The sequence below is a fragment of the Herbiconiux sp. 320_LB genome (assembly GCF_059691755.1).
In genome coordinates, this window is record NZ_JCAWAD010000001.1 from 113,056 (window position 1) to 228,398 (window position 115,343).

Sequence of the window (115,343 nt, forward strand, 5' to 3'; positions counted from 1 at the left end):
GCCCTCGCCGATCAGCTCGCCGACCCGGGCGCCGATCATGTGGATGCCGATCACCGGGCCGTCGTTGACCCGCACGACCTTCACCGAACCGGTGGTGCCGATGATGTGGCTCTTGCCGTTGCCGGCCAGGTTGTAGTCGTACGCGGTGATCTTGTCGGCGCCGTACTTCTCCGTGGCCTTCGCCTCGGTGAGGCCGACGGAGGCGACCTCCGGGTCGGAGTAGGTGACCTTGGGGATGTTCACGTCGAGCACGACCTGCGGGTTCAGCCCCGCGATCTCCTCGGCGACGAAGATGCCCTGCTGGAACCCGCGGTGCGCGAGCTGCAGGCCGGGCACGATGTCGCCGACGGCGTAGACGCCGGGGACGCTGGTCTCGAGGCGGTCGTTGGTGATCACGAAGCCGCGGTCGACGGTGACCCCCGCCTCTTCGAAGCCGAGACCCTGCGTCGCGGGGCCGCGGCCGACGGCGACGAGCAGCAGCTCGCCGTCGAAGGTCTTGCCGTCCTCCAGCGTCACGACGACGCCGTTCTCGTCCTGCGTCACGCCGGAGAACCGGGTGCCGAGGTTGAAGGCGATGCCGCGCTTGCGGAACGCGCGCTCGAACTGCTTCGAGATCGCCTCGTCCTCGTTCGGCACGAGGTGGGGGAGCGCCTCGACGATGGTGACCTCGGCGCCGAACGACTTCCAGACACTGGCGAACTCGACGCCGATCACGCCGCCACCGAGGATGACGACCTTCTTCGGCACGAAGTCGAGCGCGAGGGCCTGCTCCGAGGTGATGACGCGGCCGCCGATCTCGAGACCGGGGAGGGTGCGCGAGTACGAACCGGTCGCGAGCACGATCTTCTTGCCGGTGATCGTGTCGTCGCCGACCTGCACCGTGGTGGGGGAGGTCAACCGGCCCTCGCCCAGGATCGTCGTGACCCCGCGCGCCTTGACCAGGCCCTCGAGGCCCTTGTACTTGGAGGAGACGATGCCCTCGCGGTAGGCCGTGACCGCCGCGATGTCGATGCCGCCGAAGGTGTTGGTCACGCCGTACTTGGCCGACTCGCGCGAGACGTCGGCGACCTCGGCCGAGTGCAGCAGCGCCTTGGTCGGGATGCAGCCGCGGTGGAGGCAGGTGCCGCCGACCTTGTCCTTCTCGATCATCGCGACCGTGAAGCCCAGCTGGCTGGCGCGCAGCGCTGCCGCGTAGCCGCCCGAACCACCGCCGAGAACCACAATGTCAAAGTTCTGATCCGACACCTAGCAACTCCCTCGTGCATCGAGATCCGTGCGGGATCATCGTGGAACCGCACGGGAGATGGGCGAGATTTTTTCGCCCATACGACCTTACTACGCGCGGGAGTACGCCTCGGCAAGTCGGAGCAGAGTGCGCACGGTGGCCCCGGTGGGGCCCTTCACCGTGTAGCCGTAGCCGCCGTCCTTGTTCTGCGCGGCGCCGGCGATGTCCAGGTGCGCCCAGGGGATCGTGCGCCCCTCGGCGTTCTTCCCGACGAACTCCTGCAGGAAGACGCCCGCCACCAGCATCCCGCCCGCGGTGTTGCCCGGCTTGACGTTGGCGATGTCGGCGATGTCCGAGGCCAGCAGGGGCCGCAGCTCCGCCGGCAGCGGCATCGGCCAGAGGGTCTCGCCGGCCTCGCCGGCGGCCTCGATCACGCGACCGACCAGGTCCTCGTCGCCCATCGCCGCGACGTAGCGGTTGCCGAGGGCGACGACGGCGGCGCCGGTCAGGGTTGCGACGTCGATGATCGCGTCGGGGTTCTCCTCGCCCGCGGCGACGATGCCGTCGGCCATGACCAGGCGGCCCTCCGCATCCGTGTTCAGCACCTCGACCGTGCGACCGCCGCGGATCGTGAGCACGTCACCGGGCCGGATGGCGACGCCGGACGGCATGTTCTCGGCCAGGCAGAGCCACGCGGTGAGGTGGACCGGGAGCTCCAGCTCGGCGGCCGCGACGACGGTCGCGAGCACGGTGGCCGAGCCCGCCATGTCGTACTTCATGCCGATCATCGAGACCGGCGGCTTGAGCGAGAGTCCGCCGGTGTCGAAGGTGATGCCCTTGCCCACGAGGGCGATGTGCGAGGTGGCGCCGGCGGGCGAGTAGTCCACGCGCACCAGGCGCGGCAGGCGCTCCGATCCCTGGCCGACACCGACGATCCCGCCGAAGCCGTCGGCCTGCAGCGCCTCCATGTCCCAGACCTTCACGTCGAGACCGCGTTCGCGGCCCAGCTCGACGACCTGGTCGGCGTAGTTCTCGGGGTAGAGGTCGAGGGCGGGCACGTTGACGAGGTCGCGCACCAGCGAGACGGCGTCGACGGATGCACGGGCCCGGGCGAGCGCGGACGCCCCGACCTCGTCGCTCAGCCCGGTCACCACGGCGATCCGGCGGGCGCGGGGAGCCGCGTCCTCGGCGTCGGCTCCGGTCGCGACGTCGGCGTCGGCGTCGGCGTCGCTCGACCCGGCAACCTTCGTCCCGGTCCCGCGGTAGTCGGTGTAGTCGTACGAGCCGAGCCCGGCGCCCTCGATCACGGCCTCGAGCTCGGCGGCATCCGCGGGCTCGAAGGCGAGCACGGCGTCCGAGCCGGAGGGTGCCCGGCGGCCCGCGGTCCCGGCGGCGTAGCGCAGGTCGTCCACGGTGGGCTCGCCCGTGCCGAGACCGACCACGGCGACGCTCTGGGCGTCGACGCCGGCCGGCGCGGGCAGGCGCACGAAGTCGTCCTTCTTGCCGGCGAAGCCGATCGCCTCCAGCAGCGGCGCGATCGCGTCGCCTCCCGGACCACGCACGACGAGGCCGTCGTCGGTGCGGCCCGCGGCGAGCACCAGCACCTCCTGGTCGCTGATCGGGGCGTCGGAGGAACGGAGGGAGAGATCGGCCGTAGTCATTCCGCCATGCTAACGAGTTCGCCCGAACGCTCCCCGTTCGGCCTCCGGTCCGCGCCCTCTTCCCGGGCCGGCGAGCCGCTGCGACGCCCTATTCCCTGTTCCTGTTCGCTCTCGGCATGCGACTCGCCCGGTCTGGCGGGAGGGCCCCGGTTTAGAGTTGAGGCATGGACGATCCGAGCGGACTGTATGACGTCGTGGCTGACGCCGGCCTGGTGCCCGACGGCCTGAACCTCGTCGCAGCCCTCACCGGCTTCACGGATTCGGGCGGAGCGGTGTCGCAGCTGGGGGAGTACCTCCTCGACACCCTCGAGAGCACGATCGTGGCCGAGTTCGACGCCGACATCCTGCTCGACTACCGGGCCCGCCGCCCGATCATCACCTTCGATCAGGACCACATCAGCGAGTACCAGCCGCAGACCCTGCGCCTGCACCTGATGTCGGACGAGCTGGGCCAGCGCTTCCTCTTCCTGCACGGCTTCGAGCCCGACTTCCAGTGGGAGCGCTTCACCGCCGCCGTCATCGAGCTCGTCCAGCTCTTCCGGGTGAAGACGACGACCTGGGTGCACGCCATCCCCATGCCGGTCCCGCACACCCGTCCGATCCAGGTGACCGTGAGCGGCAACCGGATCGAGATCATCGACGCCCTGTCGGCCTGGCGGCCGAGCACGCAGGCGCCGGCCAACGCCCTCCACCTTGTCGAGTACCGGTTGCAGGAGCTGGGGCATCCGATCACCGGCTTCGTGCTGCTCGTGCCGCACTACCTGGCCGACACCGAGTACCCGGCGACAGCGCTCGTGGCCCTGGAGAGCATCAGCTCGGCCACCGGCCTGATCTTCCCGACCGACCGTCTCCGCGAGGAGGCCCGTGGCTTCGTCGCGAAGATCGACGAGCAGGTCGAGACCAACGCCGAACTCGGCCGATTGGTGCACACCCTCGAAGAGCGTCACGACGCCTACATGGAGGGAGCGGCGCTGCGTTCGCCGCTGACCGACGTCGACGGCGAGCTGCCCTCGGCCGACGAGATCGCCGACGAGCTCGAGCGTTTCCTCGCGGGCAACCGCCCCGGCGACGACTTCTCGGACGGCGACCGCCCCGCCTGATCGGGCACCCGCCCCGGCCCCTACCAGCCTGCACTGCCCCGCCCGCACCGGCCCGCCTGCACTCCGGCGTACCCTGGAGTGATATGAACTCCCGCCGCTCCTGGATCGTCTTCGCGGTCGGCGTGTTCGCCTACATGGCCTCGGTCCTGCAACGGTCGACCCTCGGCGTGGCCGGGGTGGATGCGGCGGAGCGCTTCCAGACGACGGCGGCCCTGCTCTCCGGCCTCGCGGTCGTGCAGCTGATCGTCTACGCGGCCCTGCAGATCCCGATCGGCCTCCTGATCGACCGCGTGGGCCCGAAACTGCTCATCTCCGGCGGCTCGGCGATCATGGTGGCCGGGCAGCTGGTCCTCGCCTTCGCCCCCGACATCCACGTCGCGATCCTCGGCCGCATCCTGGTCGGGGCGGGCGACGCCGCGGTCTTCATCTCGCTCATCCGCCTGATCAACTCGTGGTTCCAGGGCCGCACCGTCCCGATCCTGTCCCAGTGGACCGGCAACATCGGCGCGATCGGGCAGATCCTCTCGGCGCTGCCCTTCGCTGCCCTGCTGCACTCCGCGGGCTGGACCCCGGCGTTCAGCGCCGCGGCCTCGGTCTCATTCGTGGCCTTCGTGCTCGCGGTCGCCGTGCTGAGCAACCGGCCCGCCGGCGTGCCCGAGCCGCCCCGTGTCGCCTCGATCCGGGATGCGCTGCGAGGGCTGGGTCAGACCCTGCGGCGACCCGGCACCCAGCTGGGCTTCTGGTCGCACTACGTCACGCAGTCCTCCGGCACGGTGTTCTCCCTGTTCTGGGGCTTCCCCTTCCTGGTTTCGGCGATGGGCCTCAGCGAGCAGGTGGCCTCGCTCCTGCTCGTCGTCATCGTCGTGACCGGCCTGATCGCCGGACCGATCCTGGGCATCCTCACCGCCCGCTTCCCGCTGCGGCGGTCGAACCTGGTGCTCGGCATCACGGCGCTCCTCGGCGTGGTGTGGGCCGCGGTGCTGCTCTGGCCGGGCGTGCCGCCGTTCTGGTTGATCGTCGCGCTCGTGGTCACGATGGGCATCGGTGGGCCCGGCTCCCTGATCGGCTTCGACTTCGCCCGGTCGTTCAACCCGATCCGCGCGCTCGGCTCGGCGAACGGCATCGTGAACGTCGGCGGGTTCACCGCGAGCTTCGTGATGATGTTCCTGATCGGCGTGATCCTGGACGGGCTGTTCGACAGCGGCTGGAGCGCCTCGCTCTACGACCTCGCGGCCTTCCGGGTCGCCTTCTCCATCCAGTATCTGGTCATCGGCTTCGGTGTGGTGATGCTGCTGTTCGCCCGTCGGCGAACACGGCGGAAGCTCGAGGAGGACGAGGGAATATCCGTGGGGCCCATCTGGGTTGCACTCTTCAGAGCCGGGAGGAACCGGGCTCGGAGGCGTCGGGGGCGCGGCGCGAAGCGGCGTCCGGTCTGATGCATCCATGCAATAATTGACGAGAAGACCCGTTCCTGTGTATGGGAGCAGTCGAGTTCCCGGCTGCGAGATTCCCGCACTTGACATGGGTCTTAGTAATGTCCAAAAACATCTTCGTGCGCGGGAATCCTGCGGAGGATCGCGATCCCTCCGCTCCGGTGCATGGCATGAAAGGTGAACCAATGGCCACCCCCAAGTCCGCAGACACCCTCGAGAAGGCAACGGCGCCCGACGAGGTCGAGACGGCAGCCCCGGCCACCGCGAAGCGCGCGCCGGCCAAGAAGGCTCCCGCGAAGAAGGCCCCTGCCAAGACCACCGCCACCAAGGCGGCCCCCAAGCGTGCGACCAAGGCGAAGGCCAAGGCCGACGACGACGAGGAGATCGAAGCCGGCGACGAGGTCGAGGTCGACGAGGAGTCGACCGACGACGTCGTCGAGGTCGCCGACGAGGCCGCTGACACGGTCGACGGCGAGTCCGACTCCGACGAGGAGACCACCAAGGCCCCCGTCGCCGAGGAGGCGCTGCCCACCGGAGCCCTGGTGCTCTCGCTGGTCGACGACGAGGACGACGTCCCCGTCTACTCCACGACCATCACGGGTGCGACCGCCGACCCGGTGAAGGACTACCTGAAGCAGATCGGCAAGGTCGCGCTCCTGAACGCGGCCGAAGAGGTCGAGCTCGCGATGCGCATCGAGGCGGGGCTGTTCGCCGAGGACAAGCTGGCCAACAGCGAGAACCTCAGCCCGTCGGCCAAGCGCGAGCTGCAGTGGGTCGCGAAGGACGGGCAGCGGGCCAAGAGCCACCTGCTCGGCGCGAACCTCCGACTGGTCGTCTCGCTCGCCAAGCGCTACACCGGTCGCGGGATGCAGTTCCTCGACCTGATCCAGGAGGGCAACCTGGGCCTGATCCGTGCGGTCGAGAAGTTCGACTACACCAAGGGCTTCAAGTTCAGCACCTACGCCACCTGGTGGATCCGTCAGGCGATCACCCGGGCGATGGCCGACCAGGCCCGCACGATCCGCATCCCGGTCCACATGGTCGAGGTCATCAACAAGCTGGCCCGCGTGCAGCGCCAGATGCTGCAAGACCTGGGTCGCGAGCCCACGCCCGAGGAGCTGAGCCGCGAGCTGGACATGACGCCCGAGAAGGTCGTCGAGGTGCAGAAGTACGGTCGCGAGCCGATCTCCCTCCACACCCCGCTGGGTGAGGACGGCGACAGCGAGTTCGGCGACCTGATCGAAGACACCGAGGCCGTCGTCCCCGCGGACGCCGTCGGCTTCACGATGCTGCAGAAGCAGCTGGAGTCGCTGCTCGACTCGCTCTCCGAGCGCGAGGCCGGCGTCATCCGCATGCGCTTCGGCCTCGGCGACGGGATGCCGAAGACGCTCGACCAGATCGGCGACACCTTCGGGGTCACCCGTGAGCGCATCCGCCAGATCGAGTCGAAGACGATGGCGAAGCTGCGCCACCCGTCGCGATCGCAGTCGCTCCGCGACTACCTCGAGTAGGCCCGTGGGTCTGCGCTTGTCCACAGCCCGCACCACCGCCGCCGTCCTCGTCGGGCGCGGCGTCCGGGTCGCCGCCCGCCTCCGCGGCGGCGGCTCGGCCATCCCCGGCGCCATCGCCCTCAAGATCGACCCCGGGTTCCTGGAGCGCACGATCGCGCGCATCCCGGACGGAGTGGTCGCGGTCTCGGGCTCGAACGGCAAGTCGACGACGACCAACATGCTGGCCGCGATCATGCGCCGGCACGGCCTCAAGGTGTTCACGAACCCCTCCGGTGGCAACCTCCCGCAGGGCATCGCCTCGGCGCTGCTCTCCGAGGTCTCCACCGGCGGTCGCCTCGACTCGGACATCGCGATCCTCGAGGTCGACGAGGGCTACGGCACCAAGCTCGCCGAGCTGCTGAAGCCGCGCACCGTGCTGCTGCTGAACATCCAGATCGACCAGCTCAACCGCTACCACGAGCCCGACCGCGTGGCGGCGATGCTCGGCCGGGTCGCCGCATCCTCGACCGAGGGTCTCATCCTCAACCGGGAGGACAACTTCCTGGTCGACCTCGACACCCGCATCCCCTCCCGGGCCGATCGCGCGGTCTCGTTCTTCGGCGGGGTGCCCTCGCTCGTCGAGCCCGCCGGGCACGGCGTCGCCTCGGCCGACCGCTTCGGCGAGTCGGCGGCGGCACCGGGCTCCCGGCCCGCGACCGTCGAGGTCGTCGCGCTCGACGGGCCGCGGGCGACCCTCTCGATCGCGCTGCCGGGTCAGGATGAACGGACCGAGATCACAGTCAAGCTCCCCTCGCGCGGGCTGCACTACGCGCTCGACGCGGCAGGCGCGGCGGCGACCGCGCTCAGCGTGCTCGGCGACCGGTTCCGGCCCGAGCTCGTCACCCAGGCGCTCGACACCCTCGAGACGGTCTACGGCCGCGGCGAGCTGCTCGTCGTCGACGGCGAGCAGATCGAGATCATCATGATGAAGAACCCGGCGAGCCTCCAGTTGAACCTGGACTCGCTGGAGAGCGCCCCCGAGCAGGTCTTCCTGGCCGTCGACGAGGGAACTCCCGACCCGTCGTGGATCTACGACATCGACTTCTCGGCGCTCGACCACGTCGACGGCATCACGGGATCGAAGGCCTGGCAGTTCGCGGTGCGCTTCGGCTACCTCGGCATCCCGGTCGGCGAGGTCGACCTCGACGTGCGGCGGGCGCTGAAGGCGTTCCTTGCGCTGCCGAAGCCCGCGACCGGACACAAGGTGATGATCCTGAACTACGAGCAGATGATGGGCATCCGCAAGATCCTGGGCTTCAAGGAGCTCGAGGGCGGGGGAGCGGCGTGAACGCGAAGGCCCTGCAGATCCTCCACCTGTTCCCGCGCCTGCTCGGGCTGAACGGGGAGAGCGGGAACGTCGACATCCTGAAGCGTCGCGCCGAGTGGCGCGGGCTCCCGGTCGAGGTGACGACCTACGACGGCGGCGGCACCGCGGGCTTCGACGACGCCGACCTGGTGTTCATCGGCAGCGGGCCGGTCTCGGCCGAGCTGATCGCGCATCCGCTCGTCGTGGCGATCGCCGGCGACCTGCAGCGCCTCGCCGCCGACGGACGGCCCTTCCTCGCGATCGGCGCCGGGTTCCAGCTGCTCGGCCAGACCGTGACGCTCGAGAACGGCGAGGTGCTCGAGGGCGCGGCGGTGTTCCCGGTGACGACGAGGCACGGCGGAACCCGCGTGGTCGGCGACTTCGTCGTCGAATCCCCGCGGCTCGGGCCGGTCGTCGGTTTCGAGAACCGCGGCTCCTTCGTCGACGTCGGGCCGCACACGACGCTCGGCCGGGTCGTCTACGGCCGCGGCAACACCGAGACCCCCGGCGAGGAGGGCTTCTGGGAGGACAACCTGCTCGGCACCCACATGCACGGGCCGATCCTCGCCAACAACCCCGGTCTCGCCGACTCGCTGCTCGACACCGCGCGATCGCGCCGAGGGCTCGAGTACCGCGACGCCGCGCCGGAGGCCCTGCACATCATCGACGAGCGCGCCCGCCAGGCCCGCGGCACGATCGCCGCCGCTCCCCTCAGCGAGTAGCAAACAGTCAGCGCCTAGCGGAGAAGTAAGCGCCCAGCGGAGAAGTCAGCGCCCAGCGGAGAAGTCAGCGCCCAGCGGAGAAGCCAGGGCGTAGAGCAAAAGTCAGCGACTACCCCGACAAACGCAACGGGCCCTACCCGACGACCCAAGGTGAGCGCGTCGCCGTGGATCACGACCGAAGGCCGCGATCCACGACGGCACGCGAACATGTCGCCCGCGCCGCAGAGGCGGCGGCGCGGTAGAAGAACCGCAGAGGCGGCGGCGCGGCTAGATATCGATTCTCTCGCGCGACAGCTTGTCGGACCCCTGGATGATGAACTCCTTGCGCGGCGGCACCTCGTCGCCCATCAGCAGGTCGAAGACCCGCTCGGCGTTCGCCGCGTCGGCGACTCCCACCCGGCGCAGGGTGCGGTACCGCTTGTCCATGGTGGTGTTCGCCAGCTGGTCCGCATCCATCTCGCCCAGGCCCTTGTAGCGCTGGATCGGGTCCTGGTACTTGCGGTTCGACTTCTTCAGCGCCGCGAGCACGCCCTGCAGCTCGGCCTCGGAGTAGGTGTAGATCGTCTCGTTGGGCTTGGAGCCGGGGTTGATCGCGACGACCCGGTGCAGCGGCGGCACGGCGGCGTAGACCCGCCCGTCTTCGATCAACGGGCGCATGTACCGGAAGAACAGGGTCAGCAGCAGGGTGCGGATGTGGGCGCCGTCGACGTCGGCGTCGCTCATCAGGATGATCTTGCCGTAGCGGGCGGCCGAGAGGTCGAACGAGCGACCGGAGCCGGCGCCGATCACCTGGATGATCGACGCGCACTCGGCGTTGGAGAGCATGTCGGCGATCGACGCCTTCTGCACGTTGAGGATCTTGCCGCGGATCGGCAGCAGCGCCTGGGTCTCGCTGTTGCGCGCGAGCTTCGCGGTGCCGAGCGCCGAGTCGCCCTCGACGATGAACAGCTCGCTCGTGGCGACGTCGTTGCTGCGGCAGTCGACCAGCTTCGCGGGGAGGGATGAGGACTCCAGCGCGTTCTTGCGCCGCTGGGTCTCTTTGTGGGCCCTGGCCGAGATCCGTGACTTCATCTCGGCGACGACCTTGTCGAGCACCAGGGCCGACTGCGCCTTGTCGTCGCGCTTGGCGGAGGAGAACCGCTCGGCCAGACCCTTGGTCAGCACCTGGGAGACGATGTTCCGCACCGCGGGGGTGCCGAGCACCTCCTTCGTCTGGCCCTCGAACTGCGGTTCGGGCAGCCGCACGGTGAGCACGGCGCTGAGGCCGGCGAGCACGTCGTCCTTCTCCAGCTTGTCGTTGCCGACCTTCAGCCGACGGGCGTTGGCCTCGACGGTCTGCCGGAGGAACTTGAGCAGCCCCGCCTCGAAGCCGGCCTGGTGCGTGCCGCCCTTGGGCGTGGCGATGATGTTGACGAAGCTGCGCACCGCGGTGTCGTAGCCGATGCCCCAGCGCAGGGCGATGTCGACCGTGCACTCCCGGGTGAGCTCGGTCGGGATCATCGCGCCGCCGTCCGAGAGCACGGGGACGGTCTCCTTGAAGTGGCCCTCGCCGGTGATCCGCCAGATCTCGGTCAGCGGCGCATCCGGCGCCAGGTGGTCGACGAACTCCGAGATGCCGCCGTCGAAGCGGAACGACTCGGCGCGGGGCTCGTCGCCGCGCTCGTCGTCGATGGTGATGCCGAGCCCGGGTACGAGGAAGGCGGTCTGCCGGGCGCGCACCACGAGGTCGTCGGTCTGGAACTCGGCGCCCTTGGTGAAGATCTGGCGATCGGCCCAGTACCGCACCCGGGTTCCGGTCTTCGCCTTCGCGACCTTGCCGACCACGCGGAGCTCGCTGGTCTTCTCGAACGGCGTGAACGGTGCATCCGGGCTCGGCTCGCGCCCCTCGTCGTCGAAGATGCCGGGCTCGCCGCGGTGGAAGGACATCGCCCAGGTCTTGCCGTCGCGGTCGACCTCGACGTCGAGCCGCTCGGAGAGCGCGTTGACGACCGAGGCGCCCACGCCGTGCAGCCCGCCGGAGGCCGCGTACGACCCGGAGCCGAACTTGCCGCCGGCGTGCAGCTTGGTGAAGACGACCTCGACGCCGGACAGGCCCGTCTTGGGCTCGATGTCGACCGGGATTCCGCGGGCCGTGTCGCGCACCTCCACGCTGCCGTCGCCGCGGAGGATCACGTCGATCTGCGAGCCGTGCCCGCCGAGCGCCTCGTCGACCGCGTTGTCGATGATCTCCCAGAGGCAGTGCATCAGGCCGCGGGAGTCGGTGGAGCCGATGTACATGCCGGGCCGCTTGCGGACCGCCTCGAGGCCTTCGAGGACGGAGAGATGACGGGCGGAGTAGTCGGACGGTGCAGCCACCGGGTCTCCTTCGGGGTACGAATCACGAGGGCGGGCGGCCCCGATCTCCAAGGCTAACCGCCGGTGCGCGCCCGCCCGCGCACGACACCCGCCCGCCGGCGCCGGTACGCGCACAGCGAAACACAGGCGATTGGCGCATTGCACGCCGGGAACAGTGCTTTGATTGCTCTACAGCCAGTGCACGACGAGTCGCTAAGGAGCCCCAGATGCAGTCAGTTGCAACAGAAACCGGCGCTGTCTCCGACCTGGAGAACGCTTACCAGCTCACGGCGGCCGACCGTTGTGACAGCTGCGGCGCTCAGGCCTACATCCGCGTGGACATGCCGTCCGGTGCCGAACTCCTGTTCTGCGCCCACCACGGCCGCAAGTACCAGGAAAAGCTCTCCCAGGTTGCCACCGGGTGGCACGACGAGTCGGCCAAGCTGCTCGACAGCTGAACCGCCCCGCGCGCTTCCGATCCGCTGGCCGGTCGCCGGCACCGGCCGCTACCGGCGACCGGAACCGATCGAACCCACGACGCCGCCCAGAACCGTGCCCGACGCATCCCGTCGGGCTCCCACCTCGGGAAGGTTCCGGGCGGCGCCGTCGTTTCCGACGGCGAGTGCGGGCGCGGGCCCGGCCCAGGCCACGGTCAGCAGGTCTTCGCCCTTGAGGAAGCGGTGGGCCCGCACTCCGCCGGTGGCGCGACCCTTGGGCGGGAACTCGGTGAACTCCGAGACCTTGCCCGTCCCCGCATCCGTGCCCGGGAGGGTGGACGTCGAGCCCGCGATCGTCACGACGACCGAGTCGCCCTCGTCGGGCACCGAGCCGAACCAGATCACCTTCGCACCCGCGCCGAGGTTGATGCCGGCCATGCCGCCCGCGGCCGCCCCCTGCGGGCGCACGCTCGCCTGGAAGAAGCGCAGCAACTGCGCATCCGAGGTGATGAAGACCAGCTCGTCCTCCTCCGACCGCTGCGCGACACCGACGACCGCGTCGCCGGCCTTGAGCGCGATGATCTCGAAGTCGGGCTTGGCCGGGTAGTTGCCCGCCGCCACCCGTTTCACGATGCCCTGCTCGGTGCCGAGCGCGATCGGCACCGTGGAGGTCAGCGACACCAGCCCGACGATCTTCTCGCGGCGGGTGTCGATGCCGACGTAGTCGCCGACGCGCACGCCGGCGCCGAGCTGCACGGAGTTGACCGGCACCGACGGCAGATCCATCACCGGCATCCGGATGAGGCGGCCCGTGTCGGTCACCGCCCCCACCTCCGAGCGCCGGGTCGTCTCGACCTCGCTGCGGATCGCGTCGTGCTTGCTGCGGCGGACGGTCGCGGTCGGCCCGGTTCCGCTGCTGGTGCCGGCGGGGGAGCCCTCGACGTCCTCCGGCGACTCCTCGCGGTCGACCCGCACGACCCGGCCGGTCGTGCTGAGGTACACCGTGCAGGGCACGTCCGCGACCTCGAGCACCGGCTGGGCGCGCTTGGACCCGGTCGCGAGCGAGGGCCGGGCCTCGGTGAGCAGGGTGCGCCTCGGCGTGCCGTACTTCTCGGCGACCTCGTCGAGCTCGTCCGAGACGGTCTTGCGGATGAGCGCCGGGTCGGCCAGCAGCGCCTCCAGCTGCGCGATCTCCTCGCGCAGGCGGTCGCGCTCGGCCTCGAGCTCGATCCGTGAGAACCGGGTGAGCCGCCGCAGTCGCAGCTCGAGGATGTAGTCGGCCTGCAGCACGCTGAGCTCGAACACGTCGATCAGCCGGGTGCGCGCCTGATCCGTGTCGTCGCTCGTGCGGATGACCTGGATCACCTCGTCGATGTCGAGGATCGCGATCAGCAGTCCCTCGACCAGGTGCAGGCGCTCGCGCCGGCGCTCGAGGCGGAACCGGGTGCGGCGGGTGACGACGTCGATCCGGTGGTTGACGTAGACGACCAGGAGGTCGCGGAGCCCGAGGGTGAGCGGCCCGCCGTCGACAAGGGCGACGTTGTTGATGTTGAAGCTGTCCTCCAGCGGGGTCAGCTTGTAGAGCTGCTCGAGCACCGCCTCGGGGTTGAAGCCCGTCTTGATGCCGATCACCAGCCGCAGACCGTGCGAGCGGTCGGTCAGGTCGGTGACGTCGCTGATGCCCTGGATTTTCTTGGAGGCGACGCCGTCCTTGATCTTGGCGATCACCTTCTCCGGGCCCACGAGATAGGGCAGCTCGGTGACGACGAGACCGGTCTTGCGCGCAGTGAGGTTCTCGACCGAGACCTTGGCCCGGGTCTTGAAGGCGCCCCGGCCGCTCTCGTACGCGTCACGGATGCCGGCGAGCCCCACGATCGTGCCGCCGCCGGGCAGGTCAGGGCCCGGGATGAACGCCATCAGCTCGTCCAGCGTCGCATCCGGGTTCTCGATCAGGTGCCGGGCGCCGGCGACGACCTCGATCAGGTTGTGCGGGGCCATGTTCGTGGCCATGCCCACCGCGATGCCGCTCGCGCCGTTCACCAGCAGGTTCGGGATGGCCGAGGGCAGCACGTCGGGCTGCATCAGCTGGTTGTCGTAGTTCGGCACGAACTCGACGACGTCCTCGTCGAGCTGATCGACCATCAGCATCGCCACCGAGTCCAGCCGCGCCTCGGTGTACCGCGCGGCGGCGGGACCGTCGTCGGGGGAGCCGAAGTTGCCGTGGCCGTCGACGAGCGGGATGCGCATGGTCCAGGACTGCGCGAGCCGCACCAGCGCGTCGTAGATGGCGGTGTCGCCGTGCGGGTGGAGCTTGCCCATCACCTCGCCGACCACGCGGGCGCTCTTGACGTGCCCGCGGTCGGGCCGCAGGCCCATCTCGCTCATCATGTAGAGGATGCGCCGCTGGACCGGCTTCAGGCCGTCGCGGGCGTCGGGGAGGGCGCGCGAGTAGATGACCGAGTAGGCGTACTCGAGGAAGGAGTCCTGCATCTCGGTGGAGACGTCGACGTCGAGGATCTTCTCCGTGCTCGAACCGGAGTCGGTCGCCGTGGGCTCGTTCGTCGCTGGTGTCATACCTGGATTTCCGGGGGAGCGTCGCGCATCCTGACCCCGCGGGAGGCGGAGCGTGACGGGGGGTCGTGTGCCAGAATTGGCCGAATGTCAACCATGCTACCGACGCGAGCGGCCGACGAGCTGTCGCTGGCCGACGTGTTGCCGAGTTGCGCGCGGTCGCTCGCGGGCGAGACCAACCCCCTCGGGCTCCCGGCCGCCGACCGCGTGCTGGTGGTGCTGGTGGACGGGTTGGGCACCGCGGCGCTCCGAGCACGGGCGGGTCACGCGCGGGCGCTGACCGCCGACCTCACCAAGCGCAGCTCGCTCTCGAGCGGCTTCCCCACCACAACGGCCGCGGCGCTGGCGAGCCTGGCGACCGGGACCAGGCCCGGCGAACACGGCATCGTGGGCTACACCGCCCTGGTTCCCGAGGCGGGCGGGGTCGTCAACCAGCTCTCCGGGTGGTCGGACGCGATGCGGCCGGAGACCTGGCAACGCCGCAGCACGGTCTTCGAGCAGCTGCGGGAGACCGGGCTCCGTGCCACCACGATCGGCCCGGCGAAGTACGCCGACTCCGGGCTCACCCACGCCATCCTGCGCGGCGCCGACTACCTCGCGGCGGCCACGATCGCCGACCGCTTCGCCGCGGCCCGACGGCTCTTCGACGAGGGCGGCCGCGGCCTCGCCTACCTCTACATCCCCGAACTCGATCAGCTGGCCCACGCGCGCGGTTGGGAATCGGACCGGTGGCTCGCCACCCTGGAGCTCCTCGACGCCGACTACGCGAGGTTCACCGCGACCCTCCGTCGGGGAGAGGGCATGCTGCTCACCGCCGACCACGGGGTGGTCGACGTGCCGGCGAGCTCGCAGATCCTGTTCGGCGACGACCCGGCCCTGGTCGACGGGGTGGAGCACGTCGGGGGAGACCCGCGCTGCGTACAGCTCTACCTCGCTCCGGATGCGCCCGAGGCGGCGGCGGACCGGCTCGCGGAGGCGTGGCGGGAGAGGGAGGGCTCGCGCTCGTGGATCGCGACGCGCCGGGAGGCGATCGAGGCCGGCTGGTTCGGAGCGGTCGACCCCGAGGTGCTGCCGCGGATCGGCGACGTCATCGTCGCGGCCCGGAAGCTCGTCGCCTACTACGACGGGCGCGACGGCGACACGACCGGCCGCTCGATGATCGGGCAGCACGGCTCGCTCACCGCCGAGGAGACGCAGGTGCCGTTGCTGCGTGCCGGGGCGTACGCGCTGCGGTGAGTCCGGCGGTGCGGTGACGCCCGCCCTGTCCTGAATCCCGCGCTGCGGTGACTCCGGCACCGCGCCGAAGCAGGCCTCAGGCCGGGTCGTCCTCCGACCGCGCACCGAAGACGATCTCGTCCCAGCTCGGCATGGCCGCCCGCTGACGCTTCGGGGCCGGCTGCTTGGTCGGCTTCGGCCCGGTGGGCTCGGAGGAGAGGTCGGGGCCGAGACCGTCCAGCGGGGTGTCGAGCACCTCGACGATGTCGGTGAGCGAGGTCACCTCGGCGACGGCCCGCGGCCCGCCGAAGACGGGATGCTCGTCGGACTCCTCGTGTGCGGGCGGCTCGAACGCGGCCGACTCCCGCTCGCCCCGACGGCGGCGCAGGGCCTCCAGCAGGTCGGCGGTCTGGTTGTGGTCCGCGGTGTCCGAGTCGTCCGGGGCCCGCTTGGTGGCGTAGGCGTCGAAGGGGCGGGACTGCTCCCGGGCGGGCGCGGCCGACGGGAACGGCGTGGGCGCCACGACGGGGGCCGCGTCGGCGGGATCGACTGGGGTCTCACTCGGGTCGCGGCGGGCCGCGTCCGGTGCCGGCTTCTCGGCGGGCTTCTCGGCCGCACGCTCGAGAGCGCGCTCGAGCGGCGCGAAGGCCCCGCTGTCGAAGCGGGTGTCGCCGGTGTCACCAGGGGAGACGGCGCGCAGGCGCGGGATCAGGCCCTCGGTGAGCTCGCCGTGGCGAGAGAGCGTGGTGGCCTCGTTGTTGAGCGGCGTGAGCACGTGGCGCTTGGGGTCGAACTGCCAGCGGGCGTCGTGGTCGATCTCGCGGGAGACGAAGGTGAGCTTCACGGTCCAGCCGGTCTCGTCCTTCCAGCTCGCCCAGCGGATGTCCTTCGCGTCCAGACTCTCCAGTCGCTCCTCGAGCGCGTCGCCGAAGGTCGACAGCGGCTCCTCGCCGAGCGGGTCGGCGGGGCTGGTCGGCTGCACGGGCACCCGGAGGGCGGAGTCGACGATGAACTGGCGCTCGGCGACGACCGGGCCCTCGAAGCGCTCGACGTACTCCACGTCGGCGCCGGTGAGCTCGGCGACCTCGAAGGCCGAGAGCCCGGCCCGGATGTGGGTCTGGATCTCGCGCGGCGAGACCTTCTTTCCGCCCTGGGCGGACACGATGCCCTGGCGGAGTCGCGACTGGAGCAACTCGTCGATGACGATGCGGTACCGCTCGCCGCCGTCGTTGGAGACGATCAACGCCCCGTTCTCGACTCCGATTACCGTCAATTCCTGCATGGTGAAAGGCCTCCAGAGGTCACTTAGCGATGACAGGATCGCACGCGGGACCCCCGGGATCCGGGAATGTTCCGGGCGCGCCGCAAGTTGATGGCGGCATGAGTAATTCCTGCTCACGCAACGGTTTGCTATTCACGCCCGTTTGATGCAAACTAACGCCGCCGATTTGGTTAATGGGCTGTATTCAAGAAGTGGAATGGCATGGCGACTGATTACGACGCACCGCGCAAGACCGATGACGACTCGGATTCGATCGAAGCGCTGAAGGAGCGAGTGCCGGACAAGATGTCCGGTGTCGTTGACGTCGATGACGCTGACAACCCCGGGGGGTTCGAACTCCCCGGTGCCGACCTCTCCGACCTCGATCTGGATGTCGTCGTCCTGCCCCCGCAGGCCGACGAGTTCACCTGTGTGAGCTGCTTCCTGGTGAAGCACCGCTCGCAGATCGACCACGAGGAGAAGCTGGGTGCCATCTGCGTGGAGTGCGCCTCCTAGGAGCCGCTCGCGCGGTAGGACACCGCATCGATGAGATCGCCGGGACGCCGGGTCGACACCAGCCAGTAGGGTGTCGGATCCAGCGGATCGGCGATTCGCATTTTCACCACCGGATCGACCCAGCCCCGGATGCAGAGCCAGGCCCGCACATCCATCAACCGGCCGCGCTGGGCGGTCGCGTCGGCGCCGGTGAAGGATTCACAGCCGCCGATCAGCTCGAGGGGGATCGAGGCGCGCCCGACCCGGAGGGTGTCGCCGGTCACCTCGATCACCGGCGAGGTGAGCACCAGCACGAGCACGACGCCCGCGTAGAGCACCAGCCCCACGCCGAGGCCCACCGGCCAGCCCGTCCCGTCCCAGATCGGGGCGAAGACGATGATGCTCGCCGGCAGCACGAGGGCCGTGGCGAGGAACACCCAGGGCGACGGAGAGAGCCTCTCCCGATAGCGCGTCATGGCTCTATTCGATCATTCTTTCTGCACTACCCTCGACTCGTGACTTCTTCCATCGAGATCCTGATCACCGCCGAGGCCGCACCGGTCTACGCGCACCCGGGCGACGCGGGGGCCGACCTCCTCTCGACCGAGGCGCTGACGCTGGGGCCGGGGGAGCGCCGCCTGATCGGCACCGGGGTCTCGATCGCGCTGCCGGACGGCTACGTCGCCTTCGTGGTCCCGCGCAGCGGGCTGGCCGCCAAGCACGGCATCACGGTGGTGAACGCCCCGGGAACGGTCGACGCCGGGTACCGCGGCGAGATCAAGGTCGCCCTTCTGAATACCGACAGCACGGTGCCGTACGATATCGCCGTCGGCGACAGAATCGCGCAACTGATCGTGATGCCGGTGACACGAGCCGTGTTCGTGCCGGTCGAGACGCTCCCCGGGAGCGATCGGGGCGCAGGCGGTTTCGGCTCAACCGGATACTCGACGACGACGAACGGAAACCAGGCATGAGCAAGAAGAAGAGCGCCCCGAACGACGAGCCCGAGAACGAGAAGGCGGGCGAGGTCGTCGAGACCGGCACCGGCACAGACGGCAAGAGCACAGACGGCGCGGGCACCGACGCCGTGGTCGCGGCCGACACCGACTCCGACCTCGAGGTGAGCGAGGCGGATGCGGTCGCCCAGGCGCTGGCCGAGAACACCGACGGCCCCGACGACGCGAAGTCGGCTCCGGCCGATCGCGAGACCGAGGGCCCCTTCGACTCGACCGAGGCCAACCCGGCCCGCCCCTACGTCGACCTCGGCGGGCTCAAGATCCTCCCGCGCGAAGGACTCCACCTGCGGCTCGAGGTCGAGGAGGGCACCAACCGCGTCGTCGCGGTCGGGCTCGACTTCGCCGGCTCGACGCTCCAGGTGCAGGCCTTCGCCGCGCCCCGGTCGACCGGGCTGTGGCACGAGATCCGCGAGCAGATCGAAGACCAGATCCTGAAGCAGGGCGGGCAGAGCACCGCGCAGGTCGGCCCGTTCGGCCCCGAGCTGGTCGCGGGTGTGCCCGCGGTCGCCCCCGACGGCACCCAGGGGATGCGGATCGCCCGCTTCATCGGCGTCGACGGCCCGCGCTGGCTCCTCCGCGGCGTGATCGCCGGCGAGGCCATCCAGAACCCCGCCGCGAAGGCCGCCGTCGAAGAGCTCTTCCGCAGCGTCGTCGTGGTGCGCGGCAACGCTCCGATGCCGCCGCGCGACCTGATCCCGCTCAGCATCCCGAAGACCGCGGCGACCGGCGGCGCCACGCCCGCGACCTCCTGAGATGAGCGAGGAGCCGAAGCCCACCCCGTCGACCTTCTCGGAGGCGTTCGCCCAGGCGGCGCGGAATGCCGGGATCGGGCAGGTCGCGCCCGGTGAGACCCCGACCGGCGCCTCGCTGCTGCGGGCGATCGGCGGCGTCCGCGGGCTGATCGAGTCGATCCTGCCCGGGTTGGCGTTCCTTGTGATCTACACGATCACGAAAGACCTGCCCCTCGCCGTCACGGTGCCGATCGCGGTGTCGGTCGTCTTCGTCGTGATCCGGCTCGTGACCCGCAGCGCCGTCATGCCCGCGATCGCCGGACTGATCGGCGTCGGCGTCTCGGCGGGCCTGTCCCTGTTCACGGGCCGGGCCGAGGACAACTTCGTGATCGGCATCGGCATCAACGTGGCCTGCCTGCTGATCCTGGTGATCAGCCTGATCGCCCGCCGGCCGCTGATCGGGGTGATCGTGGGTCTCCTGAACGGCGACGGCGGCGCCTACCGCATCGATCGCGCGAAATCGCGGGTCGTGCTGGTCGCCACCTGGTGCTGGGTCGGCCTGTTCGCCGCCCGACTGATCGTCGAGCTGCCGCTCTACCTCGCCGGGGAGACCGAGATCCTCGGCTCGGTGAAGCTGATCATGGGCGTGCCGCTGTACGCGGCGCTGCTCTGGGTGACCTGGCTGCTGGTGCGCGCCGCGTACGCGAAGCCCGCCGGCCCCGTCCCGCCCGCCGGCCCCGTCCCGCCCGCGGGCCCCACCGAGACCCCCTAGCCGGCCACCCGCTCCCTCATGTCGATCGCCGCTCCAGGACTCAGCCACGCCGAGGTGGCCGACCGCGTCGCGCGCGGCCTCACGAACGTCAGCGACCGCTCGACCTCCCGCTCGGTCGGCAGCATCCTGCGCGAGAACGTCTTCACCTTCTTCAACGCCGTTCTCACGGTGTGCTTCGTCGCGGTGATCCTGCTCGGCGACCTCGGCGACGGGCTGTTCTTCGGCATCGTGGTGGTCAACTCGCTGATCGGCATCGTGCAGGAGCTCCGGGCCAAGGCGAGCCTCGAGCGGCTCGCGCTGCTGGCGGCACCGGAGACCGCGGTGCGACGCGGCGGCGAGGTCGCCGTCATCCCGCCGGAGCAGGTCGTGCTCGGCGACCTGATGCTGCTGCGGCCCGGCGACCAGGTCACGGCGGATGCGGAGCTGTCGGCCGTCGCCGACCTGCTGGTCGACGAATCGATGCTGACCGGTGAATCCGTGCCGATCGCGAAACGGCCGGGAGACGGTCTGCTCTCCGGCTCACTCGTCGTCTCCGGCACCGCGGAGGCCACCGTCACCGCGGTCGGCGCCGACTCCTACGCGAACACGCTGACCCGTGAGATCAAGAAGCACTCGCTCGTCTACAGCGAACTGCGGGCGGCGACCACGCGCATCCTCGTCTACCTCACCTGGCTCCTGCTGCCGGTGATCGCGATCGTGATCGTGGGGCGGGTGTTCACCTACGGCGCGCACCAGGGCCTGGACTCGATCGCCCTGGAGGACTGGCGGCATGCGGCGCTGGACACCGTCGCGAGCGTGGTGGGCATGATCCCGGAGGGGCTGGTGCTGCTCACCAGCCTGGCGTTCGGGGTCGCCGTGATCCAGCTCAGCCGGCAGAAGGTGCTGGTGCAGGAGCTCGCGGCCGTCGAGGTGCTCGCCCGGGTCGACGTGCTGTGCCTGGACAAGACGGGCACCCTCACCACCGGCGAGATCGGCTTCGAGCGGCTGGAGACGCTCGATCCCGCGATCCCGGATGCCCGGATCGACTCGGTACTGGGCCTGATCGCCCACGACGTGGCCGCGAATCAGACAGCGCTCGCGCTGCGCGCGCACTTCGTCGACGACGGCTCCTCGGTGCTCGAGCGGCTGCCGTTCAGCTCCCGCCGGGCCTTCAGTGCGATCACGGCGGAACTCGTCGACGAGCGCGGGCGCACCCGCGAGACCTGGCTGCTCGGCGCCCCCGAACGCCTTCTCGAAGCCGCTCCCGACGCGCTCGCCCGGGTCAACACGATCGCCGCCGACGGGCGACGGGCCCTGGTGATCGGGATCGGCGAGGGCATCGCCTCGGACTACGCCGACCGCGAGGCGCCCGGCGAGCGGTTCCGGCCGGCCGCGATCGTCGTGTTCCGCGAGTCGGTGCGACCGGATGCGCGGCCGACCCTGGACTACTTCGACGACCAGGGCGTCCGCGTCGTCGTGCTCTCCGGCGACAACCCGGTCACGGTCGGCGCGATCGCGGGGGAGCTGGGGCTCAGCCCCCGGGCGGTCGACGCCTCCTCCCTCGCCGACGACGCGGCGGTGACCGAGGCCCTGGGCACCGGGAGCGTGTTCGGCCGGGTGGCCCCCGAGCAGAAGCGCCGGGTGGTCCACACCCTCCAGGAGGAGGGCCGCACGGTGGCCATGACCGGCGACGGGGTCAACGACGCGATGGCGATCAAGGACGCCGATCTCGGCATCGCGATGGGCAACGCGACCCCGGCCACCCGGGCCGTGTCGCGCATCGTGCTGCTGGACAGCCGCTTCGACAGGCTCCCGACAGTGCTTTCCTACGCCCGCCGGGTGATCGCGAACGTCGAGCGGGTGTCGAACCTCTTCCTCACCAAGACCGTCTACGGGGTCATCCTGGCGCTGGTCAGCGCCGTGCTGCTCTGGAAGTTCCCGTTCCTGCCGCGCCAGATGACGTTGGTCTCCTCGCTCGCGATCGGCATCCCCTCGTTCTTCCTCGCCCTGGCGCCGAACCGCCGTCGTTACCAGCCCGGCGTGCTCAAGCGGGTGCTGAGCTTCTCGATCCCGACCGGGGTGATCGCCGCGGCCGCGGTGGTCGCGAGCTTCATCGTGCTGCGGGTGAACGTGCCCCTGGGCGAGGCGCGCAGCATGGTCACGGTGACGCTGTTCCTCGTCTCGCTCTGGGTGCTCTGCGTGCTCGCCCGCCCGCTCACGGGGTACCGGCTGGTCCTGGTCGGCTCGGTCACGGCGGCCTTCGTGCTCGCCTTCGTCGTCCCGCTCGCGCGCGACTTCTTCATCCTGGAGTTCTCCAGCCCGGTCGCGCTCCTCTACGCGATCGGAGTCGGGGTGCTCGGCGCCCTCGGCATCGAGGGCTGGTACCGGTTCGCCCGGCACCGCGGCCTGGTGTTCGACCGCGAGTGACGGTGCTATATTTATCTTGACGTCAAGATAAATCTATCGGGCGTGAACAGAGCTCGCGCGGCAGCCGACGCCCTCACCGGTTAGGTTGCCCTTGCTAGCCATCCACCCTTCTCGCGAACAAAGATTGTCGTGAGTCAGCGAAGGTGAGGTCGACGTGTCGGCAGTGAACAGTTTCGAATCCAAGGACACCCTCCAGGTCGGTGACACCGCCTACGAGGTCTACCGGATCGACAAGGTCCCGGGCTATGAGAAGCTCCCCTTCAGCCTCAAGGTGCTGCTGGAGAACCTCCTCCGCACGGAGGACGGCGCGAACATCACCGCCGACCACATCAAGGCCCTCGGGGGCTGGGTGCCCACCGCCGAGCCCGACACGGAGATCCAGTTCACGCCCGCGCGCGTCGTGATGCAGGACTTCACCGGCGTGCCCTGCATCGTCGACCTGGCCACCATGCGCGAGGCCGTCGGCGCCCTGGGCGGCGACCCCACCAAGATCAACCCGCTCGCGCCCGCCGAACTGGTCATCGACCACTCGGTGATCGCCGACCTGTTCGGCAGCGAGAACGCCCTCGAGCGCAACGTCGAGATCGAGTACGAGCGCAACGGCGAGCGGTACCAGTTCCTCCGCTGGGGCCAGACGGCGTTCGACGACTTCAAGGTCGTCCCGCCGGGAACCGGCATCGTGCACCAGGTCAACATCGAGTACCTGGCGCGCATCACCTACACCCGCGAGGTCGTCGACTCCTTCGGCAATAAGGTCCTCCGCGCGTACCCCGACACCTGCGTCGGCACCGACTCGCACACCACGATGGTCAACGGCCTCGGCGTGCTGGGCTGGGGCGTCGGCGGCATCGAGGCCGAGGCGGCCATGCTCGGCCAGCCCGTCTCGATGCTCATCCCGAAGGTCGTCGGCTTCAAGCTCAACGGCTCGATCCCGGCCGGCGTGACCGCGACCGACGTGGTGCTCACGATCACCGAGATGGTGCGCAAGCACGGCGTCGTCGGCAAGTTCGTCGAGTTCTACGGCGAGGGCGTCGGCCAGGTGCCCCTCGCCAACCGCGCCACCATCGGCAACATGAGCCCCGAGTTCGGCTCGACCGCCGCGATGTTCCCGATCGACGACGTGACCCTCGACTACCTGCGCCTCACCGGTCGCAGCGAGGAGCAGGTCGCGCTGGTCGAGGCCTACTCGAAGCTGCAGAAGCTCTGGCACGAACCCGAGCAGGAGCCGGTCTTCAGCGAGTACCTCGAGCTCGACCTCTCGACCGTCGTGCCCTCGATCTCCGGCCCGAAGCGGCCGCAGGACCGGGTGGAGCTGAGCGTGGCGAAGTCCACGTTCATCCGCGACCTGGAGAACTACGCCAACACCGACCACGACCTCTCGCGCGTCGACGCGTCGCTGGAGGGCACGTTCCCCGCCTCCGACCCGCTCGGCTTCACCGCGCAGGACGAGGATTCGGCGCACGAGCACTCGCACTCCCACGCGAGCCACACCAGCCACGCCCCCGGGGCGTACTCCAAGCCCACGAAGGTCACGACCGCGGCGGGCGACAAGTACACCCTCGACCACGGCGCCGTCGCGGTCGCGGCGATCACCTCGTGCACCAACACCTCGAACCCGAGCGTCATGCTCGCCGCCGGCCTCCTGGCCCGCAACGCGAACAAGCTCGGCCTCAAGGCCAAGCCGTGGGTCAAGACCACGCTCGCCCCGGGCTCGAAGGTCGTCACCGACTACTACGCCAAGGCGGGGCTCACCGACGACCTCGAGGCCCTCGGCTTCTACACGGTGGGCTACGGATGCACGGTGTGCATCGGCAACACCGGCCCGCTGATCGACGAGGTCAGCGCCGCCATCAACGACAACGACCTCGCGGTGACCGCGGTGCTCTCGGGCAACCGCAACTTCGAGGGCCGCATCTCGCCCGACGTCAAGATGAACTACCTCGCGAGCCCCCCGCTCGTGATCGCGTACGCCCTCGCCGGGTCGATGAACTTCGACTTCGAGGTCGACGCCCTGGGTCAGGACACCGAGGGCAACGACGTGTTCCTCCGCGACATCTGGCCCGACGCGGCCGAGGTGCAGTCCACGATCGACTCGTCGATCGACACCGACATGTTCACCCACGAGTACTCCAGCGTGTTCGAGGGCGATGAGCGCTGGCGTTCGCTGCCGACGCCCACCGGCCCCACCTTCGAGTGGGACGCGGAGTCGACCTACGTGCGGAAGCCCCCGTACTTCGACGGCATGACCATCGAGACCACTCCGGTGACGGACATCTCCGGCGCCCGCGTGCTGGCCAAGCTGGGCGACTCGGTCACCACCGACCACATCAGCCCCGCGGGCAACATCAAGGCCGACAGCCCCGCCGGCCGCTACCTCGACGAGCACGGCGTCGCCCGCAAGGACTACAACTCCTACGGCTCGCGCCGCGGCAACCACGAGGTGATGATCCGCGGCACCTTCGCGAACATCCGGTTGAAGAACCAGCTGCTCGAGGGCGTCGAGGGCGGCTACACCCGCGACTTCACCCGCGAGGGCGGCCCGCAGTCGTTCATCTACGACGCCAGCCAGAACTACCAGGCGGCCGGCACCCCGCTCGTCATCCTCGGCGGCAAGGAGTACGGCTCCGGTTCGTCGCGCGACTGGGCGGCGAAGGGCACCAGCCTCCTGGGCGTCAAGGCGGTCATCGTCGAGAGCTTCGAGCGCATCCACCGGTCGAACCTGATCGGCATGGGCGTCGTGCCGCTGCAGTTCCCGGCCGGCGAGAGCTGGGAGTCGCTCGGGCTCGACGGCACCGAGGTCATCTCGATCAGCGGCATCGAGCAGCTGAACGAGGGCGTGACCCCGAAGACGGTGCACGTCGTCGCGACGCCGAGCGAGTCCTCGGCCGCGGGCAAGCCGACCGTGGAGTTCGACGCCGTCGTGCGCATCGACACCCCCGGTGAGGCGGACTACTACCGCAACGGCGGCATCCTGCAGTACGTGCTGCGCAGCCTGGTCTAGAGAATCACCGAGGAAGCGGTGGGCGCGCGGCGACGCGGCCCACCGCTTCGTCGTCGAAAGGGGCGGTTCGGATGGTGCGGCGTAGACTGCGGATTCAGCCTCTCGTGGGAAGGTGGAACACATGAGTCTGCTCGAAGGGATCAACGGACCCCGTGACCTCGACGCCCTGTCGACGGAGGAGTTGGAGACGCTCGCGGGCGAGATCCGCGCCTTCCTGATCGCCGAGGTCTCGAAGACCGGTGGCCACCTCGGTCCGAACCTCGGTGTGGTCGAGACCACCATCGCCATCCACCGGGTGTTCGACTCGCCGCGCGACGCGATCGTCTTCGACACCGGCCACCAGTCGTACGTGCACAAGCTGCTGACCGGGCGCCAGGACTTCTCGCTGCTGCGGCAGAAGGGCGGCCTGGCCGGCTACCCGCAGCGCTCCGAGAGCCCGCACGATGTCGTGGAGTCCTCGCACGCCTCGAGCTCGCTGTCCTGGGCCGACGGGATCTCCCGGGCCTTCGAGATGACGGGGCAGGACGACCGGCACGTCGTCGCCGTCGTCGGCGACGGCGCCCTCACGGGCGGGATGACCTGGGAAGCGCTCAACAACATCAGCGACGACAACTCGCGCAACCTGGTGATCGTCGTCAACGACAACGGGCGCTCCTACGCTCCGACCATCGGCGGCATGGCCCGGTACCTCAACGGCGTCCGCACGGCGAGCAAGTACCAGAAGCTGCACCACTCCAGCCAGCGGTTCTTCGACCACCTCGGCGCCCCCGGGCGCGCGCTCTACCGCGGTGTGCGCGGGGGCCTCCACGGCTTCCTCAGCCGGATGACCAACAACGCGGCCCTCTACGCCAACCTCGACATCAAGTACGTGGGCCCGGTCGACGGGCACGACGTGCACGCCATGGTCGAGGCGCTCCGCCAGGCCAAGGAGTACGCCGCCCCGGTCATCGTGCACGCGATCACCGAGAAGGGCCGCGGCTACGAGCCGGCCCTGACCGACGTCGCCGACCAGTTCCACGCCGTCGGGCAGATCGACCCCGAGACGGGGGAGCCGCTCTCGGCGCCCTCGGGCAGCCCCTCCTGGACGGGCGTGTTCGCCGACGAGATGGTGCTCCAGGCCGAGCAGGACGAGACGATCGTCGGCATCACCGCGGCGATGCTGCGGCCCACCGGGCTGCACAAGTTCGCCGAGCGCTTCCCGACCCGGGTCTTCGACGTCGGCATCGCCGAGCAGCACGCGGTGACCTCCGCAGCCGGCCTCGCCTTCGGCGGCCTGCATCCCGTGGTCGCCCTCTACGCGACCTTCGTCAACCGCGCCTTCGACCAGGTGCTGATGGATGTCGGGCTCCACGAGGCCGGCGTCACCTTCGTGCTCGACCGGGCCGGCGTCACCGGGCCCGACGGGCCGAGCCACCACGGCATGTGGGATCTGGCGATCCTGCAGGTCGTTCCGCGCATCCGGTTGAGTGCGCCGCGGGATGCGGAGCGGCTCCGCGAGCTGCTCGCCGAGGCCGTCCGGGTCACCGACGCGCCCACGGTCATTCGCTTCCCGAAGGGCTCGGTCGGCCGGGAGCTGCCCGCGGTGCGCCGCACCGGCGACGGCGTCGACGTGCTGCGGGAGGACGATCGGGGCGACGTGCTGATCGTGGCCGTCGGCCCGATGGCCACGCTCGCGCTCGACGTGGCCGAGCTGCTCGACGCGCAGGGCATCGGCACCACCGTCGTCGACCCCCGCTGGGTCGTGCCGGTCGCCTGGAGCATCATCGAGCTCTCGGATGCGCACCGCCTGGTCGTCACGATCGAGGACGGCGTGCGGGTCGGCGGGATCGGCACGCGCATCCGTCAGGACCTGCGCGAGGCCGGGGTCGACACCGCGGTGACCGAGCTCGGTCTGCCGGACGAGTTCCTCGAGCACGCCACCCGTGAGGAGATCTTCGACCGCGTCGGCCTCACGCCCTCGCAGATCGCCGAAGACCTGATCGCCCAGGTGCGCGGCAACAAGATCCCGATCGCACGCCCGGTCGACTCCCGCCCCAACGCCGGCGTCACCCCGCGCGAAGCCACCCCCGGCACCGACACCGACACCGGGTCCACCCCCCTCCACCACGCGAGCCGGTAGCCCCACAGGCCGCAGGCCTCACGCCACGCGCAAGCGTGAGGCAGCCCGATCATGCCTTGCGGTAGGTCGTCGTCACCGCACCGCTCGGGTGCACGTGGGTGTCATGCGCCGTCAGGGGCGCGCCCGTTCTCCTGACCGGCAGCAGGGGCGTGCCGGCTCCGAGCAGGACCGGCATGGTGGTGAGGATGATCTCGTCCAGCAGCCCGACGTCGGCCACCTGCGCGGCCACGTCACCGCCCCCGACGATCCAGATGTTCCGCCCACCGGCCGCCTCGACCCACTGTGCATGCAGCTCGGTGACCGGCGCCTCGGCCAGGCGGATGTCGCCTCCTTCGATCACCGGCAGCACACGACTCGTGAGCACCCACGCGACCTGATCCGGATAGCCCCACTCAGACCCCTCTGCGAGCACGAACTCGTAGGTCCGCGCCCCCATCACCACCACGCCGACCTCGGAGAGGAACGCCTCGTAGTCGGCCCCAAACTCCTCGAAGCCGAACTGGAGCAGCCAGTCGAGCCCACCGTCTCGATCGGCGATGAACCCGTCGAGTGAGGCGGCCACGTAGTACTGCGTCCTGGTGCTCTGCTGATCCGTCATGCCCACATCGTAGAAGCGGCCACCGACGGTGGGGTCGGTGGCCGCTTCGGGGCGCGACGAGAGCCGCTGAGGGTGCCGTTACTCGACGCCCTTGATGACGGGGTGGTGGAACGTGTCGCCGAAGACGCGCTCCGAGGCACCGACCCGGTCGAGGTAGGGCGTCAGCCCGCCCATCTGGAACGGGTAGCCGGCGCCGAGGATGAGGCAGAGGTCGATGTCCTCCGCCGCGTGCACGACGTCGTCCTCCAGCATCCGGTGCACCTCGTCGGCCAGGCCGTCCTCGACCCGGCGCTGGATCTCCTCGGCGGTCATCGGGTGCGACTCCTCGCCCTTGCCGGGGGCCACGATCGCGACGGCCTTCTTGTCGAAGCCCTTGATCTTGCCCTTGTCGTCGCGGTCGAAGATCTTGCCGTACTCCGCCAGCTCGTGCAGGTTCCGGCTCTCGAAGAACCGGTCCGGGAAGGCGGCATGGTGCGTGTCGAGCACGTGCGCGCCCACCTTGAGGCCCACGAGTTCGAGCAGCTCGAACGGGGTCATCGGCAGCCCGAACGGGTCGAGTGCATGGTTCATCACCTCGAACGGCGTGCCGGTGTCGACGGCGTGCATCGCCTCGCCGAGCACCTTGGCCAGGATGCGGTTCACCACGAACCCGGGGGTGTCGCGCGTGATGACGGCGTTCTTCTTGAGCTTCGCCGCCGTGACCATCGCGGTCGACAGCGTGGCCTCATCCGTCGCCGGGGTGTTCACGACCTCGATCAGCGGCATCACGGCCACCGGGTTGAAGAAGTGGAAGCCCACCAGGCGTTCCGGATGCGCCAGCTTGGCGCCGATCTGCTCCACCGAGAGCGACGAGGTGTTGGTCGCGAGCACAGCGGTCTCCGAGACGTGCTTCTCGATCTCGGCGAAGACGTCCTGCTTCACCCCGAGCTCTTCGAACACGGCCTCGATCACCCAGTCGGCGTCGTTGAACTCCGCCTTGTCGGTGGTGCCCGAGATGAGGGCGTTCAAGCGGTTCGACTCGTCGGAGGAGATGCGCCCCTTCGACGCCAGCGTCGCGATCTCGCCGCGGATGTAGTCGAGACCCTTGTCGACGCGCGACTGGTCGAGATCGGTGATCACCACGGGCACCTGCAGTCGGCGCACGAACAACAGCGCGAACTGGCTGGCCATGAGGCCGGCACCGATGATGCCGACCTTCGTGACCGGCTTGGCCAGCTTCTTGTCCGGGGCTCCGGCCGGCCGCTTGGCCCGCTTCTGCACCAGGTTGAAGGCGTAGATGCTCGCGGCGAACTGGTCGCCCGAGATGAGCTCGGCGAGAGCGTCGTCCTCGCGTTCGAAGCCCTCCTCCGGCGTGCCGGACTTGGCTGCCTTCAGCAGGTCGAGCGCCTTGTAGGGCGACTTCGCGACGGTGCCGATGCGCGACTCCAGCATCTTCCGCGCGATGCCGACCGCGGCATCCCACTTCACCAGACGCTCGACCTTGCCGGGCTCGTTCGGCCGCTTGACCTTGAGCTTCCCGGAGATGACCGAATCGGCCCACTTCAGCGAATCCTCGAGGTAGTTCGCCGGCCCGAAGATCGCGTCCGCGATGCCCAGGTCGAAGGCCTCCTGCCCCTTGAGGGTGCGGTTGTTCTTCAGCGGGTTCTCGATCACGACCTTGAGCGCGTTCTCGATGCCGATCAGGTTCGGCAGCAGGTACGCGCCGCCCCAGCCCGGGATGATGCCGAGGAAGACCTCGGGCAGCGCCAGCGCCGGGGTCGAGGAGTCGATCGTGCGGTAGTCGGCGGCCAGGGCCACCTCGACCCCGCCGCCGAGCGCGAGCCCGTTGATGAACGCGAAGGTCGGCACGCCGATCGTCTTCATCGTGCCGAAGGCGTAGTGGCCGAGCTGGGCGAGCTGCTTCGCGGCCGCCTTGCTCGGGATCTCGCTCACCTTGCTGAGGTCAGCGCCGGCCGCGAGGATGTACGGCTTGCCGGTCACGGCGACCGCCTGGATCTCGCCGCGCGCCGCCCGCTCCTTCAGGCCGGCGAGCGTCTTCTGATACTCGATCAGCGTGACCGGGCCCAGCGTGTTCGGCCGGGTGTGGTCGCGCCCGTTGTCGAGCGTGATCAGGGCGAGCACCTTGCCGCTGGGCAGCGGCACGTCGCGCACGAAGGAGTGGGTGACCACCTCGTCGGCGGAGAAGGCTTCGAGCTCGGAGAAATCGATCGTCGAGTAGTCGGTCATCGCGCTGCCTTCTTGGTCGCCTTCTTGTTCCAGTTCGGGTTCTCCCAGATGACGCTGCCGCCCTGGCCGAGGCCGATGCACATCGCGGTGACGCCGTAGCGCACCTCGGGGTGGCGCTCGAACTGGTGGGCGAGCTGGATCATCAGGCGCACGCCGCTCGAGGCGAGCGGGTGGCCGAGCGCGATCGCCCCGCCGTACTCGTTGACGCGCGGGTCGTCGTCGTCGATGCCGAAGTGGTCGAGGAAGGAGAGCACCTGCACCGCGAAGGCCTCGTTGAGCTCGAACAGACCGATGTCGTCGATCGAGAGGCCCGCCTTGCGCAGTGCCTTCTCGGTGGAGGGTACCGGGCCGATGCCCATGATCTCGGGCTCGACGCCGGCGAAGGCGAACGAGACCATCCGCATCTTGACCGGCAGACCGAACTCCTTCGCGAACGCCTCGCTCGAGATCAGCGAGGCGGTCGCGCCGTCGTTGAGGCCCGAGGAGTTGCCCGCGGTTACGCGGCCATGCGGCCGGAACGGCGTGCGGAGCCCGGCGAGCCCCTCCATCGTCGTGTCGGGGCGCGGAGCCTCGTCGCGGGTGGCGAGCCCCCAGCCGGCGTCGCTCTTGATCGCGACCGGGATGAGGTCGGGCTGGATGTTGCCGGCCTCGTAGGCCGCGGCGACCTTCTGCTGGCTGCGGAGCGCGTAGCGGTCCGAGCGTTCCTTGGTCAGCTGCGGGAACCGGTCGTGGATGCGCTCCGCGGTGTTGCCCATGTTCAGCGCCTCGGCGCTGACGAGCCGCTCCGCGAGGAAGCGCGGGTTCGGGTCGGCCCCGAAGCCCATCGGGTGGCGCCCCATGTGCTCGACGCCGCCCGCGATGGCCACGTCGTACTGGCCGAAGCCGATGGCGCCGGCGACCGTGGTGACGCTGGTCATCGCGCCCGCGCACATCCGGTCGATGGCGTAGCCGGGCACCGACAGGGGCAGCCCGGAGAGGATGGATGCGGTGCGCCCGAGGGTCAGCCCCTGGTCGCCCTGCTGGGTCGTCGCGGCGATCGCCACGTCGTCGATGCGGTCCTGCGGCAGACCGGGGTTCCGCTCGAGCAGCCCGGTGATGGCCTTGACGACGAGGTCGTCGGCCCGGGTCTGCCAGAACATTCCTTTCTCGCCCGCGCGCCCGAACGGGGTGCGCACTCCATCGACGAAAACGACTTCAGATCTTTCGGCCACTATGCCTCCTGGGATTGGATCGGATTCGATCCTAGAACCGCGGTCTGAACGCCCGGAATCGTTTGACCCTTCCTACGAATCGCCCTCGGACGCCGTCTCGGGCTCTTGGTGGGCTTCTACAAAGGCATCGACGATCGGCTGTGCAGTCAGTTCAATCTGCCACGGCCGGGCGCCGAGCTCGCCCAGCGCCTCCGAGACGGCCTCGACGGTCGCCGGCTGCGGCGGACGCCAGGCCAGGCGCCGCAGGAAGTCGGGCGTCAGCAGGTTCTCCAGCGGGATGCTGTGCTCCTCGCCGACCTCGGCGAGTGCCGTGCGCGCGGCCTTGAGCCGCGCATCCGCCTCGGGATTGCGGTCGCCCCAGCTCCGGGGCGGGGGGAGGGTGTCGGTCGCGCGCCGCTGCACCGGGATCTCGTCGGTCGTGAGGGCCCGCTCGATCGCGGCCCACCACCGGTCGATCTCCGAGCGGCTCGCGCGCCCGGAGAACTGCTTGAGCGCCGCCAGCTCACGACGCGAGGCCGGGAGGGCCTTCGCCGCGATGAGCAGGGAGGCATCCGGCACCAGCCGGCCGGGAGCGATGTCGGTCTCCCGGGCGAGGGCGTCGCGGGCGAGCCAGAGCTCCTTCGCCGCGGCGAGGTGCCGGTCGGCGCGCAGGGCGCTGATGCCGGTGAGCCGGCGCCACGGCTCGGCGGCCGGCGCCTTCTCCTCGCGGGCGACGACGGCGGCGAACTCCTCCTCGGCGATCCGCTCCTTGCCCTGCTCCGCGAGCAGCACGGCCATCGCGTCGCGGAGGTCGATCAGGAGCTCCACGTCCAGGGCCGCGTATTCCAGCCAGGATGCCGGCAGCGGGCGGGTGGACCAGTCGGCGGCCGAGTGCTCCTTCTTCAGGTGGATGCCGAGCAGCTCCTCCACGACGGCGCCGAGGCCGACCCGTGGCAGCCCGAGCAGCCGGGCCGCGAGTTCGGTGTCGAACACCGTCGTCGGGTCCAGGCCCACCTCGCGCAGGCACGCCAGATCCTGGCTCGCCGCGTGCAGCACCCACTCGACGTCGCCGATCACAGACTGCAGCGGAGCGAACTCCCGGATCGCGGGCGGGTCGAAGAGGAAGGTGCCCGAGCCCCGGCGGTACAGCTGGATCAGGTACGCCCGCTGGGAGTAACGGAAGCCGCTGGCGCGCTCCGCGTCCACGGCCACCGGCCCCTCGCCGAGGGCGATCGCCTCGACGGCGTCATGGAATTCGTCGACCGTCGTGATGACGGTTCTCTCTGGTGTCTCGCTCAGTTCGTCATCACTCACGTCGGGCCCGCCGGGTCTGCAGCATCGTCACCCCGTCGACGACGGGCGGCAGTCCGGCCAGCATGCACAGAAGTTCGCTCCAGCCCTCGACATGGGCCTGGAGGTCGTGGTCGGTCGGCGTCCACGAGGCGCGCAACTCGATCTGCGCGCCGTCGCCCTGGCTCGACAGTTCGCCGAACCCGGTCGAGATGATCTTCGTCGCCGTGCCGGAGGCGGCGGTGTAGTTCGCCCCGCGCGCGTCCAGCGCATCCACGAGCCACGACCAGGCCACGTCGGCCAGGAAGGGATCGAGCCCGATCTCGGTCTCGAGCGGCGCCTGCGCGAAGCAGACCACCCGGAACTCGCCGCCCCAGGCCTCGGGCCGCGACTCGTCGTGCAGCAGGATGAAGCGTCCCGTCCCGAGCTCGGAGTCGGCGCCGTGACGTGCGGGATTCACGTCCGCGGCCAGTGCGACGGAGTTCGGGGCGAGGTTGCCGGGCGCGGGGATCTCGTTGATCACGAGCTCGTCGCGCGTCTCCGCCCGCCGCAGCGAGTCGAGGGCTGCGCCGAACGCCGCCGGGACGTCCGGGGTGAAGGGGGAATCGGCCACGACTGCAGACTAGAGTTCTTTAGCGCGCGGGAGGCGAAGGCACGCCGATCCGAGGCCCGCCGCGACGGCCCGGAAGGCGGAAAGATGGCTTCTCGATCCCACGATGCGCCGAATGTCCCGGCCTGGGCGATCGTCGCCCTGGCGGCCGGAACCGTCGCTACGGTGGTCACGGCGGCCGGCGCGGTCGTCACGGCCCTGATGTCCCGCGCGATCGTCACGCCCTCGGTGCCGGAGGACGACACCCGCATCCTGGACTACGACCCGGAGGCCCGGGTGGTCTCGCTGGCCGTCACGGCCGACTCGATCCTGCCCGGCCGGTACAGCCTCCGGTTCACCGGCGACACCGGGCACGCCCGCCTCGGCGAGGTGCTCACGGTCGCCGACGGCGTGGTGCGCCGCACGGTGCTCGCCGTCGACTACGGCGACCTCGGCGCCGCGCGCGCGGGGCGGATCAGCGGCTGGTACTTCATCCACCCCCGCGAGCTCGACCTCCCGGTCGACGAGGTCGAGGTCTTCACGCCCGTGGGCCCGGCACCCGCCTGGCTCGTTCCGGCCGCCGATCCCGGCTCCACGCGCTGGGTGATCCAGGTGCACGGGCGCGGGGTCCGGCGCGGCGAGACGATCCGGGCGATCCCGGTGTTCCACGCCCGCGGCTACCACTCGCTGCACATCTCCTACCGCAACGACGGCGACGCCCCGCGTTCGGCCGACGGCAAGTACGCGCTCGGCGACACCGAGTGGCAGGACCTGGATGCGGCCATCACCTACGCGGTCGACCACGGCGCCACCGACATCGTGCTGATGGGCTGGTCGATGGGCGGCGCGATCTGCCTGCAGGCGATGGGCCGCGCCGTCCACCGCGACCGGGTGCGGGCGATCGCGCTCGACTCGCCCGCCGTCGACTGGCAGGACGTGCTGCGCTACCACGGTCGCGCCCGGGGCGTGCCCGGGCTGCTGGGGGATGCGGCCCTCGCCACGATCACGCACGGCTGGGGGAGCGTCGTCACCGGCCAGGACCGGCCGCTCGACCTCGACCGCCTCGACTTCGTGAAGCACTCGGACGAGGTCGACGTGCCGCTGCTGGTGATGCACAGCGACGACGACGGCTACGTGCCGGTGACCGGATCCCGGAAGCTCGCCGAGGCCAGGCCCGACCTGGTCACCTTCGTGCCGTTCTCGATCGCGCGCCACACCAAGCTCTGGAACTACGACGCCCACCGCTGGAACGCGGCGATCGACGGCTGGCTCGACGCGAACGGGCTCTAGTCGCCCACGGCGACTCGGGCGCGCACCTGCCGCTTGGTGCGGCCGAGGAGCGCGGTCATCCCGCGGATCCGGAGCGGCGAGACCGCTTCGGTGAGCCCGATCGTGTTCGGGAAGTCGTCCGGGATCGCGAGCACCTCGTCGACGGTCAGCCCGTCGATGCCCTGCACCAGGATCGAGGCGAAGCCCCGGGTGGTCGGCGCCTCGCGCGGCGCGGTTGCGAACAGATGCACCACGCCGTCGGTCACCTCGACGAAGATGAACACCGGCGACTGGCACTCCTCGACGCGCTCGAAGAGGTCGGGATGCTCCTGGTAGCGCTCCGGGAGCTCGGGCAGCTCGTTCGCGAACTCGAGCAGCATCTCGAGCCGCTCGCGCTGGCCCAGGGCGAGGAAGTCCTCACGGATCCCGGCGAGGGTCTCGGGCAGGGCGGTCTCGGTCACGCGGGGACCTCGCCGGGCTCGGAGCCCTTGACGATCGGCACCCGTACGGTGCTGCCCCACTCGGTCCAGGAACCGTCGTAGTTCCGCACGTCCTCGAAGCCGAGGAGGTGTGTGAGCACGAACCAGGTGTGGCTGGATCGCTCGCCGATCCGGCAGTAGGCGATGACGGGTTCGCCGTCGGCGAGTCCGGCGCCCTCGCGGTAGATTGCGTCGAGCTCGGCAACCGGACGGAAGGTGCCGTCCTCGGCCGCGGCCTTCCCCCAGGGCACGTTGGCCGCGCTCGGGATGTGCCCGGCGCGCAGCGCGCCCTCCTCGGGATAGGCCGGCGCGGTCGTGCGCTCGCCCGAGTACTCCTCGGGGGAGCGCACGTCGATCAGCGGGTGGCCGAGGTGGGCGAGCACGTCGTCCTTGAACGCGCGGATCGGCTCGTCGCGGCGCTCGACGACCGGGTACTCGACCGCGTCGGGCGTCGTGCGGTCGGTGGTGATCGGGCGGCCCTCGGCGATCCACAGGTCGCGTCCGCCGTCCAGCAGCCGCACGTCCTCGTGACCGAAGAGGCTGAAGACCCAAAGGGCGTACGCGGCCCACCAGTTGTTCTTGTCGCCGTAGATCACGACGGTCGAGTCGCGCGAGATGCCCTTCGAGCCGAGCAGCTCGGCGAACGCCGGGCCCTGGATGTAGTCGCGGAGCACCGGGTCGTTCAGGTCGGTGTGCCAGTCGATCTTGACGGCGCCGGGGATGTGACCGGTCTCGTAGAGCAGCACGTCCTCATCCGATTCGACCACCACCAGGCCGGGCTCGCCCAGGTGGGCCTCGAGCCAGTCGGCCGACACCAGCCGTTCCGGGTGCGCGTATCCGGCGAACTTCTCCGAGCGATCGTTCTCGACAGTCATGACACAACCTCCAGTTAGGGTAGGAACAACCCCCAGACGACGATAAGTCTTCCCGGTTCGCCGCGGGCCACCGCGGGTCAGATTACGACACACAGGACTTCACCAGATGACAGATGAGCGGCAGGCCGTCGCCCCGCGCCTCACCGAGCGCAGCCCCTCGATGTCCGTGGAGGAGCTCGCCGCCACCCTGGTGCCGCCGCGCCAGTTCGACACGGCGTCGTTCGAGAGCTACCGCCCCGACCCGGAGGCTCCGTCGCAGGCCGAGGCGCTCGAGCGCATCCAGGCCTTCGCCGGCGGCTGGAAGCCCGCGAAGAGCTCCGGGTTCTTCGGCCGCTCGAAGAAGACCCCGGCCGCCAAGCCCGGCATCTACCTCGACGGCGGCTTCGGCGTGGGCAAGACCCACCTCCTCGCCGCCCTCTGGCACGCGGCACCGGGCCGCAAGTACTTCGGCACCTTCATCGAGTACACCGCCCTGGTCGGCGCCCTCGGCTACGCCAATGCCGTCAAGCTGTTCAGCGGCTCCGCGTTCATCGCGATCGACGAGTTCGAGCTCGACGACCCGGGCGACACGATGCTGATGACCCGGCTGCTCGGCGAGCTCACCGCCTCGGGCACACGCCTGGCCGCCACCTCGAACACCCCGCCCAACGCCCTCGGCGAGGGCCGGTTCGCGGCTGCCGACTTCCTCCGCGAGATCCAGGCGATCGCCGACCGCTTCGAGATCCTCCGCATCGACGGGCAGGACTACCGCCGCCGCGACATCGAGGGCCACGCCGCCGCGTTCGGCAGCGACACCGAGCTCGCCGAGGCGATCGACCGTCACGCGGCGGCGGGGGAGACCGTCACCCTCGACGGCTTCCGCGACCTTGTCGCCCACCTCGGCACGATCCATCCCTCCCGCTACATCAAGATGATCGAGGGGGTCGACGTGATCGCGCTCAGCGACGTCACCCCGTTCACCGATCAGACGGATGCGCTGCGGCTGGTGGCCTTCGTCGACCGCGTCTACGACGCCCAGATCCGCATCCTCGCCTCCGGCACCCCGCTCGACGAGGTCTTCGCCGGGGACATGCTGAACGGCGGCTACCGCAAGAAGTACCTGCGTGCCGCGTCGCGGTTGATCGCCTCCGCGACGCTCTGACACTTCCCGGCCCGGCGAAACACGATGTTTACACAAGCCCGGGCCACGTAACACGGCGTACACATAGGACGCCTCCTCGCGAAATCTCTCTTGGGCAGACTTCCCTTGCCTGCAATTGCGCCGTCGGCCCCGTGCTAGCCCTCGGTATCACAGCAGTTCCGGAAGTACCCGCCAGCACGTTATAGAGAGGTAACCATTCATATGGAAGAAGTAACCGGCAACCTGAACGCGTTGTGGTTGCTCGTTGCAGCCGCGCTCGTGCTCCTGATGACCCCTGGCGTCGCGTTCTTCTACGGCGGCATGGTCAAGGCGAAGTCGGTCATCAGCATGATGATGATGAGCTTCGGAGCGATGGGCCTCGTCGGCGTCCTCTGGGTGATCTACGGCTACGGACTCGCGTTCGGACCTCCGGCGATCCCCGGCCTGCTCGGTGACCCGTTCCAGGGCGCGATCGGGCTCGGAGGGCTCCTCGGCATCGACGACACCGGCGCGATGAACCCCGACCTCGCCGGCCTCGCCTTCGCGGGCTTCCAGGCGACCTTCGCGATCATCACCGTCGCCCTGATCTCGGGTGCGATCGCCGACCGCGCCAAGTTCGGCGCGTGGATGGTCTTCGCCGGCGTCTGGGTCACCGTGGTCTACTTCCCGGTCGCCTTCATGGTCTTCAACCTGGCCGAGGGCTGGGCTCCGGTCTGGGGCGTCAACGACTTCGCCGGCGGAACCGCGGTGCACATCAACGCCGGTGCCGCCGCCCTGGCGCTCGCCCTGGTGCTCGGCAAGCGCGTCGGCTTCCAGAAGGGCATCCAGAAGCCGCACAACGTGCCGCTGACGCTGCTCGGTGCCGCCCTGCTCTGGTTCGGCTGGTTCGGCTTCAACGCCGGTTCCGAGGCCGCGGTCGACGGTGTCGCCGCGATCGCCTGGATCAACACCCTCGCCGCTCCCGCCGCCGGTATCCTCGGCTGGCTGGTCATCGAGAAGATCAAGGACGGCAAGCCCACCTCGATCGGCGCCGCGTCCGGTGCCGTCGCGGGCCTCGTCGCCATCACCCCGGCCTGTAACATCCTGACCCCGGGCTGGGCGATCCTCCTCGGCGTCATCGCCGGTGCCGTCTGCGCCCTGGCGGTGGAGCTGAAGTTCAAGCTCGGCTTCGACGACTCGCTCGACGTCGTGGGCATCCACCTCGTCGGCGGCTTCATCGGAACGCTCTACATCGGCTTCTTCGGCGCCGGCATCGGCTGGTTCACCGGCGGTGGCACCCCCGAGCAGCTCTGGAAGCAGTTCGCTGCGGCCGCGGCGATCGCGATCTACTCCTTCGTGATGGCCTTCATCATCGGCTGGATCATCCAGAAGACGATGGGCTTCCGCATCAAGAACGAGGACGAGGTGGCGGGCGTCGACACCACGGTGCACGGCGAAGAGGGCTACGTGCTCGAGACCGTCTAGGTCTCCCTCTCCACGGATCAGCGGGGCGTCTCCTTCGGGAGGCGCCCCGCTTCTGCGTGTGCGGCTCCTGCGTGTGCGGCCTCTGCGTGTGCGGCGCGCGCGAGGTGGGTCGCTCCGACGACCGCGGCGGGCATCGCGACCACCGCACCGAGCGGAATGAGGAAGAGGAGGTACACGGCGGCACCGAAACCCAGCGTGCGCGGCCGCCGGGCCCCGAGCATCCGTCGCCGCTCGCGCAGCGTGGCGCCCCGGGCGTCGAAGGCGAACCCGGTGAGTTCGAGCGCGAGCACCCAGCCGCCGAAGAACACGGCCAGCACGGGGGAGAGCACCGGGCCGACGAGCGGAACGAGCCCCACCACGAACAGTCCCACGCCGATCAGCGCCGTCAGACCCAGGATGCGCAGGCCCGTGCCCACACCGCGCCAGAGCAGCCGCCAGAAGCCGCCCTGCGGCTCGGGAGGAGCGTCACCCAGCCCCTCCTCGGTCGCCCGCCAGATCTTCTCGTAGAACGGGTCGCCGACCGCGAGGGTGATCGCCGTGAAGGTGAACACCACGAGCAGGATGCCGGCGGCCACGAGCGCGAGCGCGGCCGAGACCCGTACGGTGCTGCGCCACGGTTCGTCCCACCCGTCGGCGAACGGGGTGAGCCACTCGGCGAGGGCGGGGGAGTTCACGGCGAGCACCACGAGGCCGGTGCCGTAGACCAGCGCGACGATCAGCGCCGGGACGGCGCCGAGGAGCATGAGGGCGGGCCGGGTGAGCCAGAAGCCGAGTCCGCGGCCGAGGAGGGCCACGCCGGAGAGGAAGTCGCGGATCATCCGCCGAGCTTATGAGGAGTTGTTCTGGTGGGCGATACCGGACTCGAACCGATGACCTCTTCCGTGTGAAGGAAGCGCGCTACCAACTGCGCCAATCGCCCGGGGGCAGTTATCGATGCTACTGCATCCTGGGGGGTGCTCGTGAACACCCGGTGATGCCGACACGCACGGGATGCGACGATTTGGCAACCTCGCGAGAAGTCGGCTAGTGTCTAATCCGTTCGCAGGAATGCGATCGGAAATGCGGATGTGGCGCAGTGGTAGCGCATCACCTTGCCAAGGTGAGGGTCGCGAGTTCGAATCTCGTCATCCGCTCGAGTGAAGTCACTCGAAGAGTACGCTCTTCGGGTTGTGCTCTGGGGGAACCCCCACACGGTGGCGTGGCCGAGAGGCGAGGCAGCGGCCTGCAAAGCCGTCCACACGGGTTCAAATCCCGTCGCCACCTCCACTCGCAATCCCGGAGTTCACTCCATTGGGCGATTGGCGCAGCGGTAGCGCGCTTCCCTGACACGGAAGAGGTCACTGGTTCGATCCCAGTATCGCCCACAGAAAGACAGGCCAGGATCATGATCCTGGCCTTCTGTCGTTAAGAGCCTTCCGCCGACCCGTGCCTCGAAAGGATCCACCATGACCGACACCTCCGTCTTCGACGCCGACCGGCGCGCCATCGTCCACGCCGAGGAGGGCTCCGGCCCCGCCCTGGTGCTGCTGCCCGAGAAGGGTGCCGAGATCGGCTACCTGGGCGCCCTGGCGCACTCGGTGTCGGCCGAGGACTTCCGGGTCATCCGGATGCAGGGCCGCGCGGACGGCGGGTCCGCCACCGTCTCCGAGCTGGCGCAGGACGTGGTCGACCTCCTCGACTCCCTGGGCGTCGAGAACGCCTGGATCGGCGGCCACGGCTTCGGCGGCACGGTCGCGCGGATCGTGGCGATCGAGCACCACGACCGCGTCAACGGCGTGATCCTGTTCGGCGTCGAGGCCGGGTCCGACCTCCCGGCACTGGCCGAGGGGCTCCCGGTGCTCGTCATCCAGGGCACGGCCGACGAGGTGACCCCGCCGGCGAACGGCGAGGCGCTCCGTGACGCCGCCCCCGGCCTGGTCTCCGTCGTGGCGATCGAGGGCGGCGGCCACGACTTCCCGGCGACCCAGGTCGGCGAGACCTCCTGGGCCATCGAGGACTACCTCGACTGGGACTGACCCGCGTCGGCCTGCCGGGAGCGAGCCGCGTCGGCGGACTCCCGCGCCTCGGTAGGATTGTGGGGTTCTCTTCGACGCAGGCAGGAGCCCCCACACGTGGCAACAGGATTCGAACTCTTCACCGACCGGTCGATCGTGGCCATGCGGGTCAACGGTGAGCTGAAGGATCTCGCGGCGACCGTCACCGACGCCGACACCGTCGAGCCCGTGACCATCGACAGCCCCGACGGACTCGCGATCCTCCGGCACTCGGCCGCCCACGTGGCCGCCCAGGCCGTCCAGGCGATCAACCCCGAGGCGAAGCTCGGCATCGGTCCGCCCGTCACCGACGGCTTCTACTACGACTTCGACGTGGCCGAGCCCTTCACCCCCGAAGACCTGAAGGCGATCGAGAAGGGGATGGAGCGCATCGTCCGCCAGGGCCAGCGCTTCGTGCGCCGGGTCGTGACCGAGGAGGAGGCCCGCGCCGAACTCGCCGACGAGCCCTACAAGCTCGAGCTCATCGGCCTCAAGGGCTCCGGCGCCGACGACTCCGTCGAGGGCGCCGAGAACGCGGCCGACGAGTCGGTCGAGGTCGGCGGCGCCGAGCTCACGATCTACGACAACGTCGACCCGAAGACCGGCGAGACGGTCTGGAAAGACCTCTGCCGCGGCCCGCACCTGCCGAGCACGCGCCTGATCGGCAACGGTTTCGCACTCACCCGCCTCGCGGCCGCGTACTGGCGCGGCTCGGAGAAGAACAAGCAGCTCCAGCGCGTCTACGGCACCGCCTGGCCCACGAAGGACGAGCTGCGCGCCTACCAGACCCGCCTCGAGGAGGCGGCCAAGCGCGACCACCGCAAGCTCGGCAACGAGCTCGACCTGTTCTCCTTCCCCGACGAGATCGGATCGGGCCTCGCGGTCTTCCACCCGCGCGGCGGCATCATCCGGGCCGAGATCGAGAACTACCTGCGCGCCCAGCTCATCGCGCACGACTACGAGCTGGTGAACACCCCGCACATCACCAAGAAGCACCTGTTCGAGACCAGCCAGCACCTCACCTGGTACAAGGACGGCATGTTCCCGCCGATGCACCTCGACGAGGAGACCGACGCCGAGGGCAACACCACCCGGCAGGGCCAGGACTACTACCTCAAGCCCATGAACTGCCCGATGCACAACCTGATCTTCCGGGCCCGAGGCCGCAGCTACCGCGAGCTCCCGCTGCGGCTCGCCGAGTTCGGCACGGTCTACCGCTACGAGAAGAGCGGCACGCTCTCGGGCCTCACCCGGGTGCGCGGCCTCACGCAGGACGACGCGCACATCTACGTCACCCCCGACCAGGTGAAGGACGAGCTGGCCCGCCAGCTCGACTTCGTGCTCGAGACCCTCCGCGGCTACGGGCTCGACGACTTCTACCTCGAGCTGTCGACGAAGGATCCGGAGAAGTCCGTCGGCGACGACGAGCTCTGGGAGAGCGCCACCGAGACGCTCCGGCAGGTGGCCGTCGACTCGGGCCTCGAACTCGTGCCCGATCCCGGGGGAGCGGCCTTCTACGGCCCGAAGATCTCGGTGCAGGCGCGCGACGCGATCGGCCGCACCTGGCAGCTCTCGACCGTGCAGCTCGACTTCAACCAGCCCGAGCTGTTCGAGCTCGAGTACACGGCTCCGGACGGCTCGCGTCAGCAGCCGGTGATGATCCACCGGGCGCTCCTCGGCTCGATCGAGCGCTTCTTCGCCATCCTGCTCGAGCACTACGCGGGCGCCTTCCCGGTCTGGCTCGCTCCCGTCCAGGTCGTCGGCATCCCGATCTCGGACGACCACGCCGACTACCTCGCCGAGGTGGTCCGGCGGCTGAAGAAGCGCGGCATCCGCGCCCAGCTCGACGACTCGGCCGACCGGATGCAGAAGAAGATCCGCACCCACACCAAGGACAAGGTGCCCGTGATCCTGATCGCCGGCGGCGAGGACGTGGCGGCCGGCTCGGTGAGCTTCCGCTTCCGCGACGGCACGCAGGAGAACGGCGTCGCGGTCGACGAGGCCGTCGAGCGGATCGTGGACAGCGTGCAGAAGCACCTGCAGGTCACCACGGCGGGCCAGCTCTGATGGACTGGCCCGGAACGCCGGAGCGCGGGCCGTACAGCCCGCACGAGTTCGACGGCCTCCCGGTGGAGGACGCCGCGGAGTTCGCCGCGGTGCCGGATGCGTTCCAGCGGCTCTGGACGCCGCACCGGATGGTCTACATCCAGAACGGCGAGCAGCCGCACCTGGACGACTGCCCGTTCTGCCGCGCCCCGAAACTGAGCGACGAGGAGGGGCTGATCGTCGCCCGCGGCGAGCACGCCTACGCGTTGCTCAATCTCTTCCCGTACAACTCCGGGCACCTGCTCGTCTGCCCCTACCGGCACGTCGCGACCTACGACCTCGCCACCCCCGAGGAGGTCGCCGAGATCGGCAGCCTCACCCAGACCGCCATGCGCGTGCTGACCGAGGTGGCGCGCTGCGAGGGCTTCAACATCGGGATGAACCAGGGCCGCATCGCGGGGGCCGGCGTCGCCGGGCACCTGCATCAGCACATCGTGCCGCGGTGGGCACTGGACTCCAACTTCTTCCCGATCATCGCCAAGACGAAGGCGCTCCCGCAGCTGCTCGGCGAGGTGCGGGCCGAGATCCAGGCGGCGTGGCCCTCCGGCCCGGCGCGATAGAATCGTTTTGGTTTCTGAGAGGACAAGATGAGCGACAGCAGCACACACGAGTTCGGGTCCAGCCGCGTCAAGCGCGGGCTGGCGGAGATGCTGAAGGGCGGCGTCATCATGGACGTCGTGACGGCCGAGCAGGCCCGCATCGCCGAAGACGCCGGTGCGGTCGCCGTGATGGCGCTCGAGCGCGTCCCCGCCGACATCCGTTCGCAGGGCGGCGTGGCCCGGATGAGCGACCCCGACCTGATCGAGGCGATCATCGCCGAGGTCTCCATCCCCGTGATGGCCAAGGCCCGGATCGGCCACTTCGTCGAGGCTCAGGTGCTGCAGGCCCTGAACGTCGACTACATCGACGAGTCCGAGGTGCTGAGCCCGGCCGACTACGTCAACCACATCGACAAGTGGGACTTCACCGTCCCCTTCGTCTGCGGCGCGACCAACCTCGGTGAGGCGCTCCGCCGCATCAACGAGGGTGCGGCGATGATCCGCTCGAAGGGCGAGGCCGGCACCGGCGACGTCTCAGAGGCGACCAAGCACATCCGCACCATCAAGGGCGAGATCGCCCGCCTGACCTCGCTGTCGAAAGACGAGCTGTACGTCGCCGCCAAGGAGCTGCAGGCCCCCTACGAGCTCGTGGTCGAGGTCGCCGAGACCGGCAAGCTGCCCGTCGTGCTGTTCACCGCCGGTGGCGTCGCCACCCCGGCCGACGCCGCGATGATGATGCAGCTCGGCGCCGACGGCGTGTTCGTCGGCTCCGGCATCTTCAAGTCGGGCAACCCCGAGCAGCGTGCCGCGGCCGTGGTCAAGGCGACCACGTTCTACGACGACCCCGCCGTGATCGCCGAGGTCTCGCGCGGACTGGGTGAGGCCATGGTCGGCATCAACGTGGCCGACCTGCCCGCGCCGCACCGCCTCGCCGAGCGTGGCTGGTAGCGGTCAGGGCCCAGCCGCCGCGAACGGGCCCGTCGGGGTCCTCGCCCTCCAGGGCGACTTTCGCGAGCACGTGTCGGTGCTCCGCGGGCTCGGCGCCGACGTCGTGACGGTACGCCGGCCGGAGGAGGCATGGTCGGTCTCCGGCCTCGTCATCCCGGGCGGCGAATCCAGCGTGATGGACAAACTGTCGCGGGCGTTCGGCGTGGCCGAGGCCCTGCAGCAGCGGATCGCCGACGGGATGCCCGTCTACGGCACCTGCGCCGGGCTGATCATGATCGCCGACCGCATCCTCGACGGCATCCGGGGCCAGCAGAGCCTCGGCGGCCTCAACGTGGCCGTGCGCCGCAACGCCTTCGGCTCGCAGACCGACTCCTTCGAGGCCGACCTCGACGTGCCGGCGCTCGGCGAGCCGCCGATGCACGCGGTCTTCATCCGGGCCCCCGTCGTGGCCGAGCTCGGGCCCGGAGCCACCGCCCTGGCCTCGCTGGCCGACGGGACGGTCGTCGCGGTCGAGCAGGGCAACCTGATCGGCACGTCGTTCCACCCGGAGATGACCGGCGACCACCGGTTCCACCAGTACTTCCTCGACAAGGTCGCGGCGCGCTCCTCGAGCCTCTGACGAGGCCGTCGCGTACACTTGACCACGATTCCTGAAGGAGATTTTCGTGTCCGGACACTCTAAATGGGCGACCACCAAGCACAAGAAGGCGATCATCGATTCGCGGCGTGCCAAGTCGTTCGCCAAGCTGATCAAGAACATCGAGGTCGCCGCGAAGATCGGCGGCGCCGACCTGTCGGGAAACCCCACCCTCGTCGACGCCGTGCAGAAGGCGAAGAAGACCTCGGTCCCGAACGACAACATCGACCGCGCGATCAAGCGCGGCGCCGGGCTCACCGGTGAGTCGATCGACTACCAGACGATCATGTACGAGGGCTACGGCCCGAACGGCGTCGCCCTCCTGATCGAGTGCCTCACCGACAACAAGAACCGGGCCGCGGCGGATGTGCGCACCGCGATGACCCGCAACGGCGGCACCATGGCCGACCCGGGCAGCGTCGCCTACAACTTCAGCCGCAAGGGCGTCATCACCGTCGGCCACTCCGACGGCGTGAGCGAGGACGACATCCTCGTCGCCGTGCTCGACGCCGGGGCCGAGGAGGTCATCGACCGGGCCGAGGCCTTCGAGGTGCAGACCGAGCCGTCGCAGATGGTCGCGGCCCGCACCGCCCTCCAGGAGGCCGGGATCGACTACGACTCCGCCGACGTGGAGTTCGTCGCCAGCCTCCAGGTCGAGGCCGACGCCGAGACCGCGCGCAAGGTCTTCCGCCTGATCGACGCGCTCGAAGACTCCGACGACGTGCAGAACGTCTACACGAACATCGACATCACGCCCGAGGTCCAGGCCGAGCTCGAAGACGACTGAGCGTGCGCGTGCTCGGGATCGACCCAGGGCTCACCCGCTGCGGGGTCGGGATCGTCGACGTCTCGGCGACCCGCACCCCCGTGCTGGTGCACGTCTCGGTGATCACCACCAGTCCCGACCTGGCGCTGGAGCAGCGTCTGATGATCGTCTCGGCCGGCATCGAGCGGCTGATCGACGAGCACCGGCCGGACAGCGTGGCCGTCGAGCGCGTGTTCGCGCAGCACAACGTGCGCACCGTGATGGGCACGGCGCAGGTCTCCGGCATCGCGCTGCTCGCGGCCGCCCGCCGCTCCCTGCCGGTCGGGCTGCACACGCCCACCGAGGTGAAGGCCGCGATCACCGGGTACGGCCAGGCCGACAAGCGGCAGGTGGGCACCATGGTCGCCAAGGTGCTGCGCCTGGACGAGATCCCGAAGCCGGCCGACGCGGCCGACGCCCTCGCGCTGGCCATCTGCCATGCCTGGCGCATCCCGCTCGGGTCGGGCTCGGCCTCCGCGTCCGGCGGGGCCGGCACCGAGACCCCTGCTCAACGTGCGTGGCGCGCCGCCGAGCAAGGGACGGCCAAGCGGGTCGCCGCCCGTAGGCTGGCCTGATGATCTCAGCGTTACGCGGCACGGTCCTCTCGATCGCAGGAGGAACGGCCGTGATCGACGTCAACGGCGTCGGCTACGCGGTGAACGTCACGGCCGGGCACGGCCTGGCGCTCCGGATCGGCTCCGAGGTCACCCTGCTCACCTCGCTGATCGTGCGGGAGGACTCGCTCACGCTGTTCGGCTTCCCCGATCAGGATGCACTGGAGATCTTCACGCTGCTGGTCGGCGTCACCGGCGTCGGCCCCAAGTCCGCCCTCGGGGTGCTCTCCGAGCTCAGCCCTACCCAGGTCGCCGTCGCGGTGGCCCGGGAGGACGACTCGGCCTTCCGGAAGGTCAGCGGCATCGGTCCGAAGACGGCGAAGCTGATCGTGCTCTCGCTGGCCGGCAAGATCGCGGCCCGCCCCGTCGACACGCCCGCATCCGCCCCCGAGCCCTCGCGCCAGGTGCGGATGAACGTGGAGCGCGCCCTGGTCGGCCTCGGCTACCCGGAGCGCAGCGCCGCCGCGGCCCTCGACGAGGCCCTCGAGACCGCGTCGGCCGACGAGGCCGGCAACGTGCAGTCGCTGCTGCGGCTCGCGCTCGCCCTGCTCGGGCCCGCACAGAACACCGGGGCCGGCCGATGAGCGCCCTCGCCGACGACGGGCCGTACTTCGGCGGCGGCGACGACGTGGTGAACCCCGAGGTCGAGTCCGAGGCCGAGATCGCGATCGAGGGGGCGCTGCGCCCGAAGTCCCTGGCCGAGTTCGTGGGCCAGCGGAAGGTGCGCGGTCAGTTGCAGCTGCTGCTGGATGCCGCGGCGATGCAGCAACGCACCCCCGACCACATCCTGCTCGCCGGCCCGCCCGGGCTCGGCAAGACCACCCTCGCGATGATCGTGGCGCACGAGAGCGGGCAACCGCTCCGGCTCACCAGCGGACCGGCGATCCAGCACGGGGGAGACCTGGCCGCGGTGCTCTCCTCGCTGGTGCCGGGCGAGGTGCTCTTCATCGACGAGATCCACCGGATGGCGCGCTCGGCGGAGGAGATGCTCTACCTCGCGATGGAGGATTTCCGGATCGACATCATGGTCGGCAAGGGCGCCGGCGCGACCTCGATCCCGCTCGACCTGGCCCCCTTCACCCTCGTGGGCGCGACCACCCGCGCCGGCCTGCTGCCGAACCCGCTCCGCGACCGCTTCGGCTTCACGGCCCACCTGGAGTTCTACGAGACCGAGGAGCTGGTCCGTGTGCTGCACCGGGCCGCGGCGCTCCTGTCGGTCGAGATCCAGGAGGAGGCCCTGCGGGAGATCGCCTCGCGCTCCCGGGGCACGCCGCGGATCGCGAACCGGTTGCTCCGGCGCGTGCGCGACTATGCGCTGGTGACCGGCGGGGGAGCGACGCTCCACGCGGTCCGGGCCGCCCTCGAGCTCTACGACGTCGACGAACTGGGGCTGGATCGGCTCGACCGCGCGGTGATGACGACGATCCTCGAGCGCTTCGACGGCGGCCCGGTCGGCCTTAACACGCTCGCCGTCTCGGTGGGCGAGGAGGCCGAGACGATCGAGGCCGTCGTGGAGCCGTTCCTGGTCAGGATCGGGCTGCTGTCGCGCACCCCGCGGGGTCGGATCGCGACGAAAGCGGGCTGGGCGCACTTCGGGTTGTCCCGGAATGCGGACGCGCTATTCGGGGATGACCTATAATTCAAGCTGGTCTTCAGACGTCGTCTATAGGATGACCCTGGCCACACACCCCCCACCCTTTTGGAAGGCGCCTTTTTTCATGGCTTTGGATCCGTTAACAATCATCATGCTGGTCGTTCTGGCCGTGCTGGTGTTCTTCATGTTCCGAAACAGCCGGAAGCGTCAGCGCCAGGCTCAGGAGCTCCAGAGCAAGGTGGCGGTCGGGGCCGAGGTCATGACCAACTTCGGTGTCTACGGCACCATCCTCGACATGGACGACGAAGAGAACATCGTGCACCTCGAGACCACCCCCGGCACCGTGCTCAAGGTGCACCGCCAGACCGTCACCCGCGTCGTGACCCCGTCGCCGCTCTCCGAGGACGAGTCGATCGACCACTCGGCCGACGGCGAGCCGGAGTACGGCCAGCGCATCGACGAGCCCTCTCTCGAGGCCGGCGACTCCACGACCCAGATCACCACCGAGAAGTCCGAGAAGAAGGCCGACGACTAACCCTCGTCCCTCCTCGTCAGATCCACGCCCGCCGCGATGGCGCCCGGGCGGCACAGAAAGCTGAGTACTTAGGTGGCACAAACGACTGCGGTCAAGAAGGCGTGGAAAACGCTCATCTGGCTCGCCGTGATCTTCGCGGTCCTGATCGGGACGATCGCAGGAGGGGTGCTCTGGAGCACCGCCACCTGGACCCCGAAGCTCGCCCTCGACCTCGAGGGCGGAACCCAGATCATCCTGACCCCGAAGCTCGAGTCGGGGCAGGACGTCTCGCAGGAGCAGCTGGACCAGGCCGTCTCGATCATCCGCCAGCGCGTCGACGCCAGCGGTGTCTCCGAGGCCGAGGTCACCACGCAGGGCGCGAAGAACGTCGTCGTGTCGATCCCCGGTGCGCCGGACGACGCGACGCTGAACCGCATCGAGTCCTCCGCGAAGCTCGACTTCCGCGCGGTGCTGCTGGCCGATGTCGCCTCCACGTCGGCGACCTCCACGCCGGGCGCGACGCCGGACCCGAGCCTGTCGACCACGCCGACCGCGGTGCCCACCAACGGCAGCGACCTGGCCTACGTCACCCCGGCGCTGCAGGCGGAGTTCGACAACTTCGACTGCGCGTCGACCGAGGCCGACGACGCGGGTCAGGCTCCGGCGGACCAGCCGCTGGTCACCTGTGACGCGAACGGCATCAAGTACCTCCTCGGCCCGGTCGAGATCGAGGGCGCCGACATCGCCGACGCCTCGGCCGGCATGGCCACCACCCAGCAGGGTGCGTCGACCGGCCAGTGGGTCGTCGACATCTCGTTCAACGACGCCGGCACCCAGAAGTTCGCCGACGTCACCACCCGCCTGTTCGGCCTCACCGGGGTGCAGAACCAGTTCGCGATCGTGCTCGACGGCAAGGTGATCACGGCTCCGACCACGGGTGGCTCGTTCACCGACGGCCGCGCGCAGATCTCCGGCTCGTTCACGCAGGACTCGGCCCAGACCCTCGCCGACCAGCTGAAGTTCGGCGCCCTGCCGATCGGCTTCACGACGCAGTCGTCCGAGAAGATCTCGGCGACGCTCGGCTCGACCCAGCTGATGTCGGGTCTCATCGCCGGCGCGATCGGCCTGATCCTGGTCATCATCTACTCGCTGATCCAGTACCGCCTGCTCGGCGCCGTCACGATCGCGTCGCTGGTGATCGCGGCCGCGATGACCTACCTGCTGGTCACCCTGATGTCGTGGCGGATCGACTTCCGCCTCTCCCTCGCGGGTGTGGCCGGTCTGATCGTGGCGATCGGTATCACCGCCGACTCGTTCATCGTCTACTTCGAACGAATACGCGACGAGTTGCGCGAGGGGAAGGCTCTGACCTCCTCCGTGCAGTCGGGATGGAAGCGGGCGATCCGCACCATCACCGCGTCGGACGCGGTGAACTTCCTCGCCGCCGCCGTGCTCTACGTGCTCGCCGTCGGCAACGTGCGCGGGTTCGCGTTCACGCTCGGCCTCACGACGATCGTCGACATCCTGGTCGTGATCCTGTTCACGCATCCGCTGATGACGCTGCTCGCCGAGCTGCCCTTCTTCCGTGACGGTCACCAGTTCTCCGGGCTCGACCCGCGGGCGCTGGGTGCCGTGTACCGGGGTCGCGCGCAGTTCCGGGCCCCCGCGGCGAGCGTCTCGGCCGCCAAGAAGGGCTCGTCGAGCCGCGAGGCCGCCAAGCGCCAGACGATCGCCGAGCGCAAGGCCGCCGAGCTCGCCGGCTCGACCTCCGGCAGCAAGGCCGGCAGCGCCGACACCCGCTCCACCCGCACCGATGAGGGGAAGAACTCCTGATGGCCAGCTTCTCCCAGTTCGGAAACGACCTCTACTCGGGCAAGCGCTCGATCGACATCATCGGCCGCCGCCGCATCTGGTATACGGTCTCCGCGGTGCTGGTGCTGATCGCCCTGATCGGCCCGTGGCTGCGCGGCGGCTACGAATTCGGCATCGAGTTCCGGGGCGGCTCGGAGTTCACGGTCTCCCAGGTCGCCACGCTCGACCAGAACCTCGCGAGCGACACCGTCGACGAAGCTGCTCCGGGATCCAACCCCCGGGTCAGCACGCTCGGCACCGACTCGGTGCGGGTGCAGACCGACGAGCTCGACCAGGCGACCAGCACGACCGTGCAGGAGAAGCTGGCGACCGCGTACGGCGTGCCGACGGAGGACGTCACGGTCTCCTTCATCGGGGCCACCTGGGGCGCCGACATCACCACGCAGGCGATCCGCGGACTCGTGATCTTCCTCGTGCTCGTGGCGATCTTCATGGCCATCTACTTCCGCACCTGGAAGATGGCGGCCGCCGCGCTGATCGCGCTGCTGCACGACCTCGTGATCACGGCCGGGGTCTACGGCCTCACCGGCCTGGAGATCACGCCCGCCGCGGTGATCGGCTTCCTGACCATCCTCGGCTACTCGCTGTACGACACCGTGGTGGTGTTCGACAAGATCCGCGAGAACACCGCGCACCTGGGCGACCGGGGCACGCAGACCTTCGCCGAGACGGTGAACCTGGCGGTGAACCAGACGCTGGTGCGATCGATCAACACCTCGGTCGTCGCAGCGCTGCCGGTCGCCTCGATCCTCGTGATCGGGTCGTTCGTGCTCGGCGCCTCGACGCTCCGCGACATCTCGCTCGCGCTGCTGATCGGAATCATCGTGGGCACCTACTCGACGATCTTCGTCGCGGCTCCGCTGTACGTGCAGTTCCGGCACGGCGAGGACAAGATCCGCAAGCAGGATGCGCGGGTCGAGGCCGACCGCCAGCGCTCCGTGAAGGACAGCGTCTCCGCCTGACCTGGTGGCTGTGGGCGGGCAGCGCTCGCCCACAGCACAACGCCCGCGTACGCGAGGGCCTCCCGCCTGGGGGATAATCGAGGTGGAGGCCTGACATGACGGAAACCAGCACGACGTCGACCGCGACCCTGCGCCGACTGGTGCCCCGGCTCTTCTCCCGGGCTCAGCCCGCCGGGGCCGTCGACACGCTCATCCGCACGGTGCGGGCCAATCACCCGAAGGCCGATCTCACCATCCTCGAGCGGGCCTACGCGGCCGCCGAGAAGGCGCACGACGGGCAGAAGCGACGAAGCGGCGAGCCGTACATCACGCATCCGGTCGCGGTCGCGCAGATCCTCGCCGAGCTCGGCCTCGGTTCGAAGGCCGTCGCCGCCGCGCTCCTCCACGACACGGTGGAGGACACCGACTACTCGCTCGACATGGTGCGGCACGACTTCGGCGACGAGGTCGCGATGCTGGTCGACGGCGTCACGAAGCTCGACAAGGTCAAGTACGGCGACAGCGCGCAGGCCGAGACCGTCCGCAAGATGATCGTGGCGATGTCGCGCGACATCCGCGTGCTGATCATCAAGCTCTGCGACCGCCTGCACAACGCCCGCACCTGGGGCTTCGTGGCCGCCGAGTCTGCCCAGCGCAAGGCCAAGGAGACCCTCGAGATCTACGCGCCGCTCGCGCACCGACTGGGCATCCAGTCGATCAAGTGGGAGCTGGAAGACCTCTCGTTCGCGGTGCTCTACCCCAAGCTCTACGTCGAGATCGAGAACCTCGTGCGTCAGCGCACCCCGCAGCGCGAGGAGTACGTGCAGCAGGTCATCGACGCCGTCGGCGACGACCTCAAGGCGGGCAAGATCCGCGGCAAGGTGGCCGGCCGCCCGAAGCAGTACTACTCGATCTACCAGAAGATGATCGTGCGCGGCCGCGAGTTCGACGAGATCTACGATCTCGTCGGCATCCGCGTGCTGGTGAACACCGTGCGCGACTGCTACGCGGTGCTCGGCTCCATCCACGCGCGGTGGAACCCGATCCCCGGCCGGTTCAAGGACTACATCGCCACCCCGAAGTTCAACCTCTACCAGTCGCTGCACACGACCGTGATCGGCCCGGGTGGCCGCCCGGTCGAGATCCAGATCCGCACCAACGAGATGCACCAGCGCGCCGAATACGGTGTCGCGGCGCACTGGAAGTACAAGGAGCGGGTCAACGGCGGCAAGGCGAGCGCCTCGTCGGTCACCTCACCGGACACGGACATGGCCTGGCTCGCCCGGATCTCGGACTGGCAGGCCGAGACTGTCGACCCGGGGGAGTTCCTCGACTCGCTGCGCTTCGAGATCGGAGCCAAGGAGGTCTACGTCTTCACCCCCAAGGGGAAGGTCGTCGGCCTGCCCGCCGGTGCCACACCGGTCGACTTCGCCTATGCCGTGCACACCGAGGTGGGCCACCGCACGATGGGCGCCAAGGTCAACGGGCGGCTCGTGCCGCTGGACTCGACGCTGGGCTCCGGCGACGTGGTCGAGGTCTTCACCTCGAAGAACCCCGACTCGGGGCCGTCGCAGGACTGGCTGAGCTTTGTGCAGAGCCCCCGGGCCCGCAACAAGATCCGCCAGTGGTTCACCAAGGAGCGGCGCGACGAGGCCATCGAGCAGGGCCGGGACGCGATCGCCCGCGCGATGCGCAAGCAGAACCTGCCGCTGCAGAAGCTGATGAGCCAGGACTCGATCGCCGAGGTCGCGTCGCAGATGCACTACGACAACGTCTCGGGGCTGTACGCCGCGATCGGCGAGGGGCACATCTCGACCCAGTCGGTGATCGAGAAGGTCATCGCCTCGCTGCAGACCGAGGTCGAGAGCGAGGACTCGGATCTCGACGTCTTCGTCGGCGGTCGCCCGCGCGTCACCCACAGCGACTCGGGCGTGCTCGTGCGCGGGGCCCCCGACATCCTGGTCAAGCTGGCCAAGTGCTGCACACCGGTTCCGGGCGACGACATCGTGGGCTTCGTCACCCGAGGGTCCGGCGTCTCGGTGCATCAGGCCGACTGCCACAACGTCGCCTCACTCCTGAACGAGCCCGAGCGGATGATCGACGTCGAGTGGGCGCCCTCCTCCAAGAGCGTCTTCCTGGTGCAGATCCAGGTCGAGGCCCTCGACCGATCGGGACTGCTGTCGGATGTCACGCGGGTGCTCTCCGAGCATCACGTCAACATCCTCTCCGCGTCGGTCAGCACCTCGAGCGATCGTCTCGCGATCAGCCGGTTCGTGTTCGAGATGGGCGACACCACCCACCTCGACCGGGTGCTGAACGCAGTGCGCCGCATCGACGCCGTCTACGACGTATACCGGGTCTCGGGCGGCTGATCCGGCCTGCGGGCCGCTGATCCGGACCCGTCCGGTCGTCCGCGCTCACGGCGGGCGAACGGGCCGGAGGCTAGATCAGCCCGGCCAGCTCGCGCATGCCCGCGAGTCGGGCGAGCGCCCGCCGCTTGTACGGCAGCGGCCGGGTCGCGTCGAGCCGCCGCCGGCACTCGACCTCGCCGCAGCCGTCCGACAGCAGCAGGGTCTGGATCGCGACCGCCAGCGGCGGGTCGAGCCGCGGCTCCCACCGGAGCAGGTCGAGCACCGTGCGCAGTCGCGTCGTCACCACCACCGGCCCGGCACGCTCGAGGTCGTCGTCGGTGAGCACGGCCTGCCGCACCTCACGCTCCGGCGACTCCGGCACCCTGACCCGATTGCTCGACCGGATGCACAGCTGGAGCGGCCGGGGGAACACCCCCGAGACCCCGTGCAGCCAGGCCGCGGTGCGCCGCTCGGCGATCAGGCCACGCGGGACCGCCGGGGCGATCGCCTCGCCCCGGACGGCGAGAGCGGAGGGGACGTCGAGGGCGCAGAACCCACCCGCCACACCCCGCACCTCACCGTCGAGCCTCACCGCGTGCAGCTCGGCCTCGGGGAGGTCGCCGGGATGGAGGACGAGGGGGAGTGACGGGCTCATGCCTCGATGGTGCCAGCCGGCGCAGACGACGAAGGCGGGCGTCCCGGATCTGTGGAGAACCGGGTGCCCGCCTTCGACGGTGCAGAACCCGAGGCCGGTACGGCCCCGTGGTCGGAGGGTCAGCCGAGCGCGTCGAGCCAGACCTTCCGCGCGTCCAGCGCCTCCTGGAGCTCGGCCGCCTTCTTCGAGTCGCCGGCCGCCTTCGCGTCGTCGATCTCGCGCTGCAGCTTGTCGATCGCTCCGGTCAGCTGCGACGCCAGACCCTCCGAGCGGGCCTTCTTCTCGGGGTTGTTCTTCGACCAGTAGTCCTCGTCGAGCTTCCGCACGGCGGCCTCGACCTTGCGCAGCCGGTCTTCGATCGGCTTGACCTGGTCGCGGGGGACCTTGCCGACCTCGTCCCACCGGGTCTGGATGCTCGTGAGCAGCTCGCGGGCCTTCACCCGGTCGGTCTCCTTCAGGAGCGGCTCGGCCTCGTCGAGCAGGGCGAGCTTCTGGGTGAGGTTCTCGCCGAACTCCTGCTCGTCGCGCGCGACGACCTCGCTGCGGGCCGAGTACAGCACGTCACCGGCCGCCTTGAAGCGGTCCCAGAGCGCGTCGTCGTACTTCTTGCCGGCACGGCCGGTCGCCTTCCACGACGCCAGCAGGTCGCGGTAGGCACCGATGCCGTCGACCCCGCGCGGGGCGAGCGCCTCGGCCTGGTCGACGAGCTCCTGCTTGCGGGTGCGCGCGTCGCGGTGCACCTGGTCGAGCTCGGCGAAGAAGGCCTTGCGCTGCTGCTCGAGCGTGGTGCGCGCCTCGCGGAACCGCTTCCACAGCTCGCCGGCCTCGGCACGCGGAAGGCGCGGGCCTTCCTGCTGGTGCTTCTGCCAGCGGGCGAACAGCGAGTCGATCTGCGAGGTGACCGACTTCCACTGCGCCTTCGCGGGGTCGTGCGCGGCGAGCTTCTCGATCTCCTCGACGATCGCCGTGCGATCCACGACCGCCTGCGCGACCTGGGCCTCCGCCTCGGCGGACTGCTTCTCGGTGATCTCGGACACGGTCGAGGACAGCGCCTCGAGGCGGGTCTGCAACGACGCGAGGTCGCCGACCGCGTTCGCCGAGGCGACCGACGCGGTCAACGACTTCACTGCCTTGGCGATGTCGCCGGCCGGGGCGCCGCGCTTGGCGCGCTGCTCGAGCAGCGTCACCTGGCCGGCGAGATCGGTGTACTTGCGCTCGAAGTAGGCGAGCGCCTCCTCCTTGGTGCCGTCGGGGTACTGGCCGACCAAGCGCTCTCCGTCACCCTCGCGGACGAAGACGGAGCCGTCGTCCTCGACTCGTCCCCACGGGAGTTGATCACTACTGGTCACGGAACCATCCTGTCGACGTTGTCTGGAATACGGGCACCAGCCTATTGCACGGCCGGGGATCGGTCACTGAACCGTGACGGAGGTGATGGTGGCGGTCGTCTTCGGGGCGCCGTCGCCACTGCCGTCGGCCGTTCCCGCGGCGATCACGCCGGACTGCAGGGCGTCGAGACCACTCGTGATCGTGCCGAGGACGGTATAGCCGCCCGCCGCGTCCGAGGGGATGGTCGAGTCCTGGTAGACGATGAAGAACTGGCTGCCCATGCTGTAGCCGTTGCCGCCCTGACGGGCCATCGCGAGCGTGCCCGCGGGGTACACGTCGTCGGCCGGAGCGTTCTCGACCGGGCCGTAGCTGTAGCCCGGGCCGCCGGTGCCGGTGCCGGTCGGGTCGCCGCACTGCAGCACGTAGATGCCGCTCGTGGTGAGCCGGTGGCAGGTGGTGTTCGTGAGGAAGCCGGACTGCGCCTGCGAGATGAAGGCCGAGACGGCCTGGGGCGCGGCCGTGCCGTCGAGCTGGAGGCCCAGCGGGATGTCGTTGATCGTCAACGTCCCGGTCCAGTCGCGACCCTCGGCGACCGAGGTCGGCGGCACGTCTCCGCTGTTCTGGCCGGCCGGGGCGGTCGGCGAGGCCGAGGGCGTCGCCTCCGGCGTGGCACTGGCCGAGGGGGCGGCGACCGGCGTGCCGGGGCCTCCGGAGAAGTAGAACAGCTGGGCGGCGGTCACACCGGCGATCAGCACGAGCACGACGACGACCGCGATCACGTTGTCACGCACCCGCCGACGGATGCGCTCGGTGTGCGCGGTCTGCCGGGCCTGGTAGTCGCGCAAACGCGTGCGGGCCTCGCGAGCGGCGCGCTCCTGACTGCTGGGTGCCACGGATCCTCCAGTTGTTCGATCGCCGGGCGCTGTCGGCCCATCACAGTACCCTAGACGCATGGCTCATCAGCAACCGGGACTCCACTCCGGATCGGTCCCGCTCGCGGTGCGGATGCGCCCTCGCAGCCTCGACGAGGTGGCCGGTCAGAAGCATCTGCTGCGACCCGGTTCCCCGCTGGTGAACCTCGCCTCCGACGTCGGCGGCACCACCGGGTCGGTCTCGGTCATCCTCTGGGGCCCGCCCGGCACGGGCAAGACCACGCTCGCGCAGGCGATCGCCCATTCCTCGGGCCGCAAGTTCGTCGAGCTCTCGGCCGTCACCGCCGGGGTGAAAGACGTCAGGCAGGTGATGGAGGAGGCCTTCCGCAACCGCGACCTCTACGGCCTGTCGACCGTGCTCTTCCTCGACGAGATCCACCGCTTCACCAAGGCCCAGCAGGATGCACTGCTCCCGGGGGTCGAGAACGGCTGGGTCATCCTGGTGGCCGCCACCACCGAGAACCCCTCCTTCTCGGTCATCTCGCCGTTGCTCTCCCGCTCGCTCCTGCTCACCCTCGAGCAATTGACCGACGACGACCTCGGCGTGCTGATCGACCGCGCGGTCACCGACCCCCGCGGGCTCGCCGGCAAGGTCGCGCTCGACGACGAGGCGCGCTCGGCCATCATCCGGATGTCGTCGGGCGACGCCCGCCGTGCCCTCACCGCCCTCGAGGCCGCCGCCGGCACGGTGCTCGCCGCCGCGCCGGCTGCTGACGCTCACGACGAAGACGAAGACGACGACGACGAAGACGACGAGGAAGTCGACGGCGACGACGAGCAGGTCCACGACCTCCCCGTGATCACCGGCGCCGTGCTCGAGCAGTCCGTCGACCGCGCCCTGCTCCGCTACGACCGCAACGGCGACGAGCACTACGACGTCATCAGCGCCTTCATCAAGTCGGTGCGGGGTTCCGACGTCGACGCCTCGCTCCACTACCTCGCCCGCATGTTCGAGGCGGGGGAGGATCCGCGGTTCATCGCGCGCCGGGTGATCATCCTGGCGGCCGAAGACATCGGCATCGCCGACCCGCAGGCACTGCCGATCGCCGTCGCGGCCGCCGAGGCCGTGCAGATGATCGGCATGCCGGAAGGGCGGCTCCCGCTGGCCGAGGCGGTCGTCTACCTCGCCACCGCGCCGAAGTCGAATGCCGCATACGTGGGTATCAACAAGGCGATCGCCGATGTGAAGGCCGGCAACTTCGGCCGGGTGCCGAAGCACCTCCGCGACGCGCACTACGCCGGCGCCAAGCGCCTCGGTCACGGCAAGGGCTACAAGTACCCGCACGACGACGCGATCGGGGTGGTGCGACAGCAGTACCTGCCCGACGAACTGACCGGCACCACCTATTACGACCCGACCGATCACGGGCACGAGCGGGAGGTCGCGGCGCGGCTCGCGAAACTCCGCGACATCACGCGGGGAACGCAGAAGTAGCGGCATCCGCTGTGCTATTCTCGTAGACGCCTAATCAGCGTCATTTCGGAGCGGCTGCCGATCGACGTTCGATAACGGGATCGCGTTCTTTAGCCGAACCGCCCGGCAGACACCCCTCTTACTTGGACTCCTGTGGAGTCACGCGCATCCGTGCGCAATCCATCTCGTAAGAATTTCAACCGAAAGGACGTAAGTGGCTACCAAGTCGCGTACGCGAAGCAAGACCCGCCTCTCCCGGGCACTCGGCATCCCCCTCACCCCGAAGGCGGCCAAGTACCTCGAGAAGCGCCCCTACGCTCCCGGTGAGCACGGCCGCACCAAGCGCAAGCAGGACAGCGACTACGCCGTCCGTCTGCGCGAGAAGCAGCGTCTGCGCGCCCAGTACGGCATCCGCGAGAAGCAGCTGAAGATCGCCTTCGAGGAGGCCCGTCGTGCGAAGGGCCTGACCGGTGAGAACCTGGTCGAGCTCCTCGAGATGCGTCTGGACGCCCTGGTGCTCCGTGCCGGCTTCGCCCGCACCACCGCCCAGGCCCGTCAGATGGTCGTGCACCGTCACATCCTGGTCGACGGCCAGCTCGTCGACCGCCCGTCCTTCCGCGTGAAGCCGGGTCAGATGATCCACGTCAAGCAGCGCTCCGAGGGCACCGAGCCCTTCCAGGTCGCCGCCGCCGGCGGTCACATCGACCTGCTGCCGAAGACGCCCTCGTACCTCGATGTCGAGCTGGACAAGCTCCAGGCCCGACTCGTCGAGCGCCCCAAGCGCGCACAGATCCCCGTGACCTGTGAAGTGCAGCTCGTCGTCGAGTACTACGCGGCCCGATAATCCGCGCAGTCGCGACATACTAGGAGCGGGTCACCTTCGGGTGGCCCGCTTCCGTCGTTTCACAGAGAGGTTCCCCCATGACCGGTGGAGACATCGCAGGCCTGATCGCAGCGGGGGTCTTCGCCGTGCTGGTGGGCCTGATCGCCGTGCCGTTGCTGAAGCTCGGGGGAGTGTTCGACCAGACCCGCGACTCGATCAAAGACGTCAGCGACGGAATCACGCCCATCCTCGCCGAGTCGACGGTGACCGTGCAGGAGGCGAACAAGCAGCTCGCCCGGGTGGATGCGATCACCAAGAACGTCGAAGAGGTCACCGGGAACGTGTCGTCGCTGGTGGCGCTGTTCGCCGCCTCGGTCGGTGGCCCGCTGATCAAGCTCGCCGGCTTCAGCGCCGCCGTGCGCGAAGGGATCCTGACCTTCCGGCCCGAGTCGCAGCGCACGGGCAAGAAGCCGAAGAAGGCCGGCGTGAAGCCGGCCCCGGGGAAGCGCTCGAAGTAGCCCGCTACACTGGCCGAGGCTTTTTCTGTCCCGAACGAGCACCCTACGAACGAGGAGAACGCAATGAAGAAAGTTCTGTGGCTGATCGCCGGAGTCGGCATCGGATTCGTGGTCGCGCACCAGTTCAACCAGACCTCGGGCGGCAAGAAGTTCTTCTCCGAGCTCGACAAGAAGACCAAGGAGTTCGGCGACTCCTTGATCGACGGGTACCGCGAGCGCGAGTCCGAGCTGCGCGCCGCGATCGCCGACGCCGGCGACAAGCTCGCCAAGTAGCTCCCTCTCGGTCCGCCGTGCGCCTCGCGCCGGCGGACCGTGTTCGCTCTCCCACCCCGAGGACACCCCGCACTCATGCAGACCGCTGACATCCGTTCCCGCTGGCTCGACTTCTTCGGGAGCCGGGGGCACACCGTCGTCCCCTCCGCGTCGCTGGTCAGCGACGACCCGTCGCTGCTGTTCACCGTGGCCGGCATGGTCCCGTTCATCCCGTATCTCTCGGGGCTGGTGCCGGCGCCGTACCCGCGCGCCACGAGCGTGCAGAAGTGCATCCGCACCCTCGACATCGAGGAGGTCGGGAAGACGACCCGGCACGGCACCTTCTTCCAGATGAACGGCAATTTCTCGTTCGGCGACTACTTCAAGGAAGGCGCGATCGGCTATGCCTGGGAGCTGCTGACCACGCCCGAGAACGAGGGCGGCCTCGGTTTCGCCGAGCGCGACCTCTGGGTCACCGTCTACGAGGACGACGACGAGGCCATCGACCTGTGGAAGCGGGTGGCCGGCGTGCCGTCCTCCCGCATCCAGCGTCTCGGCAAAGAGGACAACTACTGGTCGACCGGCCAGCCCGGCCCGGCGGGCCCCTGCTCGGAGATCTACTTCGACCGTGGCCCGGCGTACGGCGCGGAGGGCGGCCCGGCGGCCGACGAGAACCGGTACATCGAGATCTGGAACCTCGTGTTCATGCAGTACCTCCGCGGCGAGGGCACCTCGAAGACCGAGTTCGAGATCCTCGGCGAGCTGCCGCGCAAGAACATCGACACCGGCATGGGCCTCGAGCGCGTCGCGTTCCTCAAGCAGGGCGTTGAGAACCTGTACGAGATCGACCAGGTGCGCCCCGTGCTCGACCGCGCCTCCGAGCTCTCCGGTCGCCGCTACGGCGCCGACCATGACGACGACGTGCGGATGCGGGTGGTCGCCGACCACGTGCGCTCCGCCCTGATGCTGATGAGCGACGGCGTCACCCCGTCGAACGAGGGCCGCGGCTACATCCTCCGGCGGCTGCTGCGCCGCACGGTGCGCTCGATGCGACTGCTGGGCGTCGACACGGCGACCATGCCCGAACTGCTGACCGCGTCGCGCGACGCCATGAAGGCGGCCTACCCCGAGGTCGAGACCGACTTCGGCCGCATCTCGCGCGGGGCCTACGCCGAGGAGGAGTCGTTCCTCCGCACCCTCACCGGCGGCACCACCATCCTCGACACCGCGGTCGCCTCGACCAAGACCGGCGGGGCCACCGAGCTCCCGGGCGAGACCGCCTTCCTCCTGCACGACACCTACGGGTTCCCGATCGACCTCACCCTCGAGATCGCCGAGGAGTCCGGGATCACCGTCGACCGGGTCGCCTTCGAGTCACTGATGGCCGAGCAGAAGCAGCGCGCCAAGGCCGACGCCAAGGCCAAGAAGCTCGGCATCACCGACCTGACCGTCTACAGCCAGTTCCGGGCGCTCGGCGAGACCGTGTTCCGGGGCTACGACGAGCTCGAGGCCGAGTCGCCCGTGCTCGGGCTCATCCTCGACGGCGTCTCGGTCTCCTCCGCGGTCGCGGGGGAGCAGGTCGAGGTCATCCTCGCCGAGACCGCACTCTACGCCGAGTCGGGCGGTCAGGAGGCCGATGCCGGCACGATCGTCGGCGACGGCTTCGAGCTGACCGTGCTCGACGTGCAGAAGCCCGTGAAGGGCCTGATCAGCCACCGCGCCGAGGTCACCAGCGGTCAGGTCGCCGTGGGCGACCGGGCGCGGAGCGTCGTGGACGCCGACTGGCGCCGGGGCGCGACCCAGGCGCACTCGGCGACCCACCTCATCCACGCCGCACTGCGCGAGACCCTCGGCGAGGAGGCGCACCAGGCCGGTTCGTACAACAAGGCCGGCTACATGCGCCTGGACTTCTCGTGGAATCAGCCGCTCTCGGCCGAGACGCGCACCGAGATCGAGGAGATCGCGAACGTCGCCATCCGGAGCGACCTCGAGGTCGTCACCCGCGAGCTGCCGCTCGACGAGGCCCGCTCGATGGGTGCGATGGCGCTGTTCGGCGAGAAGTACGGCGAGGTCGTGCGGATGGTCGACATCGGCGGCCCCTGGTCGCGCGAGCTCTGCGCCGGCACCCATGTCTCCTCCAGCGCCCAGATCGGCATGATCAACCTGCAGGGCGAGTCGTCGATCGGCTCGACCAACCGCCGGGTCGAGGCGCTCGTGGGCATCGAGGCGTTCCGCGAGTTCGCCGCCGAGCGCGCCCTCGTCTCACAGCTCACCTCGAGCCTCAAGACTCCGCGCGACGAGCTGGTCACCCGCATCGCCGACCTCAGCGCCAACCTCAAGGCGGCCGAGAAGAAGATCGCCGCGTTCGAGGCCGGCCAGCTGTCGACCCGCGTCCCGGGCCTGGCCGCGACCGCGCATCCCGCCGGAGCGGTCTCCCTGGTCGCCGAGAACGTGGGCGAGCTGCGCTCGGCCGACGACGTGCGCCAGCTGGTCACCGGCGTGCGCGAGGCGCTCGTCGCGGGCGGCTCGGCCGCCGCCGTCGTGGCCCTGGCCGCGGTCGTCAACGCCAAGCCCGTCGTGATCGTCGCCACCACCGAGGGCGCCCGCGCCGTCGGCGCCAAGGCCGGCGCCCTCGCCAAGCTCGCCGCGGGTGTGCTCGGCGGCGGAGGCGGCGGCAAGGACGACTTGGCCCAGGGCGGCGGCACCGACGTCGGAGCCCTCGACGAGGCGCTCTCGGCCGTCGGCCGCACGGTCGCCGGCGGGGCGGCCGGGTAGCGGATGCGGATCGGAGTGCGGATCGGGATCGATGTGGGCAAGGCCCGCATCGGTGTCGCCCGCACGGATCCGCACGGGATGCTCGCCACGCCCGTCGAGACCGTGCCCCGCACGCCCGAGGGCGACGACGCCGATCTGCGGCGCATCCTGAGCATCGCCGCCGAGCTGGACGCCTTCGAGTACGTGGTGGGCCTGCCGCTGTCGATGAGCGGCTCCGAGACGCCGTCGACGCAGGATGCGCGCGACTTCGCCGAGCGCCTGGCCTCGACCGGCGGCCTCCCCGTGCGCATGATCGACGAGCGCCTCACCACGGTCTCCGCGCAGGCTGCGCTGCACCGCACCGGTCGGAACACTCGGAGCTCGCGCCCCGTGATCGACCAGGTGGCCGCGGTTATACTCGTCCAGCACGCGCTCGACACCGAACGTGCCTCGGGAAATCCTCCCGGCATCCTGATCGCGACGGGGCGATCCTGATGGAATCGGCTTCCCCCCAGCCCGACCCGAGTCAAGGAAAAGGTATCGCGTGACTGATCGACAGCCACCAGAGGACCACCCCTTCGCCGAGTTCTTCCGTCCGGAACAACCCGGCCGCGTCGCCACCGCCACGCCGCCCACCCGCCGCTCCACGCGGGAGAGCGCTCCGCCTCCGCGGAAGCCGCGACGCTGGATCGCGCGACTGATCACCACCGTCGTCATCCTGGGCCTCCTCGGCGGCGCCGGGTTCTTCGTGGTCAACACCTTCGGCTCGCAGATCGCCTCGGTCTTCGCCGCCAAGGAGGTCGACGACTACACCGGCAGCGGCACCGGCGAGGTCGACTTCGTGATCAACGAGGGCGACAGCGGCGAGGTCATCGGCGACAACCTGGCGGCGGCGGGCGTGGTCAAGAGCTCGTCGACCTTCTACGACCTGCTGCTCAAGCAGAGCCCCGCACCCGTGTTCCAGTCGGGCACCTTCCGGCTCGCCTCGCAGATGAGCGCCCAGTCGGCGCTCACCGCGCTGCAGGACCCGGCGAGCAAGATCGACTACACGGTCACCATCCCCGAGGGGTCGAGCGCCAAGGGCATCTACCAGGAGCTCGCCGACGTCACGGGCCTGCCGCTGACCGACTTCGAGGCCGCGGGCGCGAACTACACCGCCCTCGGCGTGCCGGCCCAGGCCCCGAGCATCGAGGGCTTCCTCTTCCCGGCAACCTACACCTTCCAGCCCGGGCAGACCGCCGTCGACATGATCACGGCGATGGTGAACCGCGCCTTCCAGTCGCTGGATGCGGCCGGCGTCGCCCCCGACGACCGGTTCCGGGTGGTGACGCTCGCCGCACTCATCCAGAAGGAGGCGGGCAGCGTCGCCGACATGGCGAAGGTCTCGCGGGTGTTCACCAACCGCCTCGCCGACGGAATGAACCTCGAGTCGGATGCGACGGTGCGCTACGGCGCCGGCGGCAACGACGTCGAGACCACCTCGGCCGAGCGTGCGGACACCTCGAACATCTACAACACCTACGCGCACCCGGGTCTGCCGGGCGGCCCGATCTCGAACCCGGGAGACGACGCGATCAACGCGGCGCTGCACCCGGCCGACGGGCCGTGGCTGTTCTTCGTGACCGTGAACCTCGACACCGGCGAGACGGTGTTCTCGACCACGGCCGACGAGCACGAGCAGGCCGTCGAGCAGCTGCAGCAGTGGTGGGCCGACCACCCCGGCATCGGCTGATCGGGGAGGCGTCCATGTCGATCGATCCGCTCACCGGGGATCCGGACGCGCTCCGGGTGCCGCGGCTCGCGGCCGTGCTCGGCTCGCCGATCGCGCACTCGAAGTCGCCGCTGCTGCACCGCGCCGCCTACGCGGCCCTCGGCCTGCCGTGGGGGTACGACGCGATCGACGTGACCGCCGACCAGCTCCCGGCCTTCCTGGCCGATCTCGACGGACCGTGGCGTGGGCTGTCGCTGACGATGCCGCTCAAGGAGACCGTCTTCGGCTCGCTCACCTCGGTGGATGCGGTGGGCCGGATGACCGAGTCGGTCAACACGGTGCTGGTCACCTCCTCCGACGGCCGGCGGCTGCTGGCCGGGTTCAACACCGACGTCCACGGCATCGCCGAGGCACTACGGCGGGCGGGCGTCAGCTCGACCGCGCGCACCCTGGTGCTCGGCGGCGGTGCGACCGCCCGCTCGGCCGTGGTCGCCGCGGCGCAGCTCGGCAGCGAGCACGTCGACGTGGTGCTCCGGAGCCCCACGAAGGCCGGCCCGGTCGTCGAGGCCGCGCGGTCGGCCGGTGTGGCCAGCACGGTCACCGCCCTGCACGACCCGGCGCTGGCGGGTCTCGAGCCCGACCTCACCATCAGCACACTGCCCGGAGGCGTGGGGGTGTCGGCGAACTTCGTCGAGGCCGTCGCGCCCCGTTCATCCACTCTGCTCGATGTCGCCTACCACCCGTGGCCGAGCGAGCTCGCCGAGCTCTGGCAGGCCTCGGGCAGTGCGATCGTGCCGGGTGAGGCCATGCTGCTGCACCAGGCGCTGATGCAGATCCGCGTCTTCCTGCACGGCGACCCGCTGGTGAAGCTCCCCGACGAGCCCCGCATCCTCGGCGCCATGCAGGCCGCCCTCGCCTGAGCGGCGACCAACCTCCCCGTCGCCCAATACACTTCTCATATGCTTCGTTGGCTCACCGCCGGGGAGTCCCACGGTCAAGAACTCGTCGCGATCGTCGAGGGTCTTCCGTCCGGCATCCCCATCACACTCGATCAGCTCCGTGCCGACCTCGCCCGGCGGAAGCTGGGCTACGGCCGCGGCGCCCGGATGAAGTTCGAGCAGGACGAACTGAGCCTCTCCGGCGGCGTCGTGCACGGCACGACGCTCGGCAGCCCGGTCGCGATCCGCGTCGGCAACACCGAGTGGCCGAAGTGGACCGAGGTGATGGGCGTCGAGCCGCGCGAGGAGCCGCTGCCCGGCACCGGTCGCAGCGCCCCGCTCACCCGCCCGCGTCCCGGCCATGCCGACCTCGTGGGCATGCAGAAGTACGACTTCGACGAGGCCCGGCCCATCCTCGAGCGCGCGAGCGCCCGCGAGACGGCCGCCCGGGTGGCCCTCGGCGCGGTGGCCAAGGCCTTCCTCGGCGAGCTCGGCATCCAGCTGGTCAGCCACACCGTCGCGATCGGGCCCGTTCGCGTGCCCGAGGGCAGCCCGCTGCCGCGCCCCTCCGACGTCGAGGCGCTCGACGCCGACCCGGTGCGCTGCTTCGACCCGGCGACGAGCGCGCTGATGGTCGCCGAGATCGACGACGCCCACAAGGAGGGCGACACCCTGGGCGGCGTCGTCGAGGTGCTCGCCTACGGGCTCCCGCCGGGCCTGGGCTCGCACGTGCACTGGGACCGCCGGCTCGACTCGCAGCTCGCCGCCGCCCTCATGGGCATCCAGGCGATCAAGGGCGTCGAGGTCGGCGACGGCTTCGAGACCACCCGCCGCCGCGGCTCGGCCGCCCACGACGAGCTGTTCCGCGAGGGCGACGAGATCGTCCGCTCCAGCGACCGCGCCGGCGGCACCGAGGGCGGCATGTCCACGGGCACCGTGCTGCGGGTCAGCGCCGGCATGAAGCCGATCGCCACCGTGCCGCACGCGCTGCACACGATCGACGTGGCCACGGGGGAGGACGCGGCGGCGCACCACCAGCGCTCCGACGTCTGCGCCGTGCCGGCCGCCGGGGTCGTGGCCGAGGCGATGACCGCCCTGGTGCTGGCGAACTCGGTGCTGGAGAAGTTCGGCGGCGACTCGGTCGGCGAGACCCGCCGCAACCTCGAGTCCTACCTCGCGAACATCCCCGAGGCGCTGCGCACGGGCATCGCCCGCGGATGACCCTCGTCCTGATCGGCCCTCCGGCAGCCGGGAAGTCGCGGATCGGCACGCGCGTGGCGCGGCTGCTCAGCGAACCCTTCTCCGACACCGACTCGCTGATCGTGGCCGAGCACGGGCCGATCCCGGAGATCTTCGCCCGCCAGGGCGAGCCCCGGTTCCGCGCCCTCGAGCGCGAGCAGGTCGTCCGGGCCCTCGCCCGGGGCGGCGTGGTCTCGTTCGGCGGCGGCGCGGTGCTCGACCCCGAGACGCAGCGCGATCTCGAAGGACTGCCGGTCGTGCTGCTCACCGTGCAGCCGCACGCCGTGGCCGCCCGCCTCGGGTCGGGCAGGCGCCCGCTCGTGCCGGACCTCGAATCCTGGATCGCGGTCTTCCAGGCCCGCCGCGACCTCTACGACCGACTGGCCGGTCTCACGGTCGACACCTCTGACCGGCCGGCCGACACCATCGCCGACGAGATCGCGACCTGGGCCCGAGGCCTGCGCGCGGCGAAGAAGGAGAGCATCCGATGAACGACACCGTCACCCGCATCCCGATCACCGGCGAGGGGGCGTACGACGTGATCGTCGGCCGCGGCATCCTCGACCGGGTGCGCGACGGTCTGGGGCCCGCGGTGAAGAAGGTGCTCGTCGTGCACCCGCCGACCCTCGGCGCCATCGCCGCCTCGTTCCGCGAGAGCCTCCAGGGCGACTACGAGGTGCTGCTGGCCGAGATCCCGGATGCGGAGGCCGGCAAGCGGGTCGAGGTCGCCGCCTTCTGCTGGCAGGTCCTGGGTCAGGCCGACTTCACCCGCACCGACGCCGTGATCGGCTTCGGCGGGGGAGCGGTCACCGACGTGGCCGGCTTCGTCGCCGCGACCTGGTTGCGCGGCGTGACGCTCGTGCAGGTGCCGACAACCCTGCTCGGGATGGTCGACGCGGCCGTCGGGGGCAAGACCGGCATCAACACCAACGAGGGCAAGAACCTCGTCGGCGCCTTCTACGCGCCGAGCGCGGTCATCGCCGACCTCGACCTGCTCACCGCGCTGCCGCGGAACGAGATCCTCGCCGGGTTCGGCGAGGTCGTGAAGTACGGCTTCATCGCCGAGCCCGAGATCCTCGACATCATCGAGGCCGACGTCGACCGGGCGACCGACCCGTCGACCGAGGAGTTCCGGCGCCTGATCGAACTCTCCGTCGCGGTCAAGGCGCGGGTGGTCAGCAGCGACTTCAAGGAGGCCGGGCTCCGCGAGATCCTGAACTACGGGCACACGCTCGGGCACGCCATCGAGCACGCCGAGCGGTACCAATGGCGGCACGGGGCGGCGGTGGCGGTCGGCATGATGTTCGCGGCCGAGCTGAGCCGGCTGACCGGATCGCTGTCCGACGATTCCGTCGACCGGATGCGCGCCATCCTCACCTCGCTGTCGCTGCCCACGACGTACCCGGGCGGGCGCTGGCCGACCCTTCTGGCGACCATGCAGCGCGACAAGAAGTCGCGCGGCGGGATGCTGCGCTTCATCGTGCTCGACGACGTGGCCCGGCCCAGCGTGCTGCAGGGGCCGGACTCGTCGCTGCTGTTCGCCGCCTACCAAGAGATCGCATCCTAGGAGCACCATGGCATCCGTCCTCGTCCTCAACGGTCCCAACCTCGGCCGCCTCGGCAGCCGGGAACCCGACGTCTACGGGTCGCAGGACCTCCCGGCCCTCAAGCTGCTGCTCGACGCCGACGCGGCGGCCCACCCGGGCGAGTCGCCGGTCGAGATCGACCTGCGGCAGACCAACGACGAGGCCGAGCTGATCTCCTGGCTGTACGAGGCCGTCGACACCGCGACCCCGGTCATCCTGAACCCCGCGGCGTTCACGCATTACTCCTACGCGCTGCGGGATGCGGCGGCACTCGTCACCAAGGCCGGCCTGCCGCTCGTCGAGGTGCACATCTCGAACCCGCACGCGCGCGAGACCTTCCGGCACACGAGCGTGATCTCCGGGGTCGCCACCGGGGTCGTCGCCGGGTTCGGCTTCGGCTCGTACCGGCTGGCACTCCGAGGCATCCTCGACCTCTGAGACGGCGTCCTGACGGAGCCGCTACACTTCTTCAGGGCCGAAAAGACGGTCGCACCCCCCAACTCTTCGAAACGGATCACCTCTTTCATGGCTTCAACGAACGACATCAAGAACGGCACCGTGCTGAGCATCGACGGTCAGCTCTGGAACGTCATCGAGTTCCAGCACGTCAAGCCGGGCAAGGGCGGCGCGTTCGTGCGCACCAAGATCAAGAACGTGCGCACGGGCAAGCTCGTCGACCGCACCTTCAACGCCGGCGCGAAGATCGAGACGGCCAATGTCGACCGCCGCGACTTCCAGTACCTGTACAAGGACGGCGAGGACTTCGTGTTCATGGACACGACCGACTACGACCAGATCACCATCCCCGGTGCGATCGTCGGCGAGGCCGCCAACTTCATGCTCGAGCAGCAGACGGCCACCATCGCGCTCTCCGGCGACGAGCCGCTCTACGTCGAGCTGCCCGCGTCGGTCGTGCTGGAGATCACCTACACCGAGCCGGGCCTCCAGGGCGACCGCTCGACCGGCGGCACCAAGAACGCCACCGTCGAGACCGGCTACGAGATCCAGGTTCCGCTGTTCCTCGAGATCGGCACCAAGGTCAAGGTCGACACCCGCACGGGCGACTACCTCGGCCGCGTCAACTAGTCGGGCCGGTCGTTGAGCGCACGCACGAAGGCCCGTAAGCGGGCCCTCGACATCCTCTACGCCGCCGACGTGCGGCAGATCCCGGTTCAGGAGTCGCTCGCCGCCGAGGCGGGCCGCGCCGCGGGGGAGCCCGACCGGCAGAACTCGTGGCTGTACGCGCGCGAGATCGTCGACGGCGTGATCGAGAACCAGACCGAGATCGACGAGACGATCGAGACCTACGCGCAGGGCTGGAGCCTGGCGCGGATGCCCACGATCGACCGCGCGCTGCTGCGGATCGGGGTGTGGGAGATCCAGTACAACGACGAGGTGCCCGCGAGCGTCGCGATCGCCGAGGCGGTCGAGCTCGCGAAGACGCTCTCGACGGAGGATTCTTCGGGGTTCGTGAATGGGGTGCTGGGGAAGGTTGCGCTGAGCTAGCTGCCGGGAGGTGTGGGCTGCGAGACGGCCTTTCGCGTTCCGGCAGGTGTGGGTGCGAGACGGCGCTTCCCGTTCCGGCAGGTGTGGGCGCGAGACGGCCCTTCTCGTTCCGGCAGGTGTGGGCTGAAAATGTCCTGCTGTGCTAGCTGCCGGGATGCGCGTGCTTCGCGCGCGGATCCCGGGCTGCGCCGGTCCCTGCCCGGCGCAGCGCGACATGTTCGGGTGCGGTCGCTTACGCGGCCGCGCCCTCACCCTGGGTCGGCGAGTACGGCCCGCCGCTTGCACCTCCGTGCCTCGTGTTTCGGCCGTGGAACACGGGCGGGGATGGGGGCGGGGTGGAGTGACCTGGGGGCTACGGGTGTCGGGGTGGGGCGGCTGCGGGCGCTGGTAGGGTGGGGGTGTTGGCATCCTTTAAAGCCGTCCGAGAGGCGGGGAAGGAGGTCGGTTGCATGGCGCGTACTGTGCTGCAGCAGGCTGATATTGCCCGGGCGTTGACTCGGATCTCTCACGAGATCCTCGAGTCCAACCGGGGAGCGGACGACCTGGTGATCCTCGGGATCCCGACCCGCGGCGTCGTGCTCGCCGAACGCATCGGTCAGCTGATCGCCGGCATCGAACCGGGCGCCGATCCGGCCGCGATGGTCGGCTCGCTCGACATCACGATGTACCGCGACGACCTCTCCAAGAACCCGACCCGCGCCCCCGCCCCGACCCAGGTGCCCCGCCGCGGCATCGACGGCGCCACCGTCGTGCTGGTCGACGACGTGCTCTACTCCGGCCGCACCATCCGCGCCGCCCTCGACGCCCTCGGCGACCTCGGCCGCCCCCGCGCCGTGCGGCTCGCCGTGCTCGTCGACCGGGGCCACCGCGAACTGCCGATCCGCGCCGACTTCGTGGGCAAGAACCTGCCCACCTCGCGCGACGAGCGGATCAACGTGCGTCTCACGGAGATCGACGGCACCGAGGCCGTCAGCATCGAAGAGGGGGCCGGCGCGTGAAGCACCTGCTCTCGACCCGCGACCTGTCCCGCGACGACGCCATCCGCATCCTCGACATCGCCGAGGACATGTCGGCCGTCTCGACCCGCGAGGTCAAGAAGCTCCCGGCCCTCCGCGGCAAGACCGTGGTGAACCTCTTCTTCGAGGACTCGACCCGCACCCGCATCTCTTTCGAGGCCGCCGCCAAGCGGCTCTCGGCCGACGTGATCAACTTCTCGGCCAAGGGCTCGAGCGTGTCGAAGGGCGAGAGCCTCAAGGACACGGCGCAGACCCTCGCGGCCATGGGAGCCGACGGCGTGGTCATCCGCCACCCCGCCTCCGGCGCCCCCCAGGTGCTGGCCCAGAGCGACTGGATCGATGCGGGCGTGGTCAACGCCGGCGACGGCACCCACGAGCACCCGACCCAGGCGCTCCTGGACGCGTTCACCATGCGCCGCCGAATCCACGGCGACGCGAGCCGCGGCAAGGCGCTCGACGGGGTGAGCGTCGTGATCGTCGGCGACATCCTGCACTCGCGCGTCGCCCGGTCGAACCTGTGGCTGCTCCGCACGCTCGGCGCCGAGGTCACCTTCGTGGCGCCGGCGACCCTCGTGCCCGTCGGCGCCGACACCTGGCCCGCCGCGGTGAGCTTCGACCTCGACGCGACGCTCGCCGCGACCCGGCCCGACGTGCTGATGATGCTGCGCATCCAGAGCGAGCGGATGAACGCCGCCTACTTCCCCAACGCCCGCGAGTACTCCCGCCAGTGGGGCCTCGACGACGAGCGCCTGGCCCTCCTCGGCCCGGATAGCATTGTGATGCACCCCGGGCCGATGAATCGCGGCCTCGAGATCTCGGCCGGCGCAGCCGACTCCGCGCAGTCGACCGTGCTCGAGCAGGTCGCGAACGGGGTGTCCATCCGGATGGCAGTGCTCTACCTCCTGCTGTCCGGCGAGAGAGAGGCCCAGTCATGAGCGATCGCCACCTGCTCACGGGCGCGACCCTGCCGGACGGCCGGCGCGCGGACATCCTGATCGAGGACGGCCGCATCGTCTCGACCGGCCGCGACGCGGATACAGGCACAGGCACCGGAACCGGAGGCACGACCGTCGTCGACGCCGAGGGCCTGATCGCCCTGCCCGGCCTGGTCGACCTGCACACCCACCTCCGCGAGCCCGGATTCGAGCAGAGCGAGACCGTGCTCACCGGCACCCGCGCGGCCGCGGCCGGCGGCTTCACCGCCGTGTTCGCGATGGCCAACACCCTCCCGGTCTCCGACACCGCGGGCGTCGTCGAGCAGGTGCAGGCCCTCGGCCGCGCCGCCGGCTACGCCACCGTGCGCCCCATCGGCGCCGTGACCGTGGGGCTCGCGGGCGAGCGCCTCAGCGAGATCGGCGCCATGGCCCAGTCGCGGGCCGGCGTGCGGGTCTTCTCCGACGACGGCAAGTGCGTGCACGACTCCCTGCTCATGCGCCGCGCGCTCGAGTACGTCAAGACCTTCGACGGCGTGATCGCCCAGCACGCGCAGGATCCGCGGCTGACCGAGAACGCCCAGATGAACGAGGGCTCGCTGAGCTCCGAGCTGGGCCTCAAGGGCTGGCCCGCGGTCGCCGAGGAGTCGATCATCGCCCGCGACGTGCTGCTCGCCGAGCACGTCGGCGCCCGGCTGCACATCTGCCACCTCTCCACGGCCGGCTCCGTCGACGTGGTGCGCTGGGCCAAGGCCCGCGGCATCCAGGTCACCGCCGAGGCCACCCCGCACCACCTGCTCCTCACCGAAGAGCTCATCCGCAGCTACGACGCCCGCTACAAGGTCAACCCGCCGCTCCGCCGCGACGAGGATGTGCGGGCCCTGCGCGAGGGCGTCGCCGACGGCACCATCGACATCATCGCCACCGACCACGCCCCGCACCCCCGCGAGAGCAAGGAGTGCGAGTGGGATGCCGCGGCCTTCGGCATGGTCGGCCTCGAGTCGGCCCTGCCGGTCGTGCAGACCGCGCTCGTCGACACGGGGCTGCTCGACTGGGCCGGCGTCGCGCGGGTGCTCTCGACCGCGCCCGCCGCGATCGGCCGCCTCGACGACCACAGCCACTCCTTCGAGGACGGCAGCCCGGCGAACATCACCCTGGTCGACCCGAAGGCGTCCAGCGTCTTCGCCCTCGACCGCCTGCACGGCAAGAGCCGCAACACGCCCTTCGAGGGCGTCACGCTCTCCGGCAGTGTGCGCTGGACCTTCCACCACGGCTTCCCGACGCTGCGCGACGGCGTGCTGGCCGAGCCGGGGGAGGTGCCGTCCCGTGTCTGACAAGACCGTTCCCGCCATCCTCGTCACGCTGCTCGCGCTCGTGCTACTGGGCGCGATGCTCTGGGGCTGGCGTGCCCGGAAGCGCCGCCAGGCCGCCTTCGGCTCGGCCACCCCGGCCCCGTCGGCCGCCGAACGCGGCGAGCCCGTCGCGACCGTCCCCGCGTTGTACGTGGCGACGACCCGGGCCGGCGAGCCGCTCGACCGTCTGACCATCCCCGGGCTGGCCTTCCGCGGCCGGGCCGAGGTGAGCGTCTACGACGGGGGCGGCAGCCAGGGCGCCTCCGGCGGCGATGTCCCCGGCGGCGTCTCGATCGCGATCCCGGGCGAGCCGGAGACCTTCGTCGCGGCCGCCCGCATCCGCTCGATCGGCACCTCCACCTGGGCCATCGACCGCGCCGTCGAGACCGGCGGACTCGTGCGCCTGGACTGGACCTACGACAGCGCCACCGGCCCGGTCGAGGTGGAGAGCTACCTCCGCGCCACCGGCCTCGGCGACGCGCGACGGCTGATCGACGCCGTCTCGACCATCATCCCGGCTCCGGCTCCGCCGGACCCGACCCCGCAACAGGAAGGACTCTCGTCGTGATCTCAACCGAACCCGCCGTTCTCGTGCTGGAAGACGGGCGACGCTACGAGGGTCGCGCCTACGGCGCCCGCGGGCGCACGCTCGGCGAGGCGGTCTTCGCCACCGGCATGACGGGCTACCAGGAGACCCTGACCGACCCGAGCTACGCCGGCCAGATCGTCATGCAGACCGCGCCGCACATCGGCAACACCGGCGTGAACGACACCGACAAGGAGTCGTCGAAGATCTGGGTCGCCGGCTACGTGGTGCGCGACCCCTCCCGCGTCGTGTCGAACTTCCGCGCCCAGCGCAGCCTCGACGACGACCTGGCGACGGATGGCGTGGTCGGCATCTCCGGCATCGACACCCGCGCCGTGACCCGCCACCTCCGCAGCCTCGGCGCGATGCGCGCCGGCATCTTCTCCGGCGACCAGTACGCCCTCTCGGACACCGAGCAGCTGAACGTCGTGCGCTCCGGCGCCGGGATGGCGGGACAGAACCTCTCCACGGTCGTCTCCACGCCCGAGCGCTACCAGGTGTCCGCCACGAGCGAGCGGATCGGGTCCGTGGCCGTGCTCGACCTGGGCGTCAAGACCTCGACCCTGAACTACCTCGCCGAGCGCGGCTTCGACGTCGAGGTCCTCCCGGCCTCGGTGACGGTCGACGAAGTCACCGCCCTCGCGCCGGATGCCCTCTTCTACTCCAACGGCCCCGGCGACCCCGAGGCCTCCGAGGCGCAGGTGGAGCTGCTCCGCGAGGTCCTCCGCACCGGCACCCCGTACTTCGGCATCTGCTTCGGCAACCAGCTGCTCGGTCGCGCGCTCGGCTTCGGCACCTACAAACTGCCGTTCGGCCACCGCGGCATCAACCAGCCCGTGCTCGACCGCGCCACCGGCCGGGTCGAGATCACCAGCCAGAACCACGGCTTCGCGGTCGACGCCCCCCGCGAGGGCGTGATCGACTCGCCCGCCGGCTTCGGCCGGGTCGAGGTCAGCCACGTGAGCCTCAACGACGACGTCGTGGAGGGCCTGCGCTGCCTGGACATCGACGCCTTCTCCGTGCAGTACCACCCCGAGGCGGCCGCCGGGCCGCACGACTCCATGTACCTGTTCGACCGCTTCCGCGACATGATCCTCGCGAAGCGGAACGCACCCGCCCTCTCCGAAGGAGACGACCAGTAATGCCCAAGAGAGAAGACATCCAGAGCGTCCTGGTCATCGGCTCCGGCCCGATCGTCATCGGGCAGGCCGTCGAGTTCGACTACTCCGGCACGCAGGCCTGCCGGGTGCTCCGCGAGGAGGGCGTCCGCGTCATCCTGGTGAACTCCAACCCCGCCACGATCATGACCGACCCCGACTTCGCCGACGCGACCTACGTCGAGCCGATCACCTGGCAGGTCATCGAGACGATCATCGCCAAGGAGAAGCCGGATGCGATCCTGCCGACCCTGGGCGGCCAGACCGCGCTGAACGCGGCCATCCAGCTGCACGAGCACGGCATCCTCGAGAAGTACGACGTCGAGCTGATCGGCGCGAACTTCGAGGCCATCAACAAGGGCGAGGACCGCCAGATCTTCAAGGAGCTCGTGCTCCAGTGCGGCGCCGACGTCGCGCGCTCGTACATCGCCCACACGGTCGAGGAGGCCATCGGCTACGCCGAAGACCTGGGCTACCCCCTCGTGGTACGCCCCTCGTTCACGATGGGCGGCCTGGGTTCCGGCTTCGCCTACGACGAGGAGGAGCTGCGCCGCATCGTCGGCGACGGCCTGCACCAGAGCCCGACCACCGAGGTGCTCCTGGAGGAGTCGATCCTCGGCTGGAAGGAGTACGAGCTCGAGCTCATGCGCGACACGGCCGACAACACGGTCGTCGTCTGCTCGATCGAGAACGTCGACCCCGTGGGCGTGCACACCGGAGACTCCATCACGGTGGCCCCGGCGCTGACCCTGACCGACCGCGAGTACCAGAAGCTCCGCGACATCGGCATCGACATCATCCGCGCCGTCGGCGTCGACACCGGTGGCTGCAACATCCAGTTCGCCGTCGATCCGTCCAACGGCCGCATCATCGTGATCGAGATGAACCCCCGCGTCTCGCGCTCCTCGGCGCTGGCCTCCAAGGCGACGGGCTTCCCGATCGCCAAGATCGCGGCCAAGCTCGCGATCGGGTACCGGCTCGACGAGATCCCGAACGACATCACCAAGGTGACCCCGGCATCCTTCGAACCGACGCTCGACTACGTCGTGGTCAAGGTGCCCCGGTTCGCGTTCGAGAAGTTCCCGGCCGCCGACCCGACCCTCACCACGACCATGAAGTCGGTGGGCGAGGCGATGGCCATCGGCCGCAACTTCTCGCAGGCGCTGCAGAAGTCGCTCCGCTCGCTGGAGAAGCGTGGATCCTCGTTCCACTGGGACGGCGAGCCCGGCGACAAGGACGAGCTGCTCGCGATCGCCGCCGTGCCGACCGACGGCCGCATCGTCACGGTGCAGCAGGCGCTCCGCGCCGGAGCGAGCCTCGAGGAGGCCTTCGAGGCCACCAAGATCGATCCGTGGTTCCTCGACCAGATCGTGCTGATCAACGAGGTCGCCGAGGCGATCCGCTCCTCCGAGAACGCCGACCACGCGATGTTCACGCTCGCCAAGGAGCACGGCTTCTCGGATGCGCAGATCGCGTCGCTCCGCGGCTTCGGCGAGAAGGAGGTGCGCGAGGTGCGGCACATCCTCGGCATCCGCCCGGTCTACAAGACGGTCGACACCTGCGCCGGCGAGTTCCCGGCCCTGACCCCGTACCACTACTCCAGCTACGACCTCGAGACCGAGGTCGAGCCCTCGGATGCGCGGAAGGTCGTCATCCTGGGCTCGGGCCCGAACCGGATCGGCCAGGGCGTCGAGTTCGACTACTCCTGCGTGCACGCCTCGTTCGCCCTGCACGACGCGGGGTTCGAGACGATCATGATCAACTGCAACCCCGAGACCGTCTCGACCGACTACGACACCAGCGACCGCCTCTACTTCGAGCCCCTGACGCTCGAGGACGTGCTCGAGGTGATCCACGCCGAGCAGCAGTCCGGCGAGCTCGTCGGCGTCGTCGTGCAGCTCGGCGGCCAGACCGCCCTGGGCCTGGCGAAGGGCCTCAAGGAGGCCGGGGTCCCGATCCTCGGCACCACGCCCGAGGCGATCGACCTGGCCGAGGAGCGCGGACTGTTCTCGAAGATCCTCGACGACGCCGGCATCCTCGCCCCGAAGAACGGTGTCGCCGTCGACTACGAGACGGCCGTGGCGGTCGCCGAGGAGATCGGCTTCCCGGTGCTGGTGCGCCCGAGCTACGTGCTGGGCGGCCGCGGGATGGAGATCGTCTACGACACCCCGTCGCTCGCGGACTACTTCGAGCGGATCGCCGGGCAAGGGATGGTCGGTGCGGCGAACCCGCTGCTGGTCGACCGCTTCCTCGACGACGCGATCGAGATCGACGTCGACGCGCTCTACGACGGCCACGAGCTGTACATCGGCGGCATCATGGAGCACCTCGAGGAGGCCGGCATCCACTCCGGCGACTCGAGCTGCACGCTGCCGCCCGTGACGCTCGGCCGGGAGGTCATCGAGCGGGTGCGCGAGGCGACCCTCTCGATCGCCCAGGGCGTGGGCGTGCGCGGCCTGCTGAACGTGCAGTTCGCCATCGGCGCCGGCATCCTCTACGTGCTGGAGGCCAACCCGCGCGCCTCGCGGACCGTGCCCTTCGTCTCGAAGGCGCTCGGCATCCCGCTCGCGAAGGCCGCCTCGCGTCTGATGGTCGGCACGACCATCGCCGAGCTCAAGACGGAGGGGATGCTGCCCCAGCAGGACGGCTCGATCGTGCCGCTGGACTCGCCGGTCGCCGTCAAGGAGGCCGTGCTGCCGTTCAAGCGCTTCCGCACCCGCGAGGGCCTGATCGTCGACTCGGTGCTCGGGCCGGAGATGCGATCCACCGGTGAGGTGATGGGAATCGACCGCGACTTCCCTCGCGCCTTCGCCAAGAGCCAGGAGGCCGCGTACGGCGGCATGCCGACCAGCGGCACGGTGTTCGTCTCGGTCTCCGACCGCGACAAGCGGGCGATCGTGCTGCCGGTGCTGCGGCTGCAGCAGCTGGGCTTCGAGATCCTCGCCACCAGCGGCACCGCGGAGGTGCTCAACCGCAACGGGATCCACGCCCGGATCGTGGCGAAGTTCTCCGAGGGCCAGGGCGAGTCGATCGTCGACCTGATCAACAACGACCAGGTCGACATCGTGATCAACACGCCCAGCGGTCGGTCGGCGCGGGTGGACGGCTACGAGATCCGCGCGGCCGCCGTCGCGGCCGACAAGCCGCTGTTCACCACGATCGCCCAGCTGACCGCGGCCGTGGCCTCCTTCGAGGCGCTCTCCGACGGCGTCGAGGTCACCTCGCTGCAGGAGTACGCACTCGCCCGGAGAGCCCGCGGATGACGGGCGGCACCACTCCGGCAGGCCCGCCCTTCGGCGCACGCCTGGATGCGGTCTTCGCGTCGCGGGGGCATCTCTGCGTCGGGATCGACCCGCATCCGTATCTCCTCGGCGAGTGGGGCCTGGCGGCCTCCGCCGAGGGGGCGCGGTCGTTCGGCCTCGCGGTCGTGGATGCGGTCGCGGCCTCGGGCCGGGTCGGGATCGTCAAGCCGCAGGTCGCGTTCTTCGAGGCCTATGGCTCGGCCGGCTTCGGCGCGCTCGAAGAGGTGCTCGCGGCGGCCCGGGCCGCCGGAGTATTGGTGATCGGCGACGCCAAGCGCGGCGACATCGGCTCGACCAACGACGGCTACGCCGCCGCCTGGCTCACCGCGGGCTCACCGCTCGAGGTGGATGCGCTGACGGTCACGGCCTACACCGGCGTCGGCGCCCTCGACGGCTTGTTCGGCGTCGCGGAGGCGAACGGCAAGGGCGTGTTCGTGCTGAGCGCGACCTCGAACCCGGAGTCGCACGGCCTCCAGCGGTCGCGTCCCGAAGAGGGCGGCACCGTCGCGACCCTGGTCGCCGCCGAGGTCGCCGCGCGCAACACCGACCGCACCCGCCTCGGCGATGTCGGTCTCGTGCTCGGAGCGACCAAGCGGCTCGACGACTACGGCTTCACGGCCGAGGCGCTCCGCGGTCTCTCGACGACCCCCGTGCTCGCACCCGGCTTCGGTTTCCAGGGCGCCGAGTTCTCCGCCATCCCGCACGTGTTCGGGCCGTTGGCGCCCGACCTGGTCGTCAGCGTCTCGCGCTCGATCCTCGCGGCCGGCCCCTCGGGCCTCGCCGAGGCGATCGAGTCCGAGTCCACCCGCCTCGCGGAGGTGATCGCGTGAACCCGCCCGAGGTCGACCGTGTCGCCGCGTCCCGCGCCGCCGTCGCGGCCCGCCGGGCCCGCGCGGCCGTGAAGCGCGCGGTCTCCGAACGTCGGCTGAGCGCGGTCGCGGTGCTCGACACCGCACTGTCCAGCAGCGAGAGCATCGAGGCCTCCCTGCGGGTGCGCGATCTGCTGATGAGCATCCCCGGCCTCGGCCCGGTGCGGGTCGACCGCATCATGGAGCGCCTCGAGATCGCGCCGAGCAAGCGACTGTCGGGGCTGGGCGTGCACCAGCAGCTGCGGCTCCGCGAGTTCCTCGCCAAGCGCGCCCCGCTCGTCGACCGCCCCGAGCAGAGCCGCCTGGTCGTGCTCGCCGGGCCGACGGCGGTCGGGAAGGGCACGGTCTCCGGCTACATCCGCGAGAACTACCCCGAGGTGCTGCTGTCGGTGTCGGCCACGACCCGCGCCCCGCGCCCGGGCGAGATCGACGGCGTGAGCTACTACTTCATCGACGACGCCGAGTTCGACCGGATGGTCGAGGCGGGGGAGTTCCTGGAGTGGGCGGTGGTGCACAACAAGTCGCGCTACGGCACTCCGCGCGGCCCGATCGACGAGGCCCTCGCGGCCGGCACGAGCGTGCTGCTGGAGATCGACATCCAGGGCGCCCGTCAGGTGAAGACCACGATGCCGGAGGCCACGCTGGTCTTCCTGCTGCCGCCGACCTGGGACGAACTGGTGCGCCGGCTGATCGGCCGCGGCACCGAGACGCTCGAGGAACAGGAGCGCCGGCTGACCACCGCCCGGGTCGAACTGGCGGCCCAGGACGAGTTCGATCACCGCGTCGTGAACCGGGATGTCGAGGCCGCGGCGGCGGAGGTCGTAGAATTGATGCAGATTCAGAAGGCGACTGACCTTCCCAGCAAGGAGTGAACACCATGCCCACCAACAAACTCGGCATCATCGACCCGCCCATCGACGAGCTGCTCTCCAAGGTCGACTCGAAGTACGCGCTGGTCATCTTCGCGTCCAAGCGCGCCCGTCAGATCAACGACTACTACGCCGACCTCCACGAGGGAAGCCTGTTCGACAACGTCGGCCCGCTGGTCGACTCGACCATCGACGACAAGCCCCTCTCGGTCGCCATGCACGAGATCAACGAGGACAAGCTCTCGATCCGCCCCGCGGCGCCGATCGCCGAGTAGTCCACTCCGGCTTCACCGGAACGGCTCCAATTGAACATCGTCGTGGGGATCACGGGTTGAACATCGTCGTCGGGATCACGGGTGGCATCGCGGCCTACAAGGCCGTGAACGTCATCCGTGGTCTCGTTCTGGCGGGGCACGACGTGCAGGTCGTCGCCACCGAAGCGGCTCTGCGCTTCGTGGGGCGGCCGACGCTCGAGGCCCTGTCGCGCAGCACCGTCGCGACGGATCTCTACGAGGGCGTCGCCGAGGTGCGCCACGTGGCGATCGGTCAGGCCGCCGACCTCATCCTGATCGCCCCCGCGACCGCGAACACCATCGCGAAGCTCGCCGCCGGGCTCTCCGACGACCTGCTCGGCACCACCGTGCTCGCGAGTCGGGCGCCGCTCGTGCTCGCCCCGGCGATGCACACCGAGATGTGGCAGAACCCCGCCACGGTCGCGAACATCGCGACGCTCGTGGCGCGGGGTGTGCACCTCGTCGGCCCGGTCAGCGGGCAGCTGACGGGCAAGGATGCGGGGCCGGGGCGGATGGCCGAGCCCGAGGACATCATCCGGGAGGCGCTGGCGGTGGCCGCGTCCGGCGGCATCGGTTCCGGTGCCGACTCCGGCGCTTCTCCCGGCGGTTCTGCTGACGTCCAGGGCAGGCCGACCCCGCCGGTGCGCGACCTCGCGGGCCGGCGCGTGCTCGTCACGGCGGGCGGTACCCGCGAGCCGCTCGACCCCGTCCGCTACATCGGCAACCGCTCGAGCGGCAAGCAGGGCGTGGCCCTGGCCGCCGCCGCCCGCGACCGCGGGGCGGAGGTGACCCTGATCGCCGCCCACGTCGAGGTGCCGCTGCCCGAGGGCGTCGAGGTGGTGCGCGTCGAGACGACGGCCGAACTCCTCGAGGCGACCACCGCATCCGCACCGTCTCACGACCTGGTCGTGATGGCCGCCGCCGTCGCCGACTACCGCCCGGCCGCGGTCTCGGACGACAAGATCAAGAAGGCCCGTGCGGGGGAGCAGCTCACCCTCGAGCTCGTGCAGAACCCCGACATCCTCGCCACGATCTCGGCCGGCGCGCACCCCGGGCGGCTGATCGTCGGCTTCGCGGCCGAGACCGCAGACGACCACGACGCCCTGCTCGCGCTCGGCCGCGCCAAGATCGCGCGGAAGGGCTGCGACTACCTCGTGCTGAACTCGGTCGGCTGGCAGAAGGTCTTCGCCGCCGACAGCACCGCGGTCACGGTCCTGGATGCCTCCGGGGCTATAGTTTTCGAGGCATCCGGAAGCAAGACGTCGGTGGCTGATGACATCCTCGGGGTGTTCGCCGCCGCCCTATCAGGAGCACAATGACCGCCCTTCGCCTTTTCACGTCCGAGTCCGTCACCGAGGGTCACCCCGACAAGATCTGCGACCAGATCTCCGACAGCATCCTCGACGCGCTGCTGACCGTCGACAAGCACTCGCGGGTCGCGGTCGAGACGCTGGTCACGACCGGGCTCGTGCACGTCGCCGGCGAGGTGACCACCGCCGGGTACGTCGAGATCCCGGCGATCGTGCGCGACAAGATCACCTCCATCGGCTACACCTCGTCCGACGTCTGGTTCGACGGCCGCTCCTGCGGCGTGTCGGTCTCGATCGGCGGGCAGTCGCCCGACATCGCCCAGGGTGTCGACAACGCCTTCGAGACCCGTGAGGGCTCGTCGACCGACGAGGCCGACCGCCAGGGCGCCGGCGACCAGGGCATCATGTTCGGCTACGCCACGACCGAGACGCCGCAGCTCATGCCGCTGCCGATCTGGCTCGCGCACCGGCTGTCCGCGCGCCTGGCCGACGTGCGCAAGGAGGGCCTGCTCGACTACCTGCGGCCCGACGGCAAGACCCAGGTGACGATCGGCTACGACGGGGTCGTGCCGCGCACGGTCGACACCGTGGTGCTCTCGACGCAGCACGCGCCGAGCATCGGGCTCGACGACCTGCGTCGCGAGGTCGAGGAGGTCGTCATCCGTCCCGTGCTCGAGGCCGCGGTCGCCGACGGCGTCGAGCTCGACTCGGCCGGCGCGCGAATCCTGATCAACCCGACCGGGCGGTTCGAGATCGGCGGACCCCAGGGCGACGCCGGGCTCACCGGCCGCAAGATCATCGTCGACACCTACGGCGGCGCCTCGCGCCACGGCGGCGGAGCCTTCAGCGGGAAGGACCCGTCGAAGGTCGACCGCTCGGCCGCCTACGCCATGCGCTGGGTCGCGAAGAACGCCGTCGCCGCGGGGCTCGCCCAGCGCCTCGAGGTGCAGATCGCCTACGCGATCGGCAAGGCCGCGCCGGTCGGCTTCTACGTCGAGAGCTTCGGCACCGGCGTGGTGTCGGACGAGGTGATCACCGAGGCCCTCCGCGAGGTCTTCGACCTGCGCCCCGCGTCGATCATCGACGACCTCGACCTGCTCCGCCCGATCTACAGCAAGACGGCCAGCTACGGCCACTTCGGGCGCGAGCTGCCCGAGTTCACCTGGGAGCGCCTCGACCGCGTCGAGGAGATCCGCACCGCTGCAGGACTCTAGCGGTGTCCGGCGGGGGCGGCGTGCCGTCTCCCGGGGCGTCTGCGGGGGTTCCGGAGGGGTCTCGGGGTGCGCCGGGGGCCGTGGAATCGGAGCCCGCTGTGGGCGGGGCGGGTGCGCGTGCCGAGAATGGTGTGGTCGCTTTGGCTGAGGGCGGGGCGGCTGCGCGTGCCGAGGCCGGCGCTGCCGCGAGTGCTGCTGCCGGGGCGGGTGCTGCGCCCGCCGGGCCCGCGGTGGTCGCCCGGGTGATGCTCGAGTCTCCGCTGCCGCAGCTGGACCGGCTGTTCGACTACCTGGTGCCGCCGGCGATGGTTCCGGATGCGCGGCCCGGCATCCGGGTGAAGGTACCGCTGCGGTCGGCGGGGCGGACGGCGCGGGGCTACGTGATCGAGCTGGTGTCGCACGCGGCCTTCGACGGCAGGTTGAGCGAGCTCGACGAGATCGTCTCGCCCTTGCCGGTGCTGACGCCCGAGGTCTGGGCGCTCGCGCGGCGTCTGGCGGATCGTGCCGCCGGCAGCGCCTGCGACATCGTGCGGCTGGCGGTGCCGCCGCGCTTCGTGCGGGTGGAGAAGGCATTCCTGGCGGCGCGGGCTGCTGCGGCGGCCGATGCGGTTGATGGCGCCGATGCGGCTGGCGCAGGTGCAGGTGCAGGTGCGGCGGGTGCGGGTGCCGCTGGTGCGGGTACGGCTGGTGTCAGCGGTTCTGCTGGGGAGTCCGGCGATCCGGAGGCGACCGCGCCGACGCATCCCGAGCGGGTGCTGACCGGGTACGCGGCGAGTGATGCCCGGCACCTGATCGAGCCGGGCGCACGCGCGGCCATCGACGCCATCGCGACGGTCGCGGTGCTCGAGCCGGCGCAGTCAGAGGATTCGGCGAGCACGGCATCCGGGGCGGACCCGGCCGGAGCAGGAGCGGCGACCGGGACGCGGGCGGAGGCCGGGACGGGATCGAGGACCGGGACTGACACCCGAACCGGGACCGGGACGGGGACGACCGTCGGGCACTGGGCGCTGACGATCGCGGAGGTGGCGGCCGTGGTCTTCGCGGGCGGGGAATCGGTGATCGTCGCGGTGCCCGACTACCGCGACCAGAACCAGGTCGAGTCCGCGCTCGACCACCTCGGGCTGAGCGACGCCATCGTGCGCCTTGATGCGCGCCAGGCCCGGAACGAGCGCTACGCGAACTTCCTCACCGCGCTCGACGGCGACCCCCACATCGTCGTCGGCAACCGATCGAGCATCTACGCCCCCGTGGCGAAGCTCGGTCAGATCATCGTCTGGGACGAGGCCGACTCGCTTCAGTCCGAACCGCTCGCCCCCTACGTGCACGTGCGCGACGCCGCGCTCGTGCGCCAGGAGCAGTCGGGCTGCCGGCTCGCCTTCGTGGCTCATGCCCGCAGCACCGAGATCGAGCGCCTCGTCGAGCTGGGCTTCCTGCACGCGGTGCTGCCCACCCCCCGCTACCTGCCCCGGATCGTGCCGACCGCCGAGCAGGAGGACGCGGGAGCACCGCAGAACTCCGCCCGCATCCCCTCATCGGCCTGGAAGGCCGCCCGCGAGGCGCTGCAGCACGGCCCCGTGCTCGTGCAGGTCGCCCGCCCGGGCTACGCGCCGGTGCTCGCCTGCCAGACCTGCTCGACGCCCGCCGGCTGCACGGTCTGCGGCGGACCGCTCCGGGTGCGCCGCGCCGGCGAGCTGCCCTCCTGCACCCTCTGCGGGGCGATCGCCGTCAACTGGAGCTGCTCGCACTGCCAGGGGACCACGTTCCGCTTCGCGTCGATCGGCGCCGGTCGCACGGCCGACGAGCTCGGCCGCGCCTTCCCGGGCGTGCGCGTGATCGTCTCCGACGGCGAACGCCCCGTGCTCGACATCGACTCCCGGCCCGCCCTGGTCGTCGCCACCCGCGGAGCCGAACCCATAGCGGCCGGGGGCTACCGAGCCGTGCTCCTGCTCGACGGGCCCCGGATGCTCGCCCGGGAGTCCCTGCGCGTCGTCGAGGACTGCCTCCGCTGGTGGTCGAACGCGATCGCCCTCTCAGCCCCGCGGGCGACGAGCCTGATCGTCGGGGTCGGCGGGGAACTCGCGAAGAGCCTGGTCACCTGGCAGCAGTCGGTCGTGGCGCACGACGAGCTCGCCGACCGGCGGCGACTCCGCTTCCCGCCCGCGGTGCGGATCGCGACCCTGACCGGGGCCCCCGACACCGTCTCGGCGGCGCTGACCGACCTCGAAGGGCTGATGACCCCGGAGGAATGGGCGAAGATGGACACACTGGGCCCGGTACCGACCGAGGACGGGAACGTGCGGGCGATCGTACGGTTCGACTACGCGGTCGGGACGGCCGTGGCCAGACACCTCAGGGCGCTGGTGGTCAAGAACGCCACGAGCCGGCGGGCCAAGACCGGTCGCGGCCCCGGCTTCCGGCCCCCGCCCACGTTGCGGGTGCGATTCGACGATTCGGAGATCATGGAATGAGACTCGTGTTCGCGGGCACCCCGGCAGCGGCCGTGCCCAGCCTGACGGCCCTGGCGGCGCACCACGACCTGGTCGGGGTCGTGACCCGGGTCGACGCCCCGCTGGGCCGCAAGAAGGTGCTCACCCCCTCGCCCGTCGCCGCGGCCGCCGCCGACCTCGGGCTCGGTGACGCGACCATCAAGGCCAACCGGCTCGACGACGAGGTCACCGCGCAGGTGGCAGCCCTCGACGCCGACCTCGGCGTGATCGTCGCCTACGGCGGTCTGGTCAAGGAGCCGCTCCTCAGCACCCCGCGCCTGGGCTGGATCAACCTGCACTTCTCGCTGCTCCCGCGCTGGCGGGGCGCCGCACCGGTGCAGTGGAGCATCATCGCCGGCGATGTTGAGACGGGCGCCAGCGTGTTCCAGCTCGTGCCCGGTCTGGACGCGGGCGATCTGTGGGCATCGGAGCCGACTCCGATCGGCGCCCACGAGACGGCGGGCAGCCTGCTGGCGCGGCTCTCGACCTCCGGCGCCGACCTGCTGGTGCGCACGGTGGCCCGGATCGCGTCGGGGGAGGCGCAGCCGGTCGCGCAGAGCGGCGAGGTGACCCTCGCCCCCAAGCTCGGCATCGACGACGCCCGGCTCGACGTGCAGGACGACGTGGAGAGCCTGTACCGCCGGCTCCGCGGGGTGACGCCGGAGCCCGGCGCGTTCCTCGAGCTCGACGGGGTGCGGGTCAAGATCCTCGACGCGGCCCCCGCGCGAGAGACGCCTCGGCTCGAGCCCGGCACCGTCGAGGCCCAGGGGCGCCGGGTGCTGCTCGGCACCGCGACCACGCCGCTGGAGTTCATCACCGTGCAGCCCGCGGGCAAGAAGCCGATGGCCGCCGCCGACTGGTGGCGCGGCGCCGGCGTGGAGAGGATGGTGGCCCGATGAGCCCCGCCCGCACAGACCGCTCCGGCTCCGGCTCCGACCGCCGCGGCACGGGCCGTCGCGGACCGGAGCGCCGGAAGCCCGCGACACCCGCCTCGCCGGCCGCCACGGTGCAGCCGGCCCGGCGGATCGCCCTCGAGGTGATCACCGCCGTGCGCGCCGACGACGCCTACGCGAACCTGCTCCTGCCGACCAAGATCGCCGCCGCACGCCTCGACAGCGCCGACGCGGGCCTCGCGACCGAACTGACCTACGGCACGCTCCGGATGCGCGGCTACTACGACCGCGTGATCGAACTCGCCGCCGGCCGGCCGATCGACGAGATCGACGGCCCCGTGCGCGACGTGCTCGAACTCGGCTGCCATCAGATCCTCTCCCTCCGGGTCGCCCAGCACGCCGCCGTCAACGAGTCGGTCGAGCTCGCCCGCCAGGTCGCCTCGCGCTCCTCGACCGGGTTCGTGAACGGCGTGCTGAGGACGATCAGCCGCACCCCGGCCTCCGAGTGGCTGGAGAAGGCCGTCGACGCCGCGGGCGCGGGCGGCGACGACGAGCGCCTCGCGGTGGCCGCCTCGCATCCGGCCTGGGTCATCCGCGCCTTCCGCCGGGCGCTCGGCGCCGACGGTGTGCCCGCCGACCAGGTGCCGTTCGAACTCGACGAGCTGCTCGAGTCCGACAACACGCCCGCCCGCCTCAGCCTCGCCGCCCTGCCGGGCCTGATCGACCGGCACGACGTCGGCGCCGGCACCGAGCCGTCGCCGCTGTCGCCGATCGGCCTGCTCGCCCCCACCGGCGACCCCGCGGGCATCCCCGCCGTGCACGAGGGCGTCGCCCGGGTGCAAGACGAGGGGTCGCAGCTCGCGGCCCTCGCCCTGACCCGTGCCGCCCCCGTCGCCTCCGGCGAGCGCTGGCTCGACCTGTGCGCGGGCCCCGGCGGCAAGACCGCGGTGCTCGCCGCCGAGGCCGGGCTTGCGGGCGCGGTCGTCGTGGCGAACGAGCCGGTCCCGGCCCGGGCCGGGCTCGTCCGGCGCGCGGTCGCGGCCATCCCCGACCCGCCCGTGGTCTGGGAACGCGACGGCACGACCGTGGGCACGGACCAGCCGGAGGGCTTCGACCGCATCCTGGTCGACGCCCCGTGCACCGGGCTGGGCGCCTTGCGCCGTCGCCCGGAGGCCCGGTGGCGGAAGACCCCCGGAGACGTCGCCGACCTGGTGCAGCTGCAGCAGCAGCTGATCGACTCGGCGGTGAAGGCCCTGAAGCCCGGCGGCCTGCTCGCCTACGTGACCTGCTCGCCCCACGTGGGGGAGACCCGCGGTCAGGTGCAGGGCGCGCTCCGGCGCTGGGACGGGGTTCTCGAGCAGGTCGACACCCAGAAGGTGCTCCGCGAGATCACGGGCGACGCGATCGCGCTCGGCGGTGAGGATGCGGCCGCTCAGCTCTGGCCGCACCGCAACAACACCGACGCGATGTTCATCGCCCTGTTCCGCAAGGTCGCGCCCGCCGCGAGCTGACCGCCGCACCCCGCACACGCCGCTTCCCGCACAGGCCGCATCCTGCACTCACCGCATCCTGGCGGCGGCGCACCCTGGCGACCCCGGCACCCGCCTCACACGAGCGCCACCTCGTCCGAGCTCGCCAGCACCTGCGCCCGCAGCTGCAGGGCGGGGGAATCGTCCCCGTCCTCCGGCTCGACCGGGTACGCCGACTCCAGCCTCGCGCACAGCTCCCGCTCCTCGGCCGAGAGCTCGGCGCCGCCCGGCCTCTCCCAGACGACGATCAACTGGGTGGCGGAGGCCTCCCGCGCGACCCGGCAGGCGAGGCCCACGAGCGCCGCGAGCCCCTCGTCGCTCGGCTGCTCGGGCAGGTCGTCGATCGGGATCAGGAGCGGGGCCGGTCTGTCGTGCCGGTCGAGGAAGAGCAGCCAGAGCTGACGACGGATGGCGGTGCCGACGAGCTCGGCGGCGAGCCCACGGACGTCGGCATCGGTGGACACGGGTTGCTGCGCCGTCAGAGCGGCGCTTCTGTGCGATTTCATGACCCGATCCTCGGCCGCGCCGTCGCCTCACCGCCGGGCCGCGACGCGATCTGTGGAGAACGCCGCACCCGACGACACCGGTGCAGGAGCCGAGACGCAAGCCCGATGCGGTACCCGCAGCGGCCGGTACGCTCAGAGGGTGGCACTCCGCATCAACCCCAGCATCCTGTCCGCCGACTTCGCGAACCTGGAGAGCGAGCTCGACCGCATCCGCACCGCCGACCTGGCCCACGTCGACGTGATGGACAACCACTTCGTGCCGAACCTCACCCTCGGGCTCCCGATCGTCGCCCGTCTGCAGGAGGTCTCGCCGATCCCGCTCGACGTCCACCTGATGATCGACGCCCCCGAGCGCTGGGCACCGGCCTACGCCGAGACCGGCGCCTACTCCGTCACCTTCCATGCCGAGGCCGTCTCCGCGGGGGTCGACCCGGTCACCGTGGCCCGCAGCCTCCGCGACCGCGGAGCCCGCGCGGGGCTCGCGATCAAGCCCGGCACCCCGATCGAGCCCTACCTCGAGCTCCTGCCCGAGTTCGACATGGTGCTGGTCATGACGGTCGAGCCTGGTTTCGGCGGTCAGTCGTTCATCCCGGACACGATGCCGAAGCTGCGCACCCTCAGCGCCGCCGTGCGCGACGCGGGCCTCGACCTGTGGCTGCAGGTCGACGGCGGCATCAACGACGACACGATCGGCATCGCCGCCGAGGCCGGGGCCGACACCTTCGTGGCCGGTTCGGCGGTGTTCGGCGCCGAGAGCGCGGCCGAGCGCATCGACCAGCTGCGCACCCTGGCCGCCGAGCACACCCACTGACACCGGAACGTGCACGGCCACTGCCACTGCCACTGCCACTGCCACTGCCACTGCCACGAGCACACCACCGACACCGACACCCCCGCCGACACCGGTACCCTTGACCCGTGAAGACTTTCGATGAGCTGTTCCTCGAGCTCTCCGCCAAGGCGGCCGAGCGGCCCGACGGCTCCGGCACGGTGCGCGAGCTCGACGCGGGCGTCCACACGATCGGCAAGAAGATCGTCGAGGAGGCCGCCGAGGTCTGGATGGCGGCCGAGTACGAGACCGACGAGAACACCGCCGAGGAGATCTCCCAGCTGCTCTACCACCTGCAGGTGATGATGCTCGCGAAGGGCCTGACCCCGGCCGACGTGTACCGACATCTGTGACGGCCGCGGCCGCCCGGCCGCACGCATCCGCCCCGTCACCGAGACAGACACCGACACCCACCGAAAGCCGGAACACCCATGCTGAAGATCGCGGTGCCCAACAAGGGCTCCCTCTCCGAGACCGCCGCCCAGATGCTCGCCGAGGCGGGCTACCAGGGCCGTCGCGACTCCCGTGAGCTCGTCGTCCAGGACCCGCGCAACGACGTCGAGTTCTTCTACCTGCGTCCGCGCGACATCGCCACCTACGTCGGCTCCGGCGCGCTCGACGTCGGCATCACCGGCCGCGACCTGCTGCTGGACTCGGAGTCACCGGCCACCGAGACGGCCGCCCTCGACTTCGGCGCCTCCACCTTCCGCTTCGCCCGCCCCGTGGGCACGGCCATCGAACTGGCCGACCTCGACGGCTCCCGCGTCGCCACGAGCTACCCGGGCCTGGTCCGCGCCTTCCTCGCCGGCCACGGGATCACCGCCCAGCTGATCCGCCTCGACGGCGCCGTCGAATCCGCCGTGCGGCTCGGTGTCGCCGACGCCGTGGCCGACGTGGTCTCGACCGGCAGCACCCTCAAGAAGGCGGGCCTGGAGATCTTCGGCCCCGTCATCCTCGAGTCGACGGCCGTGCTGATCAGCTCGGGCACCGAGCACGCCGGGGCCCAGACCCTGCTGCGCCGGCTGCAGGGCGTGCTGGTGGCCCGTCAGTTCGTGCTGATGGACTACGACGTGCCGGTCGCGCACCTCGACGAGGCCTGCGCGCTCACCCCCGGCATCGAGTCGCCGACGATCTCGCCGCTGCACGACCCGGAGTGGGTCGCCGTGCGCTCGATGGTGCCCCGCAGCGACACCAATCAGGTGATGGACGCGCTCTACGAGGTCGGCGCCCGGGCGATCCTGGTCAGCCCCATCCACGCCGCGAGGATCTGATGCCGCTCGCCGTTCGCGTCATCCCGTGCCTGGACGTGGCCGCCGGCCGCGTGGTCAAGGGCGTCAACTTCGAGAACCTCCGCGACGCCGGCGACCCGGTCGAGCTCGCGCGGCTGTACTCCAAGCAGGGCGCCGACGAGCTGACCTTCCTCGACGTGACCGCCACGGTGGATGCGCGCGACACCATGTACGACGTCGTGCGCCAGACCGCCGAACAGGTCTTCATCCCGCTCACCGTCGGCGGGGGAGTGCGGACCACGGAGGACGTGGCCCGCCTGCTCGCACACGGGGCCGACAAGGTCGGCGTCAACAGCGCCGCGATCGCCCGTCCCGCCCTGATCGACGAGATCGCCGACCGCTTCGGCGCCCAGGTGCTCGTGCTCTCGCTCGACGTCAAGCGCACCGCGCCGCGGGCCACGGTGCCCTCGGGCTTCGTCGTCACCACGCACGGCGGCCGACGCGAGACCGAGCTGGATGCGCTGGACTGGGCGCGCCAGGCGATCGACCGCGGCACCGGCGAACTGCTGGTCAACTCCATCGACGCCGACGGCACAAAGGACGGCTTCGACCTCGAACTGGTCGGACTCATGCGCGAGCTCAGCCGTGTGCCGGTGATCGCCTCGGGCGGCGCCGGACGGGTCGAGCACTTCGGTGAGGCCGTCAAGGCCGGTGCCGACGCCGTGCTCGCCGCCTCCGTCTTCCACCTGCGCGAGATGACGGTCGGCGACGTCAAGGCCGAACTGAAGAAGGAAGGGGTGGTCGTGCGATGACCGACGTGGACGGGATCCTCGACCGGGTGCGGTTCGACGACAAGGGCCTCCTGCCCGCCGTGATCCAGCAGTGGGACACCAAGGAGGTGCTCATGCTGGGCTACATGGACGCCGAGGCGCTCCGCCGCACGCTCACCGAGGGTAGGGTGACCTACTGGTCCCGCTCGCGCCAGGAGTACTGGCGCAAGGGCGACACCTCCGGGCACGCGCAGTTCGTCAAGGGCGCGGCCCTGGACTGCGACGCGGACACCCTGCTCGTCGAGGTCGACCAGATCGGGGTCGCCTGCCACACCGGCGCCCGACGCTGTTTCGACGTCGACCCGCTCGACCCCGTGGTGCTCGATGAAGGACAGGCCGGGAGCGGGGCATGAACGCGCCCGCCCCGGCATCCACCTCGACCGCGTCGACGACGCGCGAGGAGTTCGACGCGGTCGTCGGCACCCACCGCGTCATCCCCGTGGTGCGGGATCTCTTCGCCGACGGCGAGACGCCCGTCGGCATCTACCGCAAGCTCGCCGACGGCCGGCCGGGCACCTTCCTGCTCGAGTCCGCCGAGCAGGGCGGCATCTGGTCGCGCTTCTCGTTCATCGGCGTGTCGAGCTTCGGCCTGCTGACCGAGGCGGAGGACCACGCGGCCTGGATCGACCTCGGTCTGCCCGAGGAACGCGCGTTCCCGGACGGCATGCCCCGCGGCCCGCTCGACGCCGTCAGCGCCCTCTACGACCGGTGGAAGACCCCGGCCCTGGCCGGGCATCCGCCCCTCACCGGCGGGCTCGTGGGCTTCGTCGGCTGGGAGTCGGTGCGGCAGATGGAGCGGCTCCCGAACCGGCCCGCGGCCGACTACGCCATCCCGAGTCAGGGGCTCGCCTTCGCGCACGAGATCGTCGTGGTCGACCACGCCTACGGCACCGTGCAGCTCATCGTGAACGTGCTCGCCGACGAGCGCGCCCACGCCTCGGCAGAGCTCTGGGCCGACGCCCAGGAGCGCCTCGACCGCCTGCAGACCCGGCTCGCCGAGCCCTCGGAGGCCTGGCTCGGCACCGCCGACTTCACGACCCAGGCGACGCCCCGGGCCCGCACCGCGAAAGACGACTACCTGGCCTCGATCGACGTCGCCAAGGAGCACATCCGTGAGGGCGACGTGTTCCAGGTCGTCATCGCCCAGCGCTTCGAACTCGACTGCCCTGCTGACCCGCTCGACGTCTACCGGGTGCTGCGGATGCTGAACCCCAGCCCGTACATGTACCTCCTGACCCTGGCCGACACCTCGGGCACCCCGTTCCAGATCGTCGGGTCGAGCCCGGAGGCCCTCGTCAAGATCGGCAAGGGCCACGCCCACACCCACCCGATCGCCGGTTCGAAGCCGCGCGGCGCCACCCCGCAGCTCGATCAGGAGCTCGAGCAGGAGCTGCTCGGCGACCAGAAGGAGAAGGCCGAGCACCTCATGCTGGTCGACCTCGCGCGGAACGACCTGTTGAAGGTCTGCGAGGCCTCCTCGGTCGAGGTGACCGAATTCATGCGGGTCGAGCGGTTCAGCCACATCATGCACATCGTCTCCTCGGTCGAGGGGCGGATGCGGGACGGTGTCGACGCCGTCGACGTCTTCCGGGCCACCTTCCCGGCGGGCACCCTCTCGGGGGCGCCGAAGCCGCGCGCGCTGGAGATCATCGACGCGCTGGAGCCCGCTCAGCGCGGCGTCTACGGCGGGGTCGTCGGGTACTTCGCGTTCGGCGGCGACGCCGACCTCGCGATCGCGATCCGAACCGCCACGATCCGCGAGGGCGTGGCCACCGTGCAGGCCGGCGGCGGCGTCGTCGCCGACTCCGATCCGCTGAGCGAGTTCCAGGAGTCGCAGAACAAGGCCGCGGCCCCGCTCCGTGCCGTCGCCGTCGCCAACGCCATGACGCGGGTGCGCTGATGACCGCGCACGAGGCGGGCGGCGATCGGCGACCGGCGGCCGCTTCGACCACCGGAGGCCGGGGCACCGGTCGGGTCGGCACCGGTCGTGTCGGCACCGGACGGGTCGGCACCGGCGGCCGCATCAAGGCCGTCACGATCCTGGCCGTGCTCGTGCTGAGCGGACTGACCTTCCTGGCCTGGTCCCAGTCCTGGGGCAGCCTCGAGATCGCCGGAGGCTCGACCACCGAGGCCTCGCTCAACGTCCCGGGCTCGGCCGCGGCTCCCGCCCTCTCGGCCCTGGGGTTGGCGGGGATCGCCCTGGCCGGCGCCCTCGCGATCGCGGGCCCGATCATCCGGATCGTGCTCGGCGCCCTCGAGGTGCTGCTGGGTGCGAGCGTGCTCTGGTCGGCGCTCGGCGCACTCGGCGACCCCGTGGCCGCCGGGGCCTCCGTCGTGACCACCAACACCGGCGTCGCGGGTCTCGGCTCGATCCGCGAACTGGTCACCGCCGGCCCGGCGAGTCCCTGGCCCGCCGTCGCGGTAGTGCTCGGCATCGCGATGATGATCGTCGGGATCGCCGTGATCGCCACCGTGCGCCGCTGGCCCGCCGCGAGCCGGAAGTACCAGGCCGTCTCGTTCGAGGGCGTGGACGGACGACGCAGCAGCGACCCCGCCGACTTCTTCGACGACGAGCCCGAGGACGGCGTCGACGACGAACCCGGCGTCGGACCCGCCGACGGCGTCGAGGATGCCGCGCGCGACAGCAGCACCGCCAGCACCACGGCCACGTCCGCCTCTCCCGCCGACCCCCGTCGCTCGCCGGAGACCGACGAACCCCTCCGCCGCGCCCGCGACGCGGCGGTCGACGACTGGGACAGCCTCTCCCGAGGCACCGATCCCACCCGCTGACACCCGGTAGACTTGCCGGGACGACCACTTTGAGACAGGAAGAGATCGATGAGCCACGAAGAGGATGAAATCGGCGAAGGCCACTCGCTCGCAGCATGGACCGGCGTGATCGTCGCCCTGGTCGGCATCGCGATCGGCACGGTCGCGTTCTTCTTCGACATCCAGTGGCTCGTCTGGGCCGCTGCGGGCCTCACGCTCCTCGGGTTCATCGCGGGCTTCGCCCTCTCGAAGGCGGGCTACGGCGTCAACGGCGGCCGTACTCTGCAGAAGGAGCACTGACCCCGGTGCTCGCCGATCTCGTCGCGGGTGCCCTCGAAGACGCGGCCACTCGGCAGACGGAGCGGAGCACCGCCGCCGTCGAGGCCGCCGCTCTCGCGCGCCCGGCCGCGCTCGACGCCCTGGCCTTCCTCGCCCCGGCCGACCGGATCAAGATCATCGCCGAGGTGAAGCGCGCGAGCCCCTCGCGCGGCGCCCTGGCCGAGATCGCCGACCCGGCCGCCCTCGCCGCCCAGTACGCCGAAGGCGGAGCGAGCGCGATCAGCGTGCTCACCGAGCAGCGCCGCTTCAAGGGTTCGCTCGCCGACCTCGAGGCCGTCCGCGCCGTCGTCGACGTGCCGGTGCTGCGGAAGGACTTCATCGCCACCGAGTACCAGGTGCTCGAGGCACGGGCCGCCGGCGCCGACCTCGTGCTGCTGATCGTGGCGGCGCTCGACCAGCCGACGCTCGTCCGCCTGCACGAGTTCGTGCTGTCGCTCGGGATGACCCCGCTGGTCGAGACCCACGACGCCGCCGAGGTGTCCCGCGCGGTCGATCTCGGCTCCTCCCTGGTCGGGGTCAACGCCCGCGACCTCACCACCTTCGAGCTCGACGCCGACCTGTTCGGCCGGCTCGCCGACCGCTTCCCCGCCGACACGGTGAAGGTGGCCGAGTCGGCCGTCAAGACCGTCGACGACGTCGCCCACTACCGTGCGGCCGGCGCCGATGTCGTGCTCGTCGGCGAAGCCCTGGTCACGGGTGCCTCACCCGCGACGACCCTGAAGGAGTTCCTCTCCGTATGACCGATCTCAATTCCGTCCGTTCGCTGCGCGCCGAGTCGGGGCCGTTCTTCGGCGAGTTCGGCGGTCGGTTCATGCCCGAGTCGCTGATCGCCGCCCTCGACGAGCTCGACGAGGCCTACCAGCTCGCCAAGCTCGACCCCGAGTTCCACCGCGAGCTCGCCGAGCTCGGCCGCACCTACACCGGCCGCCCCTCGATCGTCACCGAGGTGCCCCGCTTCGCCCGGCACGCCGGCGGCGCCCGCATCATCCTGAAGCGCGAAGACCTGAACCACACCGGTTCGCACAAGATCAACAACGTGCTCGGGCAGGCCCTGCTCGCGAAGCGGATCGGCAAGCACCGTCTGATCGCCGAGACCGGCGCGGGCCAGCACGGCGTCGCCACGGCCACCGCGGCCGCCCTGTTCGGCATGGAGTGCGTCGTCTACATGGGCGAGGTCGACACCGAGCGCCAGGCCCTGAACGTCGCCCGCATGCGGCTGCTCGGCGCCGAGGTCATCCCGGTCACCAGCGGCACGCGCACGCTGAAGGACGCGCTGAACGAGGCCTTCCGCGACTGGGTGGCCAACGTCGAGAGCACCCACTACCTCCTCGGCACGGTCGCCGGGCCCCACCCGTTCCCGGCGATGGTGCGCGACTTCGTGAAGGTCATCGGCGAGGAGGCGCGCCAGCAGGTCATCGACCTCACCGGTTCGCTGCCGGATGCGGTGACCGCCTGCGTCGGCGGCGGATCGAACGCGATCGGCATCTTCCATGCCTTCCTCGACGACGCCACCGTGGGCCTCTACGGCTACGAGGCCGCCGGCGACGGCATCGACACCGAGCGGCACGCCGCCACGATCTCGATGGGCCGCCCCGGTGTGCTGCACGGCTCGCGCAGCATCATGCTGCAGGACGAGGACGGCCAGACCCGCGACTCCCACTCGATCTCCGCGGGCCTGGACTACCCGGGCGTCGGCCCCGAGCACGCCTGGCTCGCCTCGATCGGCCGCGCCAGCTACCGCCCGGTGACCGACGCGGCGGCGATGGATGCGTTCCGGCTGCTCTGCACGACCGAGGGCATCATCCCCGCCATCGAGTCCGCGCACGCCCTGGCCGGCACGATCGAGCTCGGCCGCGAGCTCGGCCCCGACGCGACCATCCTCGTCTCGCTCTCCGGGCGCGGTGACAAGGACGTCGAGACCGCCGGCCGCTGGTTCGACGTGCTCGACGAGCAGGGGAACGCCAAGATATGACCGCCCTGACCCACTCGCCCGTCGCCAGCACGATCGCGGCGACGAAGACCGACCGCGCGGGGGCGCTCGTCGGCTACCTCCCGGTGGGCTTCCCGACCCTCGACGCGAGCGTCGACGCCGCCGTGGCGCTGGTCGAGAACGGCGTCGACGTGCTCGAGCTCGGGCTGCCCTACTCCGACCCGGTGATGGACGGTCCGGTCATCCAGGCCGCCACCGTCACCGCACTCGCGAACGGCACCCGGCTCCGCGACGCCTTCAAGGCCGTCGAGCGCATCCGCGCCCGGGTGGATGCGCCGGTGCTGGTCATGACGTACTGGAACCCGGTGCTGCAGTACGGTGTCGACCGGTTCGCCGACGACCTCGTCTCCGCGGGCGGCGCCGGCCTGATCACCCCCGACCTCACGGTCGACTCGGGCGCGGACTGGCTCGCCGCCAGCGACCGCACCGGGCTGGACCGGGTGTTCCTCGCCGCGCCGACCTCGACCGACGAGCGCCTGCGCATGGCGGTGGAGAACAGCCGCGGCTTCGTCTACACCGTCTCGACGATGGGCACGACCGGAGCCCGCGGCGACCTGGACGCCGCGGCGCGCACCCTCGCCGGCCGGCTCCGCGAGCAGGGGGCCGAGAGCCTCGCCGTGGGCATCGGTGTCTCCACCGCGACGCAGATCGCCGAGATCCTCACCTACGCCGACGGCGCGATCGTCGGCTCCGCCCTGGTCAAGGCGCTGTCGGACGGCGGAGTCGCCGCGGTCGGGCGTCTGGCGGCCGAACTCGCCGCGGGTACGGGCCGGTAGCGCACCATGGTGCCGCAGAGCCTGGTGCCGCTGACCTCGATGCCCCAGAGCATTCCCGCCCCGGGCACCGTGTCCTTCGACCTCACGAAGTGGCTCGCGAGCCTCGGGCTGGAGTTCTTCGGGCAGTGGAGCCTGCCCATCCGCTTCTCGGCGATCTTCGTCGTGCTGGCGATCGTGGCCGCGCTCTGGCTGACCTCGCGGCGTCTGACCAAGCGCGGTGCCGAGCCCGGCATCGTGGTCGACCTGGCGATCTGGGCCGTGCCGCTCGGCTACGTCGGCGCCCGCCTCTGGTTCGTGCTGGAGCATCCGGCCACCTACTTCGGCGCCTCGTTCCCCGGCTCGCTCTTCGCCGTCTGGGACGGCGGGTACACCTTCACCGGCGGCCTGATCGGCGGCGCGGTCGGGGCCCTGATCGGGTCGCGGCTGAGCGGCATCCGGTTCTGGTCGTTCGCCGACGCGCTCGCTCCGGCGCTCCTGGTCGGCCAGGCCGTGGGCCGGGTGGGGGACTACTTCGACCTGCTCCGCTTCGGGGTGCCGACCACGCTGCCCTGGGGCCTGGAGGTCCCGGCGGGCACCCCGGGCTTCCCGACCGGTCTCGCCGACGGCACGCTGTTCCAGCCCGTCTTCCTGTACGAGATCGTCTGGAACCTCGTCGGCGCAGCGCTGCTCGTCGTGGCGACGCGACGTCTCGCGCTGCAGTGGGGCAAGGTCTGGGGCCTGTACCTGATCTGGTTCGGTCTCGGCCGGTGGTGGATGTCCGGACTCCGGATCGACCTCGGCCCCCTGATCGCCGGCGTGCGGCTGGAGGTCTGGACCGCGTGGCTCGCGATCGTGCTCGGACTGGTGGTGATCGCGGTGCAGTCCCGACGGCATCCGGGGGTGGAGACCAGCCCCTACCGGCCGGGTGCGGAGTGGGCCGGTCCCGCTGGGGTAGAATCGACCGACACGTATTCGGACGATGAGCTGGAGGGCGAGGACGCTCCCGAGCTCGCCGAGAACGAGGCAGTCGAACCGAACGCCACAAGTGAAATCGGAGCGAGGTCCCCGTCCGCGCGATGACAGCACCCCGGCGCGGTGAAGGACAGTAGACCACCACGGGACCGTCAGATCCCGCGGATACCCTGATATCAATGGGCCATTGGCGTCCCAGTTCCCTTATGAATCACGTAGAGGACGGTTCTCTATGGCCGATCAGCCTGCATCCTTCTCCTTCAGCGCGTTGCCGCCCGCCCAGGGTCTGTACGACCCGGCCGACGAGCGCGACGCCTGCGGGCTCGCGATGGTCGCGACCCTCCGCGGCACCGCCGGCCACGACATCATCGACACCGCCCTCGGGGCGCTGCGCAACCTCGAGCACCGCGGGGCGATCGGCTCCGACGCCGGCACCGGTGACGGCGCGGGCATCCTGACCCAGATCCCGGACGAGTTCCTCCGCGCCGTCGCGCCCGTCGAGCTGCCTCCCGTCGGGCAGTACGCGGTCGGCAACGCCTTCCTCCCGCTGGACGAGGCCGAGCGCCGCACGGTCCTCGACCGCATCCACGCCCTCGCCGCCGAGGAGGACCTCGAGGTCCTCGGCTGGCGCGAGGTGCCCGTGCGGCCCAACGAGCTCGGCCGCCTGGCGCGGGATGCGATGCCCGCGATCCACCAGCTCTACCTGCGCTCGACCCGCACGACCGAGTCCGGCGAGACGCTCTCCGGCCTCGACCTCGACCGCCAGGCGTTCCGGCTCCGCAAGCGCGCCGAGCTCGAGCACGAGGTGTACTTCATGTCGCTGTCGTGCCGCACCATCACCTACAAGGGCATGGTCACGACGCTGCAGCTCGAGCCGTTCTACCCCGATCTCTCGGACGAGCGCTTCGCCTCGAAGCTCGCCCTCGTGCACTCGCGGTACTCGACCAACACCTTCCCCTCGTGGCCGCTCGCGCAGCCGCTGCGCATGATGGCGCACAACGGCGAGATCAACACGGTGCAGGGCAACCGCAACTGGATGCGCGCGCGCCAGTCGCAGCTGCACTCCGAGCTCCTCGGCGACCTCGCCCCGCTCTACCCGATCGTGACCCCGGGGCTCAGCGACTCCGGCTCGTTCGACGAGGTCGTCGAGCTGCTGACCCTCGCGGGCCGCTCGCTGCCGCACGCGATCATGATGATGGTGCCGGAGGCCTGGGAGAACCAGGCCGACTTCGAGCAGGCCCGCCGCGCCTTCTACGAGTACCACTCCATGCTGATGGAGCCGTGGGACGGCCCGGCCGCCCTGATCTTCACCGACGGCACCCTGGCCGGCGCGACGCTCGACCGCAACGGTCTGCGCCCCGGTCGCTACCTGATCACCGACGACGGCCTCGTGGTCCTCGCGAGCGAGATCGGCGTCTTCCCAGACGTCGACCCGGCGCGGGTCGTGCGGAAGGGGCGGCTGCGCCCCGGCAAGATGTTCCTCGTCGACACGGCCGCCGGCCGCCTGATCGAGGACGACGAGATCAAGGCCGAGCTCGCCGCCGCCGAGCCCTACGCCGAGTGGCTGGAGGAGGGCCGGATCAACCTCCGCGACCTCCCCGAGCGCGAGCACATCGTGCACACCCCCGCCTCGGTCACCCGCCGTCAGCGCACCTTCGGCTACACCGAGGAGGAGATCCGCGTCCTCCTCACCCCGATGGCGAAGGCCGGCGCCGAGCCGCTCGGCGCCATGGGGTCGGACACGCCGATCGCGGTCCTCTCCGACCGCCCGCGCCTGCTGTTCGACTACTTCACCCAGCAGTTCGCCCAGGTGACGAACCCGCCGCTTGACTCGATCCGCGAGGAGGTCGTGACGAGCCTGCGCCTCGGCCTCGGCCCGGAGCGCAACCTGCTCGACGCGACCCCCGAGCACACCCGTCAGGTCATCCTCGACTTCCCGGTGATCGACAACGACGAGCTCGCGAAGATCCAGCACATCGACCCGCGCTCGGGCAGTCGTCTGACGACGACGATCCGCGGCCTCTACCGGGTCGACGAGGGCGAGAAGGCGATGCAGAACCGCATCGCCGCGATGTGCGCCGAGGCCGACGAGGCGATCGAGAACGGCGCCGAGTTCATCGTGCTCTCGGACCGCGACTCGAACCGCGAGTACGCACCGGTGCCGTCGCTGCTGATGCTGGCGGGCGTGCACCACCACCTCATCCGCAAGCAGACCCGGATGAAGGTCGGCATCATCGTCGAGGCCGGCGACGTGCGCGAGGTGCACCACGTCGCCCTGCTGATCGGCTACGGCGCGTCGGCGGTCAACCCGTACCTCGCCATGGAGACGGTCGAGAACCTCGTCCGCAGCGGCGTGATCGTCGGAGTGACGCCGGAGAAGGCCGTCAAGAACGTGATCAAGGCGCTCGGCAAGGGCGTGCTCAAGATCATGTCCAAGATGGGCATCTCCACCGTGTCCTCCTACGCGGGGGCGCAGACCTTCGAAGCCGTGGGCCTCGCTCCCGACTTCGTGAAGGAGTACTTCACCGGCACCTCCTCCAAGCTCGGCGGTGTCGGCATCGACGTGATCGCGGCCGAGAGCGGCGCGCGCCACGCCGCCGCCTTCCCGGACGACGCCGCGGTGACCGCGCACGAGCCGCTCGCGGTCGGCGGCGAGTACCAGTGGCGCCGCGAGGGCCCGCCCCACCTGTTCAACCCGGACACGGTGTTCCGGCTGCAGCATGCGACCCGTGCGCGGCGGTACGACATCTTCCGCGAGTACACGCAGCTGGTCGACGACCAGGCCGAGCACCTGATGACGATGCGCGGCCTGTTCAAGCTGCGCACCGGCGTCCGGCCGCCCGTGCCGATCGACGAGGTCGAGTCGGTCTCCTCGATCGTCAAGCGCTTCTCCACCGGGGCGATGAGCTACGGCTCGATCTCCAAGGAGGCGCACGAGACCCTCGCGATCGCGATGAACCAGCTCGGCGGCAAGTCGAACACCGGTGAGGGCGGAGAAGACGTCGACCGTCTGCTCGACCCGGCCCGGCGCAGCGCGATCAAGCAGGTCGCCTCCGGCCGGTTCGGCGTGACGAGCATGTACCTCACGCACGCCACCGACATCCAGATCAAGATGGCGCAGGGCGCCAAGCCCGGCGAGGGCGGCCAGCTCCCGCCGACCAAGGTCTACCCCTGGGTGGCGCGCACGCGGCACGCGACCGCGGGAGTCGGCCTGATCTCGCCGCCCCCGCACCACGACATCTACTCGATCGAAGACCTGAAGCAGCTGATCTTCGACCTCAAGCGCGCCAACCCCGAAGCCCGCGTGCACGTCAAGCTGGTCAGCCAGAACGGCATCGGCGCGGTCGCGGCAGGGGTGACGAAGGCGCTGGCCGACGTCGTCCTGGTCTCCGGCCACGACGGCGGCACGGGCGCCAGCCCGCTCAACTCGCTGAAGCACGCCGGCACCCCGTGGGAGATCGGTCTCGCCGAGACGCAGCAGACGCTGATGCTGAACGGGATGCGCGACCGCGTGGTCGTGCAGGTCGACGGTCAGATGAAGACCGGCCGCGACGTCATCGTCGGCGCCCTGCTCGGAGCCGAGGAATTCGGGTTCGCGACGGCCCCGCTCGTCGTGGAGGGCTGCATCCTGATGCGCGTCTGCCACCTCGACACCTGCCCGGTCGGCGTCGCGACGCAGAACCCCGAGCTCCGCGCCCGCTTCTCGGGCAAGCCCGAGTTCGTGGTCAACTTCTTCGAGTTCCTGGCCCAGGAGGTGCGGGAGTACCTCGCCGAGCTGGGCTTCCGGAGCCTGGAGGAGGCGATCGGCCACAACGAGCTGCTCGACGTCAACGCGGCGGTGGAGCACTGGAAGACCGATGGCCTCGACCTCAGCCCCGTGCTGGTCGGCCCGGAGTTCTCGGCCGACGAGCCGCGCGCGAACCGCCGCCCTCAGGAGCACGAGCTCGAGAAGCACTTCGACAACCGCCTCATCCACGAGGCGCGGTCGGCGCTCGAGCACGGCGAACCGGTGGCCATCACGCTGCCCATCCGCAACACCGAGCGCGCGGTCGGCACGATGCTCGGCCACGAGGTCACCAAGCGCCACGGCGAGCAGGGCCTGCCCGACGGCACCATCCAGGTGACGCTGCTGGGCTCGGCCGGGCAGTCGCTCGGCGCGTTCCTCCCCTCCGGCATCACGCTGCGCCTTGAGGGCGACTCGAACGACTACGTCGGCAAGGGCCTCTCGGGCGGTCAGATCATCCTGCGACCCGACCGCCACTCGGTCTTCCCGGCCGAGCAGAACGTGATCGCCGGGAACGTGATCGGCTACGGCGCCACCCGGGGCAGCCTGTTCCTCCGCGGGATCGTGGGGGAGCGGTTCCTGGTCAGGAACTCGGGCGCCACCGCGGTCGTCGAGGGCGTGGGCGACCACGCGCTGGAGTACATGACCGGCGGTCTCGCCCTCATCCTCGGCGCGACCGGTCGCAACCTGGGGGCCGGGATGTCCGGCGGTACGGCCTACATCCACGACCTCAACCCCGAGCGGGTGAACGCCGACTCGCTGAACTCGGGCGAGCTGCAGCTGCTGCCGCTCGGCGGCGCCGACGTCGAGATCGTGCGCGACCTGCTCGAGCGTCACCTGGCCGAGACCGGTTCGCCGCTCGCTGCCGGGATGCTCGACGACTTCGACACCACCGTCGCGGCGTTCACCAAGGTGCTGCCCCGCGATTACGCAGCCGTCCTCGCCACCCGGCAGGAAGCGGTAGAAGAAGGACTCGACCCGGACGGCGACGTCGTCTGGGGTCGCATTTTGGAGGTGACAGGTGGCTGATCCCAAGGGCTTCCTGAAGACACAGGAGCGCGAGCTCCCGCCCCGTCGACCCGTCTCGGTGCGGCTGATGGACTGGAAAGAGGTCTACGAGCAGGGCGACGCCGCGACCACGCGCCGCCAGGCCGGCCGCTGCATGGACTGCGGCATCCCGTTCTGCCACCACGGCTGCCCGCTCGGCAACCTGATCCCGGAGTGGAACGACCTGACCTGGCGCGACGAGGGCCGTCAGGCCATCGAGCGTCTGCACGCGACCAACAACTTCCCCGAGTTCACCGGGCGCCTGTGCCCCGCGCCCTGCGAGGCGGCCTGCGTGCTCGGCATCAACCAGCCGCCGGTCACGATCAAGCAGGTCGAGGTCTCGATCATCGACCAGGCCTTCGCGAACGGCTGGGTGCAGCCGCACCCGCCGGAGCGCCTCACCGGCAAGACCGTCGCGGTCGTCGGCTCGGGCCCCGCCGGCCTGGCTGCCGCCCAGCAGCTCACCCGGGCCGGTCACACCGTGGCGGTGTACGAGCGCGACGACCGCATCGGCGGCCTGCTGCGCTACGGCATCCCGGACTTCAAGATGGAGAAGAAGCACCTCGAGGCGCGGCTGACCCAGATGATGTCCGAGGGCACCCGCTTCCGGGCCGGCATCGAGATCGGCGTCGACATCTCCTGGGACGACCTGCGCGCCCGTTACGACGCCGTGATCGTCTGCACCGGAGCCACGGTCCCGCGCGACCTCCCCATCCCGGGCCGCGACCTCGACGGCGTGCACTTCGCCATGGAGTACCTCGTGCAGCAGAACAAGGTCGGCGCCGGGGACGACATCCTCGGCCAGATCGACGCCGAGGGCAAGCACGTCGTCGTCCTCGGCGGCGGCGACACCGGCGCGGACTGCATCGGTACGGCCCACCGCCAGGGTGCGCTCTCGGTCACCAACCTCGCGATCGGCAAGCAGCCGCCCGCGGAGCGTCCCGAGACCCAGCCCTGGCCGATGTTCCCGACCCTGTTCGAGGTCGCCAGCGCCCACGAGGAGGGCGGCGAGCGGACCTACCTCGCCTCCACCGTCGAGTTCCTCTCGAACGACTCGGGCGAGGTGCGCGCCATCCGCGTCGCCGAGACCGAGTTCGTCGACGGCCGCCGGGTTCCCAAGGCCGGCACCGAGAAGGAGATCCCCGCCGACCTGGTGCTCCTGGCCCTCGGCTTCACCGGGCCGGAGTCGGACGGCATCGCCGAGCAGCTCGGCACCCGCTTCGACCAGCGCGGCGCCGTCGAGCGCGCCGGCGACTACCAGAGCAGCAGCCCCGGCGTCTTCGTCGCGGGCGACGCCGGCCGCGGCCAGTCGCTGATCGTCTGGGCGATCGCCGAGGGCCGTGCCGCGGCCTCCGCGGTCGACGCGTACCTGGAGGGCTCGACCGAGCTCCCCTTCCCCGTGAAGCCCACCGATCGCGCCATCTCGATCTGATAGCCTCCAACCTGCCTCCAACACCACCACCACATGCGCCCCGGCGCAGAACTCGGAGCAATAGACACTGATGAGACGCGCCAAAATCGTCGCAACACTCGGCCCGGCAACCTCCAGCTACGACACGATCAGGGCCATCATCGATGCCGGCGTCGACGTCGCGCGGATGAACCTGAGCCACGGCAGCTACGACGTCCACGAGGCGGTCTACCGCAACGTGCGCCAGGCCGCGAAGGACTCCGGTCGCGCGGTCGCCGTCCTGGTCGACCTGCAGGGCCCGAAGATCCGTCTCGGCCGGTTCGAGAACGGGCCGTACGACCTCGCCGAGGGTGACATCTTCAAGATCACGGTCGACGACATCATCGGCAACAAGGAGATCTCCTCGACGACATACAAGGGTCTGCCGCAGGACGTGGCGCCCGGGGATCCGCTGCTGATCGACGACGGCAAGGTCACGCTGCGCGTGCTCGAGACCGACGGCCGCGTCGTCACCACCGTCGTCGAGGTGCCGGGTGCGGTGTCGAACAACAAGGGCATCAACCTGCCCGGCGTCGCCGTCAACGTCCCCGCCATGAGCGAGAAGGACATCGCCGACCTGCGCTGGGGCCTCAACCTCGGCGCCGATCTGATCGCCCTCTCCTTCGTGCGGGATGCCGACGACGTCACCCAGGTGCACGAGATCATGGCCGAGGAGGGCCGTCGGGTCCCGGTGATCGCCAAGATCGAGAAGCCGCAGGCCGTCGAGAACCTCGAGGAGATCGTCGACGCCTTCGACGGCATCATGGTCGCCCGCGGCGACCTCGGCGTCGAGCTGCCCCTGGAGGCGGTGCCGATCGTGCAGAAGCGCGCCGTCGAGCTCTCCCGTCGGATGGCCAAGCCCGTCATCGTCGCCACCCAGGTGCTCGAGTCGATGATCTCCAGCCCCCGGCCCACGCGCGCCGAGGCCTCGGACTGCGCCAACGCGGTGCTGGACGGCACCGACGCGGTCATGCTCTCGGGCGAGACCAGCGTCGGCGAGTTCCCGGTCATCACGGTGCAGACCATGGCCCGCATCATCGAGTCGACCGAGGAGCACGGTCTCGAGCGGATCCCCCCGCTCGGCACCAAGCCCCGCACCCAGGCGGGCGCCGTCACGCTCGCCGCCGCCGAGGTGGGCGACTTCGTCGGAGCCAAGTTCCTCTGCGTGTTCACCGAGTCGGGCGACTCGGTGCGCCGCATGACGCGACTGCGGTCCAGCATCCCGATCCTCGGCTTCACCCCCGAGTCCGGCATCCGCGACCGCATGGCGCTGAGCTGGGGCGTGCAGTCCTATCTCGTCGACCGCGTCAAGCACACCGACGAGCTCATGGTCCAGGTCGACGACGTGCTGCTCGGCCACGGCCGCGCCCAGATCGGCGACAAGGTCATCGTCATCTCCGGTTCCCCTCCCGGGGTCGCGGGCACCACGAACGACATGCGCGTGCACGTCATCGGGTCGGCCCACAACCCCTCGGCACCCGCGGTGATCGACAACTGAGGCACACCGACGGCGACTGAGCCCGGCGCGTCCACGCGCTACCTCAGGATTCGGCCAGGATTCGATCAAGGTTCGATCGGTTCCTGGCCGATCGCCGTTTCCGGGCGGATCTGCGCTGCTAGATTCCCAACTGCCCGGGGAGCGATCGGCTCGACGGGCCCCAGGAATCCTCGACCGAAAGTGCCCGCTCATGCCTCCGAAGAGACTCGTCATCCGCCTCGTCGGCGCCGGTGCGGCCCTCGCCACGGCCTTCGCTCTGTCCGGCTGCTCCACGATCATGCCGTTGTTCGGCATCCAGCCGACCCCCGGCGTCGCCAACTCCTCGACCACCACGACCACGACCGACGAGTCGGCCACGGCGACGGATGCGGGGCTCCAGTTCGCGTCCGTCTTCACCGACATGGGCTCCGTGCACCCCACGGTCGACATCGCGAACAAGCTCCAGCTGAAGCTCGACGTCTGGACCGAGCAGAAGACGCACGACTGGACCCCGATGGCCGACAAGCGGTTCTCGTTCGTCATCGGCGTCTATGACAACACCGTGCCGGCCGAAGCCCCCTTCGACCAGAAGCGGCGCGTGTACATGTCCAACATCTCGGTCACGGCCAAGACCACCACCACCTCCGGCGCGGTTCAGACGGCGTACTCGCTGAACACCGACCCGCTGAAGGTGACCCTCGACCCCGAGGCCCTGCGATCCGATCAGGGCCTCGGTCTCCTCATCACCTCGCCCAAGGGCGGGTTCCAGCTGGAGTCGCAGCAGATCGGCGTGCTGAGCGACGACACCCAGGGCGTGATGCTCGACTTCGCGTTCCAGGTGTCGTACGAGAACAGCCCGCTCTCGAACACGTACACGACCCAGGTCGTGCACCAGTACGTGCCGATCGCCATCTTCTCCGAAGCCGTCGCCGCCGCGAGCACCCCGACTCCGACGGCGACCCCCACCCCCATTCCGGTGGGATAGCAGCACAGCAGCCGCACCGCGGGCCTCGTCCTCCGCACCAGAGGACGGGGCCCGTCGGCTGTATCGGTACCGGTGGTGGGACTCGAACCCACACGCCCTCACGGACAGCGCATTTTGAGTGCGCCGCGTCTGCCATTCCGCCACACCGGCCTGCTACGAGCGAGGTCCAGAATACCGTAGGGTTGAATCGTGACTGACCAAGAACCAACGACAGCAGCGCCCCGCCGTGTAGTGGTGGCGGAGGACGAGTCCCTGATCCGCCTCGACATCGTCGAGATCCTGCGCGACAACGGGTTCGACGTCGTGGGTGAGGCCGGAGACGGCGAGACCGCAGTCGCCCTCGCGACCGAACTGCGCCCCGACCTCGTGATCATGGACGTCAAGATGCCCCAGCTCGACGGGATCTCCGCGGCCGAGCGTCTCTCGAAGGACCACATCGCCCCGGTCGTGCTGCTCACCGCCTTCAGCCAGAAGGAGCTCGTGGAGCGGGCCACCGAGGCCGGCGCCCTCGCCTACGTCGTGAAGCCCTTCACCCCGAACGACCTGCTGCCCGCGATCGAGATCGCCCTCTCGCGCTATGCCCAGATCATCACGCTCGAGACCGAGGTCGCCGACCTGGTCGAGCGCTTCGAGACCCGCAAGCTCGTCGACCGCGCCAAGGGCCTGCTCAACGAGAAGATGGGCCTGACCGAGCCCGAGGCCTTCCGCTGGATCCAGAAGGCGTCGATGGACCGTCGGCTCACGATGCACGACGTCGCGCAGGCGATCATCGAGCAGCTCAGCCCGAAGAAGTAGCACCCGCAGGGGAGCCCTTCGCGACCGCTCCGGTCGCGGCTACTTCTCCTCGAAGACCTGGCCCGGCCGTCGGTCCTTGATGATGTTCGTGATGCGGACCGTCGAGAGCCGGCGGCCGTTCTCGTCGTCGATCTCGATCTGGTGCGTGGCGAGGCTCCGCCCGAGGTGGATGGCCGTGCAGGTGCCGGTCACCCAGCCCTCCGTGGCCGAGCCCGAGTGGCTGGCGTTGATCTCGATGCCCATGGCGACCTTGCCGGGGCCCGCGTGCAGGTTGGCGGCGGTCGAGCCGAGGCTCTCCGCGAGCACGACGTAGGCGCCGCCGTGCACGAGGCCGAGGGGCTGCGTGTTGCCTTCGACCGGCATCCGCGCGACCGAGCGCGCCGGGGTGAGCTCCAGGAACTGGATGCCCATCCGCTCGGCCAGCGCGCCGATCCCGCGGTAGCCGAAGACGGCCATCACGTCGACCGGGAGGACGTCGTCGGGGGTGGGATGCGCATCCGTCATCGTCGTGATCCTGAACTCTGAAGTGGTGTCGGAGGCCGTGTGTAGGCTTGCCGTGTGCCGGACAATCAACAGCCTACCCTCCTCGTCATCGACGGTCATTCGCTCGCATTCCGGGCCTTCTACGCCCTCCCCGTCGACAGTTTCTCGACGCGGGACGGGCAGCACACGAACGCCATCCACGGCTTCATCGCGATGCTCATCAACCTGCTGAAGGCCGAGAAGCCGACGCACCTCGCCGTGGCCTTCGACATCTCCCGGCACTCGTTCCGCACTCGGGAGTACCCCGAGTACAAGGGCACCCGCGGCGAGACCCCCGTCGAGTTCATCGGCCAGGTGCCGCTGCTGCAGGAGGCCCTGCACGCCCTCGGGATCGTGACGATCGAGAAAGAAGACTACGAGGCCGACGACATCCTGGCCACGCTCGCCGCCAAGGGGGTCGAGGAGGGGTACCGCGTGCTCGTCGTCTCGGGCGACCGCGACGCCATCCAGCTCGTCAACGACAAGGTCACGCTCCTCTACCCGTCGCGCCAGGGCGTGTCCGACCTCACCCGGTACGACATCGAGAAGGTGTTCGACCGGTACGGCATCCGGCCCGAGCAGTACCCCGAGGTCGCCGCGCTGGTCGGAGAGACGAGCGACAACCTCCCCGGCGTGCCGAAGGTCGGCGAGAAAACCGCCGTCAAGTGGCTCAACCAGTACGGGTCGCTCGACGCGATCCTCGAGCACCGTGACGAGATCCCCGGCGTCGTCGGCAACAACCTCCGCGAGCACGTCGAAGACGTGGTCCGCAACCGCAAGCTGAACCGGCTGCTGAACGACGTCGACCTGCCGGTCGGCCCGGCCGACCTGGAGCGCCGGCCCGCCGACGAGCAGCAGATCCGCGACGTCTTCGCGCGCCTGGAGTTCCGCACGCTGCTCGACCGGGTGCTCAAGCTCGAGGGCATCGCGGGCGACTCCGAGGTCGGCCAGGCTGCCGCGGCCGCCGCGGCGGAGAAGGCCGAGAACGCCCCCACGCCGGTCACCCTGCTCGACGAGGAGCTGGCGGGATGGCTCGCCCGCCACGGGTCGACCGGCGAGGCGATCGCCGTCCAGGTCGAGACCATCGACGGCTACCCGATCGCGATCGGCCTCGCGACCCAGCACGAGACGGTCTTCCTGCCGTGGACGACGGGCAGCCGCGACTACGCCCCGGTCGAGGAGTGGCTGGCCGGGCCCGCGCCCAAGATCTTCTTCGAGGCCAAGCGCCAGGTGAAGGCGCTACGCAACGCCGGGCTCGCCGTCGACGGCGTCTCGTTCGACCCGGTGATCGCGGCGTGGCTGCTCAAGCCGGATGCGAGCGCCGACCGCTCGCTGGCCCAGCTGGTCGATCGGCATCTGCTCGAGATCCTGCCGACGCCCGACCCGAATCAGCTCGTGCCCGACAGCGACACCGTGGTCGGGCCCGCCGAGGAGGCCTGGTACGCCTTCCGGGTGGCCCGCGCCCTGACCGCGCAGCTCGACGAGCGCACCCTGCGAGTGCTCACCGAGATCGAGATGCCGGTGCTGATGGTGCTGGCCGAGATGGAGCTCACGGGCGTCACCGTCAGCCACGACGAGCTGAGCGCGCTCTCCGCCGAGCTCGGCGACTCGGCGGCGACCATCGCGACCGAGGCGTTCGGGATCATCGGGCGCGAGGTCAACCTCGGTTCGCCCAAGCAGATCCAGGAGGTGCTCTTCGATCAGCTCGACATGCCGAAGACCCGCGCCACCAAGACCGGGTACTCCACGGATGCGGGGGCGCTGGCAGACCTGCAGGCCTCGAACCCGCACCCCTTCCTCGGGTTGCTGCTCGCGCACCGCGATGCGACGAAGCTGCGCCAGATCATCGAGAGCGTCGACAAGGCGATCGCGCCCGACAAGCGGGTGCACACGACCTACGTGCAGACCGGTTCCTCGACCGGGCGCATCTCCTCGACCGACCCGAACCTGCAGAACATCCCGGTGCGCACCGAGGAGGGCCGGCGCATCCGTCAGTCGTTCCAGGTCGGCGAGGGCTTCGAGACGCTGCTGACCGCCGACTACTCGCAGATCGAGATGCGCATCATGGCGCACCTCTCGCGCGACCAGGGCCTGATCGACGCCTTCCACTCGGGCGAAGACCTGCACCGTTTCGTCGGTTCCCGCATCTTCTCGGTCGATCCGGAAGACGTGACCTCGAACATGCGCACCAAGGTCAAGGCGATGTCGTACGGCCTGGCCTACGGGCTCAGCGCGTTCGGGCTGTCCAAGCAGCTGCGCATCGAGACGGCCGAGGCCAAGCAGCTGATGAGCGACTACTTCGAGCGCTTCGGCGGGGTGCGCGACTACCTGCGCAACGTGGTCGTGCAGGCGAAGGTCGACGGGTACACCGAGACGATCTTCGGGCGGCGTCGCCCGTTCGCGAACCTCAACAGCACCAACCGGGTGCTCCGCGATAACGACGAGCGCGCCGCGCTGAACGCGCCGATCCAGGGCACCGCGGCCGACATCATCAAGATCGCGATGATCGACATCCTCGCCGATCTGCGACGGCAGGAGCTCACCTCGAAGCTGCTGCTGCAGGTGCACGACGAGCTCGTCTTCGACGTGGCACCGGGGGAGTGGGATGCTCTGGAGGCGATCGTCACGACCCGGATGAGTCGGGCCGCCGACCTCTCGGTGCCACTCGAGGTGCAGGTCGGCCGCGGCCAGAACTGGAACGAGGCGGCCCACTGAGGCGGGGCGCGGGCTCGCGCTCGCGCCCACACCCACGCATCACTGGAAGTCGCGGGAGCGGGTCTTCGCGCTGAGCACGAGCGGCTCGAAGCGGTCGGCCACGATGTTGATCACGCCCTCCGGCGAGCGTTCGAGGATGCCGCGCACGATCAGGGCCGGCGCTTCCCGCGCGATCCGGCGGTACCGCTTCCACACCCCCACGCTGCAGATCACGTTGAGGATCCCGGTCTCGTCCTCGAGGTTCAAGAAGGTGATGCCGCTCGCGGTCGCGGGCCGCTGCCGGTGCGTCACCACCCCGCCCACCTCCACCCGGCGACCGTTCTCGGCGACGGTGAGCTCGGCGAACGACAGCGCCCCGCGCATCCGCAGTTCGTCGCGTGCGTGCGCCAGCGGGTGGTCGTCGGGCGAGACCCCGGTGGCCCAGAGGTCGTAGACGACCTGCTCCTCGGCCGAGAGCATCGGCAGCAGGGGCGGCTGCACCGAGACGAAGGTTCCGGGCAGGTACTCCGCGCGCTCCTGCGCGGCGTTGCCCGCCTCCCACAACGCCTCCCGTTTGGTCAGGCCGAACGACTGGAAGGCCCCGGCCGTGGCCAGCGCCTCCAGCTGCGGGGTGGTCAGCCCGACCCGGCGTGCCAGGTCGGCCATGTCGAGGAAGAGGCCGTTCTCCTCGCGCTCGGCGACGATCCGGCCGGCCAGGGTGGCGCCGATCGAGGTCACCTCGGCCAACCCGAGCCGCACGGCCAGCCGGCCGTCGCGCCGATGGGCGGCCGACTCGTCGGGGGCGGTCCGGTCGAAGGTCTGCGGCACCGCGGGCGGCTCGAGAAGGCAGTCGTCGCAGCCGGTCTCGGTCACCGGATGTGCGGGGTCGGCGCCCAGCAGCAGGGGTTCGAGACCGGAGTCGACCCCGGAGCGCGCGATGTCGGGCCGGCGCACCTCGACGCCGTGCCGGCGGGCATCCGCGGTGAGGGTCTGGGGTGAGTAGAACCCCATGGGCTGGGCCCGCAGCAGTGCCGCGAGGAACGCGGCGGGGTAGTGGAGCTTGAACCACGAGCTCGCGTAGACCAATAGGGCGAAGCTCGTCGAGTGGCTCTCGGCGAACCCGAAGTTCGCGAACGACTCGATCCGCCGGTAGATGTTGTCGGCCAGCTCGCCCGTGATCCCGTTGTCGGCCATCCCGGCGTAGAGCGTGTCGCGAAGCGAGGAGATCTTCTCCAACCCGCGCTTGGAGCCCATCGCCCGCCTGAGCAGATCGGCGTCCTCCGCCGAGCAGCCGCCCACGGCCATGGCCATCTGCATCAGCTGCTCCTGGAACAGCGGCACGCCGAGGGTGCGCTCGAGCACGGGCTTCAGCTTCGGGTGCATGTAGGTGATCGGTTCGGAACCGAGCTTGCGCCGGATGTACGGGTGGACGGCGCCGCCCTGGATCGGGCCGGGTCGGATCAGCGCGATCTCGACCACCAGGTCGTAGAACTTGCGAGGCTGCAGGCGCGGGAGGGTGCCCATCTGCGCCCGGCTCTCGACCTGGAACACGCCGATCGAGTCGGCCCGGCAGAGCATGTCGTAGACGCCCTGCTCTTCCTTCGGGATCGTGTCGAGGCTCCAGCGACGACCGGTCGCGGCCTCGACCAGATCCATCGTCTGGCTGAGGGCGGTCAGCATCCCGAGCCCCAGCAGGTCGAACTTCACCAGCCCCATCCAGGCGCAGTCGTCCTTGTCCCACTGCAGCACCGTGCGGTCCTCCATCCGCGCGTTCTCGATCGGGCAGACCTCACCGACCGGCCGGTCGGTGAGCACCATCCCCCCGGAGTGGATGCCCAGATGGCGGGGGAACTTCAGCACCTCGGTGGCCAAGCCGATCACCTCGGCCGGGATGTCGTGGTCGTCGCTCTCGACCATCGGGCCCCAGCGCTCGATCTGCTTCGACCAGGCGTCCTGCTGGCCGGCGCTGTGCCCGAGGGCCTTGGCCATGTCGCGCACGGCGAACTTGGGGCGGTACTGGATCACGTTCGCGACCTGGGCCGCATTACGCCGGCCGTACTTCGCGTAGACGTACTGGATGACCTCCTCCCGACGGTCGGAGTCGAAGTCGACGTCGATGTCCGGCTCCTCGTCGCGCATGCTGGAGAGGAAGCGCTCGAACGGCAGGTCGCGCGCGATCGCGTCGACCGCGGTGATGCCGAGCAGGTAGCAGACCGCCGAGTTCGCCGCCGACCCCCGGCCCTGGCAGAGGATGCCCCGGCTCTTGGCCTCGCGGACGATGTCGTAGACGATCAGGAAGTAGCCCGGGAAGTCTTTCATCTCGATGACGCCGAGCTCCTTCTCGATCCGCGCCAGATCGTCGGCCGAGGCGTTCGGGTACTTCTTCGGCACCGCCTCGAGCACGAGGGAGCGCAACCAGGTCATCGGTGTGTGGCCCTCGGGCACGGTCTGGCGGGGCAGCCGCGGCTTGGCCATCCGCAGCGGGAACGCGAGCTCGCGGGCCACCTCGACGGTGGTCGCGACCGCCCCGGGATAGCGGGCGAACCGACGGGCCATCTCGGCGCCCGAGCGCAGGTGGGCCGTCGGTGCGGCGGGCAGCCAGCCGTCGAGCTCGTCGAGGCTGCGCCGGGCTCGCACGGCCGCGATCGCCTGGGAGAGCCGGTGCTGACGGGGAGTCGCGTAGTGCACGTTGCCAGTGGCGACGGAGCGCAGGCCGCGGCGCTCGGCGAGGGCGGACAGCACGTCGTTGCGGGTGCTGTCGAGCGGATCGCCCCGGTCGGTCAGCTCGACGAGCACGTTGTCGCCGCCGAACAGGGCGACGAGCCGATCGATCTCGTGCAGCGCACCCTCGGCCCCCTCGACCTCGAGCGCCTGCCTGACCTGGCCCTTGCGGCAACCGGTCAGCACCATCAGCTCGCCCTGGGCCTCGGCGGCCAGCTGCTCGAGGTCGTAGAGCGGCCGACCCTTCTCGGCCTGGGGGGCGAGCTGGGCCGAGGTGATGGCGCCGGCCAGGCGGTGGTAGCCCTCCTTGCGACGGGCGAGCAGGAGCAGGTGGGAGCCCTCCGGATCGGGCACCCCGTTCTGCGGCTTGCTGAGGTCGAGCGACAGCTCGGCGCCGAAGATCGTGCCGACCTCGTGCTTCTCGGCGGCCTCGGCGAACCGCACCACGCCGTAGAAGCCGTCGTGATCGGTGAGGGCCAGCGCCTCCAGCCGGAGTCGCGCGGCCTCCTCGATCAACGACTCGGGGGAGGACGCCCCGTCGAGGAAGCTGAAGTTGGAGTGCGCGTGCAGCTCGGCGTAGGGCACGACCGGTCCGGTCTCGGCTGGCTCGGCCGGGCCTTCGGGGGCGTAGGGCGCGCGCTTGGCCGATTCGGTGACCCCGTCGCCGGGCGGCGGGCCCGGCCGGGTGCGCCCGGACAGCGCCTGCTCGAGCTCGGACCAGGGGATCGGCGGGTTGTTCCAGCCCATCAGCGATCACACCCCGTCGTGCCGCGGGCGTGGGGGCGGGCGTGGGGGCGCGGTGGGATGCGCGACTCAGTCATAGCGGGCCTCCGCCCACCACAGGCCTCGATCGAGCGCGAGCAACCAGGCGGTGCCGTCGGCGTCGACGATCTGCACGCGGTCGAGCCGGCGGGCCGACCGTGCATCCCACCAGCGTTCCTCGGTCGGCCAGGGCCCGGCCCAGGCGAGCAGGGTGCGCAGATCGCGATCGGACAGCGTCTCGGAGAACCGGACGGGCTCACCCAGGAGATCGCCCCGCTCGCCGACGTCGACGAGGTCGCCGCCCGCGGTCACGAGCAGCACCGGCCGGCGGATCTCGAACACCGTCGTCGGCAGCGGCGGCGGCAGGCTCCCGGGCCACGGGGCCGTCGCCGAGCCGGCTGAGGCACCAGCAGCCGCTTTTCCTCTGGTCGCCCCCTTCGCCGCGGCCGCCCCCCTGGCCGTCGTCGCCGTGCCCGGGGCGACCCCCGAGGCCCTCGCCGCGCCCGGGGCCACGCCGGCGGCCCTCGCCGCGCCCGAGGCCACCCCGGCCGCCCTTGCTGCAGACGTCCTCTTCGCCCCGCTCGCCGTCCTGGCCGAGGCGGTCGAGGCTCCAGCCGAGGCCACCGTCGCAGCCGACGCCGTCAGGGCCCCAGCCGAGGCCGCCGACGCCGCCGCAGCCGACGCCGCCGTGGCCCCAGCCGCCGCCGGCGCCCGATCGCCCCACGGCACCAGCACCTGCCGCTCGCGCGGAGAGCGCCCACCGCCGATGGAGGCGGTCAGCACCCCCTCGTGACCGACGATGCTCTGCACCCGGGCGAGCCCGTGGTGGATCCGCTCGTCCGATCCGCTGCCCCACAGCCCCGTCTCGTGGGCCGAACTGTCGTCCACCGTCTCGGCGATCAGCCGCACCCGCTCCACCGGGGCCGAGAGCGCGCTCTCGATCGTGCTGCCACCCTGGAGCTGCCAGCGCACGCGGTCGACCACGTCGGTCGAGCTGAACCAGCGCGGATGCAGCCAGCTGCGTTCCCGCACCTCGCCCCGTTCGGTGCGGATCTCCACGATCAGCTCGGTGCAGACCAGCCGGGCCGCCATCAGTTCGTCCACGAACCGGTCGGCCGCGGCCCTGAGGCTGAACACGATCTGGTCGATGCGCTCCAGCGGCGGCTCGAAGGCGTTGAGACTCTCCTTGACCTGCGGCGGGATGCGCGGCACGACCCGCTGCGGGTCGGCACCGCGCGCCCGGGTGTGTGCTCGCGCGCCCGCCTCGCCGAACCGTGAACGCACGTCCTCCTCGGGCAGTGCCGCGAAGTCGCCGAGGGTGCGGATGCCCAGCCGCCACAGCAGCAGGGCGAGTTCCTCCTCCTGCAGCAGCTCGAGGGGAAGGCCGGAGAGGAACTCGGCCGATCGCTCCTCCGGCACGATGCGGATGAGGTCCCGTCCGGGCAGCCGGGCCGCCTGGTCGGCCGCGAACAGGCCGTCGGCGACCCCGACCCGTGCATCCGTCACCCCGAGCTCGGCGAAGCGCTCGAGGAACGCCAGCGCCGCGGCGTGCTCGTCGCCGTAGAAGCGCGCGGGGCCTCTGGCCCGGAGGGCGCAACTGCCGGCGCGCATGACCTGCACGTTCGGGCTCATCTCCTCCAGGGCGGAGATGAGCGGCTCGAAGGCCCGGTTGACCTGCACCGGATCGTGCTCGAAGTCCTTCAGCTGCGGGCAGCGCGCCTGGGCCTCGCGGATCCGCAACCCCCGGCGCACCCCGGCGGACCGCGCGGTCTCGGAGCAGGCGTAGACGATCCCCTTCTCGATCACCGCGATCGGCGCATCCGGCGACACCCCTTCGGCGGCCGCCGTGGCCAGCACCGGCCAGTCGGGGCACCACACCACCATGGTGCGGGTGGCCGGGCCCCGGGCGCCCGCCCCGGTCATCCCGCCACTCCGCATCCCGCCACTCCGCATCCTGCCGCCGCTCATCCCGCGACCCCCTGGAGGAGTCGCGACCGAGCGCCGGACCGATGG

The 115,343-nt window shown here is 70.4% G+C and carries 98 protein-coding genes and 5 tRNA genes (2 of these 103 only partly in view); 79 read left to right on the forward strand and 24 right to left on the reverse strand.

The window, feature by feature from the left end:
• Together lpdA and AC59HU_RS00530 are read right to left on the reverse strand one after the other, a co-directional pair.
• Positions 1 to 1,245, reverse strand: partial view of a dihydrolipoyl dehydrogenase gene (gene lpdA / locus AC59HU_RS00525; RefSeq protein WP_497221363.1) — the 5' portion only. It extends 129 nt beyond the left edge of the window; only the first 1,245 of its 1,374 coding nucleotides appear in the window; it begins with the start codon at positions 1,243 to 1,245; the stop codon falls past the left edge of the window.
• 90 nt (positions 1,246 to 1,335) lie between these two features.
• Positions 1,336 to 2,886 (reverse strand): leucyl aminopeptidase, encoded by a 1,551-nt coding sequence (locus AC59HU_RS00530; protein WP_497221364.1) that lies wholly within the window; start codon positions 2,884 to 2,886, stop codon positions 1,336 to 1,338.
• Between the two features lie 164 nt (positions 2,887 to 3,050).
• On the opposite strand from AC59HU_RS00530, the gene AC59HU_RS00535 reads away from it, so the two are divergent.
• From AC59HU_RS00535 to AC59HU_RS00555, 5 genes are all read left to right on the forward strand, one after another.
• The gene (locus AC59HU_RS00535) at positions 3,051 to 3,986 is read left to right on the forward strand and encodes a proteasome assembly chaperone family protein (RefSeq protein WP_497221365.1); all 936 of its coding nucleotides are present in this window, start codon (positions 3,051 to 3,053) and stop codon (positions 3,984 to 3,986) included.
• An 83-nt stretch (positions 3,987 to 4,069) separates the two neighbouring features.
• Positions 4,070 to 5,422: an MFS transporter gene (locus AC59HU_RS00540; RefSeq protein WP_497221366.1), complete on the forward strand. Its 1,353-nt coding sequence runs from the start codon at positions 4,070 to 4,072 to the stop codon at positions 5,420 to 5,422.
• A gap of 182 nt (positions 5,423 to 5,604) precedes the next feature.
• The gene (locus AC59HU_RS00545) at positions 5,605 to 6,930 is read left to right on the forward strand and encodes an RNA polymerase sigma factor (protein WP_497221367.1); all 1,326 of its coding nucleotides are present in this window, start codon (positions 5,605 to 5,607) and stop codon (positions 6,928 to 6,930) included.
• A gap of 4 nt (positions 6,931 to 6,934) precedes the next feature.
• Entirely contained in the window at positions 6,935 to 8,257 is a 1,323-nt protein-coding gene (locus AC59HU_RS00550) for a MurT ligase domain-containing protein (RefSeq protein ID WP_497221368.1), read from the forward strand.
• The gene (locus AC59HU_RS00555; protein WP_497221369.1) at positions 8,254 to 8,997 is read left to right on the forward strand and encodes a type 1 glutamine amidotransferase; all 744 of its coding nucleotides are present in this window, start codon (positions 8,254 to 8,256) and stop codon (positions 8,995 to 8,997) included. The genes AC59HU_RS00550 and AC59HU_RS00555 overlap by 4 nt, the downstream gene beginning before the upstream one ends.
• A 267-nt stretch (positions 8,998 to 9,264) precedes the next feature.
• On the opposite strand, the gene AC59HU_RS00560 is transcribed toward AC59HU_RS00555, so the two are convergent.
• Complete coding sequence (locus AC59HU_RS00560) at positions 9,265 to 11,352, reverse strand: DNA gyrase/topoisomerase IV subunit B (protein WP_497221370.1); 2,088 nt, start codon at positions 11,350 to 11,352, stop codon at positions 9,265 to 9,267.
• 206 nt (positions 11,353 to 11,558) lie between these two features.
• Here AC59HU_RS00560 and AC59HU_RS00565 point away from each other — a divergent pair, with 206 nt between their 5' ends.
• Positions 11,559 to 11,789 carry a DUF7455 domain-containing protein gene (locus AC59HU_RS00565; protein ID WP_497221371.1) on the forward strand — a complete coding sequence of 77 codons (231 nt, stop codon included), beginning with the start codon at positions 11,559 to 11,561 and terminating at the stop codon, positions 11,787 to 11,789.
• A gap of 48 nt (positions 11,790 to 11,837) precedes the next feature.
• On the opposite strand, the gene AC59HU_RS00570 is transcribed toward AC59HU_RS00565, so the two are convergent.
• Positions 11,838 to 14,342: a DNA gyrase/topoisomerase IV subunit A gene (locus AC59HU_RS00570; protein WP_497221372.1), complete on the reverse strand. Its 2,505-nt coding sequence runs from the start codon at positions 14,340 to 14,342 to the stop codon at positions 11,838 to 11,840.
• Between the two features lie 84 nt (positions 14,343 to 14,426).
• Between AC59HU_RS00570 and AC59HU_RS00575 the strand changes: the two genes are divergently transcribed.
• Entirely contained in the window at positions 14,427 to 15,575 is a 1,149-nt protein-coding gene (locus AC59HU_RS00575) for an alkaline phosphatase family protein (RefSeq protein WP_497221373.1), read from the forward strand.
• Positions 15,576 to 15,651: 76 nt separating this feature from the next.
• Here AC59HU_RS00575 and sepH read toward each other — a convergent pair whose 3' ends face one another.
• Positions 15,652 to 16,836: a septation protein SepH gene (sepH, locus tag AC59HU_RS00580; protein WP_497221374.1), complete on the reverse strand. Its 1,185-nt coding sequence runs from the start codon at positions 16,834 to 16,836 to the stop codon at positions 15,652 to 15,654.
• A gap of 201 nt (positions 16,837 to 17,037) precedes the next feature.
• Here sepH and AC59HU_RS00585 point away from each other — a divergent pair, with 201 nt between their 5' ends.
• Positions 17,038 to 17,331, forward strand: coding sequence for a DUF4193 domain-containing protein (locus AC59HU_RS00585; protein ID WP_066038695.1), 294 nt, complete (start codon positions 17,038 to 17,040; stop codon positions 17,329 to 17,331).
• On the opposite strand, the gene AC59HU_RS00590 is transcribed toward AC59HU_RS00585, so the two are convergent.
• A complete protein-coding gene (locus AC59HU_RS00590; protein ID WP_497221375.1) occupies positions 17,328 to 17,786 on the reverse strand; it encodes a DUF3093 domain-containing protein in 459 nt (152 codons plus the stop codon). The genes AC59HU_RS00585 and AC59HU_RS00590 overlap by 4 nt on opposite strands.
• Before the next feature lie 39 nt (positions 17,787 to 17,825).
• On the opposite strand from AC59HU_RS00590, the gene dut reads away from it, so the two are divergent.
• The 6 genes from dut (at position 17,826) to dxs (ending at position 27,355) form a co-directional block, all read left to right on the forward strand.
• Entirely contained in the window at positions 17,826 to 18,284 is a 459-nt protein-coding gene (gene dut, locus AC59HU_RS00595) for a dUTP diphosphatase (protein WP_497221376.1), read from the forward strand.
• 176 nt (positions 18,285 to 18,460) lie between these two features.
• A complete protein-coding gene (locus tag AC59HU_RS00600) occupies positions 18,461 to 19,078 on the forward strand; it encodes a DUF3710 domain-containing protein (RefSeq protein WP_497222060.1) in 618 nt (205 codons plus the stop codon).
• A gap of 1 nt (position 19,079) precedes the next feature.
• Positions 19,080 to 19,829 carry a DUF3159 domain-containing protein gene (locus AC59HU_RS00605; RefSeq protein ID WP_497221377.1) on the forward strand — a complete coding sequence of 250 codons (750 nt, stop codon included), beginning with the start codon at positions 19,080 to 19,082 and terminating at the stop codon, positions 19,827 to 19,829.
• Positions 19,830 to 19,847: 18 nt separating this feature from the next.
• Positions 19,848 to 22,235 (forward strand): HAD-IC family P-type ATPase, encoded by a 2,388-nt coding sequence (locus AC59HU_RS00610; RefSeq protein ID WP_497221378.1) that lies wholly within the window; start codon positions 19,848 to 19,850, stop codon positions 22,233 to 22,235.
• 154 nt (positions 22,236 to 22,389) lie between these two features.
• On the forward strand, positions 22,390 to 25,236 hold the full coding sequence (locus AC59HU_RS00615) for an aconitate hydratase (protein ID WP_497221379.1): 2,847 nt from the start codon (positions 22,390 to 22,392) through the stop codon (positions 25,234 to 25,236).
• Between the two features lie 121 nt (positions 25,237 to 25,357).
• Positions 25,358 to 27,355, forward strand: a complete 1,998-nt coding sequence (dxs, locus tag AC59HU_RS00620; protein ID WP_497221380.1) for a 1-deoxy-D-xylulose-5-phosphate synthase — start codon at positions 25,358 to 25,360, stop codon at positions 27,353 to 27,355.
• Positions 27,356 to 27,404: 49 nt separating this feature from the next.
• On the opposite strand, the gene AC59HU_RS00625 is transcribed toward dxs, so the two are convergent.
• The 5 genes from AC59HU_RS00625 to AC59HU_RS00645 form a co-directional block, all read right to left on the reverse strand.
• Positions 27,405 to 27,953, reverse strand: coding sequence for a dihydrofolate reductase family protein (locus AC59HU_RS00625; RefSeq protein ID WP_497221381.1), 549 nt, complete (start codon positions 27,951 to 27,953; stop codon positions 27,405 to 27,407).
• A gap of 78 nt (positions 27,954 to 28,031) precedes the next feature.
• Complete coding sequence (locus AC59HU_RS00630) at positions 28,032 to 30,179, reverse strand: 3-hydroxyacyl-CoA dehydrogenase NAD-binding domain-containing protein (RefSeq protein ID WP_497221382.1); 2,148 nt, start codon at positions 30,177 to 30,179, stop codon at positions 28,032 to 28,034.
• Complete coding sequence (locus AC59HU_RS00635; RefSeq protein ID WP_497221383.1) at positions 30,176 to 31,390, reverse strand: thiolase family protein; 1,215 nt, start codon at positions 31,388 to 31,390, stop codon at positions 30,176 to 30,178. The genes AC59HU_RS00630 and AC59HU_RS00635 overlap by 4 nt, the downstream gene beginning before the upstream one ends.
• A 72-nt stretch (positions 31,391 to 31,462) precedes the next feature.
• Complete coding sequence (locus tag AC59HU_RS00640; protein WP_497221384.1) at positions 31,463 to 32,683, reverse strand: ribonuclease D; 1,221 nt, start codon at positions 32,681 to 32,683, stop codon at positions 31,463 to 31,465.
• A complete protein-coding gene (locus tag AC59HU_RS00645) occupies positions 32,676 to 33,272 on the reverse strand; it encodes a DUF3000 domain-containing protein (RefSeq protein ID WP_497221385.1) in 597 nt (198 codons plus the stop codon). Before AC59HU_RS00645 ends, AC59HU_RS00640 begins: the two co-directional genes overlap by 8 nt.
• An 84-nt stretch (positions 33,273 to 33,356) precedes the next feature.
• Between AC59HU_RS00645 and AC59HU_RS00650 the strand changes: the two genes are divergently transcribed.
• Complete coding sequence (locus AC59HU_RS00650; RefSeq protein WP_497221386.1) at positions 33,357 to 34,538, forward strand: alpha/beta hydrolase family protein; 1,182 nt, start codon at positions 33,357 to 33,359, stop codon at positions 34,536 to 34,538.
• Here the strand turns inward: AC59HU_RS00650 and AC59HU_RS00655 are convergent.
• Both AC59HU_RS00655 and AC59HU_RS00660 read right to left on the reverse strand, forming a co-directional pair.
• Positions 34,535 to 34,978: a SufE family protein gene (locus tag AC59HU_RS00655; RefSeq protein ID WP_497221387.1), complete on the reverse strand. Its 444-nt coding sequence runs from the start codon at positions 34,976 to 34,978 to the stop codon at positions 34,535 to 34,537. The genes AC59HU_RS00650 and AC59HU_RS00655 overlap by 4 nt on opposite strands.
• On the reverse strand, positions 34,975 to 35,871 hold the full coding sequence (locus AC59HU_RS00660; RefSeq protein ID WP_497221388.1) for a sulfurtransferase: 897 nt from the start codon (positions 35,869 to 35,871) through the stop codon (positions 34,975 to 34,977). The genes AC59HU_RS00655 and AC59HU_RS00660 overlap by 4 nt, the downstream gene beginning before the upstream one ends.
• A gap of 106 nt (positions 35,872 to 35,977) precedes the next feature.
• On the opposite strand from AC59HU_RS00660, the gene zapE reads away from it, so the two are divergent.
• Together zapE and AC59HU_RS00670 are read left to right on the forward strand one after the other, a co-directional pair.
• Positions 35,978 to 37,012 (forward strand): cell division protein ZapE, encoded by a 1,035-nt coding sequence (gene zapE, locus AC59HU_RS00665; protein WP_497221389.1) that lies wholly within the window; start codon positions 35,978 to 35,980, stop codon positions 37,010 to 37,012.
• 201 nt (positions 37,013 to 37,213) lie between these two features.
• Positions 37,214 to 38,455 (forward strand): ammonium transporter, encoded by a 1,242-nt coding sequence (locus tag AC59HU_RS00670; protein WP_497221390.1) that lies wholly within the window; start codon positions 37,214 to 37,216, stop codon positions 38,453 to 38,455.
• A 17-nt stretch (positions 38,456 to 38,472) separates the two neighbouring features.
• Here AC59HU_RS00670 and AC59HU_RS00675 read toward each other — a convergent pair whose 3' ends face one another.
• Positions 38,473 to 39,273: an EI24 domain-containing protein gene (locus tag AC59HU_RS00675; RefSeq protein ID WP_497221391.1), complete on the reverse strand. Its 801-nt coding sequence runs from the start codon at positions 39,271 to 39,273 to the stop codon at positions 38,473 to 38,475.
• A gap of 25 nt (positions 39,274 to 39,298) precedes the next feature.
• Positions 39,299 to 39,374: transfer RNA gene (locus AC59HU_RS00680), tRNA-Val, on the reverse strand.
• A 142-nt stretch (positions 39,375 to 39,516) separates the two neighbouring features.
• Here AC59HU_RS00680 and AC59HU_RS00685 point away from each other — a divergent pair.
• From AC59HU_RS00685 to AC59HU_RS00760, 16 genes are all read left to right on the forward strand, one after another.
• Positions 39,517 to 39,588, forward strand: a tRNA-Gly gene (locus AC59HU_RS00685).
• Positions 39,589 to 39,647: 59 nt separating this feature from the next.
• A tRNA-Cys gene (locus tag AC59HU_RS00690) sits at positions 39,648 to 39,721 on the forward strand.
• A 26-nt stretch (positions 39,722 to 39,747) separates the two neighbouring features.
• A tRNA-Val gene (locus AC59HU_RS00695) sits at positions 39,748 to 39,819 on the forward strand.
• 81 nt (positions 39,820 to 39,900) lie between these two features.
• A complete protein-coding gene (locus tag AC59HU_RS00700) occupies positions 39,901 to 40,470 on the forward strand; it encodes an alpha/beta fold hydrolase (RefSeq protein ID WP_497221392.1) in 570 nt (189 codons plus the stop codon).
• A 96-nt stretch (positions 40,471 to 40,566) separates the two neighbouring features.
• Positions 40,567 to 42,555, forward strand: a complete 1,989-nt coding sequence (gene thrS, locus AC59HU_RS00705) for a threonine--tRNA ligase (RefSeq protein WP_497221393.1) — start codon at positions 40,567 to 40,569, stop codon at positions 42,553 to 42,555.
• A complete protein-coding gene (locus AC59HU_RS00710) occupies positions 42,555 to 43,154 on the forward strand; it encodes an HIT family protein (RefSeq protein ID WP_497221394.1) in 600 nt (199 codons plus the stop codon). Before thrS ends, AC59HU_RS00710 begins: the two co-directional genes overlap by 1 nt.
• 27 nt (positions 43,155 to 43,181) lie before the next feature.
• Positions 43,182 to 44,081 carry a pyridoxal 5'-phosphate synthase lyase subunit PdxS gene (pdxS, locus tag AC59HU_RS00715; protein ID WP_497221395.1) on the forward strand — a complete coding sequence of 300 codons (900 nt, stop codon included), beginning with the start codon at positions 43,182 to 43,184 and terminating at the stop codon, positions 44,079 to 44,081.
• The gene (gene pdxT / locus AC59HU_RS00720) at positions 44,071 to 44,700 is read left to right on the forward strand and encodes a pyridoxal 5'-phosphate synthase glutaminase subunit PdxT (protein ID WP_497221396.1); all 630 of its coding nucleotides are present in this window, start codon (positions 44,071 to 44,073) and stop codon (positions 44,698 to 44,700) included. Before pdxS ends, pdxT begins: the two co-directional genes overlap by 11 nt.
• Before the next feature lie 46 nt (positions 44,701 to 44,746).
• On the forward strand, positions 44,747 to 45,505 hold the full coding sequence (locus AC59HU_RS00725) for a YebC/PmpR family DNA-binding transcriptional regulator (RefSeq protein WP_497221397.1): 759 nt from the start codon (positions 44,747 to 44,749) through the stop codon (positions 45,503 to 45,505).
• Entirely contained in the window at positions 45,502 to 46,098 is a 597-nt protein-coding gene (ruvC, locus tag AC59HU_RS00730) for a crossover junction endodeoxyribonuclease RuvC (protein ID WP_497222061.1), read from the forward strand. The genes AC59HU_RS00725 and ruvC overlap by 4 nt, the downstream gene beginning before the upstream one ends.
• On the forward strand, positions 46,098 to 46,721 hold the full coding sequence (gene ruvA / locus AC59HU_RS00735) for a Holliday junction branch migration protein RuvA (RefSeq protein WP_497221398.1): 624 nt from the start codon (positions 46,098 to 46,100) through the stop codon (positions 46,719 to 46,721). The genes ruvC and ruvA overlap by 1 nt, the downstream gene beginning before the upstream one ends.
• Positions 46,718 to 47,776 (forward strand): Holliday junction branch migration DNA helicase RuvB, encoded by a 1,059-nt coding sequence (ruvB, locus tag AC59HU_RS00740; protein ID WP_497221399.1) that lies wholly within the window; start codon positions 46,718 to 46,720, stop codon positions 47,774 to 47,776. The genes ruvA and ruvB overlap by 4 nt, the downstream gene beginning before the upstream one ends.
• Before the next feature lie 106 nt (positions 47,777 to 47,882).
• On the forward strand, positions 47,883 to 48,266 hold the full coding sequence (gene yajC, locus AC59HU_RS00745) for a preprotein translocase subunit YajC (protein WP_497221400.1): 384 nt from the start codon (positions 47,883 to 47,885) through the stop codon (positions 48,264 to 48,266).
• A 72-nt stretch (positions 48,267 to 48,338) separates the two neighbouring features.
• On the forward strand, positions 48,339 to 50,078 hold the full coding sequence (gene secD, locus AC59HU_RS00750) for a protein translocase subunit SecD (RefSeq protein WP_497221401.1): 1,740 nt from the start codon (positions 48,339 to 48,341) through the stop codon (positions 50,076 to 50,078).
• A complete protein-coding gene (gene secF, locus AC59HU_RS00755; RefSeq protein ID WP_497221402.1) occupies positions 50,078 to 51,079 on the forward strand; it encodes a protein translocase subunit SecF in 1,002 nt (333 codons plus the stop codon). Before secD ends, secF begins: the two co-directional genes overlap by 1 nt.
• Positions 51,080 to 51,174: 95 nt before the next feature.
• Complete coding sequence (locus AC59HU_RS00760) at positions 51,175 to 53,430, forward strand: RelA/SpoT family protein (protein WP_497221403.1); 2,256 nt, start codon at positions 51,175 to 51,177, stop codon at positions 53,428 to 53,430.
• A 70-nt stretch (positions 53,431 to 53,500) separates the two neighbouring features.
• Here the strand turns inward: AC59HU_RS00760 and AC59HU_RS00765 are convergent, their stop codons facing one another.
• The 3 genes from AC59HU_RS00765 to AC59HU_RS00775 all read right to left on the reverse strand — a co-directional run bounded on the left by AC59HU_RS00765 (position 53,501) and on the right by AC59HU_RS00775 (position 56,286).
• Entirely contained in the window at positions 53,501 to 54,064 is a 564-nt protein-coding gene (locus tag AC59HU_RS00765) for a type IV toxin-antitoxin system AbiEi family antitoxin (RefSeq protein ID WP_497221404.1), read from the reverse strand.
• Between the two features lie 119 nt (positions 54,065 to 54,183).
• Complete coding sequence (locus AC59HU_RS00770; protein WP_497221405.1) at positions 54,184 to 55,413, reverse strand: DUF349 domain-containing protein; 1,230 nt, start codon at positions 55,411 to 55,413, stop codon at positions 54,184 to 54,186.
• A 63-nt stretch (positions 55,414 to 55,476) separates the two neighbouring features.
• Positions 55,477 to 56,286 (reverse strand): peptidylprolyl isomerase, encoded by an 810-nt coding sequence (locus tag AC59HU_RS00775; protein WP_497221406.1) that lies wholly within the window; start codon positions 56,284 to 56,286, stop codon positions 55,477 to 55,479.
• 58 nt (positions 56,287 to 56,344) lie between these two features.
• Here AC59HU_RS00775 and AC59HU_RS00780 point away from each other — a divergent pair, with 58 nt between their 5' ends.
• From AC59HU_RS00780 to AC59HU_RS00915, 28 genes are all read left to right on the forward strand, one after another.
• The gene (locus AC59HU_RS00780) at positions 56,345 to 57,760 is read left to right on the forward strand and encodes a replication-associated recombination protein A (RefSeq protein WP_497221407.1); all 1,416 of its coding nucleotides are present in this window, start codon (positions 56,345 to 56,347) and stop codon (positions 57,758 to 57,760) included.
• Between the two features lie 193 nt (positions 57,761 to 57,953).
• Positions 57,954 to 58,583, forward strand: coding sequence for a 30S ribosomal protein S4 (gene rpsD, locus AC59HU_RS00785; RefSeq protein WP_497221408.1), 630 nt, complete (start codon positions 57,954 to 57,956; stop codon positions 58,581 to 58,583).
• A 77-nt stretch (positions 58,584 to 58,660) separates the two neighbouring features.
• Positions 58,661 to 59,080 (forward strand): DUF948 domain-containing protein, encoded by a 420-nt coding sequence (locus AC59HU_RS00790; RefSeq protein ID WP_497221409.1) that lies wholly within the window; start codon positions 58,661 to 58,663, stop codon positions 59,078 to 59,080.
• A 63-nt stretch (positions 59,081 to 59,143) separates the two neighbouring features.
• Entirely contained in the window at positions 59,144 to 59,353 is a 210-nt protein-coding gene (locus AC59HU_RS00795) for a hypothetical protein (protein ID WP_497221410.1), read from the forward strand.
• Positions 59,354 to 59,428: 75 nt separating this feature from the next.
• Positions 59,429 to 62,107, forward strand: coding sequence for an alanine--tRNA ligase (gene alaS, locus AC59HU_RS00800; protein WP_497221411.1), 2,679 nt, complete (start codon positions 59,429 to 59,431; stop codon positions 62,105 to 62,107).
• Positions 62,108 to 62,110: 3 nt separating this feature from the next.
• Positions 62,111 to 62,581, forward strand: coding sequence for a Holliday junction resolvase RuvX (ruvX, locus tag AC59HU_RS00805; protein ID WP_497221412.1), 471 nt, complete (start codon positions 62,111 to 62,113; stop codon positions 62,579 to 62,581).
• A 49-nt stretch (positions 62,582 to 62,630) separates the two neighbouring features.
• A complete protein-coding gene (gene mltG, locus AC59HU_RS00810) occupies positions 62,631 to 63,818 on the forward strand; it encodes an endolytic transglycosylase MltG (protein WP_497221413.1) in 1,188 nt (395 codons plus the stop codon).
• Positions 63,819 to 63,832: 14 nt separating this feature from the next.
• Positions 63,833 to 64,717, forward strand: coding sequence for a shikimate dehydrogenase (locus tag AC59HU_RS00815; RefSeq protein WP_497221414.1), 885 nt, complete (start codon positions 63,833 to 63,835; stop codon positions 64,715 to 64,717).
• 39 nt (positions 64,718 to 64,756) lie between these two features.
• Positions 64,757 to 65,956 carry a chorismate synthase gene (gene aroC / locus AC59HU_RS00820; protein WP_497221415.1) on the forward strand — a complete coding sequence of 400 codons (1,200 nt, stop codon included), beginning with the start codon at positions 64,757 to 64,759 and terminating at the stop codon, positions 65,954 to 65,956.
• On the forward strand, positions 65,953 to 66,465 hold the full coding sequence (locus AC59HU_RS00825; protein WP_497221416.1) for a shikimate kinase: 513 nt from the start codon (positions 65,953 to 65,955) through the stop codon (positions 66,463 to 66,465). The genes aroC and AC59HU_RS00825 overlap by 4 nt, the downstream gene beginning before the upstream one ends.
• Positions 66,462 to 67,541, forward strand: a complete 1,080-nt coding sequence (gene aroB / locus AC59HU_RS00830) for a 3-dehydroquinate synthase (RefSeq protein WP_497221417.1) — start codon at positions 66,462 to 66,464, stop codon at positions 67,539 to 67,541. Before AC59HU_RS00825 ends, aroB begins: the two co-directional genes overlap by 4 nt.
• Before the next feature lie 7 nt (positions 67,542 to 67,548).
• On the forward strand, positions 67,549 to 67,998 hold the full coding sequence (locus AC59HU_RS00835) for a type II 3-dehydroquinate dehydratase (RefSeq protein WP_497221418.1): 450 nt from the start codon (positions 67,549 to 67,551) through the stop codon (positions 67,996 to 67,998).
• A gap of 87 nt (positions 67,999 to 68,085) precedes the next feature.
• Positions 68,086 to 68,646 carry an elongation factor P gene (gene efp / locus AC59HU_RS00840; protein ID WP_497221419.1) on the forward strand — a complete coding sequence of 187 codons (561 nt, stop codon included), beginning with the start codon at positions 68,086 to 68,088 and terminating at the stop codon, positions 68,644 to 68,646.
• Positions 68,647 to 68,658: 12 nt separating this feature from the next.
• A complete protein-coding gene (gene nusB, locus AC59HU_RS00845; RefSeq protein WP_497221420.1) occupies positions 68,659 to 69,066 on the forward strand; it encodes a transcription antitermination factor NusB in 408 nt (135 codons plus the stop codon).
• A 449-nt stretch (positions 69,067 to 69,515) separates the two neighbouring features.
• Positions 69,516 to 70,064, forward strand: coding sequence for a bifunctional pyr operon transcriptional regulator/uracil phosphoribosyltransferase PyrR (gene pyrR / locus AC59HU_RS00850; RefSeq protein ID WP_497221421.1), 549 nt, complete (start codon positions 69,516 to 69,518; stop codon positions 70,062 to 70,064).
• Positions 70,061 to 71,017 carry an aspartate carbamoyltransferase catalytic subunit gene (locus AC59HU_RS00855; RefSeq protein ID WP_497221422.1) on the forward strand — a complete coding sequence of 319 codons (957 nt, stop codon included), beginning with the start codon at positions 70,061 to 70,063 and terminating at the stop codon, positions 71,015 to 71,017. Before pyrR ends, AC59HU_RS00855 begins: the two co-directional genes overlap by 4 nt.
• Positions 71,014 to 72,348, forward strand: a complete 1,335-nt coding sequence (locus tag AC59HU_RS00860; protein WP_497221423.1) for a dihydroorotase — start codon at positions 71,014 to 71,016, stop codon at positions 72,346 to 72,348. Before AC59HU_RS00855 ends, AC59HU_RS00860 begins: the two co-directional genes overlap by 4 nt.
• On the forward strand, positions 72,341 to 72,934 hold the full coding sequence (locus AC59HU_RS00865) for a PH-like domain-containing protein (RefSeq protein WP_497221424.1): 594 nt from the start codon (positions 72,341 to 72,343) through the stop codon (positions 72,932 to 72,934). Before AC59HU_RS00860 ends, AC59HU_RS00865 begins: the two co-directional genes overlap by 8 nt.
• Positions 72,931 to 74,094, forward strand: coding sequence for a glutamine-hydrolyzing carbamoyl-phosphate synthase small subunit (gene carA, locus AC59HU_RS00870; RefSeq protein ID WP_497221425.1), 1,164 nt, complete (start codon positions 72,931 to 72,933; stop codon positions 74,092 to 74,094). Before AC59HU_RS00865 ends, carA begins: the two co-directional genes overlap by 4 nt.
• On the forward strand, positions 74,094 to 77,372 hold the full coding sequence (gene carB / locus AC59HU_RS00875) for a carbamoyl-phosphate synthase large subunit (RefSeq protein ID WP_497221426.1): 3,279 nt from the start codon (positions 74,094 to 74,096) through the stop codon (positions 77,370 to 77,372). Before carA ends, carB begins: the two co-directional genes overlap by 1 nt.
• Entirely contained in the window at positions 77,369 to 78,241 is an 873-nt protein-coding gene (gene pyrF, locus AC59HU_RS00880) for an orotidine-5'-phosphate decarboxylase (protein WP_497221427.1), read from the forward strand. The genes carB and pyrF overlap by 4 nt, the downstream gene beginning before the upstream one ends.
• Positions 78,238 to 79,152, forward strand: a complete 915-nt coding sequence (gmk, locus tag AC59HU_RS00885; RefSeq protein ID WP_497221428.1) for a guanylate kinase — start codon at positions 78,238 to 78,240, stop codon at positions 79,150 to 79,152. Before pyrF ends, gmk begins: the two co-directional genes overlap by 4 nt.
• A 5-nt stretch (positions 79,153 to 79,157) precedes the next feature.
• On the forward strand, positions 79,158 to 79,424 hold the full coding sequence (rpoZ, locus tag AC59HU_RS00890; protein ID WP_066038741.1) for a DNA-directed RNA polymerase subunit omega: 267 nt from the start codon (positions 79,158 to 79,160) through the stop codon (positions 79,422 to 79,424).
• Positions 79,425 to 79,480: 56 nt separating this feature from the next.
• Positions 79,481 to 80,761 (forward strand): bifunctional phosphopantothenoylcysteine decarboxylase/phosphopantothenate synthase, encoded by a 1,281-nt coding sequence (locus tag AC59HU_RS00895; protein WP_497221429.1) that lies wholly within the window; start codon positions 79,481 to 79,483, stop codon positions 80,759 to 80,761.
• On the forward strand, positions 80,758 to 81,966 hold the full coding sequence (metK, locus tag AC59HU_RS00900) for a methionine adenosyltransferase (RefSeq protein WP_497221430.1): 1,209 nt from the start codon (positions 80,758 to 80,760) through the stop codon (positions 81,964 to 81,966). The genes AC59HU_RS00895 and metK overlap by 4 nt, the downstream gene beginning before the upstream one ends.
• 131 nt (positions 81,967 to 82,097) lie before the next feature.
• Complete coding sequence (locus AC59HU_RS00905) at positions 82,098 to 84,434, forward strand: primosomal protein N' family DNA-binding protein (RefSeq protein ID WP_497221431.1); 2,337 nt, start codon at positions 82,098 to 82,100, stop codon at positions 84,432 to 84,434.
• Entirely contained in the window at positions 84,431 to 85,351 is a 921-nt protein-coding gene (gene fmt, locus AC59HU_RS00910; protein WP_497221432.1) for a methionyl-tRNA formyltransferase, read from the forward strand. Before AC59HU_RS00905 ends, fmt begins: the two co-directional genes overlap by 4 nt.
• Complete coding sequence (locus AC59HU_RS00915; RefSeq protein WP_497221433.1) at positions 85,348 to 86,856, forward strand: RsmB/NOP family class I SAM-dependent RNA methyltransferase; 1,509 nt, start codon at positions 85,348 to 85,350, stop codon at positions 86,854 to 86,856. Before fmt ends, AC59HU_RS00915 begins: the two co-directional genes overlap by 4 nt.
• Positions 86,857 to 86,951: 95 nt before the next feature.
• On the opposite strand, the gene AC59HU_RS00920 is transcribed toward AC59HU_RS00915, so the two are convergent.
• Positions 86,952 to 87,380 (reverse strand): hypothetical protein, encoded by a 429-nt coding sequence (locus tag AC59HU_RS00920; protein WP_497221434.1) that lies wholly within the window; start codon positions 87,378 to 87,380, stop codon positions 86,952 to 86,954.
• Between the two features lie 139 nt (positions 87,381 to 87,519).
• On the opposite strand from AC59HU_RS00920, the gene rpe reads away from it, so the two are divergent.
• From rpe to AC59HU_RS01000, 16 genes are all read left to right on the forward strand, one after another.
• Positions 87,520 to 88,191 carry a ribulose-phosphate 3-epimerase gene (gene rpe / locus AC59HU_RS00925; protein WP_497221435.1) on the forward strand — a complete coding sequence of 224 codons (672 nt, stop codon included), beginning with the start codon at positions 87,520 to 87,522 and terminating at the stop codon, positions 88,189 to 88,191.
• A 107-nt stretch (positions 88,192 to 88,298) separates the two neighbouring features.
• Entirely contained in the window at positions 88,299 to 88,562 is a 264-nt protein-coding gene (locus AC59HU_RS00930; RefSeq protein ID WP_497221436.1) for a phosphoribosyl-ATP diphosphatase, read from the forward strand.
• Between the two features lie 78 nt (positions 88,563 to 88,640).
• On the forward strand, positions 88,641 to 89,480 hold the full coding sequence (gene hisG / locus AC59HU_RS00935) for an ATP phosphoribosyltransferase (RefSeq protein ID WP_497221437.1): 840 nt from the start codon (positions 88,641 to 88,643) through the stop codon (positions 89,478 to 89,480).
• Positions 89,480 to 90,250 carry an imidazole glycerol phosphate synthase subunit HisF gene (gene hisF, locus AC59HU_RS00940; RefSeq protein WP_497221438.1) on the forward strand — a complete coding sequence of 257 codons (771 nt, stop codon included), beginning with the start codon at positions 89,480 to 89,482 and terminating at the stop codon, positions 90,248 to 90,250. The genes hisG and hisF overlap by 1 nt, the downstream gene beginning before the upstream one ends.
• On the forward strand, positions 90,247 to 90,621 hold the full coding sequence (gene hisI / locus AC59HU_RS00945) for a phosphoribosyl-AMP cyclohydrolase (RefSeq protein WP_497221439.1): 375 nt from the start codon (positions 90,247 to 90,249) through the stop codon (positions 90,619 to 90,621). The genes hisF and hisI overlap by 4 nt, the downstream gene beginning before the upstream one ends.
• On the forward strand, positions 90,618 to 92,168 hold the full coding sequence (locus AC59HU_RS00950) for an anthranilate synthase component I (protein ID WP_497221440.1): 1,551 nt from the start codon (positions 90,618 to 90,620) through the stop codon (positions 92,166 to 92,168). The genes hisI and AC59HU_RS00950 overlap by 4 nt, the downstream gene beginning before the upstream one ends.
• Positions 92,168 to 93,058 (forward strand): Trp biosynthesis-associated membrane protein, encoded by an 891-nt coding sequence (locus tag AC59HU_RS00955; RefSeq protein WP_497221441.1) that lies wholly within the window; start codon positions 92,168 to 92,170, stop codon positions 93,056 to 93,058. The genes AC59HU_RS00950 and AC59HU_RS00955 overlap by 1 nt, the downstream gene beginning before the upstream one ends.
• A gap of 48 nt (positions 93,059 to 93,106) precedes the next feature.
• Positions 93,107 to 93,337, forward strand: coding sequence for a DUF6704 family protein (locus AC59HU_RS00960; RefSeq protein ID WP_497221442.1), 231 nt, complete (start codon positions 93,107 to 93,109; stop codon positions 93,335 to 93,337).
• Between the two features lie 5 nt (positions 93,338 to 93,342).
• The gene (trpC, locus tag AC59HU_RS00965; protein WP_497221443.1) at positions 93,343 to 94,116 is read left to right on the forward strand and encodes an indole-3-glycerol phosphate synthase TrpC; all 774 of its coding nucleotides are present in this window, start codon (positions 93,343 to 93,345) and stop codon (positions 94,114 to 94,116) included.
• Entirely contained in the window at positions 94,113 to 95,348 is a 1,236-nt protein-coding gene (gene trpB / locus AC59HU_RS00970) for a tryptophan synthase subunit beta (protein ID WP_497221444.1), read from the forward strand. Before trpC ends, trpB begins: the two co-directional genes overlap by 4 nt.
• Positions 95,345 to 96,142, forward strand: coding sequence for a tryptophan synthase subunit alpha (gene trpA, locus AC59HU_RS00975; protein ID WP_497221445.1), 798 nt, complete (start codon positions 95,345 to 95,347; stop codon positions 96,140 to 96,142). Before trpB ends, trpA begins: the two co-directional genes overlap by 4 nt.
• 6 nt (positions 96,143 to 96,148) lie before the next feature.
• The gene (gene lgt / locus AC59HU_RS00980) at positions 96,149 to 97,201 is read left to right on the forward strand and encodes a prolipoprotein diacylglyceryl transferase (RefSeq protein ID WP_497221446.1); all 1,053 of its coding nucleotides are present in this window, start codon (positions 96,149 to 96,151) and stop codon (positions 97,199 to 97,201) included.
• A 124-nt stretch (positions 97,202 to 97,325) separates the two neighbouring features.
• Positions 97,326 to 101,906, forward strand: coding sequence for a glutamate synthase large subunit (gene gltB, locus AC59HU_RS00985; protein ID WP_497221447.1), 4,581 nt, complete (start codon positions 97,326 to 97,328; stop codon positions 101,904 to 101,906).
• Complete coding sequence (locus tag AC59HU_RS00990) at positions 101,899 to 103,356, forward strand: glutamate synthase subunit beta (protein WP_497221448.1); 1,458 nt, start codon at positions 101,899 to 101,901, stop codon at positions 103,354 to 103,356. The genes gltB and AC59HU_RS00990 overlap by 8 nt, the downstream gene beginning before the upstream one ends.
• A gap of 70 nt (positions 103,357 to 103,426) precedes the next feature.
• Complete coding sequence (gene pyk / locus AC59HU_RS00995) at positions 103,427 to 104,872, forward strand: pyruvate kinase (RefSeq protein WP_497221449.1); 1,446 nt, start codon at positions 103,427 to 103,429, stop codon at positions 104,870 to 104,872.
• A 190-nt stretch (positions 104,873 to 105,062) separates the two neighbouring features.
• Positions 105,063 to 105,836 carry a hypothetical protein gene (locus tag AC59HU_RS01000; RefSeq protein ID WP_497221450.1) on the forward strand — a complete coding sequence of 258 codons (774 nt, stop codon included), beginning with the start codon at positions 105,063 to 105,065 and terminating at the stop codon, positions 105,834 to 105,836.
• Positions 105,837 to 105,903: 67 nt separating this feature from the next.
• Here AC59HU_RS01000 and AC59HU_RS01005 read toward each other — a convergent pair.
• Positions 105,904 to 105,986: transfer RNA gene (locus tag AC59HU_RS01005), tRNA-Leu, on the reverse strand.
• A 39-nt stretch (positions 105,987 to 106,025) separates the two neighbouring features.
• Between AC59HU_RS01005 and AC59HU_RS01010 the strand changes: the two genes are divergently transcribed.
• On the forward strand, positions 106,026 to 106,631 hold the full coding sequence (locus AC59HU_RS01010; protein ID WP_066038762.1) for an ANTAR domain-containing response regulator: 606 nt from the start codon (positions 106,026 to 106,028) through the stop codon (positions 106,629 to 106,631).
• A gap of 39 nt (positions 106,632 to 106,670) precedes the next feature.
• Here AC59HU_RS01010 and AC59HU_RS01015 read toward each other — a convergent pair whose 3' ends face one another.
• Positions 106,671 to 107,087 (reverse strand): PaaI family thioesterase, encoded by a 417-nt coding sequence (locus tag AC59HU_RS01015; protein WP_497222062.1) that lies wholly within the window; start codon positions 107,085 to 107,087, stop codon positions 106,671 to 106,673.
• Positions 107,088 to 107,189: 102 nt separating this feature from the next.
• Here AC59HU_RS01015 and polA point away from each other — a divergent pair, with 102 nt between their 5' ends.
• Positions 107,190 to 109,868, forward strand: coding sequence for a DNA polymerase I (polA, locus tag AC59HU_RS01020; RefSeq protein WP_497221451.1), 2,679 nt, complete (start codon positions 107,190 to 107,192; stop codon positions 109,866 to 109,868).
• 39 nt (positions 109,869 to 109,907) lie between these two features.
• Here the strand turns inward: polA and AC59HU_RS01025 are convergent, their stop codons facing one another.
• From AC59HU_RS01025 to imuA', 3 genes are all read right to left on the reverse strand, one after another.
• Positions 109,908 to 113,315 (reverse strand): error-prone DNA polymerase, encoded by a 3,408-nt coding sequence (locus AC59HU_RS01025; protein ID WP_497221452.1) that lies wholly within the window; start codon positions 113,313 to 113,315, stop codon positions 109,908 to 109,910.
• Positions 113,316 to 113,381: 66 nt separating this feature from the next.
• On the reverse strand, positions 113,382 to 115,298 hold the full coding sequence (locus AC59HU_RS01030; protein WP_497221453.1) for a DNA polymerase Y family protein: 1,917 nt from the start codon (positions 115,296 to 115,298) through the stop codon (positions 113,382 to 113,384).
• Positions 115,295 to 115,343, reverse strand: the end of a protein-coding gene (gene imuA' / locus AC59HU_RS01035) for a DnaE2-dependent mutagenesis accessory factor ImuA' (RefSeq protein ID WP_497221454.1). 785 nt of this gene lie beyond the right edge of the window; the window shows 49 of its 834 coding nt (coding positions 786-834); its start codon lies off the right edge, out of view; the stop codon is at positions 115,295 to 115,297. The genes AC59HU_RS01030 and imuA' overlap by 4 nt, the downstream gene beginning before the upstream one ends.

Excerpts from the sequence above, each read along its gene's own strand:
- hisG (WP_497221437.1), top strand. The coding sequence starts at position 88,641 with ATGCTGAAGATCGCGGTGCCCAACAAGGGCTCCCTCTCCGAGACCGCC.
- trpB (WP_497221444.1), top strand. The coding sequence starts at position 94,113 with ATGACCGATCTCAATTCCGTCCGTTCGCTGCGCGCCGAGTCGGGGCCG.
- AC59HU_RS00760 (WP_497221403.1), top strand. The coding sequence starts at position 51,175 with ATGACGGAAACCAGCACGACGTCGACCGCGACCCTGCGCCGACTGGTG.
- AC59HU_RS00585 (WP_066038695.1), top strand. The coding sequence starts at position 17,038 with ATGGCGACTGATTACGACGCACCGCGCAAGACCGATGACGACTCGGAT.
- efp (WP_497221419.1), top strand. The coding sequence starts at position 68,086 with ATGGCTTCAACGAACGACATCAAGAACGGCACCGTGCTGAGCATCGAC.
- AC59HU_RS01025 (WP_497221452.1), bottom strand. The coding sequence starts at position 113,315 with ATGGGCTGGAACAACCCGCCGATCCCCTGGTCCGAGCTCGAGCAGGCG.
- rpoZ (WP_066038741.1), top strand. The coding sequence starts at position 79,158 with ATGCCCACCAACAAACTCGGCATCATCGACCCGCCCATCGACGAGCTG.
- ruvB (WP_497221399.1), top strand. The coding sequence starts at position 46,718 with ATGAGCGCCCTCGCCGACGACGGGCCGTACTTCGGCGGCGGCGACGAC.
- AC59HU_RS00565 (WP_497221371.1), top strand. The coding sequence starts at position 11,559 with ATGCAGTCAGTTGCAACAGAAACCGGCGCTGTCTCCGACCTGGAGAAC.
- carB (WP_497221426.1), top strand. The coding sequence starts at position 74,094 with ATGCCCAAGAGAGAAGACATCCAGAGCGTCCTGGTCATCGGCTCCGGC.
- AC59HU_RS00920 (WP_497221434.1), bottom strand. The coding sequence starts at position 87,380 with ATGAAATCGCACAGAAGCGCCGCTCTGACGGCGCAGCAACCCGTGTCC.
- AC59HU_RS00535 (WP_497221365.1), top strand. The coding sequence starts at position 3,051 with ATGGACGATCCGAGCGGACTGTATGACGTCGTGGCTGACGCCGGCCTG.
- aroC (WP_497221415.1), top strand. The coding sequence starts at position 64,757 with ATGCTTCGTTGGCTCACCGCCGGGGAGTCCCACGGTCAAGAACTCGTC.
- AC59HU_RS01015 (WP_497222062.1), bottom strand. The coding sequence starts at position 107,087 with ATGGCCGTCTTCGGCTACCGCGGGATCGGCGCGCTGGCCGAGCGGATG.
- AC59HU_RS00530 (WP_497221364.1), bottom strand. The coding sequence starts at position 2,886 with ATGACTACGGCCGATCTCTCCCTCCGTTCCTCCGACGCCCCGATCAGC.
- AC59HU_RS00540 (WP_497221366.1), top strand. The coding sequence starts at position 4,070 with ATGAACTCCCGCCGCTCCTGGATCGTCTTCGCGGTCGGCGTGTTCGCC.
- fmt (WP_497221432.1), top strand. The coding sequence starts at position 84,431 with ATGAGACTCGTGTTCGCGGGCACCCCGGCAGCGGCCGTGCCCAGCCTG.
- ruvX (WP_497221412.1), top strand. The coding sequence starts at position 62,111 with ATGCGGATCGGAGTGCGGATCGGGATCGATGTGGGCAAGGCCCGCATC.
- AC59HU_RS00950 (WP_497221440.1), top strand. The coding sequence starts at position 90,618 with ATGAACGCGCCCGCCCCGGCATCCACCTCGACCGCGTCGACGACGCGC.
- AC59HU_RS00955 (WP_497221441.1), top strand. The coding sequence starts at position 92,168 with ATGACCGCGCACGAGGCGGGCGGCGATCGGCGACCGGCGGCCGCTTCG.
- AC59HU_RS00675 (WP_497221391.1), bottom strand. The coding sequence starts at position 39,273 with ATGATCCGCGACTTCCTCTCCGGCGTGGCCCTCCTCGGCCGCGGACTC.
- AC59HU_RS00960 (WP_497221442.1), top strand. The coding sequence starts at position 93,107 with ATGAGCCACGAAGAGGATGAAATCGGCGAAGGCCACTCGCTCGCAGCA.
- metK (WP_497221430.1), top strand. The coding sequence starts at position 80,758 with ATGACCGCCCTTCGCCTTTTCACGTCCGAGTCCGTCACCGAGGGTCAC.
- aroB (WP_497221417.1), top strand. The coding sequence starts at position 66,462 with ATGAACGACACCGTCACCCGCATCCCGATCACCGGCGAGGGGGCGTAC.
- AC59HU_RS00570 (WP_497221372.1), bottom strand. The coding sequence starts at position 14,342 with ATGACACCAGCGACGAACGAGCCCACGGCGACCGACTCCGGTTCGAGC.
- AC59HU_RS00670 (WP_497221390.1), top strand. The coding sequence starts at position 37,214 with ATGGAAGAAGTAACCGGCAACCTGAACGCGTTGTGGTTGCTCGTTGCA.
- AC59HU_RS00860 (WP_497221423.1), top strand. The coding sequence starts at position 71,014 with ATGAGCGATCGCCACCTGCTCACGGGCGCGACCCTGCCGGACGGCCGG.
- sepH (WP_497221374.1), bottom strand. The coding sequence starts at position 16,836 with ATGCAGGAATTGACGGTAATCGGAGTCGAGAACGGGGCGTTGATCGTC.
- trpA (WP_497221445.1), top strand. The coding sequence starts at position 95,345 with ATGACCGCCCTGACCCACTCGCCCGTCGCCAGCACGATCGCGGCGACG.
- AC59HU_RS00765 (WP_497221404.1), bottom strand. The coding sequence starts at position 54,064 with ATGAGCCCGTCACTCCCCCTCGTCCTCCATCCCGGCGACCTCCCCGAG.
- yajC (WP_497221400.1), top strand. The coding sequence starts at position 47,883 with ATGCTGGTCGTTCTGGCCGTGCTGGTGTTCTTCATGTTCCGAAACAGC.
- hisF (WP_497221438.1), top strand. The coding sequence starts at position 89,480 with ATGCCGCTCGCCGTTCGCGTCATCCCGTGCCTGGACGTGGCCGCCGGC.
- AC59HU_RS00630 (WP_497221382.1), bottom strand. The coding sequence starts at position 30,179 with ATGACCGACTACTCGACGATCGATTTCTCCGAGCTCGAAGCCTTCTCC.
- AC59HU_RS00590 (WP_497221375.1), bottom strand. The coding sequence starts at position 17,786 with ATGACGCGCTATCGGGAGAGGCTCTCTCCGTCGCCCTGGGTGTTCCTC.
- AC59HU_RS00815 (WP_497221414.1), top strand. The coding sequence starts at position 63,833 with ATGTCGATCGATCCGCTCACCGGGGATCCGGACGCGCTCCGGGTGCCG.
- hisI (WP_497221439.1), top strand. The coding sequence starts at position 90,247 with ATGACCGACGTGGACGGGATCCTCGACCGGGTGCGGTTCGACGACAAG.
- ruvA (WP_497221398.1), top strand. The coding sequence starts at position 46,098 with ATGATCTCAGCGTTACGCGGCACGGTCCTCTCGATCGCAGGAGGAACG.
- AC59HU_RS00610 (WP_497221378.1), top strand. The coding sequence starts at position 19,848 with ATGTCGATCGCCGCTCCAGGACTCAGCCACGCCGAGGTGGCCGACCGC.
- AC59HU_RS00710 (WP_497221394.1), top strand. The coding sequence starts at position 42,555 with ATGGACTGGCCCGGAACGCCGGAGCGCGGGCCGTACAGCCCGCACGAG.
- secF (WP_497221402.1), top strand. The coding sequence starts at position 50,078 with ATGGCCAGCTTCTCCCAGTTCGGAAACGACCTCTACTCGGGCAAGCGC.
- AC59HU_RS01000 (WP_497221450.1), top strand. The coding sequence starts at position 105,063 with ATGCCTCCGAAGAGACTCGTCATCCGCCTCGTCGGCGCCGGTGCGGCC.
- AC59HU_RS00795 (WP_497221410.1), top strand. The coding sequence starts at position 59,144 with ATGAAGAAAGTTCTGTGGCTGATCGCCGGAGTCGGCATCGGATTCGTG.
- AC59HU_RS00835 (WP_497221418.1), top strand. The coding sequence starts at position 67,549 with ATGGCATCCGTCCTCGTCCTCAACGGTCCCAACCTCGGCCGCCTCGGC.
- AC59HU_RS00660 (WP_497221388.1), bottom strand. The coding sequence starts at position 35,871 with ATGACTGTCGAGAACGATCGCTCGGAGAAGTTCGCCGGATACGCGCAC.
- AC59HU_RS00625 (WP_497221381.1), bottom strand. The coding sequence starts at position 27,953 with ATGACGGATCAGCAGAGCACCAGGACGCAGTACTACGTGGCCGCCTCA.
- AC59HU_RS00780 (WP_497221407.1), top strand. The coding sequence starts at position 56,345 with ATGGCTCATCAGCAACCGGGACTCCACTCCGGATCGGTCCCGCTCGCG.
- AC59HU_RS00545 (WP_497221367.1), top strand. The coding sequence starts at position 5,605 with ATGGCCACCCCCAAGTCCGCAGACACCCTCGAGAAGGCAACGGCGCCC.
- AC59HU_RS00650 (WP_497221386.1), top strand. The coding sequence starts at position 33,357 with ATGGCTTCTCGATCCCACGATGCGCCGAATGTCCCGGCCTGGGCGATC.
- pdxS (WP_497221395.1), top strand. The coding sequence starts at position 43,182 with ATGAGCGACAGCAGCACACACGAGTTCGGGTCCAGCCGCGTCAAGCGC.
- AC59HU_RS00700 (WP_497221392.1), top strand. The coding sequence starts at position 39,901 with ATGACCGACACCTCCGTCTTCGACGCCGACCGGCGCGCCATCGTCCAC.
- alaS (WP_497221411.1), top strand. The coding sequence starts at position 59,429 with ATGCAGACCGCTGACATCCGTTCCCGCTGGCTCGACTTCTTCGGGAGC.
- AC59HU_RS00790 (WP_497221409.1), top strand. The coding sequence starts at position 58,661 with ATGACCGGTGGAGACATCGCAGGCCTGATCGCAGCGGGGGTCTTCGCC.
- pyrR (WP_497221421.1), top strand. The coding sequence starts at position 69,516 with ATGGCGCGTACTGTGCTGCAGCAGGCTGATATTGCCCGGGCGTTGACT.
- pyk (WP_497221449.1), top strand. The coding sequence starts at position 103,427 with ATGAGACGCGCCAAAATCGTCGCAACACTCGGCCCGGCAACCTCCAGC.
- gltB (WP_497221447.1), top strand. The coding sequence starts at position 97,326 with ATGGCCGATCAGCCTGCATCCTTCTCCTTCAGCGCGTTGCCGCCCGCC.
- zapE (WP_497221389.1), top strand. The coding sequence starts at position 35,978 with ATGACAGATGAGCGGCAGGCCGTCGCCCCGCGCCTCACCGAGCGCAGC.
- lgt (WP_497221446.1), top strand. The coding sequence starts at position 96,149 with ATGGTGCCGCAGAGCCTGGTGCCGCTGACCTCGATGCCCCAGAGCATT.
- AC59HU_RS01030 (WP_497221453.1), bottom strand. The coding sequence starts at position 115,298 with ATGAGCGGCGGCAGGATGCGGAGTGGCGGGATGCGGAGTGGCGGGATG.
- AC59HU_RS00605 (WP_497221377.1), top strand. The coding sequence starts at position 19,080 with ATGAGCGAGGAGCCGAAGCCCACCCCGTCGACCTTCTCGGAGGCGTTC.
- pyrF (WP_497221427.1), top strand. The coding sequence starts at position 77,369 with ATGACGGGCGGCACCACTCCGGCAGGCCCGCCCTTCGGCGCACGCCTG.
- AC59HU_RS00915 (WP_497221433.1), top strand. The coding sequence starts at position 85,348 with ATGAGCCCCGCCCGCACAGACCGCTCCGGCTCCGGCTCCGACCGCCGC.
- AC59HU_RS00575 (WP_497221373.1), top strand. The coding sequence starts at position 14,427 with ATGTCAACCATGCTACCGACGCGAGCGGCCGACGAGCTGTCGCTGGCC.
- AC59HU_RS00825 (WP_497221416.1), top strand. The coding sequence starts at position 65,953 with ATGACCCTCGTCCTGATCGGCCCTCCGGCAGCCGGGAAGTCGCGGATC.
- dxs (WP_497221380.1), top strand. The coding sequence starts at position 25,358 with ATGAGTCTGCTCGAAGGGATCAACGGACCCCGTGACCTCGACGCCCTG.